This window comes from Pseudoalteromonas sp. SR41-1, assembly GCF_014164015.1.
GTDB classification, from domain to species: domain Bacteria; phylum Pseudomonadota; class Gammaproteobacteria; order Enterobacterales; family Alteromonadaceae; genus Pseudoalteromonas; species Pseudoalteromonas distincta.
Genome location: NZ_JACJEK010000002.1, coordinates 114,843 through 230,185, shown reverse-complemented (window position 1 = coordinate 230,185; position 115,343 = coordinate 114,843). Strand labels below are relative to the sequence as shown.

Here is a 115,343-nt window from a genome sequence, read left to right as displayed (position 1 = left end):
GTCACGTGCTTTATCTGCAAAGCCTTCCTCGTCGTCAAAGCGTTTTTTAGCATCGCGGTAAAAAGTTTCTAAATCAGCAAGCGCAACAGTATCTAAGTCAACGCCTTGACTAATTTGATCTTCTAAATGCGCGATTAACATACCAAATTGCGTCCCCCAATCACCCATGTGATTTTGACGCACAACCGTATCGCCTCTAAATTCAAGCGCACGTACAATTGAGTCACCAATAATAGTTGAACGTAAATGACCTACGTGCATTTCTTTAGCTAGGTTTGGTGATGAATAATCAACAACTACTTTTTGTGGCTTAGCATGTTCGTTTACAGCTAGTTTTGCATCATTGTTAGCCGCTTTCACGCTTTGCGCTAAAAACTCAGGCTTTAAATGAATATTAATAAAACCTGGACCCGCAATTTCAGTCTTTTGTGCAATATCGCTTACATCAAGGTTATCAATAATTTTTTGTGCAAGCTCACGCGGGTTGCTTTTCATTTTTTTAGCTGCGCCCATGGCTGCATTAATTTGGTAATCACCAAATTGTGGACGCGTGCTTTGCGTTACTGCCGGGTTTGTGTCTTCAGGTAAGCCTGCACCGACCATAGCTGCAATGGCTTTTTCAATTAAAATAGTACGAATATTCATATTTTTTTACCTTTATAAACCCGCCAAAGCAGGTTTTCTTTTAATTCTTGTAAATGAGCTCTAGTTTTCGCGTGTATGGCTAAACGTTACTTCTGGGTAACGCTCTACCGATAAGTTAAGGTTTACACGGCTCGGTGCAATGTAAGTTAAGTTATCACCGCCATCGAGAGCTAAATTGCTTTCGCATTTACGTTTAAATTCTTCAAACTTTTTAACGTCATCACTGCTTACCCAGCGTGCCGTATTCACGTTTACGCCTTCATAAATAGCATCAACGTTATATTCTGCTTTTAAACGCGCTACAACCACATCAAACTGAAGTACGCCTACCGCGCCTACTATTAAGTCGTTATTAATAAGTGGTCTAAATACCTGTACAGCCCCTTCTTCAGAAAGCTGTACTAAACCTTTTAGCAATTGCTTTTGCTTAAGCGGATCGCGAAGGCGAATACGACGAAATAGTTCAGGGGCGAAGTTAGGAATACCACTAAATTTAAGTTTTTCGCCTTGCGTGAACGTATCACCAATTTGAATTGTACCGTGGTTATGCAAGCCAATAATGTCGCCAGCGAAAGCATCTGCGGCACGTTCACGATCGCCCGCCATAAAGGTTACCGCATCAGAAATGCTCACTTGCTTGCCAATTCGCACGTGATTCATTTTCATGCCTTGGCTGTACTTACCCGATACAATACGCATAAATGCAATACGGTCACGGTGTTTAGGGTCCATGTTGGCCTGAATTTTAAATACAAACCCGGTAAAGTTTTCTTCAGTTGCAACAATTAGTCTGTCTTCGGTTTCACGTGGTAATGGCGTTGGCGCCCACTTAGTTAAACCATCTAACACGTGATCAACACCAAAGTTACCAAGTGCGGTACCGTAATAAACTGGCGAAAGCTCACCGGCTAAAAACAGATCTAAATCAAATTCGTTTGATGCACCAATAACAAGCTCAAGCTCATCACGTAACTGCGCAGCTAAGTCTTCACCAATGGCTATATCTAACTCTGGATTATCAAGGCCTTTAATTGTGCGAACATCTTGAATTTTATGACCTTGGCCCGTTTTATATAAAACAGCTTCATCATTATGAATGTGATAAACACCTTTGAACTCTTTACCACAACCAATTGGCCAAGTAATGGGTGCACAGGCAATATTTAGCTCTGTTTCAACTTCGTCCAGCACTTCCATTGGGTCACGAATATCACGGTCACATTTGTTCATAAATGTAACAATAGGTGTGGTACGCAGGCGTGTAACTTCCATTAGCTTACGGGTACGGTCTTCTACACCTTTAGCCGCATCAATAACCATTAAGCACGAATCTACTGCTGTTAATGTACGGTACGTATCTTCAGAGAAATCTTCGTGTCCTGGCGTATCAAGTAAATTAACAAGTGCGTCGTTATATGGAAATTGCATTACAGACGTAGTAACTGATATACCACGCTCTTTTTCCATTTCCATCCAGTCAGATTTAGCATGCTGGTTAGAGCCGCGACCTTTTACAGTACCAGCTCTTTGAATAGCTTGTCCGAATAACAATACTTTTTCGGTAATCGTTGTTTTACCAGCATCCGGGTGAGAGATGATAGCAAAGGTCCTTCGCTTGCTGATTTCATTGATAATAGTCTGGTCTGCCATTGATAAATTCTTTTAGTTTATATGCGGGGTTGAATGCATTTTAATAAGCGTCTGCGAGTAAACCCGTTATGTTGATCGTAATTAACTACTATTCTCGCTGATTTTCACGTTGCAAACAGCTGATAATAAAGCGTCAATAGTTGATTTTTTAATAATGGCAATTGTAACAGGAGTCGGTATAAAAGTGTGCTATCTACTTAAAAATATCTTAGCTTTAAAATAAATGTGTACAGCAAGCGATATTTAAACGACCTACAATTTGCTCGTAGATCGTTTAAATAAAAATGAGTAGTTACTTAACAACATCAATAGTAGGTACAACCGACATTCCAACACGTAGTTGACTAAGTAAAGGCTGCTTAGCATCTAAACTAATCTTTACCGGTAGGCGCTGCGCTATTTTAGTAAAGTTGCCTGTCGCATTATGCGCATCAATAGTGGAGTAACTTACACCACTTGCTGGACTTAGACTGTCAACGTGTCCTTTTAATGTCACGCCTGGCAATGCATCAACTTTAGTTATTGACTTTAAAAGATGTAAAACTATGTAAGTTTTTAAACAGCGAATTAATATTATATCCATGTAACTTGTTAAATTTAAATAACTTAAACATAAAAAAAAGAGCTAAAGATCATGCAACTAATGATTGTAATTTAGCCACCAAGACCGCTATAAGCTTGTGTAATCAGGTCGTAACGCATATTATTGGCAGATTGCATGGAGGATAAGTCGTTTGGTCATGAAAACCAGTAAGTTAAGTATAAGATTATTATGGTATATAACACCTCTTGTTATTCTGCCACTGCTATTTTTAGGTGGCTTTACGCTCACCAATGTCACTAATTCAACACAAAAACAAGCTGATTTAATAATGAGCCGTTTTGTTGAGCAACAACAGCAAAAAATATTCAACTATATCGACTCTTTTCACTCTACTGCAAAACTACTTTCAAATTCGCCAGTACTTAGTGACTTTTTAGCAAACGATATTAGTGCCAACGGTAATTACACCCGAAAACTTGGCGCGCTTATGGATGTATTTGCCAGTTACAGCGAAGCTTATCCAGATATAATTAGCATTAATTTAGTTTCAGCAAGTGGGAAAAGTGATGCCTACTACTCTAATAACCTAACAACAGCGCCTAAAAGCTATCCATTTTTTAATCGAGTATTGCAAAGTAATTTAAGTACACAGCAATTTATGATTCAAAAGGACGATGGCACCACGAGCTTATATTTCATTCAACGAATTGACAGCGTTGATTACTACTTGAAACGTCCACAGCAGCTTGGTTTTATTGTAATACATATAGAGCCTTCAATACTCAACTCCAGTATTTTAGAAGCGCCATATAACAACACACTTAATTTAATGTTGACCAAAGACGGGAAAATTTTATTTAGCTCTGACTACAACATGCGCGGCCAATACATAAGCGAATATGAACTTAACCAAGTACATGATCTTGCCGATATAGGCATGCTTTCTACCATTGAACTCTCAAGCATAGATAAAATAGAGCGAATGATTTTTGCCGTACAAATGCCCGGTGGATATTATTACGTTTCAACCATTCCCAAAGGTGTGCTTTATCAATCTGGTAAAGCCATAAGCCTAATAACAGGCTTAATTGTTATTATTTCGATAATCACCCTGCCAATATTAATTTTTATAGTGGTACGTAATTTACTACTTAATCCAATTGAATTACTAGGTGCTGCAAGCCACCGTGTTGGTGATGGCGATTTGTCGGTGCACTTACCAGCTCATACAAATGACGAAGTGGGTGTTTTGTTTAACGACTTTAACCACATGGTTAATCAAATTAGACACTACCAGCAGCAGCTTGAAGAATATAAACACCACCTTGAAGATAAAGTAGAAAGTCGTACTAAAGCACTTGAAGCCATGAACAGCCAACTAGAGCTTGCAATTGGCCAAGCCGAGCAAGCTAATCAGCTTAAAAGTCGTTTTTTAGCTAATATGAGTCACGAAATACGAACGCCACTTACGGCTATTATGGGCTTTACAGAGCAATTACTCCACAACGACAAAGTAGCCAACGACAAACAACATCTAAGCACTATTTTACGTAATTCAAAACACTTACTAGAGTTAATAAATAACATACTCGACTTATCTAAAATTGAAGCTGAAAAGCTAGCTGTCGATTTGTCTGCGTTAAACGTAGTGCAGCTTGTGCATGACATTGAATCGATTATTCAACCACTGGCACAAGAAAAACAATTAACCCTTAATATTGATTACCAACTGCCGCTACCTCGCACCATTTATAGTGATGTGACCCGCTTAAAACAAATACTTATAAATATTGCAAATAACGCTGTTAAATTTACCGAAAATGGCAGTGTGTCTATTTGCGTGCATTATTTACAAGCAAGTCAAAAGCTAGAATTTGTAATTAAAGATACCGGCATTGGGATGTCTGAGCATCAAATAGAGCGTGTGTTTAAACCGTTTGAGCAAGCCGATGCCACAACCACACGTCGTTTTGGTGGTACAGGCCTTGGGTTGTGTATTTCTAAAAATTTAGCACTGTTACTTGGTGGCGATGTAACGCTTGAAAGTGAAGTTGGCGTTGGTAGCCGCTTTACAATTAGGGTGTCGTGTCAGTTATCTGATGATCAACCAATGCTTGAGTTTTTAACGCAAGAAAGCCAGTTAATACCAGAGAAAGACCCTCTCTTATCGTTTGCGACCAATAACTTTGAGGCTAATATTTTAGTCGCTGAGGATAACCCTGATAACCAACTATTAATTAAATTATTACTGCAAACTTGGGGCCTTGAACCCGATATTGCTAGTAATGGCGCACAAGCTGTAGAAATGGCACTCGTTAATGACTATCAGCTTATTATAATGGATATGCAAATGCCTGTAATGGGCGGATTAGAAGCGACTAAAATGCTTCGTCATGCAGCATACGATGGCCCCATTATTGCCCTTACTGCTAATGTAATGAACCACGATATAGGCACTTACCTAGAAGCTGGCTGCAACAAAGCACTCGCTAAACCCATTGATAAAGATGCTCTGGAAAATGTACTCGTAAGCTACCTACATCTTGAAAAGGATAATCAAAATAAGTGGGACAGCTTATTAAAAAGCGAAAAGTTTCAGCAAATTACTGATAACTATTTAGCCAACTTACCTACTTATTTAGAAGAAGTTAAAACTCTGCAACATTGTAATGACTGGGAAGCATTAAGAAGTATAGCGCACAGTATTAAAGGTAGTTCTGGATGCTTTAATTTTGATGAGATTTACCACAGCGCTGCGGCACTTGAAGAAAATTTAAAAAGTAACAATAAAGTGCCAAGAGACGAGCTAGTAAATAAATTAATAGCAGCCATTGAGCAAGCAATTAGTGGCAAAGTAACCTAAAAGAAAACTTACAAAATAGTACAAGTTCGGTGCGTTAGTGCTCTATGCTTAAAACGCTAACCACCGACTTTAATTATGAAAAGTTTAAACCTAATGCCATGCCCATTAAAATAGCGTCTTCAAAGCCATTTTTGGCCGGATTATCACTTGGATAGTAGTTTTTACGCACTGACATCTCTGTAAAGCCAGCGTTCTCGTATAGCGCAATAGCCCGCGTATTAGATTCGCGTACTTCTAAAAAGAGGTTTTCAGCATTTTGCTGTTCACCATATTCAATAAACTGGGCTAACAACTGCCTTGCAATACCCTTACCCTGGTGGCTTGGTGTTACACAAATATCCATAAGCGTAAAATCAGGCCCTGCTTTTTCACCAATATAAAAACCAATCATGCTCACCTCATCAAATGCGGCAACATTAAAATAGCGCCCGCCTATACATGAACTCATTGTATTTAAAGTCCACGGATGGCTATGACATGCTGTTTCGATGGTCATTAATTGAGGTATTGCAGTTTCATCTACTGATTTAAAGTTTATCAAGGTGTTCACTCATTAAAGCCCATAAAGCACGCTTCTCAGAGGCGTTGAGCTGTGGGGTTGGCAATGTAAGCTGATTGTCGTTTAATTGCATCTCACTACCCTGTACAACGCTATTTATAATAATAGCCCCTGCACTGAGCTTAATGTCTGCAAATAGTTGCTCATTTATCGTTAAAGAACTAGCTGTCGTGCTTTGCGATAAAGTATCTGCTTGGTCATTTGTTTGAGAACAATAATGCTGATTGAGTTCAAGATTTTCTATATCAAAAATAGCTGCGTAACGTGGATGCATAACAACTCAGTAGATTAGACATTTGAACAATATAAGAAGTAATAAAAACGATGTAAAGAAGAAATGGCAGGGGCGGAGAGATTCGAACTCCCAACCATCGGTTTTGGAGACCGCTGTTCTACCAATTGGAACTACGCCCCTGCAATGACGACGAATTATAGAGAAGTTTCGCCAAAGGTAAAGAGAAAAATCACTCTTTTAGTTCAACTGCTTTTTAAATAAACAAAACGGCGAATTAGCATGCTAATTCGCCGTTTTTTAATCACTTAAAATTAGTTAATTAAAACTAAAATTAATTATTCCCATTCGATAGTTGCAGGTGGTTTACCTGAAATATCGTAAACAACACGAGAAATACCATCAATTTCGTTAATGATACGGTTTGAAACCACACCTAAAAACTCATATGGTAAATGTGACCAGCGTGCTGTCATAAAGTCGATTGTTTCTACACAACGAAGTGATACAACCCAATCGTACTTACGTGCATCGCCCATAACCCCTACCGATTTAACTGGTAAGAATACAGTAAACGCTTGGCTTACTTTATGGTAAAGCTCAGCTTTGTGTAGCTCTTCGATGAAAATCGCATCTGCGCGGCGTAGTAAATCACAGTACTCTTTTTTGATTTCGCCAAGTACACGTACACCTAAGCCTGGTCCAGGGAAAGGATGACGGTAAAGCATGTCGTACGGTAAACCAAGTTCTAGACCAATTTTACGCACTTCATCTTTGAATAATTCACGCAATGGCTCAACAAGGCCCATTTTCATGTCATCTGGTAATCCACCCACATTGTGGTGAGATTTAATAACATGCGCTTTACCTGTGGCAGATGCCGCAGATTCAATAACGTCAGGATAAATTGTACCTTGCGCTAACCATTTCGCATTTTTAAGCTTTTTGGCTTGCTCATCAAATACATTAATAAACGTGTGACCAATGGCTTTACGTTTATCTTCTGGGTCTGACTTACCAGCTAAATCATTTAAAAACTGCTCTTCAGCTTCAACTTTAACAATGTTTAAGCCAAATTTATTACCAAACATGTCCATAACTTGCTGACCTTCGTTTAAACGAAGTAAACCATTATCAACAAATACACATGTTAGCTTTGCGCCAATTGCACGGTGAATAAGCATAGCCACAACTGATGAATCAACACCACCAGATAGACCTAAAATGACTTCGTCATCACCTACAGTTTCTTTAATACGCTCAATAGCATCATCGATGATTTTTGCAGGAGTCCATAATTTTTCACAGCCACAAATATCAATAGCGAAACGCTCAAGCAAACGTAACCCTTGATGAGTATGCGTTACTTCTGGGTGAAATTGTACGCCGTAAAAACGCTTTTCTTCGTTAGACATTGCAGCATGTGGACAAGTAGATGTTTTAGCTGTTGTTGTAAAATCAGCTGGAATGTCCATTACTTTATCGCCATGACTCATCCATACGTCAAGTATGCCGTTGCCGCCATCAGTAATATGGTCTTCAATTGCATCAAATAATGCACAGCTGCCTACTTTTTCAACTTGTGCGTAGCCAAACTCTTTTTTATCAGAGCTGTGTACACTTCCGCCAAGTTGAGCTGCCATTGTTTGCATGCCGTAGCAAATACCTAGCACAGGCACGCCTGCATTAAATACATACTCAGGAGCGCGCGGGCTGTTTTCAAGTGTTGTTGATTCTGGACCACCAGAAAGAATAATACCTTGTGGGTTGAACTCGCGGATTTGCTCTTCAGTCACATCCCATGCCCAAAGTTCACAGTAAACACCAATTTCACGCACACGACGGGCGATTAATTGAGTGTATTGTGAACCAAAGTCTAAAATGAGAATTCGTGAATCGTGAATATCTTTGCTCATGGAGTATCTCGTAAAGTCTGATGCTAAATGCCGTTTGTTAATGTAAACGACTAAAAAGAGGGCTTGCAAAGCAAGCCCAGTATATTAAATTAATTACGCTGCTTAACCTAAGCGGTAATTTGGTGCTTCTTTAGTGATTTGCACATCATGAACGTGCGACTCACCCATACCTGCTGAAGTAACACGTACAAATTGTGGTTTTGTATTTAGCTCTTCAATTGTTGCACAACCCGTTAAGCCCATAGCGCTTCGTAGGCCGCCCACTTGCTGATGAATAATCGTTGCAATAGGACCTTTGTAAGCTACGCGACCTTCAATACCTTCAGGTACTAACTTGTCTGCTTCGTTTGATTTTTGGAAGTAACGATCTGATGAACCTTCTTTTTGATCCATCGCGCCCAATGAGCCCATACCACGGTAAGATTTGTAATAACGGCCTTGGTATAACTCAACTTCACCTGGTGCTTCTTCTGTACCAGCAAGAAGAGAACCCACCATTACACACGATGCACCAGCAACAAGTGCTTTGACAATATCACCAGAAAAACGAATGCCACCATCAGCAATAACAGGAATGTCGCGACCTTTTAAACCTTCAACAGCATCTGAAATTGCGGTAATTTGTGGAACGCCACAACCGGTAACAATACGTGTAGTACAGATAGAACCAGGGCCGATACCTACTTTAACTGCATCCGCTCCGGCATCAGCTAGTGCAATCGCACCTTCAGCCGTTGCAATGTTACCTGCAATAATTTGTAAGTCTGGGTACTCTTTGCGAGTTTTAGTAACACGGTCAATAACGCCTTGAGAGTGACCATGCGATGTATCGATAAGTAAAACATCAATACCCGCTTCTACTAATGCAGCAATACGCTCATCAGTACCTGCGCCAACACTTACAGCAGCACCTACACGTAAACGACCTTGGTCATCTTTACATGCGTCAGGTTTGTCTTGGGCTTTTTGGTAATCTTTTACTGTGATCATGCCTTTAAGTTTAAATTCATCATCAACAACTAAGATTTTTTCAATGCGGTGTTCGTGCATTAAGCCTAAAATTTCTTCGCGTGCTGCGCCCTCTTTAACGGTAACAAGCTTTTCTTTTTTAGTCATAACGGTAGAAACAGGCTGTTCAAGCTTAGTTTCAAAACGCATATCACGACTAGTAACAATGCCTACAAGCACATTATTGCTGTCGGTAACCGGAAAGCCTGAAAAACCTTTTTCGTGCGAAAGCTCAATTGCATCTGCAATTGTTAAATCGGCAGTAACCGTTACAGGGTATGAAACAATACCTGCTTCGTAGGTTTTAACTTTACGTACGTTTTTCGCTTGTTCTTCAATAGTCATGTTTTTATGAATAAAACCAAGACCACCTTCTTGCGCAAGGGCAATAGCTAAACGAGCTTCTGTAACAGTATCCATAGATGCTGAAATAAGCGGCAAGTTAAGTTTGATACCACGCGTTAAGCGAGTTGAAATATTTGCCGTGTGTGGCAAAACAGTAGAATGACCAGGTACTAAAAGTACGTCATCAAAGGTAAGAGCTTCTTTAGCGATTCTAAGCATTTTGGCAACTTCTCACATGTGGATCTAAGATAAGGAATTGCGGCCAAATTTTAACAGCGTTGTTGGCATGAGTAAATAATATTTCGCAAATATTTATGATAAAGTAGTGCAATAAATAGTTTTAGGTTGTTTTTTATGTTTTCGAAGCCTTCGCAGACGGTTTACACCGTGTCGCGCCTTAATAGAGAAATTCGCACAATCCTTGAGCAAGGTTTTGCATCTTTAGTGCTCACGGGCGAAATTTCTAACTTTATTACCCCTGCATCTGGACATTGGTACTTTTCGTTAAAAGACGATAAGGCACAAATTAAAGCCGCTATGTGGCGTGGGAATAATCGCAACCAAAGCTATCGCCCTGCAAATGGCGCGCAAGTTACAGTAAAAGCGCGTGTATCACTTTATGAACCTCGCGGTGACTACCAGCTTATTGTTGAGCATATGGAACCGGCCGGCGAAGGTCAGCTAAAACAAGAATTCGATGCACTTAAAATGCGTTTGGCCGCCGAAGGATTATTTAGCTCTGCGTATAAAAAACCACTTCCGCAAAACATTAATCGTATTGGTGTTATTACCTCTGCAACCGGCGCTGCTATAAAAGATATTTTAACGGTACTTAAACGCCGTGCGCCGCAGCTAGAGGTAATCATTTACCCTGCTATGGTACAAGGCAAAGAAGCACACCTACATTTAATTAATCAAATTGAATTAGCTAATGCTCGTGATGAAGTAGACGTACTTATTTTAGGACGAGGCGGCGGATCACTTGAAGATTTATGGTGTTTTAATCACGAACAGCTCGCACGAGCTATTTTTGAAAGTGAATTACCGATAGTAAGTGCAGTAGGCCATGAAATAGATACAACCATTAGCGATTACGTTGCTGATGTTCGTGCAGCCACTCCATCAGCCGCAGCTGAGCTTGTAAGCCCAAATACGCAAGAGTTACACAACAAAGTAACACAATTAGTTAATCGTTTATCTAACGCGTTTAAGCACGGTATTGCCGATAAACGCGCATTAGCAACGCAGTTACAACACCGCCTTAATTTGTGTCATCCGCGTAATCAGCTTAGTCAAAAATCACAACGTTTGGATGAGCTAAGCATTGCGCTGCAACAAGCTATGCGTAATCGTTTATACCAACAAGAACGCACACTCAATAACTTAACGCCGCGTTTGATGCGCCAATCACCTGATAAAAAACTCGCTTCAGCAAGCCATCAACTCTCGCAATTACAAGCTAGGCTAAACCAAGCTATACAGCATCAGTTACAACAAGCGAATAATAGCTTAGCACTGCAAGCAAGCAGGTTAGATTCAGTAAGTCCGCTTAATGTTTTAGCGCGCGGTTATAGCATCACTAAAACACAGCAAGGAAAAGTAGTTAAATCTGTGGGGCAAATTAAAACAGGCGATGTTTTAGTTACAGAGTTAGTCGATGGCTCTATAGAATCACAAATTATTTAAAGCTCTGTACTTAGCAACATTTTAAGTTCGCTATCGCTCGATGTGGAGGTAGTGCTTTTAAATTGTTGCCAAAACTCTTGTTCCATCAACTTATCGTTTAGCTCTCGCCATTGAGCATTACCAAATGTGTCGTTATCAATGGGGGCGGCAAGTTCAAATTCACATACTGTTTTTTTACATTTTGCACTAACAACGTCAGGAATAATTGATAAATCAGCTGTTAATAAAAAATCTTGTAATGCCATTTCAGTACGATAAGCCCATTCTTCATCGCGCGTTTGATTTTCAAATTTATCACGTAAAATCTGCTCAAAATCTGAAGGGCCCCTCATTTTCTTTAAAACACTTTTGAGCGCCGCTTTCTGTTCGGCGAGTTGCTGCTTAAGCTGAGTTACTTGCTCTTCTAAAGGTAGTTCATCAAGCATTTGGGTTTCTGAATTGGTTGTAGGCGTGTCTTCAGCGGGCTCTATACTAGCGACTTGCTCAGGTACTGCAGAGTCTGCATTACTCAATACCTCATTACTTTGTTGTTCAGTATGAAGCTTTTTCTGTTTTTCATAACTTGGCTGCGACTTAACAGATTCTGGATGACTTGAAGCTGCATTAAAGTAGCTCCAAGTTAAACCTACACCCGCAATAAACCCAATCCCTAGAGCCAATAAACTATTCTTGTTCATGTTAATTCCTTTTAAGTTTTATTATTTTTAGTTACTTATAACATTGCACTCGTGTGCGATTCGTTTTCAGGCTCAGGATTTGCTAAAAAGTTTTGGTTCATACTTTGCGCCGGACACTCACAATCCGGTCGACCAATAATTTTAGCGGGTACGCCAACAGCGGTTGTGTGTGGTGGAACATTGCTAAGTACAACTGAGCCCGCACCAATTCGTGCGCCCTCACCTACTTCAATATTACCCAGTACTTTAGCACCCGCGCCAATTAATACGCCTGCTCTAATTTTAGGATGACGATCGCCCTGCTCATTACCTGTACCGCCAAGCGTTACAGATTGCAAAATTGATACGTTATCTTCAATTACCGCTGTTTCACCAATAACAATACCGGTTGCGTGGTCAAACATAATGCCTTTACCCACTTTACATGCTGGGTGAATATCGACCCCAAACACTTCAGAGTTACGGCTTTGAATAAAGCGCGCTAGCTCTTTGCGATTTTGTTGCCACAAACAATTAGCCAAACGGTGCGCCTGAATAGCATGAAAACCTTTTAGATTTAATATAACCGTAAGATAGGTTTCTGATGCCGGATCGCGGTCTTTTACAGCTTTAATATCCTCAGCAACAAAAGATAGCATACGGTCACATTTTACAAATGCTTGGTCAAACAGCTCTCGGATAGTGAATGCAGATACCACCGCATCAGCCAACTTATTAGCAACAATAAAGCTCAATGCCGAACCTAAACAATCATGATTTAAAACACATGAATAAACATGACTTGCTAATAATGGTTCACGTTTTACTACATCGTTAGCTTCGTCGCGAAGCTGTTGCCAAATTGCATGACGCATAATACTGCACTGCCTTAAGTTGATATAAAATAGCCTTTTCCCAAGTCTAACGGATTTAACCACTAAGGTGTTAATCCCTTAGTTATTTGTTCTGGTTATTAGGTATAACTGTTTATTAAGTTTCATTATTAAATAATAAAAATGCCTCGATGCTTATAGCACCGAGGCATTATTTTAACGCTTAAAAAACACTTAAATTATTGAAATACTTTATCGACTTTCATCACTTCAATATTTTTTGCAGGAATTGCTAATTTATAATCAGCAATTACTTTATCTTCAACCACTAATTCGGCAGGTTTATCGGTGTTGTAAATCATTGGCGATGTTTGCTGCGATGCTAAACGTTTTTGCATATCAGCGCCGTCACCAGTAATAAATACATAGTGAACATTGTCTGTTTGTAAGTTTTCTTTAATAACGCGATTTACATCAGCAAGCGTTAGCGTTTTAAGTTTGTTAGTTACGTAACTTACAAAGCTATCTGTGTTATAAAATTCGCTATCAAGTGCATAACCTAATTGGCGATTTTGACTTGCGACCATTTGCGGCACAAAGTTAATTAAAAAGTTACGCGTTGCTTCAAAATCGCCTTCGCTCATACCATTTTTAATTAGCTTATCTAGCTCAAACAAGGCGGTACGTGTTGCAAAGTGCGCATCGTTATTAGAGCGAAGTGGGCGTAACCACACTTGAAATATTTGCTCTGAGCGCCCTAGGTTTGCATCTGGCTTGGTTTGAAACATACCACGTGGAAAGTATTCAATGTATGCGTAATCGCCATAGTTCATGCCGCGAGTTTCACGAATGCGCTCATATAAAAAGCTGTTAGAACTACGGTGCTCACCAAAGTACGAACGCACAAGCCAAAGGGCTGTCCAGTCTTCGCTACTTCTTATTGTATCAATAGGGAAACCAAACGATACCGCCGTCGATTGCGCTGACTTTTCTACAATAGTTGCATGATGACCTTTAAGCACTGGCGCATCAGGAATACTTAAACGGCTTTGCTCACCTTTTGGTAGCGTTGCAAAATCGCTCATCATTTTAGCTTTAAGGTTTGCAGGCACAGCCCCAATTAAGCCAACCGTGAGTTTAGATTGCGTAAGCTCGCTGTTATAAAACGCTTTAACATCATCTAGCGTCAACGCTTCTAAATCCGAAATATCACCGTAGTTGTAACTTTCGTAAGGGTGATTTTTGTAAAGTGCACTGTATAGCACTTCTTTGCCTAGCTCTTCATCGTTAGATGCTTTTAAGCCTGATTTAATACCATCGATCATTTCTTTTTTAAGGCGTTTAAAGTCATCGTCTCTAAAGCCTGGGTTTAATAATTGATCGCTCACAAGTGAATACCACTGCGCTGCATTGTCTTTATGAATACGCCCTTGGAACGACAGCATTTCTTTATCTATTTGATAACCAAAGCTACCTGCAAGCGGATAAAGTGCTTTTTGAATATCTTTATAGCTTGTCGCCTCTGAGCCACCTTGTGCAAGCATTGCCGCAGTGAGCGCTGCAACACCTTTTTTGCCTTGAGGGTCGGCAGCCGCGCCGGTATTGAATAAAAAGTTAACATCGATTAACGGCGAGCTATTGGTTTTATCAAGTACTTTAAATGCAGGTGCCGCAGGTGCTTGTTCAAGCTTTGCAGTAAGCGCATTTAAATTAACTTCTTGCTCAAAACCTGGGGCTTTATCAAGTGCCGACATTGTTAATGTGGTACGTGCGTTATCAGTAAAGTATTTATTAGCAACGGCTTTAATATCTGCGCTGGTGATGTTATCTGCCGATTTATACAGCTGGTTTATAACCTCAGGATCGCGCTCAAAATGCATGTAGCTGGCAAGGGTTGATGCAATCGCTTGCGACGAATCTAAGCCATTAATAAAGCTGTATTTAAGATTCGATTTTAAATCACTTAGCTTTTGCTCATCAACAAGCTCAGTGCGTGCTTTTGCATAAGTTCGATTAATGGCATCGCGCGCAGTGGCTAAATCGCCTGCGTTTTCTACTTTAACAAATACGTGTAATAAACCCGGATCTTTAGTCTCTGGGTTATAGGTAAACATTTGGCTGGCAATTTGTTTGTCGACCACTAGCTCTTGATATAAATCTGAATTACTAGAAAAATAAAGCTGTGAGATTAAATCAAGCGCCGCTCTGTCTTTTTTAGCAGGCTCCCACGCAGCGCCTTTGTACGATACGAGTAACCAATGCCCTGGTAGCGCTTCATCTTGCTGGTGTAAATATTTTGGTGCTTGTTGAACAGGTTCTGCTTTAATGTCAGCAACATAGTTACCCTTTTTCCAGCTGCCCCAATGCTTTTTAACCATTGCCATTGTTGCTTGTGGGTCTACATCGCCCACGATGACAAGTGACACATACTCAGGCTTATAAAACTTAGCAAAAAATTCTTTACCATAGGCCATTTGATCAGGCATGGCTTCTATGTCTTTAAAAAAGCCCATAGTGGTGTGTTTATACGTGTGCTTATCAAACGCTTTTTCGCGTACAGCGCTTAATAATTTACGAATTGGGCTCGCGTTGTTTTTTAAGTACTCACCTTTTACTGTTTGCGCTTCTGTTCTAAATTGCTCTTCGGTGTAGGTTAAGTTTTGAAAAATATCAGCTTCAAGCTCAAGTACTTTATCAAGGTGCTGCTTTGAAAAGTTTAAATGGTAATTTGTGTAATCGTTTGTTGTATATGCGCGGTTATCAACACCTGAATTTTTTAATATGTCTGAGTACACATCTTCAGGGTATTTTTGTGAGCCTTTAAACATCATGTGTTCAAAAAAGTGAGCAAAGCCTGTTTTGCCCTCTTCAACTTCGTTACGCGATCCAACCGATACCGGAATTTGCAGCGACACGACATCAGGGTAATCGGTTTTAACAACCATGACACGTAAGCCGTTTTCTAGCTCTTCAATTAAGTAATCTTGTGAAAAAACACGGTCATCAGCTTTATTTACTTGTTCTTGTTGTGCTGTTGTTTGCGTGCTTTGGTTTTGTTGCATGGCGCAACCCGTTAAGGCCAGCGATACCGCTAAGCTGGTTGCTAATAATTTAAATTTCATTGTTGTCCCTTTTTAAATTGAGCAAATTTGTTGTCAGATTTAACTCTTTAATTATGCCCCAAAGCCAATAAATATAAGAGCCCCAAGGGAATTTATTATGTAAACAACTGTGTCAATTATAAATTATGGGAACAAGCACTATGAATAAACATCATGTTAATTGAAAAACTTTCATTAAATAAATCTATCTAGACGTCTAAATGGCTGCTATATTAAATCCATCAAAACAAACTTAGCTGGAATGAGGATTATGGCTTTATCACTAAAAGAGAAGATAGTGGACACCAATCAAGGTGTTTATCTTATTGGTACTACCCCGCCTAAAATTGGCACCGATAAAGCGCAATTAAAAACCATTGCAGAAAAGCTATTAGGTCGCTTACACGAAATTGAATACGACGGCGTGATAATTTACGACATTCAAGACGAAAGCAGCCGAACTAATCAAGACCGTCCATTTGCGTTTAAACAAACCGTTGATCCGCGTGAATACAGCCATTTACTTCGTAATTTATCTGCACAAGATGTAATTACTTATAAAAGTGTGGCGCAGCGTGGCGTAGGCGAATTTAAAGATTGGCTAAGTGAAACTAAAAACGACTACGATTTACAAAATGTTGTTTTAGTAGGTAGCCCATCATCGATAGGCGATATAAAGCTAAGCCTGCCAGATGCTTATAAAGCATTGGCTGAGCAATCAGATGATTTCTTTTTAGGTGGCGTTACGATTGCCGAGCGCCATTCAAGTAAACGAAATGAGCACGAACGATTAATAGAAAAAACAGCACAAGGTTGTCAGTTTTTTATATCGCAAGCTGTTTACGATGCACAAGCGACTATAGAGCTAATCACTAGCTACGCACGTACATGTAAAGCGCAGGGTATTACACCACAACGTATTATATTAACGTTTACCCCGTGCGGCGGCGAAAAAACCTTAGAATTTATGCAATGGTTGGGTATCTCAGTGCCAGAGGCAACAAAATGGCGCATGCTTGATGCAGACAATACATTAAGCGAATCGGTCCGTATTTGCCGCGAAAACCTCGACTTAATACTTAAAAGCTGTGCGCATTTAGATGTACCGCTGGGCTTAAATATTGAAAGCTTAACAAACCGTAAAGAAGAAATTGATGCATCAATTAACTTATACCGTTTATTAAAAGCTATTATGGAATTAAATCTTGCTGAAAAGCTAATAGCTTAAAGGCTAGGTAAGAGCTAATTAACACCCTTCTTGGCAAGCCTCATGGCTTGCTTTTTTATGTCCGTACTTTGAAAAATAAATTAAGAAGTACAAGTAAAAATTTGCAGCTTAAGCTATTCATTGAAGCTATTTTTGGTTATTACTCTCAAGCCTTTTTAAGGCAAACCCCATAGAGGAGCACATAACACCAAAAATAAAACCTATCGCAGAAAAAACTAGCTAAGTTTTTGTGGCATGAGTCATGACGAACTTACTTTTATTATTGTGCTTTTTTAGCGAGTCTATACGCTTGTTTATTTTTATACATTGCGTGGTCTGCATCATTTAATAGCGCTTCAAAGGGCTGCTTTTGTTTATTAGTAAAACTATAACCAATGCTGAGCGATAAATCGCAAACACTTTCTTTTAGTAAAGCATTTGTATACTCAGAGGATATTTTATCCATGATGTAGCTAATTTTGCTTTTATCGCTTAATTGCATTACTGCAACAAACTCATCACCACCTAAACGCCCTACTATGTCGGCATCTCTTAAATGGTTTTTTAGCGTATCCGCCAAAATAATTAAGGCTTTGTCACCTACTTCATGTCCAAAGGTGTCGTTTAATTTTTTAAAGTCGTTTATATCAATAAACAAGCAACATACGTCGAAGCCCAAACGCAGTGCTAAATTAAGCTTTTGCTGAGCTAGTAAGTTAAGTGCTCGGCGATTATAAATGTCTGTTAATGAGTCTAACATGGCTATTTCGCGCATTTGTTCATAGCTGTAAACAAGCGCTAGGTCGTCTTCAATTAAATCGCGTAGTTGCTCTATGAGCTCAAAGTATTCATCGGTATAGCTAGTTATTTTAGTGTCTTTTAAGCATAGCGTGCCAAATACTTCACCTTCTGGCCAATGAATAGGTAAGCCTAGGTAGGATTCAACACCGTCCTCAACTACTTCTGGGAGGGTGTTCCATGCATCGTTATTGCTTGCATCATTAACATATAAAATATTATTAGTTTCAGCGACGTGCCGACAAAAAAGAGGAGTTTGAGGGGGAAGTATCGGGTTGGTTTCAAAGCTTGAGCCACCTTCGTTATTTCTAATAACAACGCGATAGCCTTTGCTTGTTGCCTGAACTATATAACCAGACGGGGCTGAAAAAAGCCCCGTGATAAGGTCCATTGTTTTTTGCCATTTATGCAAAGATATTTGGCCATCAACACCAGAGAATGCCCATTTATCAGTTTCAAACATTAACTTTACCTCGGCTATTTAATAGCTCCAGTATAGGCAAAAAAGTAAACTAAAAGCTATTATTTACGACGTCTACTTGGCTCTCTTTTACCTGTAATGCGTTTTTTATCGCGATCTTTTCGAGATTTATTCGTATTTTTACGATTATCTTTGGGCTTTTTATTTAAGTCAGGCTCGTAACCTTCTAACCACTGCGGCGTTAAACGCGTATCGAGTAATACTTCAATTTCTTCTAGCAGCCATTGCTCATCAAGACTTACCAATGACATAGCAAGCCCTTGTTCACCAGCGCGACCTGTACGGCCAATACGGTGCACATAATCCTCGGCAATGTACGGCAGTTCAAAATTAATTACGTATCTAAGTGTAGAAATATCTAAACCACGCGCAGCGACATCGGTTGCAACAAGTACGCGTGTAATACCTTCTTTAAAGTTTTGCAATGCACGGTCACGTGCGCCTTGCGATTTATCGCCATGGATTGATTCGGTTTTTAACCCATCTTTACACATTTCTTTAGCAAGCTGATCGGCCATTTGTTTTGTGCGCGTAAAAATAAGCACTTGGCGCCAGTTTTTCATGCCAATCATGTGCGATACAAGTTCGCGCTTACGGTCTTCATCTACAGCGTAAATAACTTGCTCTACTTCAACCGCAGCTGAGTTACGTTTATCAACTTCAATTAGTTCTGGGTTTTTAAGTAACTTTTTACTGAGTTCAAACACGCTGTCATCAAACGTAGCTGAAAATAGTAAAGTTTGGCGATCGCCCGGGATATGTCGCAATATACGTCTAATTTCATCAATAAAGCCCATATCAAGCATGCGGTCAGCTTCGTCAAACACTAAGGAGTCTACGCTTGAAAGTACCACACTGCCTTTAACTATATGATCAAGCAAACGCCCAGGTGTTGCCACTATAACTTGCGCTGTTTTGAGTGCTTTTATTTGAGGGCCAATACTTACGCCACCATAGGCTAAAGCGCCATTGATATTAGTGCCTTGTGCGTACTTTTCAAAGCTTGCAAATACTTGCTGAGCAAGCTCACGGGTTGGCGTTAAAATTACAACGCGGGCAAGGCCTTGCTCATCTTTTTTAGGGGTATTTAAAAGCTTATGTAATAAAGGTAAAACAAAGGCGGCGGTTTTACCCGTACCTGTTTGCGCGCTGCCCATTACATCACTTCCGGCTAAAATAGGCGGAATAGTTTTAATCTGAATTGCGGTTGGTTGAGTGTAATTATTTTGCTCAATCGCTGTTAATAATAACGGGTCGAGATTAAGTGATGAGAACGTAGTGGCAGACATAGGCTTAGCTTTAAAATAACAAAGAGCGCTATTGTACGCATATTACTGTACTGCGTAAATTAACCAGTCCAGAAAAGTATTTAATCGTGATTGCTCTCTTTCGCTTTAGCGCTAAAAACAATAAAAAAGGCGCTAAATAACCGTTGTATTTAGCGCCTTTTATAATTTGCTGTAGCTTTAAGCTGGCTTTAGTGTTGCTTTACGTTCGTTGTAAAACGCTATTAAATCGTCAACTGTTGCTTGGCAGTATTCGCGAATACCCGAAACCACCATGTGCTTTTCACCACAACCCACTTTAACGCCGTTTTCTAACAGGTTAAAACGTAGTGTAATTTTTCCGCGCTTACCTGCGTACTCAAAGCTTGGCTCTGCAAATTCAAGTACTGGCGCTGTTATATCAAGGTTATCAAGATTAATAAGCATTGATTCGTAAATTACCATCGGACGAGCAGGGTTTATCATTACCTCTTGCTTGCCCATTAATGGGATAATTACATGCGGAAAGGTAGTACCAGAAAACTCAACATAATTTTTTATTAGACTATTAGTTAGTGCTGGGCATTGGCTGGTTTTACCGCTGCGCTTTACCTTTAAAATTACTTTTTCGCCATTGGTAACATCAAACTCATCGGCTCCCTCAGGGAAATGTAGTTTGGTGTTTTCATCAACCATACCGGCAAAAGTAAATTCCATTTGTTCACTAATACCGTAGCGGTCTAGTACCAATGAAAAAAGTAAGTCTCCTGGCGCGCAAAACTTTTTGGCATCTTTGTCATGAAGTGGATTGTAATCATCAGCAACGCATTTAGCGAAGCGACAACCCTGCTCACGAGAGATAGAAACATAATCAGCATGCTGCTGAAAAAAAGGACTTAACATAGTTTGTTCACTGCTTAAACTGCTTATAACCTATCTATATTACCAGAAAAAAAATATTGAGAGGTCGAATCTGTTAGATTAATGGCTAAATAAAACAGAGTAATAAAAAACAATGACCTTTTATTTATTAGCACTATCAATTATATGTGTTTTTCCGTACTGCAAAATATCAATAATGCGGCAACCCCTTTGGCACTACTTAATGGCCTTAAGTGTAGTAAGTGGGTATTTTCAAGGTTATATAAATTTGTATGCTCTGCTCAGCACTGGGCTTTACGTTGTTTTATACTACTGTGTGCTAAATGCAAAGCGGGCAATAATACGCGCTATTTTAGGTACTGTTTTTATAATTTCCTCACTGGTATTAGCACTTCATTGGGTGCCTGGTTTTAATAACCTCTCTATTGTTATAGATGAGCGTATTACAAGCGATGCGATTGCTTTTACCCTTTATGCTAATTTTGATAAAGCTATGGCTGGGTTATTCCTTTGTGCTTACTTTTATTCGAGTAAAAAAGCTTTAAAAGCAGACTCTAATAAAGCAGGCCCATTAAACGTTAAACAACCTATTTTTATAATTATTGCTACTGTTTTAGCTTCGCTCACTGCGGCTTTAACACTTGGACTTGTAAGCTTTAACCCAAAAGTGCCCAACTTTTGGTTAGCCTTTATTGCTATTAATCTTTTATTTACCTGTGTAACTGAGGAAGCTTTGTTTAGAGGTTTATTACAAACCAAACTTAGCCAAATAATCTCATCTACCCGCCTAGCGTTACTTGCCCCAATAATGACAGCAGCAGTGTTTGCTTTGGCGCATTTTGCTGGAGGATTTAACTATGTATTGGTTTCATTTATTGCAGGCTTAGGATATAGCTATATTTTTTATAAAACGCAGCGCTTAGAGTGGGCCATTATATGCCATTGGTTAGTTAATGTTTGCCACTTCTTTTTGTTTACTTACCCTATGCTCAGTAAAATCTAAATACATTTACAAATGCTAACAATTTACCCGTTAGCAAACATTGCCAGCATTTGATTTTATTAGTAATTTACTACTTTAAATAATAAATTAAAGGACTAATAAATATGCTACGTTTTATAGCGGCAATAACAGTGCTGGCCACAATAACCGGTTGTTCAGGAATGACCTATCATACAGACATAGACAACGGTGTTTTATCTCAAGAAATTGGCACCTACGTTAATAAAAGAGATTTACAGCAATTTTATAGCGACCAAGAAGCACACGAAAGTGGCGCAACACTTTTAGGCCGAATAGAAGGTGAAAGCTGTGATGGCGACGGTATGGGCAACAATAATGTAAACTACAATCGCTCTAAATCAAACGCGATTGATTTACTTAAAGCTGATGCTATGCGCAGGGGCGGAAATGCTTTTACTATTAATTCTTGTAGTGAAACCTCTGTATCGTACTGCGACCTATCTGTTTTATGCACCGGACAGGCCTACGACTATTAATAAGTAAAAGTGCAAATTATATATTAAGCGCAAAGCTCAGTAGCACACGCTTTCCAGACTCGATTTTAGATACGCTGTGTTCGTACTTATCGGGTCTGAACAAATACACGCGATTAAATAAATTTATAATGCATTTAGAGCATTTAAATACCCCACCCGCTTTAGGTTTCTCTAATACAAAATTGAGCTTGTAATAGCGCCCTTGCTGCACAGGGTCAATATGGTTCATTACGCTATGATTGGTTGGGTAAGTAACAAGGTTTATCGAAAATGTGTTACTGCTAAAAATGGCTTTGTTTTTTACAGGTGCAATCATACTGCCTCCTATGAGTTTATATGCCCTATTGTATCATTGGGCTAAGTACTAATACTTTAGTTAAACAATATCAAAATACGATGTCATATAGCTAAACAGCCTGAAACAAAAAAGCCGAACTTATTTTACTAAGTTCGGCTTTTATAAGTGCATTTTAGTAATTATGCACTTGGGTATTCGCGGTACGCACGCTCTATATTTTTAGCCTGCTTTTTAGAAATACCTAAATGAGCAAGTGCAACACGTAAACGAGCACGTGATAAGTCAGAGCCTAATATTTCCATTGCATCAAGCACTGACGTACTTGATGTTTTGCCTGTAATTGCGACAAAAATTGGCTCTAAAAAGTCTTTAATTTTAAGCTCGTGGAATGTAGCCACTTCTTTTGCAATTGCAAAAATAGCGGGCTTATCAAAGCTACGTAAGCCTTCTAGCTGCCATACAAAAAATTGTAGTGCTTGGCGTATTACGTTTTCGTCTGCTTTACCAGCTGTTAATAGCGCAGGATCGTAAGTTGGAATACCACCTACAAAATGTCCAGCAAGCTCAACCATATCCGAAAGGGTATTAATACGCGTTTTAGCCTCAGGTAATACTTTAGCTAACATCTCACCGTTAAACTTCCAATCAACAAAGCGCTGAATTAACTGCTCGTCGGTTAGGTTTTCGCGGATCCACATGCCGTTTAACCAGCTTAATTTATCCACGTCGAATACTGGGCCACCAAGCGATACGCGCTTCATGTCAAAGTTTTCAATCATTTCATTAAGTGTGAACTTTTCACGCTCATCTGGCATTGACCAACCCATACGACCTAAGTAGTTAAGCACGGCTTCTGGTAGGTAACCCATTTCTTTATAGTAGTTAATAGACGTTGGATTTTTACGCTTAGACAGCTTTGATTTATCTGGGTTACGTAGTAATGGTAAATGACCAAGTACCGGCGCTTCCCAACCAAAATCTTCATAAAGTTTTAATAACTTAGGTGCTGAGTTAATCCACTCTTCGCCACGGAAAATATGACTAATTTGCATATGGTGGTCATCAACTACGTTCGCTAAAAAGTACGTTGGGAAACCATCCGCTTTTAAAAGCACTTGCATGTCTACGTTTTCCCACGGGATCTCAATTTCATCTCGTAGGTAGTCGTTAAACTTAAATGTGCCTTCGCTTGGGATTTTCATACGTATAACGTAAGGTTTGCCTGCCGCTAAGTTTGCTTTAATTTCTTCATCTGTATGGTTTAAACCACGACCGTCGTATTTAGGGCGCAAGCCTTCTGCCATTTGCTCTTCACGCATTTGATCAAGCTCTTCGCTTGTTGCAAAGCAGTAAAACGCTTTCCCATCGTCAACTAACTGATGCGCGTATTTTTTATATAAATCGCTACGCTCAGATTGACGGTAAGGACCAAATTCGCCACCCACATCAGGACCATGATCCCACTCAAGCCCTAACCAGCGTAAGCTATCCATAATCGCAAGTTCAGACTCTGGCGTGCTACGTACTTGGTCTGTATCTTCTATACGAAGTACAAATTCACCGCCTTGTTGTTTAGCAAAACAGTAGTTAAATAAGGCGATATAAGCGGTGCCAAGATGCGGGTCACCAGTTGGCGACGGGGCAACACGGGTGCGAATTGTCATGGTAAATTCTCTTTAAATAAGTGAGATAATAAAAGTGGTTTATGCAGCTACTTTGTTTAAGTAAGCAATAATATCGTTTGATTCATACAGCCATTGTACTTGGCCATTTTTCTCTATACGCAGACAAGGCACTTTAACTTTGCCGCCTTGCTCAAGAAGCTCTTGACGATATTGCTCATTATTTTTTGCATCACGCGTTTCTATGTTTAAGCCTTCGCGCTTAATAGCGCGGCGTACTTTTACACAAAACGGGCATGCTTTAAATTGGTACAGTTTAAATTGTGAGGTTTGCTGATCAAGCTGTGCTTGCTCGTCGCTTGCACGCTTTTTACTGCGAGGAGTAAATACAAAATTAAAGAATAAGATTATACAACCTAAAAACCAACGAACTAATTTCATGTTCTGTGCTCTGCTTACAACAATTTAAGGAGCCAGATTTTAGCACAAATTTACAATCAAAAAAGCTCAATACTGCTATCTATCTTTGGTTCGTTATTAACTTCTAATTCACTGTAGGAGGTAACTCTATTACGGCCAGTATTTTTAGAGTAGTAAAGCGCTAAATCAGCCTGATTTACAATACTCGATACAGTATCAATACTCACTAACTCTAAAAAACCAATGCTAATGGTTAATTGGCCAATTTGTGGAAAAGGGTATTGGGCAACATTAAGCCGTAACCGGTTAAGTGCAACATGTGCATCTGCCTCTGTTTTTGCTTGAAATAACATTGCAAATTCTTCACCACCATACCTAAATACATAGTCTTCTATTCTAAAATTATTTTTTAGTAGCCGTGCAATAAGTAAAATAACCTCATCGCCAATTACATGCCCGTAGTTATCATTAATATTTTTAAAGTTGTCGATATCGGCAATAGCTAAATACCAACGTCGCTTTTTATTGTTATCATTTCTTGGTAACAAAAAACCGTTACCCGATACAATCTCAATTACTTTTTTATCAAATGTTTGCCTATTTAAAAGCTCTGTAAGTGGATCTAACCGCGACTTATATAATAGCCCAAGCTGATTAGCATAAATATTTAAAATATGTACAGCTAACATAGTTGTTCGTTCTGGTAATTCTTGCTCGGTTTCTATTAATAAAGTGCCGACTACTTTTCCAAAATGATAAATAGGCACGTAACTTGTTGTGCTACTAAAGGCATAGCTCACCCTAATTTTATTTTGAGTGACCTTTTGTAATAACAATGATGCTTCATCTGGGCTTAATTGCTCTAAATTACTGTTTGAATTAATAAGAGTAGGGGGTATGGGGGCTGAAAAATTTTTATTGACGTAAATGGCAAAATTATCAACTTCGAGCAAGTCGCTAATTATTTGTATTAATGCGCTATCTAAATCACTTTCTTCCTCTTGCTGGGTAAGCTTAATAATCCATTCGTGCCCACACTTATTTGCCTTCATTACACTGCCTAAACTAATTAAACTTTTATTAGTCTAGACAATACTCATGAATTTACTAAGTTATGAGGTAATACTTATTAACTAATCCTTTAGAATAGGTATTAAAGTAATACTAAGTCGTCGCGATGCAATACTTCTGCACCACTATCGTATTCAAGTAACTCACCTATTTGATTTGAGTGTGCGCCTTTGATTTTATTTACCTCGGTACTGCTAAAACGCGTTAAGCCACGTGCAATTACTTGATTTTTAGTATCTATTAAATCAATTAAATCGCCTCTTTCAAAACGTCCAAATGCATTAGTAACGCCTTTAGCAAGTAAGCTTGCACCTTTATTTTGAAGGGCACTAATAGCACCTGCATCTATAACAATTTGGCCGGTACTTTTAGGCCCAGCTAGTAGCCATTTTTTACGGCCATCTTTTGGGGCGGTGAGTTTTAAAAAGCGTGTACCAGGTAACTCGTCACTCATACATTTTAAAATAACGTTTTTACCAGCGCCTTTAGCAATAATGACTTCAACGCCTGCACGCCTTGCAATGTCGGCTGCTTGTAATTTGGTTGCCATGCCGCCAGTACCTAAGTTTGTACCACTGCCACCAGCAAGTTGGCGCAGCTCATCGTTTATATGTGTTACTTCACCAATGAGGGTGGCATCGGCATTGGTGCGAGGATCGCTGGTAAATAACCCTTCTTGATCGGTAAGTAGCAGTAACTTATTAGCATTAGCCAAAATAGCGACAAGTGCCGATAAATTATCGTTGTCGCCTACTTTTATTTCACTGGTAGCGACTGCGTCATTTTCGTTAATGATGGGCACAACGTCGTAATTTAATAATGCATTGAGTGTATCGCGGGCATTAAGGTAGCGCTCTCTGTCGTCTACATCAGCGCGAGTAAGCAGCATTTGCCCTACATTTACCCCATATAAAGCAAACAAGCTCTGCCAAATATGAATAAGTTGACCTTGTCCAATTGCAGCAAGCATTTGTTTATCAATTAAGCTTCTGCCACAGGGTTTTAATAGTTGTTCGCGCCCAGCAGCTACCGCGCCGCTCGATACTAAAATAACCTGGTGGCCTCGCTTTTTAAGCTCGCAGCATTGGCGTACTAATTCAACCATATGTGCTTTGTCTAGCTTATCGCTGCCGCCAGTTAGTACGCTTGTACCAAGCTTTACAACTATTACCTGTTCCCTTTGCATGTGCTTTTTACTATTGATTAATTAAAGATGAATTAATTTATACCAGCTCGGTATTTTTGAACAAGTTAAAAATTTTCATGCTAGGATCTGATTTTATTAAATTAAGTAAATTACTCTCTATGCCTGCCAGTTTATGTTTAATTATTGCCACCTTTTTATGGGGCAGCTCTTTTATTGCGCTCAAATACGCCATTGCTATTTACGACCCTGCATTGGTGATATTTTTACGCATGCTCACCACGTTAGTTTTGTCGCTTTGTTTATGGCGCTACGTTATTCGGTTTGAGTATTTAAAAGGTGACTGGAAGTATTTAGTGGGTATGTCGCTTGCTGAGCCTTGCTTATACTTTTTATTTGAAGGCCATGCAATGGAATACACATCAGCCTCGCAGGCCGGTGTTATTGTCTCTTGCTTACCTATTATTATTGCGTTGCTTGCCTTTGTATTACTTAAAGAGCATATAAGCAAAGCCATTGTTGTCGGTTTTACGCTGTGTATTGGCGGCAGTATTTTACTTACGCTTCTTTCACCAAGTACCGACCAAGCACCTAATCCGTTACTAGGTAACTTTTTAGAGCTTATGGCGATGGTGTGCGCTGCATTTTATACCGTAAGTATTAAACATTTAGCTAATCGCTACTCACCCCTGACTTTAATTGCGTTGCAAGGTATTAGCGGCAGCTTGTTTTTTGCGCCGTTTTTATTTTTTATCGACCTACCAAGCGAAAACCAACACGACTTAACTGCGCTCATGAGCATTTTGTATTTAGGTTCGTGTGTAACCCTTGGCGGCTACGGCATGTACAACTATGCAATTAGCAAAGTATCAGTATTAACCGCTGCTGCGTACTCTAATTTAATTCCTATTTTTACACTTATTTTATCAGCTATTATTTTGGGGGAAGTGCTCAACGTTTGGCAATGGCTGAGCATATTTGTGGTATTTATTGGCGTAATGGTAAGCCAGCGCCATCAAGAACTCGTGGTTGATATACCGCTTAGCGAATCAGGCGAAGACATTTGCGCAGATACAAGCAACCTTAAATCAGTACCCGAGGCAAGCGAATCAAAAGGGTAACAGGTAAGCAAATACAGCCCAGGTGTTTGTATAAATGAGTTTTGGGATTGATGAATAACCTCAATCCCCGTTACCTTATAATTTTGAATCACTCCACTTTGCAGCTGCAAAGTAAACGCCTCTCCCACTTTGGCGTGTTGTAAAAATGCAAAGTGGGTGTCGTTATGCCCAGCTATTAGCGCGCCCTTTTCGTTTCCAAATTCTTTTCCGCCCAGCTCCCCTGCAGGTAAAAATTGGCTAGGCGCAAACGCTAAATTACGACCACTCGCTCCAGCCAATACACTTAATGTTTTATTATGGCTTGGCCAATCAAGCTTTGCAGTCACGTAGCTGTCGGCGTAATACCACGGCTTTACTTGAGTGCCGGGTGATTTAAGCGCCTCTTGCCATGCTTGCTCAATTAATACTTGAGCAAGCCATGCTTTTGCCTGCATATAAGCACCGTGACCAAATAATCCAAGCCCAGCTATTAGTAAACCCGCGCTTAGCCACTTTTTCATTTACGTGCCCTGCTTAATTTAAATGATCGGTTTATTTTAAGGGCGCTAAATCCCAATAATAAAATACAGCCTAGTAATATATGTAACCTGCTTTGCCCATCGGTTTGCGGTAAACGCATTGCCATACCTTGTGGTACTGCATTAGTAGCTTGCGCCGTTTGCTCTGCCACTTCCTTTATTTGAGTTTGTTCAATCGCTATAAAAGCAGTAAACGGGCTAAGTAATTGATGAGTAAGCGCAAGCTCCTGTACTTCATCTTTAACTGTATTTTGCTCGTTGTATAAAAGTAATGACTTGATTTTTTGGCGCGCCCACAGTTTTGCTATACCTTGAGCGCTTGAGCTATTTTGTGTACTTAATTTAATACTTAAAGGCCCTTGTGCTGTTTGCCCAGCAAGTACCACATTTTTAGCATTATTAAGTTTTATGGCGACCATGATAGGCTCACCAAAATATAAATCAGGTAGTGGTGACGGCCAAAAATCTAAGCTGTTACCGCTTTCATCGCTTAGCCCCAAATTAGTAATAGCCGGATGTGCAAGCTTATCAAACAACTGCTGCATTTTAGGTTGCACCTCGCTTGTGCTGCCTATAAACGTAAATGAGCCTTTACCTATATCTGCCGCTCGGCGCATAAAAAAGCTATTCGGTGCGCTGCCAATACCCACTGTAAATAAGCGGCTATCGCCTAATTTACTTTGAATATTTTTAAATAATGCATCTTCATTACTTACGCTGCCATCAGTTAAAAATACAACTTGGCGCACAAAACCATCAAACTCGCTACCATCAAGTACGGCATTAAGCGCACCTTGTATTTCAGTGCCACCGTCGGCCTCTAGGCTATAAATAAATCGCTCTGCACGGCGTAAATTAAAGTCACTGGCTATAAGAGGTTTATCGCTCATTGGAGTTACTATGTTGTCAAAACCAATAATGTTAAAGCTGTCGTCGCTATCAAGTAATGAAAGTGCATAAAACAACGCTTTTTTAGCTTGCTCCATAGATTGCCCATGCATAGAGCCTGACGTATCAACTACAAATACCATTTCACGAGGTAAGCGCTGTGTTTGTGTGAAATGATCCCCTGGTGGCATTAGCATAGCAAGCCCGTATCGGTCACCATTTTCAAACTGCTGAGTAAAAAATGCGGCTTGAGCTTGCTCTTTTTGCAGCGGTTTAAACTCAAGTACAAAGTCGCGATTAACTGCATTTGTCTCATTTAACGCTATTTTATATTGTCCAAACGCGGTGTTTTGCACCTCAACATTGTGAAATTTAGAATTGATATCCACCAGCTCTAAGCCTACGTCTATATCTATGTTTAAGCTAAATTGGCTGCTTGGTACGTTATCATTTTGATTACTGCTTTTAATACTGTAAACAGGGCTTAACCATCCCGTTGGGAGTGAGTTAACGTGCGTTTGGTTCTGAGTATTAACCTCAACTTCACCACTAATCGCGTGATAACGCGGTGTAATGGTAGTAGGAAATCTAATAGCAAATGTGCCGCTGCTGTAATCAATTATTTCTTGATACTCAAGCTCAATAATTACTTGCTCACCAGGGCCAATATTTGCCACATTCGTAATAAACATATTGGCGCGTTGCTGGCGTACAAGGGCCGCTTGCTTACCTGCTTTTTTAGCCTCCTCGTATTTTTTTTCGGCCTCTACCTTTTTATCAATTTGGCCTTTAATGACTCGCTCACCTATACGCATAGTCATGGCATGTACGGCGCTTTCATCAGGCAATGGAAAAACGTAGCGCGCATTAACCGCAAACGGGTTTTCGTTTTGATAGGTTTGCGTGACTACAACATGATTAATCAGGCCAGTTAAGGTCATATTGGCGTCGCTTTTTAATATTATTGCTGGGCCTGCTGGCGCACCATTGCTATCAAAAAGCTCTAACTTGGGTGATTGCGCATGGCTTTTGAAGCTCGCTAACAGCACAATCGCTATGAATATAAAAATGCTTACTTTAGTAAGCATTTTGGTCGGTTTACTCAACATAAAATCACTCCATCGAACGCTTTGTTTTACTTAGATTCAGTTAGATTTAGTTACTCGCCGTTTGGCCATTTACTGGATTCATTGAGCGAGTGGTAAGCGTTACGCGTCTATCAAAAAAGTTATCTTCCACCGTGTTGCTGTTAGCCAATGTTTGCTGCTCGCCAAATGCCTGCGTGCTTAAACGTTTGTGGCTCACACCGTGCTTTATTAAATAGCTTTGCACGGCATTTACACGCGCTTTAGAAAGTAAAAGGTTGGCTTGCTCATCGCCGCGCTGATCGGCAAAGCCACTTAAATCAAGTGCGAGTTGTGGTTGGTTGTTTAACAAGGTAACGAGTTGGTCTAACTGCAGTGCAAAATGCGGGGCAATAACACTTGAACCTGTTTTAAATTGCACCGTCATCGCCAATAAGTTATTAATTTGAACTTGAGTTAACTGCTCATTTTGATTGGCAAGCACTTCTAGCTGTTGCTCTAACATATTGTTGTGGTTAAGCACGTGTTGGTAATCGCTGGTTTTTTCTTTCATAACCGTAATTGCACGCTCTTGCTCTGCAATTTTGTTATCAGCTACTTTTGAATCACCTATTAAACCACCGGCAAATGCCCCAATAAACGCGCCTATTGGCCCGCCTACTACGCCGCCAATAATAGCGCCTGCACCTAAACCAATAGCCGTTTCTTTATGGGCTTCTTTTGATGGCGTGTTAGATGTTGAGGCAATTGCTGGAGTACAAAAACTAGCAACGAGTGTTAATGCAATTAATGTCTTCTTCATGATTTGACCCTTAAACTTACTTTTTAATTTGTGATGTTTTGTTTTGATGGACCTATTAAAACAAGTTCAAGTGGCAACAAAGGGGATCAAAAATGGCAAACTGCTGAGCAATTGTGGCAAAAAAATGGCAATTGCCTTTTTAAGCGTACTTAGCTTAAAAACTTCGATATAGTGCACAGCAAAGCCGATAGGATAATGATTAAGATGAAAAAAATAGCCATCGTTGAAGATGAACCCGCAATCCGCGAAAACTACATAGAAATGCTGAGCGCACAGGGCTACCAAGTCAGTGGCTTTGCCGATCGCGCCAGCGCTGAAGCTGCATTTAAAAATGCCCTGCCCGATTTAGCCATTGTTGATATTGGCCTAGGCCATGAAATAGATGGTGGTTTTTTACTGTGCCAAACATTGCGATCGCTTTCTAAAACACTGCCTATTATTTTTTTAACCGCCCGCGATAGCGAAATAGATACCGTATGCGGCCTACGCATGGGCGCCGACGACTACCTAACAAAAGACATAAGCTTGGCTCACTTGGCTGCACGTATTGGTGCGCTATTTCGCCGAATGGAAGCACTTGAACAACCCGCTGATGCAAATGCACTCATAACACGCGGGCAGTTAACGCTCGACACGCAACGTATGCAGGTATTTTGGCAGCAACAATTAGTTGATTTAACCGTAACCGAGTTTTGGATGCTGCATTCACTCGCCCAGCGACCAGGCCATGTTAAAAGCCGTAACGATTTAATGAGCGATGCAAAAATTTATGTAGACGACAGCACTATTACTTCCCACGTAAAGCGTATTCGTAAAAAATTTATAGCACTCGACAGCTCCTTTGATTGCATAGATACCGTGTATGGCATGGGCTACAGGTGGGAACAATACTAATGCTACGATTTGGTCTACGCAGTAAATTTATATTACTTTCATGTTTTTTGTTTTTGCTACCGTGGCTTGGCTACGAGTACGTATGGGAAATGGAAAAGTTTTTACGCCAAGGCCAAGAAAAAACCCTCGTAGGCACCACTCGCGCACTTGCTACCGCATTACATGAGCGCCCTGCATTATTTGACGAGCAAACCAACTTTTTAGACCAAGTTGTAAAAGGTCGTGATTTATACGCTTATAATCTTAAAAACCCTATTCAGCTCGACGGTAAACTTAACGATTGGGACAGCTATCAACCGTTATTTTGGCACTACGACAAACGCTATTTACAAAAAACAGATAACAAACATCAAGCCAGTGACTTATCGTTTGATCATATGGTTGGCAAGTTTGATAACTACTTATACGCCGCATTTAAAGTAACCGACAATACCCTTATTTATCGCGCTAAAAATAGTTTAAGCATTACCAATAACGATTATTTACAAATTGGCTTAAAAACACCTGACGGCCAATTTAATACCTATATAATTGCGCCACGCCAAGATGGCTGGGTTAATGCGTTTGATGCAAATACCAAAGCCCCTTTTACAAAAATTCAGGGCTATTTTGAAAGTACCGAATCAGGTTATAACGTAGAGCTGCGCTTTCCTATTAGCATGCTGGGCAACAAACTTGGCTTTGCTATTGTTGACATTGATAGTAAAGAGGCATTGCTAGAGCCTAAAATAATGTCGACCTCAAACTTAAATAACCCAAACGATTTAGGCTCAGTATTAGTCCCTTCTCCAGAAATTAGCCGTATTTTAAAAGGTATGGGCCACAGTGGTAGCCGCATTTGGGTGGTTGATAACCATCATCGTGTACTTGCGCAATCGGGTACTATTCAAAATGCAGATGGCGTATGGGCTGATGGACTTGCTAACAAAGCACCTGAAACTTGGTGGCAGCGCTTTGAGCAAAATTACTTACACCCAATTTACTATAAAATATTAACGCGCCCCGAAAATGAGTTTTTAGATACCCTGCACGATGTAGCTTCTATGCAGGGCACACATTTAGCGAAAGCATTAAAAGGACAACCTGCATCGTCTTGGCGCTTAACTCCCGACAGCAAAGCCGTTATTTTATCGGCCGCTTACCCTATTTGGATTCAAGACCAAGTAATTGGCGCGGTAATAGCAGAGGAAACCACAAACGGCGTACGTACGCTGCGTAACAAGTCACTTGAAAAACTCTTTAACGTTATTTTAGCTGTGATGCTAATTGGTACTGTCACATTGTTCTTTTTTGCCTCACGTATATCGAACCGAATTAGGCGGCTGCGCGATACCGCTGAGCAAGCAATTGATGCACAAGGGCGTGTTACCGGCAGTATTAATTACAGCGATGCTAACGATGAAATTGGGGATCTGTCTCGTAGTTTTTCAAATATTGTAAGCCGACTTGGTGGCTATACCGATTACTTAGAAAATATGTCGTCACGGTTATCCCACGAGCTGCGCACGCCAGTTGCCGTAGTGCGCTCGTCACTCGAGAACTTACAAAGCTTGCCACAGAACGAGCAGAGCCAAAAATACCTCGACCGCGCCAGTGAAGGCGTTGAACGCTTAGGTAAAATAATAACCACCATGAGCGAAGCCACCCGCCTTGAGCAGAGTATTCAAAGCAACGAGTCTGAGCCTTTTGATTTACAAAAAGTAATAAATGGTTGCATGCAAGGCTACCAGCTTACTTACCCAAACCAGTTATTTACGCTTGATGTATGCCAAAGCAAATTACCTATGCAAGGTGCACCGGAGTTTATAGCCCAGCTGCTTGATAAACTTATTAGTAACGCGCTGGAGTTCAGCAAAGCCAATACGGCTATTAATGTAAGCCTTAAGCAGAGCGAAAATAAAGCAACATTAACAGTGAGTAATACTGGTCCTGCTTTACCTGAAGGACTCACTGAGCATATTTTTGACTCTATGGTGTCGGTACGTAGCCAGCAAATGCAGCAACAGCCACATTTGGGGTTAGGGCTTTATATTGTAAGGCTGGTGTGCGATTACCATAAAGGCAGTGTAACCGCGCAAAACAACGAGCAAGGTAATGGTGTAGTGTTTACCGTAACACTGCCGTTAGCTAATGGTTAGGGCTGTATTTATACCGTTATATTTGTACCGTTATATTTATAGCCCCAGCATTATATGCAAATAGTAAGTACGCAATAAGTTAAATTCAGCTGTATATTTTTAGTTAAAAAGAGCTACTTTAATTTACCTTAACTCCATATAAATTAACAAACAACCCCCTCTCATCCCTCAAAACCTGCCGGTTACAATTTAGTACAACTTCAAATGTAACTATTCACTTTTTATTCAGTCGAATGACCATACCCTACATCATATTAAAGTATTAAATTGAAGGAATACTCATGAAACCATCACTAGAGCGTGAAGAACTAGACTTTATTTTTGACTTATACAGGCCCTCTAAAAAGCCCAAGTCTGAAGAGGTAAAACCAAAAAACACCAATTACAAAGAGCTAAGAAAGCACGACGCGACTAAAAACCAAGGTGTATCGCACTACTTAGTCTAATTTTATTACGCTTGGGACTTCTCATGTTCTAAAAATGCTTTAATGCAGTTTATTTCTGCAAGTTTTACTTCTTCGCCTATTTCAGGGCCTTTTTTGCCATTTTTAAGTGCATCTTGCACTACTTGTTTCTTATCCATTTTTTGCAGTTCAGTATGAATTGCTCGCAGTTTAGCTGCTTGCGGGTATGGCTTATCGACCAGTGTTTCACCACGCCCTTGTGCATCGCATTGGCATGCTTGGGTAAACGCTATAAAACGTTCTGGGTGTACCAACGCATTTAAGTTAGTCACTATTAGCTTGTGAATGGTTTGCGGCCTTAACTGATCAACTGTATGGCAAAGGGTGTGATTATCACTGGTGAGTACACCAATATCGCGAAAACGGTTAGGCACTTTTAAGCGCTCACAAAACGCCTCAATAACTGCAACACCTTCGCGTTCGTGCCCACGTAGGTTTCCATGCTTTTTAAAACTAAGCGCTTTTCCAAAATCATGGGTAAGTGCAGCAAAACGTGCTTCTAAGTTAAAATTTAAATCGGCTGCACGCCTAAGTACCAACATAGTATGCACAAATACATCCCCTTCAGGATGATGGTTTGCCGGTTGCGGTACATTAACCATGCGCTCAAGTTCTGGAAAAATACCTAAACCTTGCAGTGCTTCAAAATAAAGCTCAGGGTGCTTTTCACCCAGTGCTTTTTCAGTTTCAAGCCACACGCGCTCAGGTACTAAATGATTTAGCTCACCTTTATTTTTAAGCTCGCGCATTAATGCATAGGTACTTGGGTGAATACGCCAATCGCTGCCATAGCGCGCTAAAAAACGGGCAATACGCAGTACTCGAACAGGGTCTTCTACAAATGCCTCAGTGGTGTGGCGCAGTGTTTTATTTTGTAAGTCAGTTTGGCCATTAAACGGGTCAATAATATTACCGTGTTCATCAAGCGCCATTGAATTCATGGTCAAATCACGCCTTGCTAAATCTTCTTCTAGCGTAACGGTTGGGCTGGCATCAACCACAAAGCCAGTATAGCCTTTGCCACTTTTACGCTCTGTGCGCCCCAGTGCGTATTCTTCTTTTGTTTTTGGGTGTAAGTAAACCGGAAAGTCACTACCTATTGGCACAAAACCAAGCGATTCCATCGTTTTTGGTGTTTCCCCAATCACTACATAGTCGTTATCTTTTGATTTTATATTTAGCAGTTTGTCGCGCACTGCACCGCCAACGAGGTAAACTTGTTTTAAGTTACTTTTCACTTTATTCCCAATAACACTTGCCCAATTGTTTGACGCTAATCATATCATTAATTAAAAAATTCTGCGGTATTTGCCAAGCTTAAGTAAGCTCATTACAATGGCGCATTATTTTTAGCTATAGCCTCATAATTAATGAAAAACCATTCATCAAAAAAAGAACTCATGTTACTACCCATTTTATTAGTGGTTATTTTGATGTGTGTGGCGGGTCACTTTTTACTACAAGCAAATTTTCAAGACAGTAATTTGGTTGAATACATGTTGGCAGCACTGCCGTTTGCTATGTTTGGGTTGGTTATTGTGGCGTTTAAAATGGCGGCTAAAAGCGAAAAGGATGAACAAAACAAGCAGGACTCTTAATCCTACTCTGTTTTAGCTACTTATTATAATTTAAAGTATGTGATAGCCAAACCAGTCTGGCTTTATCGGCTGCGATATACCGCTAGGCGTGAGCTTAATGTTTAGCTGGCTGTCGAGTAAATCAATGGCAAAGCAATCGTCCACATCATGTAAATCATCTTTATGAATATGACTAAGCCCTGCGAGCAAATCGTTTTTAGCACGCTCTTTAGCTTCATGGCTACTGCTTGCAACATACAGTGCAAAGTCATGTTGCTCAGCCATTGAATCACTTCTGTAAGCGCCTAAATTTACAAAATAGAGTTGTTTATTTTGCTCCACATAGCTATCAACAACTTCTACTTTAAAGCCATCAATATGATTAATTGCCATGTAGCTATCCATGTGAACACTACTTCTGTCTCCTACCCACTGGCTTTTTAACTTTGAGTAGGTTTGCTCTATATTCTCCCCTACTACAAAACGAATATCATGCATTTCAATGTGGCAACCTTGAATCCGGCCACCTAAATACACCATAAATAACTGCATGCTTTTCCTTAACCTAAATTATCAACATCAATATTATGCTTTTTAATCAACTTATAAAAATCTGAGCGATTGCGCTTGGCAAGCTTAGCGCCTTCAGCTACGTTACCACCTGCCATTTTTAAAGTGTTAATTACATAGTCGCGCTCAAACTCTTTTTTAGCGTCGTTTAGTGATAATGGTTCTACGTTTGTTTCGTTACTATTTAGCGCAGCTAACACTAAATGCTCTGAAATAACATCGCTTGGCGTTAATGCTACAACCTGCTCTACTACGTTTTGTAATTGGCGGATATTACCTGGCCAGTCGTAACGTACAAGCGCATGCATAGCATCGCTTGCAAAGTGTTTTTCAGTTTGGTTCATGCGCTTAGCAATGCTTGCACTAAAGTGCTGTGCTAATAAGCTTATATCTTCGCGGCGCTCACACAGTGGCGGTAATTTTAAATTAACTACGTTTAAGCGATAGTATAAATCTTCTCTAAATTGCTGGTTTAAAATAGCTTCAGGAAGATTTTTATGTGTTGCCGACACTATGCGTACATCAATTGCTATTTCTTCTTGAAAACCCACCGGGCGAATTGTTTTTTCTTGTAATACGCGCAGTAACTTAACCTGTAAGTTAAGCGGCATATCGCCAATTTCGTCTAAAAATAACGTGCCACCCTGTGCTTGTTGAAACAAACCTTGGTGATCTTTAATTGCACCCGTAAACGAGCCTTTTTTATGACCAAATAATTCGGACTCTAAAAGCTCCCCTGGTACAGCACCGCAGTTAATTGCAACAAAAGGGCCACCGCTTACATGGCTATGCTGATGAATCGCCTGTGCGAGTAATTCTTTTCCAGTACCACTAGCCCCCGAAATAAGTACATTAACTTGCGTTGGCCCAAGTAGTTTTACTTGCTCTAACAAGTGCAGCATTGCACCACTGCGCGTAACTATATTACTTTTAGGTGCAGCTTCATCGGCGTTAACACCATGAATTTCTATCGCTTTTGCAAGGCTGTCAAATAGCTCGTCTTTATCCACTGGTTTAGTTATAAATGCAAAAATGCCCTGCTTAGTTGCCTCTACGGCATCAGGAATTGAGCCGTGCGCTGTCATAATAATGACAGGTAATGCAGGGTAGCGGCTTTGCAGCTGACGATGCAGTGCCATACCATCCATTTCATCCATGCGTAAGTCGGTTATAACGGCATCAAACACTTGGCTTTTAAGTATTTGTAGTGCAGTTAAGCCGCTTTCGCAGGTTGTTACTTCGTATCCTTTTGATTCAATACGAATAGCGAGCAGTTTTAATAAGCTAGCGTCGTCGTCTACGAGTAATACTTTTACACCTTGTACTTTAGTTGCGGCCATCGTTACTGCTCCTTCGTTTCTTCTCGTAGTAAAAGTTGCTGCTCAATCGTTGCTAACGATGAGAGGGTTTCTTGCATTTTATTGTTAAGTGCTTGCTGCTCTTTTTTAGCATTTATTTGCATAGTTACTTGCTGCTTTTGAAGCCATAAATATTGCTTTATGTCATCAGGCCAAAAGTAAGCAAGATCGAGTTTTAGCAACTGAGTCATTACCGTATTTGGATCATCATTTATGTTTAAGCACATGAACTTAAAAAAGCGTTTAAGCTCGTTTTCGCCTGTAAAAACATCTTTGCTAGGTACCAATTTAAACCCGCCACACTGATTAGCGTGCCATGCAATAACTTGCTCTGCAGGAGGATAGCTTGGTTCAATTTTTGGTCTAGGTTTTGGACTAGGGTTACTGTTTTTGTCGTTCGTTTTTATTGTATCGACCACGGGTGCAGGTGTAATTGACACACGCTCTTCTTGCCCATTATTAATTTCACAACCTGATATAACCATGCTGCTACTGAGCACACATAAAATAGCGATTAAACGCAAGCGCATGTTAATTAACTCCTAGATTTTTTGTTATGGGAATTTTAATTGAAAACCGGCAACCATGTGGCTCGTTATGCTCAACACTAAGTGTACCTCTTAGCTGTTCAACAGACTCTTTTACAATAGTTAAACCCAGTCCACTGCCTTGCAGCGTAACATTTTTACTGTGTTTACCTTGATAAAATGCGCTGAAAATTTGAGTTTTTTCTTGCTCTTTAATACCGCACCCTTTATCAATCACAACGATACAAAGCTGGTTTTGCTCAAGCGCTAAATTAATAGTAACGCTTTGCTTATCTTCTGAAAATTTTAAGCCATTTGAAATAAGCTGAATTAAAATCATCTCAATAAGCTCACTAGGTAAAGCAAGCGGTTTATTTGGTAAAGTATTTTGCCACTGCAGAGCTTGCTGACGCGCAGTTAAGCGATGCTCAAAATGGCTATTAATTTTATTAATAAGAAGACTAAATTCAACTTCGCTTAAGCTGTCTTTACTGGTGCGAATAGCATTATAACTCAGCAAGCTGTCAATCATTGTACGAAGGCGCACCATAGATTGGCTAATAAGCTCAAGCACTGCTTTTTGCTCAGCGGTAATTGGGCCTACTATTTCATCAGTTAATAAGTCAGTGCCTTCGACCATTGAAGCAAGCGGCGTTTTTAGCTCATGAGTTACATGGCGTAAAAAAGTATCTTTTTGCTGCTCAAGCATATGAAGCTGTTCTTGTACCCATTGGAGCTTTTCTCCTAGCTCAACAAGCTCAGCTGAACCTTTCACAGATATTTTTTGCTGCCAATGCCCCTGCCCAAGCTTATCAATAACCGTAGTTAACCCTTTTAGCCGCCCACTTATGCGCCATAAAAAACCTCCCCCAACAATTAAAGTCAGTGGAATAAGTGCCACCAGCCAATTTATAAATGACGCTTGCAGGCTTGTAAGCTCTTTTTGGTTATTGGTAATTTGCGCTTCGTTTTTATCACGTAACCATAAAGTAAGCTCAGCAACTAAATCGCTCACTGGCACAAATAGCTCAGCTTGTTGTTGTTTTTGCTCAACAAGCTCTACATGCGCGGTTTGTAAGGTGGTATATAAGCGTTGCCATTGGTTGATATACTCTTTATTCGTGTTTACAAATTTGAGTTCATCAATGCTTTGTAGGGATGATTGCCATTTATCAACAATGAGCTTATCTAGCGATTCACTTTTTAATACCCAGTTTTGTCTAGTGGCGCGTTCAAGACTGTTGAGTTCTTGCTTTAAAGTGTTAAACGATTTGGTAACTTGGTAGTTGCTACTCACAATACTTTGAGTAACCGCTAATTGCTTATTAAGCGCATTTAAAAATACGATCACCACTATAGAAAGCGGCAGTAACGAAAGCAGCATACTCATTGCAAATTGCCCAATTAAATTAGGCCGCCAGTTAAGCATTGCTTGGTATTTTTTAGCTATGGTTGCTGGCATTTCGTTTAGTCCTTTTAAGTTAAGCGTTCTATTATTAAGTGCTTACCTTATACACTAGCTGAACCAGCAATTATATTTAATACGATTAACAGCCAGCACTACAAAACAATGTGTCGCCAAATAGAGACAACGTAACTCGTTGATTTTAATAAACTCCCTTTTAACCCCATTAAATAGTGTTGCAAAAGGCGCACAAAAATTACAATAAACCCAGTAAAAACTTCTCACTGGCTTTAAGAAAAAATAATAACCAATTGAAAAATAACAACAATTATTATTGGCACCATTTTTGTAATAGGAGTAATAACTTTAATCAATAAGGAAATAATAATGAACAAACGCATTTTAGTAATTTCATCATTACTGGCTTTAGGCTTTTTAGGCGCTAATGCACACGCAATGGACGTTCACGCGACTTTTAACGAACTTGATAAAGACAGTAACGGCACATTAAGTGAAGCCGAAGCAGGTGAAGATGCTGTGTTACACGAGAATTTTTCTCAAATTGATACTAATCAAGATGGGCAATTGTCGCTAGATGAATTCAAAAAATTTATTCAATAAACTCATTTAATAAGGAACGTGATTATGAAACAACTTATAGCCGCTTTTTCATTAATGTTTTTAGCAATTAGTGCCACTGTAATTGCATCGCCAACAAATGTGCGTTTTGCCCACTTAGATAAAGACATGGACGGACAAATATCAATTGCAGAAGCAAAGGAAGATAAGGAAGTAATGAGACAATTTGCCGACTTAGATGAAGACGGTGATGAAAAAGTCTCAAAAAAAGAATTTGAAAGCTTTAAACCTTAATGAGTAATTACTGATTAAGCTTTACTTAAGCTTGTTATAGGTAAACTGGAATTAAAAGCATTTGCCATAATCCCTGAGGGAGTGTGTAAAAGGATTTAATGTTGGGAGTTAAATTACGGCAAGTGCTTTTTCCTTTTCACTTTATTTTAGCCACAAACTTTAAATACATCTTTTGGAAGGAACACCATGAAGATACTTCCCCTTATTATAAGCATCTTAATGCTATTAAGCTTTGATGCCGCTGCACTTGATGTAAAGCAACGCTTTGATCACCTCGATAGCGACAAAAGTGGCTATTTAACGCATGACGAACTTGATCCCCAACCACAACTATTAAACACATTTGTAAAATGGGACAAAAACCAAGATAACCAAATTTCGTTAATCGAATTTAAAAATTACCTTACCAATAACCTCTACTGAGTATTTTTCATGAAAAAAACAAGCTATATAGCGCTTTTTGCGTTTAGTATTTTTAGCACATTAGGCTTTGCTGCAAGCAACAATGTTGCAGAGCAATTTGAAAAACTTGATAGAAACCAGGATGGTTTTTTAACACGTTCAGAAACCGCTGTAGACCCCGCTTTGTGGTCTCGATTTTCAAGCTATGATAGTGATAAAGATGGCAAGTTAGCACTAAATGAATATGGCTTATATGCAAGTAAGTAGTTTTATAGCTAGGTAAACAAGCACCTAGCTTATTATATTTATATCTATTAATTACCTTCAGGCTTTATTTTTAGAACAATGCGCCAAATACTCTGCATCAGTAGGTTTTGGGCTCACCATAAAATCCATTTTGAGATAAGTTAGAATAGGTTGCTTACTCGTATTTTCAGTTGTCGCTTTCCAGCGCCATAAACCCACAGCAGCAGCTGCATTATTATCAAACACACCCTCAGGGTAGGATGCAATAACCTTATACCCTTGGGCTTCACCTTGTGAATTAATTAACATAGCAAGCTCAACACAACCTGAAATACTTTTCTTTGCAGCTTCTATCGGATATCGCGGCTCTACTCTTTTAGCAACATCCCAGTATTCACCTGCCTTACTTCGCAGTTCAGGACTCGATAAATCAATAAAACTCGGCATTTCATCGTTTACTTGTTGATCAGACGTTGAGCAACAGGCTGTTAGCATCATGCTCAACGGGAGTAATAAATAGAGAGCTTTCACAGTATTTCCTTATTCTTGATGCTTATTTAGTTATTTGTAATATCCGTATTAAACTCATACCCATCAGATTTTATAAAGGTTCGATCTAAAACGTTACACACACTTAAAGTAACTTTAGAGTGAGGTAAATAAGTACTTTGTTCAAACCTTATAATCTTTCCCGTTACTTGAAATGTTTCATCAGTAGGAGGTTTTTTTAATTTCACCTGTTACTTGAAATGTTTCGCCAGCCGGACAATTTTTTAAATATTTTTTACCCACTGGTATTGAATCAATCATGAAATCAATTCTGATATGAGTAAGTACAGGTTGTTTAGCTACATTTACGTTAGTAGGTAGCCAGGCCCATGTATTTAAAGATTGCGCTGCGGCTTCATCAAATAACCCCTTTGGGTATGAAGAAATTACTTTATATCCTTGCGCCTTACCCTCAGAATTAATAATAGTCATGAGTTCTACACAACCAGCAAGACCTTTTTTTGCAGCAGCTATTGGATATCGTGGTTCTGTTCTTGTGGAAATATTCCAATAGTCTTTCACCCTGTCGCGCAGCTCAACACTTGATAAATCTATATAATCGCGTATTTCAGCATTTGATACATCAGTATGGTTTAGCTTTTCTACACTCTTATCTGCAGTAGGTGTCGATCCACATGCCGCAAGTAATGAAGTTAATGGTAGAAATAAATAGAGGGCTTTCATAGCGCTTCCTTATGCTTTATTGATTTTTTTTGCATACTAAATAATCACATCAATTACCTATTTTGTAAACAGTTAATACAGAGAAAAACCTTGAAATGAGGTCTATCAATTCATTGGTATTATAAAATCAAGTTTGTTAATGTAAGTAAATTAACAATAAAAATTAAGTAACCATGTCGCTCAAAAAAATAATCAAACCACTCATACTAGCCAGCCTTTGCGCTAGTTCTAGTTACACTCTTGCACAAACAAAAGTAATTTATAACGCAAATGGTTATACCCCTTTATACCAAGGTGAAGTACAGCAGTTTACTACCCTCGTTATTAAAAATGGCAAGGTAGTAAAACTAGGTAGCGATACACTTAAAGATAGCTACCCAGATGCCAAGCTTATTGACGCGCACGGTAATACCTTATTACCAGGCTTAATTGATGCTCATGGGCACGTTATTGGCCTTGGCGATAATTTATCGCAACTTGATGTACGCGGTGCAAAATCGGTTGATGAAGTAACGAATAAACTAAAAGTATTTGCCGATAACAAACAAGGTTGGATTATAGGGCGAGGTTGGAACCAAGAGCTTTGGTCTGATACACGCTTTCCTACGGCTAAAGATTTAGACAAAGTAGTGAGCGATCGACCTGTGGTGCTTTCTCGAGTTGATAGCCATGCCATTTGGGTTAATTCAAAAGCGCTCGAACTTGCAGGTATTACCGCCCAAACAAAAGCACCTGAAGGCGGTGAGATAATTAAAGACGAATTTGGCAATCCTATGGGTATTTTTGTAGACAAAGCAGAATCGCTAATTACCCAGCATATGCCAGCCCCTTCAAAACAAGATATAAGTGACTCACTTGATGCAGCAGGTAAACATTTATTAAGTTTAGGCATTACCTCTACTCACGATGCAGGTATTGATAAAACCACATGGGAGGTTTATAAAGAGCGCGGCGACCTTGGTAATTTACCACTACGTATTGTGGCAATGTTAAGTGGTGCAAGCCCTGATTTAGACACAATGTTAAAGGCAGGCCGATACCACGACAAAAATGACTTTATGGAAATTCGCAGTGTTAAAGTTTACGCCGATGGCGCACTGGGCTCTCGTGGTGCAGCACTTATTGAAGAATATGCAGACAGACCTGGTCACCATGGTTTAATGCTTGAAACGCAAGAGAAACTCGAAGCACTCTTTACACAAAGCTTTAAAAGCGGCTTTAGCGCAAATACTCACGCCATTGGCGACAAAGCAAATAAAGTAGTACTTGATGCCTATCAAAATGTGTTTAAAAAAACGGGCGGTATATTACTGCGAAACCGAATAGAGCACGCCCAAATTGTAACCCCTGATGATATCCCTCGCTTTAAAGCGTTAAAAATAATCCCTTCAATGCAGCCGGTGCATGCCACTTCTGATATGCATATGGCAGAGCAGCGTTTAACTGAAAAACAACTAAGCGGCGCCTACGCGTGGCAAACATTTTTACAGCAAGGTTCGGTTGTTGCAGCGGGCTCTGATTACCCTGTAGAGCTTGCAAATCCATTTGATGGTTTGTATTCAGCCATTACACGCATGGATCATAACAAACTACCGGGAAACGGCTGGCGAGCAAGTGAAGTACTAAGCCGCGAAGATGCATTACGTGCATTTACTCTCGGTGGCGCCTATGCAGCTCATCAAGAATTTAAGGTGGGTAGTTTAGAAAAAGGTAAATGGGCCGACTTTATTTTAATTGATAAAGACTACTTTAAAGTACCTGTTGAGGAGATATACAAAACAAACGTACTGCAAACATGGGTAGCAGGAATAAAGCGATACGAAAAAACTAAAACAGAAAATACCACCGAAAAATAAAACTAAAAAAGGGTTAACGCAAGTTAACCCTTTTTGGTTGTGTAGGAAGGCACTTTTAGCTAAACATGTTTTTCACATCTTTTAGCATGTCGTTGTACTCATCACTTGTGAATAGCTGCATAGACGGTATAACGCCTTTGTCTATATACGTTTGCAGCGCTGCCGACTTATCAGAAACTTGTAACGTGCCCTCTAAAATAGCCCCTACTCGAATAAAATCCACGTAACTTACTTTTTCAGGTTTGTAACTTGGGTCAGCCCAGCTCTGAGCTACATCAACAAACTCTTTAGGGAATTCCCACGCTTGCATAATAGATGAGCCAATTTTTCCACTCAGCTTTTGAATTGCATGAGCCAAAAAGCTTGGATTAGCAAATACCTCTGGGTGGCGCTCAGCTTCAGTTAAAATTGGTAATACACCAATATTATAAACAAGTGCGGCGAGTGTAATAGAATCACGATTTAGTGACGTGTGCTTACTATTTTTTAAATAAAACTCCATGAGTGATATTGAATGGCTAGCAACGGTTAATGTTTTTTGCCATGCCTTACCCATGTAGCCTTTAATTAGCTCATTATTTGATACAAATAATTGTTCCATAGCCATAGCTGTAGCAATGTTTTTAATTTGACGTAATCCAATACGAGTCACTGCCTGTTGTAAATTAGATACTTTTACAGAACGTCCCATAATCGCACTATTAGCTACTTTTATCATACGAGCTGAAAGCGCTGGATCTTGTGAGATTACATCTGACATTTGGATTAAATTCACATCTGGGTTATCTGCAGCTTGGCGAACCTTAATCGCTACTTCAGGTAGCGTTGGTAAAACCAACGTATCGTTATTTATTCTATCGACTAGAATCGTTAATAAAGCGTTTTCTGTAGACATAAAGCTGCCATCCTTTTGTGTTCAGCCTGTAAAGTAACTGCAAACTCAAGCAGTTAATTTTCGTATTAGTAATATAATTAGTATTGTCTAACTTACCGATAAAGTTAAGAAAATTATAGAAGTTTATTTTTATTTATAATGCTTTACCGCTCATGCTTGCCTTACAACGCCAAATACTTGCTATTTACCATTTAGTTTTGCTTTAATGCACTCACAATAAGGAAGCGTTTGTACATACTTAATATTTTAACTAAAGCAGTACAAATTATTAAACTTACTTTTTAACAGGCAATATAATGATCTTAAATAAAATTAGCCAAGCAATTATGCTCTCTGGTGTTGTTTTTCTTAGCGCATGTTCTGAACAAGCGCCGTCTTCTACCGACAACACAGCCGTAGAGCTTGCTCAAAAAAGCAGTGCACAGTCAGGCCCTAAGCTTATTAATGCAGATAAACAACGTTTAGATATTTACACCGACTTTAGCTTACAAAGTGATTTATTGCACTTAAGCGATAATCAACGAGCAATGGTTGCAAAGCTTATTGACGCTTCAAAAATAATGGATGAGTTATTTTGGAAGCAAGCATTTGGTGAAAATAAAGATGCTTTTTTAGCAAAACTAAACGATGAAAAAGTACGTAAATTTGCTGATATTAACTATGGTCCATGGGATCGTTTAAATGGTGATGAAGCATTTTTATCCAGCTATAAAGAAAAACCTCTTGGCGCACAGTTTTACCCTGCTGATATAACCAAAGAAGAGTTAAACAATGCAGACGTTGAAGATAAAACAGGGCTTTATTCTGTAATTAAGCGTGATGAGCAAGGTAAGCTTTACAGCGTGCCTTATTCAAAAGAATACGCTGATGAGCTTGCAAAAGCCGCTGATATTTTACGTGAAGCAAGCAAACTTGCTGACGATAAAGAATTTGCTAACTATCTAAACTTGCGTGCCGATGCTCTACAAAAAGATGACTTTCAAGTATCTGACTTTGCTTGGATGGATATGAAAAATAACCCAGTAGATGTGGTTATTGGTCCAATTGAAACTTATGAAGATCAATTATTTGGTTACCGCGCAGCTTATGAATCTTACGTACTTATTAAAGATTTAAAATGGAGCGAACGCTTAGCTAAATTTGCAGCATTTTTACCTGAGCTTCAAAAAGGCTTACCTGTAGATGCTAAGTACAAACAAGAAGTACCAGGCTCTGACGCCGACCTAAATGCATATGATGTTGTTTACTACGCTGGGCATTCAAACGCGGGTAGTAAAACAATAGCAATTAACTTACCAAACGATGAGCAAGTACAGCTAGAAAAAGGAACTCGTCGTCTGCAACTTAAAAACGCAATGCGTGCTAAATTTGATAAAATTTTAGTGCCAATTTCAGAGCAGTTAATTGTACCAGAGCAGCGTAAACACATTACTTTTGACGCATTTTTTGCCAATACGATGTTCCATGAAGTAGCGCATGGTTTAGGTATTAAAAATACAATTACTGGTAAAGGTACTGTTCGTCAATCACTACAAGAACACGCGAGTGCACTTGAAGAAGGTAAAGCCGATATTTTAGGTCTATACATGATTGAACAGTTACTTAAAAAAGGCGAAATTACTGAAGGCACTATTGAAGATTATTACACGACCTTCATGGCAGGTATATTCCGCTCAGTTCGTTTTGGAGCATCAAGCGCGCATGGTAAAGCAAATATGATCCGCTTTAACTTTTTTGCTCAAGAAGGTGCTTTTTCTAAAAATGAAGAAGGCTTATACCGCGTTAATATGGAAAAAATGAGCATTGCAATGGCCAAGCTTTCTCGCTTAATTTTAACTCTGCAAGGTGATGGCGATTACGAAAAAGTAGATCAACTAATTGCAACGCATGGCGACATTAAAGAAGAACTTGCTAAAGACTTAGAAAAACTAAGTAAAGCTAATATCCCTGTAGATGTAACATTTAAGCAAGGTAAGGAAATACTAGGGCTTAAATAAGTTTAGTTAGTTAAACCCTAAAAAAGCGTTGCAGCTTAAAACTGCAGCGCTTTTTTTAGCTCTGTGATTTGTAGATCTGTATAAGGCACTGCTGGGTGTTTACCCCATATTGGCGCAGGCCATGCAGCATCACTCGTAAAACGCGCAATATGATGAATATGCAATTGCGGCACCATATTACCTAAAGCCGCTATGTTTAATTTATCAGGTTTAAATACATCCATTAATAATTTACTTAGCTTGGCTGACTCTTTTAAATAAACAATTTGATCATCCTCAGATAAATCAATTATCTCTTTTAAGTTAGCCTGCCTAGGCACTAATACAAACCACGGATACAAGCTGTCGTTCAATAAAAGTACTTTACACAATGGCCAATCGGCAAGTTCTATACAGTCGCGTTTAAGTTCTGGCGCTAGTTTAAATTCAGGGTGAGTCATTGCTATGTCCTACTTTGTCTTTGATAATCGCCACTTTATAGCATTTAGTTGCAGTTGCACACGCTTGGCTTTACCATCAAAGCAATATTTATAATAAGCTAAGGCAACCTTGTGCTAAAAAAAATAAAACACCTCTCACTAGCTATACCGTTAATGGTTGGCGCTATTAGTGTTCAAGCAAAACCTTTATCGCTGGAGCGAATTTTTGACGATCCGAGCCTTTCTGGTAAATCACCTGTACAACTTAAATTTTCGCCTGACGGCAGCCGTGTAACTTACCTACAAGGCAAAAGCGATGACTACAACCGCTACGATTTATGGGAATACAATCTAAAAGATAACACCAACCGTGTGCTAGTTGATTCGGCAAAGTTATTTTCAGGCCCAGAAAACCTATCAGATGAAGAAAAAGCACGCCGCGAACGCCAACGTATTTTTGGTAAAGGCATACTTGAATACAAATGGTCTAAAGATGGCAAAGCACTTTTATTCCCACTCAATGGTGACCTTTATTATTACGATTTAGCCTCAGATAAAAGTAAAAAACTAACCGACACTGAAGCATTTGAAACCGATGCACGCTTTTCACCTAAAGGTAACTACGTATCGTTTATTCGAGAGCAAAACCTTTATGCTTTAGAGCTTGAGTCTGGTAAAGAGATTCAGCTTAGTAAAGATGGCGGCGGCGTAATTAAAAACGGCATGGCCGAATTTGTTGCTCAAGAAGAAATGAGCCGTATGACAGGTTACTGGTGGTCAGGTGATGAAACTAAAATTGCCTATACCCGCGTTGACGAAACCCCTGTAAAAGAAGCTATCCGTAACGAAATTTACGCTGATGAAGTTAAATTATTTAACCAGCGCTACCCGTTTACAGGTACCGATAATGTTAAAATTCAACTTGGTGTGGTTAAGCTAAACGACCAAAAAGTAGATTGGATTGATTTAGGTAAAGATGAAGACATTTACATTGCACGCGCTAAATGGCTAAAAGACGGCAATACACTTTCGTACCAATGGCAAAATCGCTCGCAACATAAATTAGAACTGCGTTTTTATAACAGCGAAACTAAAGCCCAAAAAGTAGCGCTGACCGAAAATAGCGAAACGTGGATTAACCTACATTTTGATCTTGAGTTTTTAAAAGACAAAAAACACTTTGTATGGGCATCTGAGCGCGACGGCTTTAAACATTTATATCTGTATCGTACAAACGGTCAACTTGTTCGCCAGATTACCTCAGGTGACTGGGCTGTTGATAGCTTAAAAGGTATTGATGAGAAAAAAGGCATTGTGTATTTTGCCGGTCGAAAAGATACACCGCTTGAAAGCCATTTATACAGCGCGCCTTTATTTAAAAAAGGCGATTCTAAACGTATTACCGAAAAAGGTCAGTACCACAATGTTGTGCTAGCAAAGGACAATAAAACCTTTATCGATAATAGCTCGTCTGATAATAAACCAAACTCAGCAGCACTTCGTAAAGTAAACGGTGAATTTATTACCTGGCTTGAAGAAAATAAGCTTGATAGTAGCCACCCCCTTACTCCTTATTTAAGCGACTTAACAAAACCAGAATACGGCACAATTAAAGCCGATGATGGTCAAGTTATGCATTACCGTTTATTTAAGCCTAGCACCATTGCTGATGGCAAAAAGCACCCTGTTATTGTTAACGTATACGGCGGCCCGCATGCTCAACGAGTGACGAATAGCTGGCGCAGTAAAAACTTGTACTTTCAGTACATGGCGCAACAAGGTTATGTAATTTTTCAACTGGATAACCGTGGTTCGTACAACCGTGGTAAAAAGTTTGAAGATGCTATTTATAAACATTTAGGTGTGGTTGAAGTTGCCGATCAAATTAAAGGCGTAGAGTTTTTACGTACACTTGATTACGTTGACCCACAACGTATCGGTGTTTATGGCCACAGCTACGGCGGCTACATGGCGCTTATGACTATGTTTAAAGCGGGCGATTACTTTCAAGCCGGCGTATCAGGTGCTCCAGTAACCGATTGGGCTCTATACGATACACATTACACAGAGCGTTATTTAGGTCACCCCGATACAAATGCTAAAGGCTATGAAGACAGCGCAGTATTTCCATATACTGATGGCTTAAAAGGCCCATTAATGATTTACCATGGAATGGCTGATGACAACGTATTGTTTACGCATTCAACTAAGTTGTTTAAACAACTGCAAGATAACGAAAAACAGTTTGAAATGATGACCTACCCAGGCTCTAAGCACAGCCTACGCGGTAAACAAGTGCAAACACACTTACATCAAACAATTACAAACTTCTTTAATCGCCATTTTGACGTTAAATAAGCAAGTAAAGTAATAACAGACTAAAGGCTGATTGATAAATCAGCCTTTTTTTTGCATTAATAGGCGTTAAGCCTAGATTAAACTCTTTTTTTAGCTACGCTTATTCTATGCGCTAAAGCGCACACTTTTTGAGGATAAATGTATGCCTAATCTACGAAGTTTTAGTATATCCCAGCGTTTTTCACTGTTAATAGCCATCGTTGTATTTGGACTAATAATACTTAGTATATCGAGCCTAACTCATCAATATAGTTCGCTAAAAGACGAGCAATACATAAAAACACAAAATGTAGTAGAAACGGCGTACAGTATAATCGAGCACTATTATGCGCTTGAACAAGATAACACTCTCACTCAACAACAAGCTCAATCACAAGCACTTAATGCAATAAAAGCACTGCGCTACGACAAAACCAATTACTTTTGGATTAACAATTACCAGCCAACAATGGTTATGCACCCTATAAAACCTGCGCTTGATGGAAAAGATTTAACTAATAACAAGGACCCTGACGGCAAAGCATTGTTTGTTGATATGGTAAATATAGTTAAACGCTCTGGCGAGGGATTTATCCCTTATAAATGGCCAAAACCAGGTAAAGATAAACCGGTTGAAAAAATCGCATTTGTTAAAGGTTTTAATCAATGGCAGTGGATTATTGGCTCGGGTGTTTACCTTGATTCAATTGACGAAGCATTTAGCGAGCAACGTAACCTTATAGTCATCAGTGCAATAATTATGATTATTGCTGTTATTTTACTTAGTTACTTTATAGGTAAGAGTATTTTAATACCAACTCGCTTAGCGGCCGATATGATGAAAGATATTTCACAAGGCGAAGGCGATTTAACTCGTAAATTAAATGAATCCGGTAATGATGAAATATCTGAACTATCACGTTCATTTAATTTATTTGCTCTAAAAATGCGCGAGTCACTTGTTCATGTAGCACAAAGTGCAAACGATGTAAGCGAACATGCGCATACAGTTGACGACTCAAGTAGAACAAGCCACTCATTTATTGAGCTTCAAAACGATAGTTCAACCCAAGTTGCAGCTGCCATGGAGCAAATGACTCACCAAATACACGATGTGAGCCGTAACGCTGAAGCCGCAGAGCAAGCAGCTAAGGATGCAGCACAAAATGCATCAACGGGTAAAAATGTGGTTGCGCAAACAATTACAGCAATAGAAACACTCTCAAGCAACATTGAAACAGTCAGCCGTGTAACAGAAGATTTAGCCAACGAGAGCCATAATATAGGCTCTGTGCTTGATGTAATAAGAAGCATATCAGAACAGACAAACTTACTGGCATTAAACGCTGCCATTGAAGCTGCTCGCGCAGGAGAGCATGGTCGAGGATTTGCTGTTGTTGCAGATGAAGTAAGAACACTGGCCAGTCGTACAGGGCAAAGTACTGACGAAATTCAAACCATGATCACTAAACTACAAGAAGGTGCAAAAGCAGCAGTAGAAGCAGTTAAATCAAGCCAAGCACTTTCAGTTTCTACCGTAGAGCAGGCGTCATCAGCCAATACTTCACTTAATGAAATAGAACGACTTGTTTCAATTATTACCGAAATGAACAGCCAAATAGCACGTGCCACAGAGCAACAAACGCAAGCTGCCGACGAGGTTAATTTGCGTATTAATGAGCTATCTCAATCAACTGAGCAATCATTAAATAATACTAAGCAGCTTACCGATGCCAGTGATAACCTCAAACAAAGTAGCGAAGGTCTTTCGAGCGTAGTTAATCGTTTTAAATTAGATTAATCGATAGCGTTCTCATAAAATGTAAAAGCCCTGAATTAACAGGGCTTTTTTATTACATGTAAGTTTTTAGCTTACAAACAATAACGTGCAAACAAGCTCGTTACTGATGCAGCTGTTGGCTTACCATGCTGCCAATCACCGCCTTCAACACCGCTACCTGCTATATCCATATGAACATAAGGTAGAGGCTGTGCAGAGTCGTTACCGTGCTTATCAAGCCCACCAACAATAGCCATAAACGCCATAGGGAACTGATGTCCACGAGTAGTAACGGCAGATGCTGCGTTATTGCTAGATAAAACATCGTCAGCTAGCGTACGTGGTTTAATAAAGTCGTAGTCTTCACGGCGTGAACGCGATACTTCAGCGCCATCGGCCCACAAATCTCCAAGGTCAGCTATTTGACGTGAAACACCAGCACTACGAGCTGGACCATTTTCAACATACGCACCGTAAGGACCCATTGCGCGAGCTGCATGACCCGTTAATGTAGCTACAGTAAATAACGTTGGATTAACCTCACCTTTAGCTAAATCTTTCATTTCGCTAAGCAGGTCGCCCATTGCTAAACGCCCTTCTGCATCGGTATTACCAATACGTACACGAACACCTTCACGGCTAGTAATAATTTCATCTGGCACAAAACAATCTGAGCCAATAGAGTTACGAACAACAGCTAAGTACGAGACCACTTTAACGCCTTTAGGCTGATAATCAGCAACGGCTTTCATAAAGCCCGCAACAGAAGCTGCGCCGCCTTTATCACGGCTCATGCCTGCCATATGGCCGCCTACTTTTAAATCTGCACCGCCTGTATCGTATACAAGGCCCTTACCTACAAACATAAGTGTGCGAGTAATTTCGCCCTCTGGTATATATTCAAGCTTAACAACACGGGGGTGATGGCGCTCAACTGCATACGATGCGCGAGCAACTGTACTTAGCATTGGGTAGTTTTTATCAATAGCTGCAATATCATCAATTACGTCAACTGCAATGTTTGAGTCTTTAAACAATTCAACACAGTAATCAGCAAAACGTGGGGGAGCCATACGCTCAGGTTCAGTGCCACACAGGTCACGCGCTGCATATTGGCCTGCTGCAATTGCATTAACAGCTTTAATAGTTTGCTCGCTTGCGCCAACTAAACCAATCTGTGTAATAGGTTCAATGCTTTCACCGTGATATTCACGCGCTTCTAATGGCTGCCATAAGGCTTGGCAAGCGCCTAAATAAGCAACTTCTAAAGCATGCTGATAACGGCTATCGCCATTTAAATTTGTTAAAAATAATGCAGGGTTAACACTGCCCGACGCTTTTGCTTCGTTAATTGCTAATTTAGCAGCATCAAAATAACGACGCACGTCGTCGTAATCTCTATTTAACGGACCGGTTGGCGCAAGTACAACGCGCTTGTTTTCAATTACTAATAAAGTAACTTGCTTACCGATGCGAGAATCTACGTTTGCTTGAGCTAAAATAGCATCACGTAATGAGTTATTTGGTAACTGAGAAAAGTCATTACTAATAATAATAAGCGCATCATGAGATGTGCATTCAAGGCTTGCACTAACCGCTTGAGGGTATGCCATAAATAAGGTCCTGTTAGAAAACATAAGCCCCTATTATCGTCGATTTAAATATTGAAGACCAGCAAGGAGCGATGAGCTAATCACATAACCTATCAATAAATGGCAACTTGGAGTTACAGGCTTTACAGCTTAATCGAGAATACTAAGTTGGAAGTTTTGCTCTGGCTCGTTTTTAATGCCAACGCCTATGCCAAGTAATCTTACAGGCTGTTGTAGCCCACGCTGGTAGGCCTTAGTAAGTAGTTGAACAAATATTTCTGTATTTAGCTCGTGGTATACCTGATCGGCAGAGGTCACTACAAAATTTGCAAACTTCACCTTAACACTCAATTTATTAATACGGTTTCGTAACTGCTGTTTATTAAGCCTTAAAACTAATTCGTCTAACAACCTTGGCAGCTCATCTAAGCACTCTTGCAAACTTGTTTTGTTGTACTCGTAGGTATGTTCAACACTCAGCGATTTTCTTATACGATCTGTGGATACTTTACCAACATACTCACCTGCACATTTTTGATAAAGCGACACACCAAAATTACCCACATGTTGCTGCATCCAGTTAACGCCTTTTTCACGTACATCCTTGCCAGTATATAAGCCTTTTAAATTTAGCTTTTCGAGCGTTACTTTGCCCACTCCTGGAATTTTCCCAAGCGGTAATTGCGCTAAAAAGTCATCGACCTCATCAGGCAAAACGACAAATTGACCATTCGGTTTATTTTCGTCACTGGCTATTTTGGCAATAAATTTAATCGGTGCAATACCAGCTGATGCAGTGAGCCCTGTAGCATTGTAAATATCGGCTCTTATTTGCTGTGCAATAAGTGTGGCACTGCCTTTACAAGCGGTGCTGTCTGTTACATCTAGGTAGGCTTCGTCTAAAGAAAGGGGTTCAATTAAGTTTGTATAGCGGCTAAATACTTCACGTATTTGGTTTGAAGCTTCTTTATATACAGCCATGCGCCCTGGGACAATAACTAAATCGGGGCATAATTGTTTAGCATGATAGTTCGACATAGCCGATCGCACGCCATACTCTCTAGCTATATAGTTAGCGGTTGAGAGCACGCCTCGTCGGCTATTGCCTCCAATAGCAAGCGGTACACATGCAAGTTTTGGATTATCTCGCATTTCTACTGCTGCATAAAAGCAATCCATGTCTATGTGAATAAACTTCTTCATCACCACAACAATAACTGGTTATTTATACAGTCATTATTATAGAATCAAATGTGATAAGCAAGCCTAGGGCCTGTTTATCTTTCGAGGTTAAATTTGCAGCAGTATGTTTGGTATTTAGGCAAGGCAGAGCCTATGTAGTGTGGTTATTCCCCATAAATAGGCGATAACGTAGCACAAATGCCAAACATACGCTGCCCGAAGGGTTCTGCCTAGGGGCAATTTACTCTTTGTTGCTCAGTTTTTACTTAGCCCACTAGGTCACAAACCTAGCGCCGCGATTAAATAGCCCCTAGATTGAACAAATTTTAATCCTGAAAGGTCAACAGGCCCTAGTTAACGATTAAAAAAAGTGTTTATTGTCCTCCGTTCTCTTATAACCACGTAGCCAATACATAACCTCAAATAAAAATCCTGCCAACATTAAAATGATAGCGCCAGATTCATTCCCCATCGCGTAACAGGTAAAAGAGGCTATAAAAACCAAACAAGCTAAGGACCAATTAATTATATTCTGCATATTATTACCTTTGTGTGTGTTTTTGTGTGTCTGTGTAATTTAACTGTAGACCTAAAATTAAACAGGTACAATCATCTTATAAAAAAAACATGCCATTAATTACCTTGAGCTCGTAACACCATGTTGATAATCTAAGTACTTTAAAAATCAAGGGCCAATAAATAATGCAAACGTTTAAAGATCAGCACCCTATTCATACCGATATCACCGTAGCATGGGCTGATATGGATGCGCTACAACACGTAAATAATGTAGTGTATTTACGTTACTTTGAAATAGCCCGAATCGACTTTTTAAATAAAATAAATTTGTTCGACACAATAAGCCCAAACGGTGTGGGCCCAGTAATAAGCGAAAATAACGTTCGCTATAAACGCCCAGTAACTTTTCCCGACACACTCACTGTAGGCGTTACAATTACAGATCTTAAAACAGATCGCTTTACCATGAACTACACAGTTTACAGCCATGCACAAAAAGCAATAACGACTACGGGTGCATCTAAAGTTGTAATGTTTGATTTTACTACAGGGCAAAAAGCCCCAATCTCCGAGCCTCTTTTATCGGCTTTAATCAGCCATGCTCAAAACTAATTTAGTTAAGGAATTTTTATGCAATACAACCCACTAGGTAGCAGTGGCGTAAACGTATCTCGAGTGTGCCTAGGGAGTATGACTTGGGGTAAACAAAATACTCAAAGCGACGCTGATGAACAAATAGCCTACGCGCTAGAGCAAGGCGTAAACTTTATTGATACAGCCGAAATGTATGCTGTACCTCCTTCGCCAGAGACCTATGGTAAAACCGAGGAAATTATTGGCAATTGGCTATCGCGTAATCAGCAAAAGCGCAGCGATGTGGTACTAGCTACAAAAATTGCAGGCAATGGATTATCGTGGGTACGTGATGGCGGCAATATTACTCGCCAAACAGTAATAGAAGCCGTGGATGATTCACTTAAGCGACTTCAAACAGACTACATTGATTTATATCAACTACATTGGCCAAACCGCTCTACCCCTCACTTTGGCAGACAATGGCCCGGCACTCTTAAATTTACCGACGTAAATACACAAGAGCAGCAAGCTAGTATGCTTGATATTCTAGAAGGCCTTAATGAATGTGTTAAAGCAGGTAAAATTAAGTACTGCGGTTTATCTGACGATACGCCATGGGGTATAAGCCAGTTTTTAAGTTTGGCCAAAGAGCATAACTTACCGCGTATGGTATCTATTCAAAATGAGTTTAGCTTAGCGCACGCTAAAGACTGGCCGTATTTAATAGAACAATGTGTACACGAAGATATTGCCTACTTACCGTGGTCGCCTTTAGCAGCCGGTTTATTAACGGGTAAATATCTAAATGGAGCTCGCCCAGAAGGCTCTCGTTGGACCTTCATGCAGCGTAACGGTATTTTTAGAGATACACTCAATGCAGAGCAAGCAACTAAGCAGTATGTTGAGCTGGCTCATGCAAACAATATTACTCCAGCACAACTAGCCTTAGCATGGTGTAACCAAGTAGATGGCGTAACTTCTTCAATTATTGGGGCAACATCTATAGCTCAATTAAAGGAAGATATAGACGCATTTAGCATAACGCTAAACGACGAAATTCTTAGTGAGATTAACACCATATTTAGAAACCATCCGATGCCTTATTAAGCATGTATGAGTTAAAAGCAGCCTTGAATGAGGTTGCTTTTTAACTAAAATATTTGACCCTACTACAACCAACACTATACTTTTATTAAGTTTTCTTAATTCAACGAACACTTATCAATGCTGAAAAACGGATACTATGCATTTTGCTTATTAATTGTATTCAACGCGCACGCCGTTGAGCAAAAAGTACAACCTCTAGAAGAGATTATTTGGCTGCAAAGTTACACGCCCCCTTTTCATATAGCTAAAAGTGAAAGCGCACCACAAGGCGGTATTTGCGACAACCTAACCGAGCAACTCATCAGAACCATAACTGATGTAAAACATACTCGCTTAATTGTTCCTCAGCAGCGTATAAATAAATATTTAAATGAAGGGAAAAATGTATGTTTTCCGTGTGTTATTTATAAAAAAAATAATAACCAACAACTTAACTACTCAAATCCAACAACGGTATATCCCCCATTTTCAATTATCACGACTAAAGATCTAAAGCCGCAATTAGAAGAAAAGCACGGCTCGCCTATTCACCTTATTAATTTATTAACCGACCCGCAATATGTATACGGGCAAGCGGCTGCACGTAAATTTACAACTAAAATTAATACAATTATTGAAAATACAAAACGAGATAAAGAGTCTTCGTTAAGTTGGAGTAGCGAAAATGAAAGTCAGGCTGTTATAGCACGCTTGAGTCACGGCTTTTTAGACTACTCAATTGATTACCCGTTTATGGCTGATTACTTTAATAAACAAGGGGAGTATACGAATATAGAAAGTGTGCCAATTGCAGAAAATGACATTCAATTTATAAGAGGAGCAATAGGCTGTGCGGCTAAAGCACCTAATAATTTTGCAGAGCAAGCCCTTAAAAAAATTAACCGCGCATTAAAAAATAATGTACTTCAATCGCCTGAGTATCAACAAAGTCAGCATAATTGGCTTAAAACCACCTTTACTGACTTTGATAAACACTACCAACAGCAAGTCATTAATTTTTACTTACTTGCCACTGATGCTCAAGCAAACACTGATCATTAGCATAAAGCGCCACTGCAAAAATACTTTTAGCTGTTACCTCACCTACGCCCGACGGTGTACCTGTCATTATTACATCACCGTCTTCTAAGCTCATAAATTCACTAATTTCTTGTAAAATTGAGTCAGGGTTGTGCAGCATAAAATGAGTATCACCTCGCTGAATCACTTCATTATTAATTTTAAGTTCAAAGGTAAAGTGCTTCATTGCATCAGTTAGCGCTACAAAATCAGTTAAAATTACAGAGCCGTCGAACGCTTTAGCACGCTCCCATGGAAGCCCTTTATTTTTTAATTTACTTTGCACAGTACGCTTAGTTAAATCAAGGCCGAGTCCAACACCTGCAAATTTTTTATCTTTAACTACAAAGCATAGCTCGGTTTCATAATGCAGCGTATCGCCGTTGTGAGCTGCAAATAACGTATTAGTAATTGCGCTATTTGGCTTATTAAATAAAACCATTTGATCTGGCGTTTCGTTATTTAGCTCTGCAATGTGTGCGGTATAATTACGACCAACACACACTACTTTTGATGGTGTTAATTCTTCAGATACTAACTTTATTGAATGCATATAAATAATGTCTCAGTTATTGGACCTGTTGACCTTTCAGGATTAAAATTTGTTCAATCTAGGGGCTATTTAATCGCGGCGCGAGGTTTGTAACCTAGTGGGCTGGATAACTGATCCTGCGTTATTCTACTGACTTACATCCCTGTACGAATAAGTAAAAACCGAGCAACAAAGAGTAAATAGCCCCTGGGCAGAACCCTTCGGGCAGCGCATATTTGGCATTTGTGCTACGTTATCGCCTATTTATGGGGAATAACCACACTACATAGACTCAGCCTTGCCTAAATACCAAATAAACTGCTGCAAATTTAACCTCGAAAGATAAACAGGCCCTAGCTAATAAGCGTTTCAAGTAAGCTCAAATTAATAGGTTTAAGTAAAACTCGGTCAATATTTAAATCTTTTATTTCTCTTGGATCTGGCTCTGCGCCACTTACAATCACTAAACGTAATTCAGGATATCGTTCATTAATTTGCTGGCCTAAATCAACGCCACGACCATCAGGTAAATGCATATCTAACAATACCTTATTAAATTGCTGATCGTGATTAAGTATTTGCAAACATTGTGCGCAGCTAGACGCAATGACGGTTTCAACGCCTAAACTTTCTAAAAGTAGCTGCGTAATTTGCGCTGCATCATGATCGTCTTCCACAAGTAAAAAGCGCTGCTTTTTCTCGGTTAAGCCATTACTACAATTTATATCTTTAGCTTGCGGTGCATGCTCTGGCGCTACCAAGTAATCTTGCAAACATTGATATAAAGCCGCGCTATCAACAGGCTTTGGTATTACATCGTTAAAACCAAGTGCAGCAAGCTCCTCATGTATGCCTTTCATAGTAGCTGCAGTGAGCGCAATTATTGGGCCTTTGTAGCCCATTTTTCTAAGCTCTATGGTAGCTTCCTTGCCGCCCATTACAGGCATATGAATATCAATAAAAATAATATCGTAAGGCGCTTTATACGCATCTGCTATGCGTACTTTTTCAAGTGCTTGCTGGCCATGTTCGGCATAATCTACGCGCGCACCACAGGTACTGATCATATGACCAACTAGCATGCGTAAATCACGTAAATCATCAACCACTAACACTCGCCCATGCACTTTGCATGGAGCCGATTTACTTTGTAATTGTGGGGCACTACTAAAATTAAGTACTTGTCGTTCTACTTCGCTAATATCACCTGGATATACCGAAATCGTAAATGTAGAACCTTTGCCTATTTCAGAGTGCAAACTAATATCACCGTGCATACGCGCTAACAATTCAGCACATATTGCCAAACCTAAGCCTGCGCCACCTACAGAGCGTGATTCTACATCGGCTATTTGTTCAAATGGCTTAAATATGAGTTCTTGTTTTTCAGGGGCAATGCCCATACCTGAATCTTTAATGCTAAAAAATAGCATTTCGCGATCATCAACCCATTGCATCCACGCATTAACAACAATTTCGCCTTTATCGGTAAATTTAACCGCATTGTTTATTAGATTTATTAAAATTTGACGAACTCTTGTTGCATCCAGTCGTGCAACCAAAGGTAATGGCTGATGTGATTCAAAGCGCAGCGTAAGGCCCTTATCAAGAACCGATACGCGCATTAGCGTGTATACATCGGCAAGCATGCTATCAAGGTTAACTTCGCTTAGGGTCAGTTCCAGTTTATCGGCTGCTATTTTAGATAAGTCGAGCACGTCGTTTAACAAGCTCAATAAGTGTTTACCGTTTCGATAAATAACACCCAATTCATTTTCAGCTTGCTGACTAAAATCGCTCTGCATTAACAGTTCGGTGTAGCCTAAAATAGACGATAGAGGAGTACGTAACTCATGGCTCAAATGAGCTAAAAATCGATCTTTTGAACGGTTTTCGGCTTCAGCTTTTAAGCGCTCTACTCTCTCGCCTTCAACATCTTTACGTGCCAAAGCATAACGAATAGCTCGCGCAAAGCGGCTCGAACTCATTTCTGTTTTAATTAAGTAATCTACTGCACCGGCATCAAGCGCCGCCGAGTCTAACTCGTCGTTTGACTGCCCGGTAAGCATAATAATCGGTCCGCTAAAGCCATTGGCAATTGCTTCTTTTAATACATCTAAACCATTCGATGCACCTAAGCGGTAATCAAGCAGGCAAATGTCGTGCTCATTTTTACTAAGCGTTGCAATTGCCTGCTCTGGAGAGCTTATCCATTGAATGTTAAACGTGTGTGAATCCAATTGGTCCAGATAGTCGCAGGTGAGTATGTAATCATCTTCATCGTCTTCTACAAGCAGCAACTGAGTCACTTTATCTAACATACAATCTCCATTAATCGTTAAATGTTGTCGGTAGCTCTACAAATTCTACCCAGTATTTTCCTAGCGTTTTCATCAAATCAACCAAACCATCAAACGTTACTGGTTTTGTAATGTAAGATGCAGCACCTAAGTTATACCCTTTAACCATGTCTTCTTCTTGTTTAGACGTAGTTAATATAACAACCGGAATTCCCTTTAAGTTAGGGTTTCCTTTTATAGCTTCAAGCGCTTCACGGCCATCCATTCTAGGCATATTTAAATCAAGTAATATAAGTCCAGGACGCGGCGAAACTGCTTTGTCTTCAAACTTACCTTTACGCTCTAAATACTCAAGCAACTCAACGCCATCTTCAACAAAGTGAAGCTCGTTAAGTACACGACTTTCAGCAAGGGCATCTTGTGTTAACAAACGATCATCTTCATCGTCGTCTGCCATTAAAATAGTAATCGGTTTTACTTTTGAATAGGGCATTTAAGCCTCTCCTTGCAATGTGAAAAGCTCAGCTTCCACAGGTAGTTTTATAATAAAGGTTGCACCTTCACCGTCTTTACTTTGGGCTGTAATTGTTCCGCCGTGGCGCTCCACAATACGCCTACATACAGAAAGGCCAATACCCGTGCCTTTATATTGTGAGCGTCCATGCAAGCGCTGAAACGGTACAAATATTTTATCGGCATAGTCTTGTGAAAAACCAATACCGTTATCTTCTATGGTAATAACTTGAAAACTTAAATGAGTATTATGATCAGAGCTGAAAATATCTTCATCTTGATAACTAATTTTTATGTGTGGGTTTACGTCGGGACGCCTAAATTTAACAGCGTTCGACAACAAGTTTAAAAACAGCTGCTGCATTTGGCTTTTATCGGCCTGAATAACTGGTAAATCATCTACATCAATTTGTGCTTCAGACTCTTTTATCGCAATCTCTAAATCACTTAATATATCAGCTACAACTTCATTTAAATTCGTGTCATCAAAATCTTTACCACGCGTTGTAATTCGCGAAAACTCTAATAAGTCGTTAATCAAGTTAGACATACGCTGCGCTGCATTTTTCATGCGCCCAATGTAATCCATCCCCTTTTCACCCAATTCATCTTTAAACATGGTTTCAAGACGGTCGCTAAAGGCTTGGATTTTTCTAAGAGGTTCTTGTAAATCATGGCTTGCTACAAAAGCAAACTCTTCAAGCTCTCGGTTACTACGGCTCAATTCATCTGAATATAATGTTAGCTCTTGTGTCCGCTCAGAAACCTTCATTGCTAATGTTTCGTTTTGTTTTTCAAGCTCAAAACGATATTGTGCTGCATTTCTTAAATTAAGGCGCGTCATAATAAACATACCAATAATCAGTAACGCACTCGTTATTGCTGTTATAGCGAAAGTAATTTTAGCTTCATTTTTAATCTGTGCTAATTTAGAAAAATGGCTTACTTTAAAGAGTAATTCACGGTCTTGAATTTCATTAACATACTCTCTAATTTGCTTATAAAGCTTTCTTCCTTTATGCGTATTTAATACATACAACGCACGTCTTTCTTTGTCATCTAGCGCAAGGTTTACAGTTTGTTTTAATTCTTTAATTTTACTATCTACAAGAACTAACAACTGGGCTATACGCTCAGCTTGACCGTCAATCTCAGAGTGAAGCGACTTGACATGATCTGTTTGCGCTTCAATTTGGCCTACAGCATCGTAGTACGGCGTTAAATAGTCAGCCTCTTCTGTCAATAAATAACCACGCTGCCCAGACTCAGCCTGCACTATGGATAGATGCAGCTTCTCAATTGCAGTGGTTAGCATGCTAGTGTTGTCTAAACTTTTTTGGGTTTGTGTTAAGCCTTGAATCGTATTCAATGCTAAAAATGCGTTGCCCACAATAATACCTAGCACAACCACCATAAATGTTGCCCAAGTGATATTCGCTTTACCTTGCTGTTTTTTCTTGCTCATTTAGCTTCCCGAATTAAAGTTTATACAACACTTAATATTTATTGAGAGTCTGATATTTTTTGCAAACTTTCGCTGCACTGTTGGCAATTATTAATAATTTTATCAAGTGCATCTAACGCTTTTTCTTTTGGCATATCGTTTTCAAGTACCAATTTAATCAGCTCAGCATTCATCGAAATACGATTTAGCGGCCCTCTTGCATCGTGTACTAATTTATTGAGTTGCTCTGTTTGGTTATCGGATGTCATGCCCTTCCTCAAATCTATTTATATTCGCCAATACCGCCATATGCATTAAGGCGGTTATAAAGTGTTTTAGTACTAATACCAAGCATTTGTGCAGCAAGCGTTTTATTACCTTGCACCTTATCAAGCGTTGCATGAATAAGTTCTTTTTCAACTTCTTCAATTGTTTGCCCTGCTGATACAGGCTTTTCGGCAGCTTGATTATTAACGCGCGAAAAGGGTGACTCTAAGTTATCAGGTAAAATAATGTCGCTGGTTTGTGGGTCGCTCATAATAAATGCACGGTGTATAGCATGGCGGAGCTCTCGCACATTACCCGGCCATTCATAGCTTTGCAGCTCTTTGAGCTGTGCGGCAGTCCAACTAAAGGCAGTGCCGTTTTCGTCATTAAGTTGATCTAAAAAGGCTTTCGCTAATAAAGGTACATCTTCTTTTCTATCGCGAAGTGGCGGTATATCAATAGGAAAAACAGCCAACCTAAAGTAAATATCTTCACGAATAACATTATTTTGTGCCAAATCGGTAAGCGAGCGGTTAGTAGCTGAAATAACACGGCAATTGGTTGGTATTTCTCTGTTACCACCTACGCGTGTTACCTTTTTAGTTTCAAGCACTCGCAGTAAATTTGGCTGCATATCAATTGGCATTTCAGTTACTTCATCTAAAAACAAAGTACCGTTATTTGATTGCTCAAATACACCTTCTTTACGTGCAATTGCGCCTGTAAATGCGCCTTTTTCGTGGCCAAATAACTCACTACCAATTAACTCTTTTGAAAGTGCGCCACAGTTGCTAGCAACTAATGGCCCTTCGCACTGGCTTGCGTTATGAATAGCTTGAGCCACTACTTCTTTACCTGCACCACTTTCACCCATAAGCATCACGTTAGCATTTGTTTTAGCTACGCGTTCAATCATGTTGTAAAGCTTTTGCATTGGCTCAGATTCACCAATTAAACCGCCAAAGTGGCGTACAATACCGCTCGACTTTGCTTTTTTAACTGCTTTTTTAGGGCCATTTAAAACGAGTTCTAAATCTTCGCGTTGTAATGGCTTTAATAAATGCCCTACATTTGGCTCACACATATCAGCTAAAATACCTTTAACTGAAGGATGGCCCGAAATAAGTGTAATTTTTGGAGATTGCCCAATCGTTTTTAAGTGATCAAGTAAGTGCAAACCGCTACCATCAGGCAGCATAAAATCAAGCAGCACATGATCAAAGGCGTTATTTTCAAACCATTGATGTGCTTCTTTTAAACTGGTAGCTGTGCTTATATTGTGGCCGAGGAATTCGACTATGTGGCATACAACGTCACTAAACTCGACGTCATCGTCTACTAAAAGTATGTCTAACATGATAAATCCCTATGCTTTTTTTCTTATTCTACGCATCCTTGATATTAATTTAAAGGTGCGCCCAGAATCTAATTTTTAAAATAAACTTAAGCGATTAAATGCTATTAATGTTACCAACCTAATATTTACGTATGCTGAAAAAAATCGATCACAAATTATGATTAATAATTAAAATCGTTTCTATTTATAGAATGGTAGCAACTATTATTATTAAAAACCTAAAAAAGGAGACGAAATGCAGCAATTAAAAACCTTAATACATTCAGGTATTAATATTGACCAAGGTACTCAATTTACACGCTTAACAGCTCGCGCCATTGTAATTAAAAATAATAAAATACTTTTAATGTATACAAACCGTTATGAAGACTACAGCCTACCCGGCGGTGGAGTAGATGACGGCGAAAGTATTGAGCAAGGCTTAATTCGCGAACTAAGCGAGGAAACCGGTGCACAACAAATAAGTGTAGTTGAAGCTTTTGGACTCTATGAAGAGTATCGCCCTTGGTATAAAGACGATTTTGATATTATTCATATTAAATCGTATTGCTTTGTATGTAGTATTGCAGACGAGTTTGGCAAAGCGCAGTTAGAGCATTACGAGCAGCAAAATGGCATGACAGCTAAATGGGTTGATATTAACGACGCAATTGCACATAACGAGCGCACCATTGCTAACAGTGAAAAACAAGGGCTTTCTATTTTACGAGAAACTTACTTATTAAAGCGCATTGCAAAGGAGCTAATATAAAGCTCTGTGTTTGCCCCAGAGGGTGTTGTAAATTTTGCAACGCCCAGAATATTTTACTGCCTCGAGCACCTCAATTTTTATATTTAAAAAATACCCCCTTCAGCAAAAATCTAAATTTAACTAATAAAATCAGATGGATAAAAACAAAAGCAACTTTTTTTTAAAAACTGGCTCTAGCCTTGCACCTTTTAAATAACTAAATTTGTAAGGAGATAGAAATGAGTAACACAGTTAAAACGATTAATCCCGCAACTGAGCAAACCATTGAAACCTATACACTACTTTCTCAAAAGGAAGCAGAACAGGTAATCGAAAAATCTCACGAAACATATTTAAAATGGCGATTAACGTCATTCACTGAACGTGCAAAATACCTTAATAAGTTAGCCTCACTCTTTGAAGATCAAAAAGAAGCTATTGCAAAACTCATGACCGAAGAAATGGGTAAAGTTTATGAGCAAGGCTTTCAAGAAGTTGAACTATGTGCAGGAATTTGTCGTTATACAGCCGAACAAGGCCCACAAGTACTTGCTGACGAAGAACGTGATATGGACGGCGGCCGCGCAATTATCAGCTACCAACCAACAGGTGTACTATTAGGTATTCAACCGTGGAACTTTCCGCTTTATCAGGTAATTCGCTACAGTGCTGCTAACATCATGGCGGGTAACACAACCGTATTAAAACATGCTGGTAATGTATTTGGCATGGCTGAAAAAATAGAAGAGCTATTTAAACAAGCTGGTTTCCCAGAGTATTGCTTTAACAATCTACTTATCGACGGCAAAACAGCCAGTTCTTTAATTTCGCACAAAGCAATTAGCGGCGTAACCTTTACCGGTAGTGATGCGACAGGTAAAAAAGTAGCAGAAGAAGCAGGTAAACACGTTAAGAAAACAGTGTTAGAGCTTGGTAGTAACGACGCTTACTTAGTACTTGATGACGCAGACCTAGAGCTTGCAGTTAAAACCTGTGTAACCGGGCGCATGATCAATAACGGTGAAACGTGTGTTTCAGCTAAACGCTTTGTGGTTGTAGAGCCACTTTACGATGACTTTAAAGCGCAAATTAAAGAGCAATTTGAAGCCATGAAAATGGGCGACCCAATGGCTGACGATACAGACTTAGGCCCAATGGCTCGTGAAGATTTACGCGACGGCATTCACGACCAAGTCATGGAATCAGTTAAAGCAGGTGCAAACATAGTAACGGGCGGCGAAATCCCTTCGCAAACGGGCTATTACTACCCACCTACTCTACTAGATAACTTAGCCCCTGGTATGCCAGCCTATGACGACGAATTATTTGGCCCAGTAGCTTCGCTTATTAAAGCCAAAGACAACGACGATGCAATGCGAATCGCTAACGACTCTCGCTACGGTTTAGGCGGCGGTATTTTCTCTAAAGATGAGAAAAAAGCCATTGAGCTTGCTAAAAAGTACTTTGACACCGGCATGATCAATATTAACGGCTACGGTTTAGCACAACCTAACCTACCGTTTGGTGGTGTTAAAGAAAGTGGCTACGGCCGAGAGCACGGCGGCTTTGGTATGCGCGAATTTGTGAATATCAAATGTATTATGATCAATAGCTAATTTAGCTTTAAATACTAATACATTAAAAAACCTAAAAGTGGGTAACCGCTTTTAGGTTTTTTTTAACTTTAAATGAGCAGTTTGCTTTTTAATCATTATCAACATAAAAGAATAATATAATAAATTCAGAGGCACTAATTGCAGCTAGCTGCATTATCAGCAAAAACATAATACCAATCCCAGCTTGAGGGTCAGGTTCAATACCAAAGACAAGTACTGCCGCTAAAGTAATAGTAAGTAATGCAGCTATAATTCTAATAAAAATGAGCCATTTATTTTTATAGTTTTTAGCGTTAGCTAAAAAATATAGAAGCAAATAAGGCAACAGCATAAACGCAAAGCCAATTTCAGTTGGCATCCAGTACTTAATAGCAACAGCAACTAAAGATAAAACAGCAAGCGCCTTAACTGGGTAGTATATTTTTTTATAATTCACATGCTTTCCTTTGCACGCAGTGCTTTATTAGCACCAAATAAAATATTGCCGAACAATATAAAAACTTTAACTATGCAATGCAATGCAATCTATTTCACTAGACTTAACCTGACAGGCAACAATGAGCGATAACCGGTCGTTCGGGTGAGTCGCCATTAACTTAGTAATAATAAATGGAAACTTTCCCCTTTTTACATATTTATATAAGCTACAGTAAGCATAATATTTATAGCTGGCAATAACTTATAGTATTTGCTATTAATATAAGTTCACAAAATAAGGATGTCTTCGCGCTAAAATAGGGAGGTGTCCTCTGATAAAGTTGTTATACATTTAGAAGGAGGTGTAGTGATCCGTGCTCTTAAAATTTTAATTTTTGGACTATTTAGTGGACCAATTCTAGCCGAATTAATCGGTTTCATATCCCCTTTTGTCATGTTACGAAATGAAGAATTAGGTTATCAATTCCAAGATTCAGCTTATTACATCGGAGCATTTTCAAGTGTGTTTTTTTCAGTAGCATTGCTGTTCGCTGCTTTTAACACGTCAAAGATTTCCTATAAAATTGGGAGCTCTGTTATAGCTTTACTTTACATAATTTCCTCGTGTTATGTTTTTCTCGACAGTGAGAGCCGAATGGAAACGATAATCTATGGCTTAAATTATTTGTGCAGTGTGGCTAGTTTAACTTTAGGGGCCTTTATCGCCTTACACTGTTTTAAAAACACAACTCACTCTGTATATAAACATGCATAACAACTCAGTAAACTCGCTCACTACGTTCGCTGGGACGCATACACGCAGGGCGGCTTCGCTATTATGCTTATGTGCCTGCGCCCGTTATTGAAAAGTTATACGCTAGGAGTTTAAATGGAACTTAACCAGGTTACTTTACCAGTAAAAGATATGGATGTTACTGTTAACTTTTATCTAAAACTCGGCTTCACTCAAATTGTCGATACGCCCCATTACACAAGGTTTTCTTGCCCAGATGGGAATTCTACTTTTTCCTTATCACTCGAATCCAGTGAATTTGAAAACAGTTCTGTGATTTACTTCGAGCATGAAAAACTTGATGAACTGTGTGCTGAGTTGACCAAAAAAGGTTTTCAGTTTGAACAACAGCCGACAGAGCAACGGTACTTGTGGAAAGAAGCAATACTTAAAGATCCGTCTGGTAATAAAATCAAACTTTACTGGGCAGGTGAAAACCGCTTAAATCCTCCTTGGAAAGTTGAGAAACGCGTATAACAAGTGACTTAGGTTATGAGCATCCGCTCATGGCACTTTCTAGCCACTCGACAACATAAACGTGGTAGTCGTGTTGTTGCTAGCCAATTCATTATTTTTGTCGGATGGCGTGGCTTCGACACTTATCCGACCTGCACTGCCTAATAGCTATAACTTTTCCTCAAACCTCGGCACTTTTCGCTTATCTGCCTTATTCATAGCAAGCTCTTGAATTTCTTCTTGCTTAAGCTCATCGGGTTTATCTTCTAGTGACTCCTGATTAGCGTTTTCGTAAGAAAGCTCAGTAAGGAGTGCAAAGTGATCAGAGCCATACTTAGCTAAGCGCTTAATACGCTTTACTTTAAAGCCTTCGCTGTGAAATAAGTGATCGAGCGGCCAACGCATAAAAAAGTAGCTTGCATGAAAGGTGTTATAAAAACCACGGCCTTTTCGAGGGTCTAAAAAGCCACTTATTTGCATAAACAAACGGGTGCTACGCGACCATGCTACGTCGTTTAAATCACCGGCAACTATGGTAGGTCGTGTTGGGTTTTTAAGTGCTTTAGCCACCATTATTAGCTCTGAGTCGCGCGGACGTGATGAGTCTTCCTCAGTCGGGCTTGGTGGTGCGGGGTGAATAAAGTGCCCTTGCATTTGCAGGCCTTCATCGTTTTCAAACAAAATATGAATTGAGGGAATATCTTCTTCTATTAGCTCACATATTTGTGCATCGAGTATTTTAAACTTGCTGTATAAGTGCATGCCATAACGATTATCTTTAGGGCATTCTATGTAATACGGGTAATTTTTTTTAATGACTGATAATTTATTTTCCCACCAGCTATCGCTCTCAAGCGTAATAAGTAGGTCGGGTTGGTGCTCATCTACAAGGCTAATTAGCTGCTCGCTTTTATGGTTCGACATCAGTACATTTGCCGACATAATTCGTACGCTGTGGTCTATATGCTTTGGTGCGCTTTGCACTTCTTTTTTAGCAAGCCACGTATACGGGTAAATCCATTTACCTTGTAAAATCATTATAAGTAATGAGGTTAAGGCTATAAACACGTAGCCTATTGCGCTACTTTGCCATAATAAAAACAGCGATGTAACGGCTACAAAACTGGCAATATAAAATACTTGCAAGCGCACAAAGTCGCAGCTACGCACTAAGTAATGCTGGCTGTACGACATAGGCAACAAGGTAACCAGTAAAAAAAATCCAATAATTATAGCCAGCGCAATAAGCATTTTAATATCCTTATAAAGTTAATTTAGCGACTTAAAATTGAAAGTATTTCTCGGGTGTCGTGCACCATATGGATAACTGTACGGTCTATTTCTATACTCACTGTACCATTATCTCTAGAGCGTTCAATCACTCTACCTCGTTTATATAAATCACGATCTAAATAGTCGCCTCTGTGGTAGCTTTTACTTAGCCCTGGTGGCGTCCAACCTGCGCGAATTAACTGCTTAGCCTCTTGGTAGTCATTGTCGTTGTGTTTATGTGAATGATGCTTATTATGGCCGTGTTTATGACCATGCTTATCTTTATGCGGTTTTGCGTCTGCGCTTATTGAACATAAAGCCAATGCTATTAGTGCTGTGTATGTTAGTGCTCTCATAAATAATCTCTAGCGTAATTTATAGCTAAAGGTTAACAAACACGGCTGAACATCATATGAAACAACTTACACTTATTTAACGTTGTTTATATTGTGTTTTACAGTGGCTTCGCATAATAGCGGGATCGCGTAATTTTAAGTGTTTTGTTTTACGACCAGCATGGCGTTTACGCCACACTTTAAAACTGCCTTTTGAAATATGTTCGCGCATAAATACCACCAGCTGCGGGTATTTTAATCCGTATAACTGCTCTATTGCCTCAAAAGGGGTTCTATCTTCCCACGCCATTTCGATAATGCGTGACTGCTGCTCTGCGTTAAACATGGTATATCTCACAAAATTTAACTTATACGCTAGGTAAAAATACTTAGATCAATGCAATTAAGCTCAGTAACTGTATAATTGGCGTTCAATTTATGTATTTTAAAAGATATCGAATTTTTATTTATGCGCGCAATATTTCTGTTTTTAGCTTTAACTTTACCTTCATTATTGCTTGCAGCGCCAAGTAAGACTTTGCGCTGCGTAACAACTCACTACCCGCCTTTTACTATATTTGATGAGAAAAGCGATACGTTCACAGGTTTAGATATTGAATACTTAACCTTTATTGAGCGTAATTTGAATCTTAAGATTGACGTAATTCATCTTCCATGGGCGCGCGTTAAAAAAGAAATGGCGCTGGGCTACTACGACTGCTATTTCTCTTTGGCCAATACAGAGGAACGAGCAAAGTATTTAGATTTTACAAGCGTGCCCTTGCATACTACTAAGTATGGTTTATTTGCTTTAAACAAAGATAAACTGCTCACTGACGATTTATCAAATACCCCAATAGCAATGCTACGCGGTGTTGCTGTGCCTGAGGTTATTGCTAAAAAGTATAAACTTGATGAGAGTAATCTACTTCGCTCACTTTCAACTAAAGACACTTTTGAGCTGCTAGAAAAAAAACGCGTTGAATACGCAATAACTAACTATCAAGCAGGTTTGTGGTACTCAAAGGAATATCAAAACGTATACGCTAGGCAGTTCAATGAGTTTACGTTTCCTACTTACATTGCTTTTAAGCGTGGCGTAATAGATACAAAATTAGTTGATGAGCAAATAAAGCGCTTTAAAGCACAAACTCAATAATTAACACTGTACACGTTAAGAGATAACCAATGTTTACAAAACTACCAAAGTGGGTTGAATATGGCGCGTTTACGCTCGCATTTATAGCGGGCATAGTAAACGCTGTAGGCTTATTAGGATTTGAGCACCAGGCTATTTCGCATGTATCTGGCTCTGTTACTTTACTTGGTATTAAAGCAATAACTAATCCCAGTACTGCCTTATTGTTACTTTCAATAATTGTTAGCTTTATGTTGGGTTCGGCACTGTCGGGCTTTTTGCTCTCTGGTGGCTCATTAAAACTTGGTCGTCATTACGACACTTTGCTTTTTATTGAAGGATTGCTACTGCTTGCGAGTGCTTATTTACTCAAAAACACATTCGTTTACGGCATTGTTTTAACGTCTGCTGCGTGTGGGTTACAAAATGCGCTAGCAACTAATTACAGTGGTGCTGTTATACGTACGACACATTTAACCGGTATTTTTACTGACCTTGGTTTAATGCTAGGTAAAGCGCTTAAAGGTGAGCAATTTGATACCCGTAAAGGCGTTATGTTTTTACTCATTATTGCAGGCTTTTTACTAGGCGGTATAACCGGCTACGTTTTATTTAAGCATTACTTAGTGCTGGCTTTGGTATTTCCTGCTGTGGCTTGTTTTGTTTTATCAATTACGTATCGGATTTATAGGTTACGTACGCTTTAACGCAACAAGTTTAAATGCATATTAAAACCGCATATTATAGAGGCAATGCAATATAGATTACTTTCAAGGAATGTATGAAACCTTATTTTCTGCCGCTGATATTACCCTTTAGCCACACTGCGTTTGCCAATAATCAAAATAATGATGCAATAGAAACCATAACAACTACGGCATCACGTATTGAAGCGCTATCGACCCCAATGCCTTTATCAATAAGTACACTCAGCGAAGCGCAGCTAAATAGCATAGCGCCTACCCATATTGAAGAAGCCCTGCAACGTGTAGCAGGAGCTAATATTCAACGCGGAAATGGCCAAGAATATTTACCCGCACTTCGCTCCCCCGTACTTTCGGGCGCTGGCGCTTGTGGTGGCATATTGACTTTGGAGGATGGCATACCACTGAGAGCCGCTGGGTTTTGTAACATAAACGAGCTATTTGAGGCGCACAGCGAAATGGCGCAGCGCATTGAAGTACTAAAAGGCCCTGGCTCTGCACTTTATGGCTCAAACGCTGTGCATGGTGTTATTAATGTAATAACGCCCGACACCACACAAGGCGGTGGCTTAGTTGGTTTAGATTATGGCTCGTACGGTTATACTCGCTACAAATTACGCGCAGGGCAAGATTACGGCAACAGCGGTATCGGCATTAACGCAAGTGTTACCGACGATAGCGGTTACCGCGACGACGAAAGCGTAGAGCAACAAAAAGTAAATATTCGCCATCGCTATTCAAATAATAATTTATTACTTACCTCAGGCCTTACTTATACAAATCTTGATCAGCAAACTGCGGGATTTATTACAGGCTTTGAAAGCTATAAAAACGAAGACCTCGCGCAAAAAAACTTTGACCCTGACGCATTTAGAAAAGCACGCGCATTTAGAGCATGGAGCAATGCAACATGGCAATTAAATAACGATGATGTGCTCTCTACTACGTTATATTTTCGTGACCAAAGCATGGACTTTTTTAAGCATTTTTTACCCGGCACACCGCTTGAAAAAAACAGCCAAACAGGTTTTGGTGTGCAATCGCTTTATCAACATAATTTACAAAGTAATATAAAAATAAACCTAGGGCTTGATGGCGAATACACGCAAGCCGACTTTACTCAAAGCCAAAACGAGCCCACTCAAGGTTCTGCATTTTTAGTTGCTACAGTACCACAAGGTAAGCATTACGATTACGATGTAAACGCCACGCTTTATGCCCCTTTTGCATCGGTTGATTGGCAATTAAATAAATGGTTACTTACCGCAGGTGTGCGCTACGAGCATATGCAGTACGACTACACCAATAATATGCTAGCAGGTAGAACAAAAGACGATGGCACAGAATGCGGCTTTGGTGGCTGCCGATACAGCCGCCCTGAGAGTGGGAAAAATAGTTTTAGTAATCTATCGCCAAAGCTTGGGGTTAGTTATCAGTACAATACAAATAACACGCTTTATGCAAACTTTTCTCGCGGTTACAGAGCGCCACAAGCGGCTGAACTATACCAATTACAACGCGAGCAAACTACTGCAAATTTAAGCGCCGAAATAGCCAATAACGCAGAGCTGGGTATTAAAGGAATTTACGAAAAACTACGTTATGGCGTGTCGGTTTACGCTATGAGTAAACACAATACGATTTACCGCGATAGTGACTTTTTTACGGTAAATAATGGCAGCTCTCGCCATCGTGGTATTGAGCTTGAGCTTGACTACCAGCTCACTAAGTCGCTTGCGCTTAACTTTGCTGGCACTCACGCAAAGCATACTTACACTAACAACCAAATACTTAACGGTTTAAATATAAACGGCAACGACATAGATACCGCGCCGCGTAATATTGCTAATCTCGATTTAACATGGCAGGCATTAAACAACGCGCAATTTGCTTTGCAGTGGCACCGCGTTGGTAACTACTACACCGACCCAGAAAACTTAAATAAATACCAAGGGCATGATGTTTTAAGCCTACGCGCACAGTGGCAAGTTACTAGTAATCTTGAGCTACTTGCTCGTATTATTAACTTAACTGATGAGGCCTATGCGGAGCGCGCCGATTACACCAGTTTCACCGGTGACAGATACTTCCCGGGTAGGCCTCGTAACGCGATGCTTTCGGCAACTTACACGTGGTAGTGCTTATTTAAGGGCTAAGCTGATTTAAGTCGCTCATGTATTTCATGGGCGACTTTTTCATTACCTTTTTAAACATAGTAATAAATGCACTCACCGACTCATACCCTAATAACTCCGACACCTGCTGCACACTTTGCTTATCAGAAAGCGCTTTTAAGGCTGTAATTATATGCAATTGCGTACGCCATTTTCCAAATGTCATGCCGGTTTCTTTTTTAATTAACCGCGCTAATGTGCGCTCAGTTAATGCAAACTGCTTAGCCCATTGTGGTAGTGTTTTTCGGTTGTTTGGCTTGTTTATAAGCTGATCGCTCATGGTTTGAATTACCTCGTTTTTAGATAATACAAAATCCAGTGGTTGTACGGGCATATCAATAAGTTGATCAAATAACACCTGCGCTAAACGCGCTGTTTTACTATTTAAAGTATAGTGCTGATTATGCCCAGCCAACTCACACATTAGCTCTTTAACCAGCGGCGTAATGGCTAACGTGCAGGTATTTAACGGCATACCGTTTTTACTACTATCAATAAATAAATGACAAAGCTGCGCGTTATCAGACGCCCTATTGCTATGCACCTTTTGTGCTGGGATCCAAATTGCACTGTGCGTAGGCACCATCCACATTTTTGCCGACACTTCACACGTTACATAACCATGTAGCGCTAAAATTAATTGCCCTTTTGGATGGGTATGCAGTGGTATTTCGTGACTTGCATGGGCATGCTCTATTTTGGCTATTATGGGCTGCGCCATAGTTTCAAAATTTTTAATGTCGTCCCAACCAATTGCATCAAACATAGTTTTGTCTGTTTTTAGTTATTTAATGTCATTATCTCTAAATTATAGTTTTTGCTAAGCCTTTATACTAGCGCCCATTAAGTATTAGCTTTAATGGTCTTCCCTTTTGTTAAATAACACACCTAAATCACGCTTTGCTGGCATATTACTTGTGCTTGGCATATTACTTATTGCCGCAAATTTACGCGCCACATTCACAGGTATTGCACCTGTGCTTGAACAAATTATTAATCACTTTGGGCTTAGCGCATCGCAAGCTGGTTTTTTAACAACACTGCCACTCATTGCCTTTGCCGTTGTATCGCCAATGGCGGCAACTCTTGCTAAAAAGCAAGGGTTAGAGCGCACCTTGTTTGTGGCTTTGTTATTTATACTTGCAGGGGTTGCAGCGCGGGTAATAAATACCTCAGCCATGCTGTTTGTGGGTACCGCTATTATTGGTGTAGGTATTGCTATAGCAAACGTATTATTACCAAGCTTAATTAAGCGCGACTTTCCTGCAAAGGTTGCGTTAATGACCTCAGCCTACGTGCTTACTATGGGCGTGGTATCAGGTGGATTTTCTACTTTAGTATTTCCGCTTAGTCAGTTAAACGGATTAGGATGGCAACTTGCGCTGGGGTCATTAGCTCTTATTACTCTGGCGAGTATTATTGTATGGATGTCGCAATTAAGTAAGCACACTAAACCCGCGAGTATTGCTCAACACACTGACACGTCAAAAAGTGTATGGCGTTATTTACTAGCATGGCAAATTACCCTACTGCTGGGCTTAAACTCGTTTTTAAATTATATAATTATTACGTGGTTACCAAGCATATTAACCGAAACTGGTCACTCAGCTACCCAAGCAGGTGCTTATCATGGTGCTTTTCAAATAGCGACTGCATTACCGGGTTTAATATTAATTCCGTTACTTGCCAAATTAAAAGATCAAAGCGCGCTTAGCTTTATTTTAGCCATGTTGAGTGCACTCAGTGCATTGGGGCTGCTTTACATGCCTAGCTTTGCTTTTGTTTGGACCCTAATGCTGGGCTTTTGCTCTGGGGCATGTTTTATATTGGGGCTGTCGTTTATTAGTTTACGAACTGACGATTCGCAACAAGCAGCGTCGCTTTCAGGTATGTCGCAAAGCGTAGGTTATTTGCTCGCGGCTATTGGTCCTATGCTAGCTGGTGCATTACACACGACTACGGGAAGTTGGAGTGCGCCATTATGGCTGTGCGCTATTGCCGGAGTACTGTGTGCTTTATGTGGTTTAGGTAGTGGTAAAAACACCACTTTAGCTAAATCAGCTAACTAGCTGCTGTAACCACGAAAATAAACCAGACGAAGGTTTACTACTCGCGTGCTTTTGCTCATAGCGTTTATTCGTTACTTCGCGCTGTTCACGGCGCTCTTGTGCTAAATTAGCTTTTGCAGTAAAACGCAAGCGCTGCTCTTGAGTAAGCTCATCATTAAAACTAATGGCTGTTTTTTTCACTGCTCGGCTGCTTTTAGGTGAACTACACATATTATTCTCCAAATGACTGACTTATAAGTAGACAGTCATTTGGTTAAATAAATTTCAAACCGCTTACTAAAAAAGTAATACTGATAACCCCAAATAACTAGTTTTGTGGGGTTGTATCAAACGCAGGTACTTCGTGTAAGCCGCTCAACCAGCTCAATGTTGATTTAGCCCAAATTTGTGCTGTTGGCGTAAACTGATCACGCTGATCAACCGCACCAATACGCAAGCCATATACACGGTCAGCTTTAGCTTCGTTAGTTGCATAAAGTGTTGTACCACATGTGCCACAAAAACCTTGCGCACGCTTGTTACCACTTTGCGCTGTTTTAACAAACTCTTTTGGCTCACCTTGGGTAAATACTACCGAATTTGGCTCTGCAATTATAACGGCTCTAAATGGGCCGCTCGACATACGTTGGCAATCGCTACAATGGCAAACAAGTGCATTGTTATTTTGAGACTTTGCCTGGTATTTAATTTCACCACAGTAACAGCTTCCAGTAATTTCCATTATTTAAATCCTTAATGCTTATGAAGATTGAATCGAGATATAAGACCGGCAGTATCGATTCATTATTTTTAAAATATAAAAAATTGCTCGCCGGTTCATTTGTATATTCGGTTAGGTTTTTAATTTTTGAGAGTGATTTTTTCAAAATTGAGCAAGTGCTACAAACATGATGCGATGTTTTAAATAAAACAGCAATACCACGTTAAGCTAATAGCGTAACGTGGTGTGTTTAAGCTATCTTTTATGTGCGTTTAAATAATCAACAGCTAACAGGCTGAGCGCCTTAGTGCCTACTTTAAACGATGATTCGTCGGCATAAAAATAAGGTGAGTGATTACTAGCCACTGTATTTAAATCTTGCTCACTTGGTGTGCCGCCTAAAAATACAAATACACTCGGCACTTCTAATGCGTAAAACGAAAAGTCTTCTGCGCCGGTTATTTTTCCCATTTCAACTACGTTTTCATTACCTGCTGCTTTTTTAAGGCTAGGTAACATTTGCGCAGTTAACTTTGGGTTATTAATCGTTACCGGATAACCTTCGTGAATATGTACATCTGCAGTAGCACCTGACGATTTAGCAATGTGCGTGGCTGTGGTTTTTATTTTTTCAAATATTTGTGCTCGGTTATCCATATCAAAGTTACGAATTGTACCTACCATTTCGACTTCTTCAGGAATAATATTATTACGTACCCCACCCGCTATCTTACCAAACGAGACAATAGCAGGCTCTTTGGTAATGTTGATTTGGCGACTAACAATATGATTTACGCCTGTTACTATTTGCGCAGCTGCGGCAATGGGGTCAACCCCAGTCCACGGTGCAGAGCCGTGTGCCTGCTTGCCATGTACTGTTATTTCAAACCGGTCTGCACTGGCCATTGCAGGGCCACTTCTATAGCCAATTTTACCGCTGTGCAAACTAGATGTTATGTGTAACCCAAAAGCAGCTTCTGGTTTGTATTGTTTAAATATGCCTTCTTTAAGCATTAACTCAGCGCCCCCCTCTTCCCCCTCAGGTGCGCCTTCTTCTGCAGGCTGAAATACAAACATAATATTACCGTGTAGCTCATCTTTCATGTTTGCAAGCACTTGTGCAGCGCCCATTAGCATAGCCACGTGCGTGTCGTGCCCACAAGCATGCATTATGCCTACATCTACACCACGGTAATTAGTGGTTTTAGTTGATTTAAAATCAACATCTGCTTTTTCAGTAACTGGCAGCGCGTCCATATCTGCGCGTAGCATTACTGTTGGGCCTGGCTTTGCGCCTTTTAATAGCCCCACAACACCTGTATAAGCAATCCCTGTTTGTACTTCCATACCCAGCGACTTTAAGTGCTTAGCGACAATACCTGCTGTGCGGGTTTCGCGATTTCCAAGCTCAGGGTTTTGATGAAAATCACGTCGCCAATCAATAACCTGTTGCTCTATCTTTTTAACTTGCTGATCAATGTTTGCATTGGCATTAAACGCACTAAGGGCAGCAAAGCCCAACGCTATTGAAATTAGTGATTTTTTCATCCTGTTTGTCCTTATTATATTTATTGGTTTTATAATATTGATGAGCACGAGCCCTTATGTATTATTGAGAATATAATTAGTTTGCTCTATAACCACTATTACTGAAGGCTCTACAATAATCAATCCCATTTAAGCTAGATGCCCAACTATGAAGGGCCACTTCGCTTTTCACTGGTTTTATCTATTTTTAGTTTAAAGTTTTAGCGCTAATTAAGCCTACCACTTTTGCTTTTGTTGATTTAAAAATGGCACTAAATAGTCCACCAAAGCGCGGACAGTTGGGCTTAATAAACGTTGCGATGGATAGAGTAAATTCACGGGTAATGGGCTTGGCACATAATCGCTATTCAAACTATAAAATAAGAATAGCAATGTAGAACCTCCCTTATGTTGGGGGTAATTATTTATATGCATTCGCATTTTTAATGCTGTCAAAATCATTAAAGCGCACGTTGTGCTGCGCCATTACTCTAAGTATTTTTTTACTTAGCATTTGGCGTAAATAAAACGGCTGATTTGGCACAAAATGATGAATGGTATGCGTTTTACCAAAGTTAAAACAAAACAAGTGAAACGGCATGAATAAACGACTCGTTAGTACATGAGTTTGTTCAAGTATGTTATTAACGCCACCATAGTAATGCATGCTTGAGGTAACAAAATTAAGCGAACTTGAACGAATAATATTAGGCACAATGAGCACAACCATTAAAAATTCAAACACATCCATTGTACTTAACAACCAACTAGGTGAATTTAGCGAAAGTGGTATAAATAAATCAACAATATGAAATATAATAACGCTATATAAAACAGCAAAATACGCAGTCGCTATCGGAAATCCCGCATTAAAAACACTCGAAAAACTAAAGCCATTAATTTCTTTTTTAAAACGTTTAGTAGAAATAACTAACCCTAATAACCCATCTACAATAACTAGCGCACGTAAAAATGGATTTTTAATACCGTTTCCCACCAAGCGTTCTTCTAGGTCTTGTTGTGTGCCTGAGGTTTTGTGATGGTGTAAATGCATTTTACGTCGGTACCATGGGCTAATAGTATTTGGCCGCATTAACCATACTGCTAACATCATAAAGTTATGCATGAAAGGCTGATTGCTAAAGTATTGTTTATGTATAAGGTCGTGCTCTAACTCATGGGAAATAGACGCAGCAATAGCCGCAAGCACTATACACACCCAAGCAGGTATGATGGCTAAATAATATAAAACACCAACACCAATTAATGCGCTAAGCGATAGCAATAAAATAATTAACCCTAAGGTATTTTGATGTGCAAGTAACGGGTGCTTTTGACGAAGTGATGCTTCCTCTGCCTTAATTGCTTTAACAATCGATTGAATGTTCTGTTTGGCAGTTAATTGGGTCATGATTATTATTTATTTTAGAGTAATCTATTAATTACTATCATACCTTAATCAAATGCATGTTAGAAATTGATAGTTAAATAGCTACCGTTGGCAGCTATTTAAAACTAAAAACTACTTAGTTTTCGTATTATCCACCTCATAGATTGGATTACCTTCAACTTCAAAGTAAGACTGTCCATAAATTAATGGGATATACCACTGCACAACTTTAACGGTAACATTTGAAAGACCCACCGCCGAAGGCGTTTGCTCGATAGCATTATCCATAGCCTCTTTCATGTTAGATATTCCTGTTGGGAAAATTAAAACAGTATGTTTAACATCCTTACCAACCACACGTGTGTCATAATCAACTTTGTGATTGCTATTTGTATGATTCATATTTTTTGTAGAGGCAATTGTAAAATCACCAATACGGTGAGTACAACCAGATAAAGCCATTGCACCAACCAACAAACCAATTACTTTTTTCATTACTCTTCCTTTGCTTCATATTTACTACCCAACTCTTGGGCGACTTCTAAATTTAGTAGCTTGATACCTAAAAATATAACTATGACCATTAATCTTAGGCATAAAAAAACCCCAACCAATTTGGTTGGGGTTATAAAAAGTGGTACCAGCGGGCGGACTCGAACCGCCACTCCTTTCGGAAGGGGATTTTGAATCCCCCATGTCTACCAATTTCATCACGCTGGCGTCATTTTTCTTTAACCTTCTAAACACGAGAAGATAAAGAAAAACCACTTTAGAGCTAAGGATTATTTATGTGCCTTTGTCTCTATGCCAAGCATTATACAAACAATAAGGTTAGCGGCAAGCGTTTTATGACATTAGCGCGATCAACCGCTTAACAATTAGGCAACCATTAACATTTGAAAGAATGTATAACTATTTAAAGCCCAGGACTAAATAAACCCTAAATACAATGTTAAAATATCTAGGTTTTTTAGATAAACGTTGTTACCTCCAATAACTATTCTTCACTCCCCCCTGTTTCATGACAAAAAATATGTAATGTAGCGGTGAGTGTGTCACCTTTAAAATGGACTTTATAAAATGGAAAACATAATAACTTACACTGAAAATTTAAAAGAAAATAATTGGGTTGATTTTAACTTTGATTTAATAAAAATAAATACACTGCCAGGGTTTGAAAATTTAGATGGCTTTGATGCTATGGATATTTTTAGCGAAGCTATTTTTAAAGAAATATATAATCTAACAGCAAAGAGTACGTTAAAGTTACTCATTATTACCCCAGATCCAACGTCAGAAAAAGCGTATGGTATTGCTTTTTTACAGGACAAAGAAATTTTAACCATGCAAGTAGAAGCAACGCCTCTATTTAATCAGTGGTTTAGCTCAATTAATGACGATGCCTCAACACCTAAAGTATATACGTTTACAAGTAATAGCAGCTCAAGTCGCTCCCTTTTTAACAACGAAAAAGAACTCACTCATAAAGGTATGGGAGAGTTTATTTGTAGCCAAGTTCCAAACAGCTTTATTGCTGAAAAGTTAACCAAAGAAAAAGCGGACTTTTTAACGCCATTTATTGAGCTTAATGCATCTGATAACTTTGAACTAATTGAACAATATTTTAAAGCGTTGGTAAAACAAAATAACCTCAATGTTATTGAGCCCAAAAACAACGATGCTATTTATGCTGAATTTGAAAACGAAGCCGGCTTTGCATTGCCAGCTATACTAAAATCGTTTTTGACACTCCATGATGGTGTCGAAAATACAGCATTTATGGATGCTCAACGCATTTTAAAAGAGTGGCGCGACTGGCAGTCTATTTATAATGAATGGACTCAAGAAGAGTTATTTGATACCGATAGTGAAAACAATGTAAAAACCTTACCTATGTATTTTACCCCTTATTGGGTGCCATTTTTTAATCTGGGAGGAGGGAATTTTATAGCATTGGATTTTGCACCAAATACCAAAGGCACATCAGGTCAAGTAATATCATTTGGCGCAGATGAACAAAGTGCCATTTACGAGGCTGAAACGTTAAGTGAGTTTCTAAAAGGCTTTATTACTGCAGATAGCTCTGAATAACTTCATCTGAATAACTTCAATAGCTTAAGAACTTACTTTAATAGCACTTACCTGAAGTAAAAAAGCGCTCTTATGATTACTTTAAGAGCGTTTATTTAATTTACTAGACACTTAAATTACGTTCAAAGTTTACAATATCAACACCGGCTTTTACTTTATATAACTGCGCTAAGCGCCCGCCAGATTTAACTTTTTCACCCAGTGTTTCAAACATGTCAGCAGCTTCAATACGTCTAATTATACTTTTACGCTGAACAGGTTTACCTATAATGGTTTCAATGACTGACTTAAATTGCCCTACGGTAAAATGCTCTGGCAAACAATAAACCGGCGCCATTGAGTACAACGCTTTTTGTTTTAAACGCGCTTTAGCTTGTTCAATAATATACTTGTGATCAAAAGCCACTGGTAAATCATTAACTTGTTCAACATCAATCCACTTCGCATCATCAACTGTTTCTATGTGGGTTGATACTTGCGCCTCTGCAATTAATGCAAAATAAACTAAAGTGACACTAAACCCTCTCGGATCTCGATTAATGCCAGAATATGTTTGTAACTGCTCTAAATATTGAGGCGCTACACTGGTTTTTTCTTTAAGTTTTCTAAGCGCAGTCATACTCACGCTATCGTCAATATCTACGTCGACAAACCCACCTGGTAGTCCCCATCGACCAGAAAAAGGTTCGTTCGCTCGCTTAACCATCAGTACTTTTAGAGCGTCATTCTTAACAGTAAATAGCACACTGTCGACTGTAAATAATGGGTTTTTGTATTCGGTAATATCGTAATGATTAGTCATTGCATACCCATGCAATATTAATGTCTTAGTGACACAGTAGATTAAACACATCTCAATTTCAACCTACAGTAAAATTACAGACAATACACAAGTTCAGCTAGTTAGTTTAAAAAATAACTTGATTACTATAGGAACATTTGATAATTTAATTGTGTCGCTAGGACACAAACATTAAAAGGACAAAAAATGAAAGTATTTAGCTATGACTCAACAGGAAGTAAATCGTTAGTTGATTATGAAAATTTCACTTTTTCTGGTGGTGAAGAGCATATCAGATTTAACGCCGCTAATTTTTCAGGCTCTATAAAAATAGAGATTTTTGAACGACTAACCACCTCTTCAAAAATGGTTAGATTAATGATTGCTGTAGATGCGTTAAAAAGATTAACAAATGACAGCACGCCTATCGAACTTGTTATTCCCTACTTTCCTTATGCACGCCAAGACCGTGTTTGCGTTGAAGGAGAAGCTTTAGGCGCTGCTGTTATGGCTAACTTTATTAATAGCTTAAATTTTTCAAAGGTTACTATTTGGGATGCCCATAGCGATGTATCCCCAGCTTTAATTAATAAGGTAACCAATGTTGAACAAATTTCGTTACTTGAGCGCTCTGAAGAACTAAGCCAAAGACTCTTGCAAGGCGAATTAACACTCATCTCTCCAGATGCGGGAGCAAGTAAAAAAACCATTAAAATTTCAGAAAAGTTCAATGGCATACCTGAGGTTATACAAGCTCAAAAAGTGAGGAACTTAAAAACAGGCGAAATAATTAAAACCGAAATTATTGGCGATGTTAAAGGTAAAAGCGTGCTTATTGCCGATGATATTTGTGACGGCGGAAGAACCTTTATCGAACTTGCCAAGGTACTAAAAAGTAATGGCGCGGTTGAAATTTCTCTTTTTATTACTCACGGTATTTTTTCAAAGGGGCTTGATGTTTTTGAGGGCCTGATAGACCGTATTTATACAACAGATTCGTTTAAACCGGCTAATGAGTTTAAAAATAGTAACACTATTAGTTTACAAATAATTGAGATGTAAGGAAAACACCATGACTATTACAGCTGCAAGTATGCAAAAAGATGTTTATAAAGAATTCCATAGCCGCGCTTATCATCCTGACGTAAGTGAGGTTTATGCAAACTTCACATCAAGAAGCGGAAAACTTAGCAATATAGAAAATAACGATAAAGTTGCGTTTGTTGGCCTTCAATACTTTATTAAAAGTTATCTTTTAGAAGAATGGAGTGAGTTTTTTAAAGCTGATAAAGAAACCGCAGTTGCTAATCACAAACGTATTATGAGCTCAATGCTTGGCTATACAGTTGATGTAAAGTATTTAGAAGACTTACACGATTTAGGTTACTTGCCATTAAAAATTAAAGCATTACCGGAAGGAACGCTAGTCCCTTATTTAGTACCTCCTATGACGATAGTAAATACTAAAGCTGGCTTTCAATGGTTAACAAATATGATTGAAACAGTATTGAGCTGTGAAAACTGGCCAATACAAACCAGTACTACAACTTCTGTTGCATATTTAAAAGTATTCAAAGAATTTGCACAAAAAACAGGAATGCCTATGGAATTTGTGCCGTTTCAAGGGCATGACTTTAGCTTTAGAGGTATGTTTGGCAAACACGCTGCGGCAATGAGTGGCTTTGGCCATCTAGCATCAGGGCTGGTAGGCACAGATACCATTCCCGCTGTTTTATTTGCAGAAAAATATTACGGAGCAAATGCAGATAAAGAGCTAGTTGGCTGCTCTGTTGATGCAACTGAACACTCGGTTACCTGCTCATGGATTATGGAAGGTGAAATAGAGTTTTTTAAGTACTTAATGAAAGAGCAATCACCAAAAGGGATTTTAAGTGTTGTATCTGACACATGGGATTTTTGGACACTTGTTACTGACTACTTGCCTCAGTTAAAAAGCGAAATAATGGCGCGCGATGGCACCCTAGTTATACGCCCTGACTCAGGCGACCCTGTTAAAGTATTAACGGGCTACAAAGTTTCACCGGTATCTGATTACAAAGAGTTATTTGAAACACAAAAAGAGGCTGAAAAAGAGGCTATTCTAAATGGCTTTGAGGCATATCGCTTTAACGGTCAATATTATGGACTTGAAGATAACAACACCATTGAACTGATGGAATGTGAAGTTAAAGGACTTATAGAATGCCTATGGGATATATTTGGCGGTACAACAACATCAAAAGGTTATAAACTGCTTGATGATCATATTGGCGCTATTTACGGCGACGCAATAACACTAATCCGTCAGCGCCAAATTTTACAACGCCTCATGGATAAAGGGTTTGCATCAAAAGTAGTGCTTGGTATTGGCTCTTACAGCTACCAATACGTAACACGTGATACGCATGGCTCTGCTGTAAAAGCAACTAGCGTAGTTAAAGCTGGTGAACGTTTGGCTATTTTTAAAGACCCAAAAACTGACTCAAAGAAAAAGTCGGCAAAAGGGCTCTTAAAAATAGACAGAGTAAATAACGAGCTCACCTTATTTGATGATGTAACTGAACAAGAAGAGGCAAAAGGGTTATTAGAAGTCGTATTTGAAGACGGTAAAATAGTTAAAGAAACCACCCTTAGTGAAATAAGAAACTTAATAGATAAACAAATTTAGGGCTTATTCGTATTAAGTTGATGCCTTGAAAATTTATTACGGACCCACTAATTTAAAAGCCGCTGTAGTAATACTACGGCTTTTTAATTTGTAATAGATACAAGATCATCAGACCGTGCTGGCCTTTGAAGATTGAAAATCATTCAATCTAACGACAATTTAATTGCCCTTTAGCAGAGTCTTTCGGGCACTGCACGTTTGAAATTTATAAGTTGCTATCGCAAGTTTGTAAAAAGTAACTAAACAACTAACTCCAGTATGACCTACTACTATTTACCTTTGTTAACACCAACACGCTGCCGTAAATTTAACCTCGAAAGGTTAACACGCGCTAATTATGCGTCTTGCTCTTGATTTGTTATATCCCCAATTCGATTATTTAACTCTTCGTCACTAACATCTTCTTTGTGTGTACCAATGATCCATATATGACCAAATGGGTCTTGTAGTGTGCCGGTCCTATCACCATAAAACTGGTCATGTACGGGTCTTATTAGTGTTGCACCAAGCTCAATTGCTTTTTTAAACACGGTATCAACATCTTCAACATAAAGCATAAGGCTTAGCGCTGTACCACCGAGTTCTTTTGGGTTTTTTAAATGCTCTTCAGAACCATTATCTGAAAGCATAATATGCGAATCACCAATTATTATTTCTGCATGGGCTATTCCACCATCAGGTAAAGGCATCTGCATTACGTGTTCAGCACTAAATGCATCACAATAAAAATCTATCGCTTTTTGTGCGTCATTCATAATTAAATAAGGTGTAACTGAATGAAACCCTTTTGGTATTGCTGAGACTGCCATAATATTCTCCTTTACTTACGCGGTGATTTTTAATATTTAATTAACTAAATATGCGTTTAATTGCCCCTAAATTTAAGCTTAGCTCATACAAAAAATTGCGTTACTTTTCGAGGTTTAAACGTTTATGCCAAGCAGCAATACTTTCATCAGGGTATTCTTCAAACTGCTTGTCACCTTCATTAATGGGCGCATTTACCCAATTTGCTTTACTACCAAGCATTAAATGAGTGCGCTCTGGCGGTATGGGTAACTCACTATCTATTGCACCAGCAAAGGGGTGAACTTGCTCAGGCCAACGTGCATCGTATAACCACAAGTTAGCACTACAATGCTTACAAAAATGACGCTCTGCAGGGCTGATTTTATCGCCTATTTTTGCATGATAAATAGTTATGTGTTCACGCCCTGTAACCTCAAGCGTGCTGTATTGCGCGTTTAAATTAATAACAAACCCGCCGCTCCCTGCGGTTTTACGGCATATAGAGCAGTAACATAAATTGTAAGGATAAGGGTGTTTTGAGTTGACCGTAAATACCACTTTGCCACAGTGACAAGCGCCATTAAGCTTCATAATATATCCAATATTTATTGTTGGCTTGAACTAATACCTTAACTAGGTGAGCTAAAAAAACCACAACAATTACATGCTGTGGTTTTTTTAATTATTGAGCTTACTAACGCTCCCAATATCTTAAATTACGCAATGTATTTATAAATTTATCGGCTGAATGTGCCTCTAAATCTATCCAACCATCATCTACTTTTCCATCAAGGCCTGCCGCTTTAAATAAAGGCTTAGCCTCATTTGTAAAGCCTATAAATTTCATATGTGCGTACGCATCACTTACAAAGTCTTTAGCTTCTGCTACGGCAGCTAGTTTTTTAGCTCCATCTTCGGTGGTGAGTACAAGTACCGCATCGTATAAAACCGATGGACCACCATTAATAACCTGATCAGCTTTAAAGTGTTTACCTTTACTGCATTTAGCACCGCCAACTTGCGGGGCAATAATTTCAAAGTTTGCACCTTCACTTTTAAGTGCATTGGTAACCGATTCAAAAATTTCTGCATTAAAGCCATCACTTACTAAAATACCTAATTTACGGCCTTTGAAGGTGTTGGGCGCATTTTTCAAAATACTTAACGCATCAGATACAGGTAAGTCTTTACGTGTTGGCATTGCAGCTTCTGCCGGATCTGGCATTTCTTGCAAGCCAAGTCCTTCGGCAACTTTATTTGCGAGGGTTTCGTCAATATTTAACAAGTGCGATACCAAACGTTCTCGTATTGGCAAATGCTCAACTTTAGACAGCTCAAACACGTACGCAGATTGAATATGCGCCTGCTCTACCTCTGTTTGACTTAAATAAAATTGACGAGCTTGACTGTAATGATCGCTGAATGTTTCTGAGCGATAACGCAGTTTATCACCGCCACTTACTTCAGGTTCCTTTGAGCTTTTAAAGCCATGTACTGGGCATTCGCGCGGGTTGTTTTCGTCGCCGCTCCATGAGTTTGGCTCATAATTAACACGCCCTTTTGGATTGTGCATTGCCATGTGGCCATCTTGCTGAAAATGACGCATTGGACATTTAGGCGCATTGACCGGAATATGCGTAAAGTTAGGACCACCTAAACGCTTGGTTTGGGTATCTAAGTATGAAAAGTTACGACCTTGCAGTAGCGGGTCAGGTGTAAAGTCGAGCCCCGGTACAATGTTTTGAGTACAAAATGCTACTTGCTCTGTTTCTGCAAAAAAGTTGTCTACAACACGGTCAAGCACCATACGACCAACAATTTGCACTGGTACTTGCTCTTCAGGTATAAGCTTGGTGGCATCAAAAACATCAAATTCAAATTCATCAGCAAATTGCTGATCAAACACCTGTACACCTAGTTCCCACTCAGGGAAGTCGCCGTTGCCAATAGATTCCCACATGTCTCTGCGATGAAAATCAGGGTCCGCGCCGTTTAGCTTAAGTGCTTCGTTCCATACTACAGATTGCATTCCGCCTTTTGGTTTCCAATGAAATTTAACAAATTTCTCATCACCTTTGGCATTAATAAATTTAAAGGTATGAACACCAAAACCTTCCATAAAGCGTAAAGAGCGTGGAATAGCTCTATCAGACATTGCCCACATAACCATGTGCATTGACTCAGGTGACAAACTCACAAAGTCCCAAAAGTTATCATGTGCTGTTTGCGCCTGCGGAAAACCACGATCAGGCTCGGCTTTAGCGCTATGAATTAAATCAGGAAACTTCATTGCATCCTGAATAAAGAATACCGGTATATTGTTACCCACTAAATCCCAGTTTCCTTCTTGGGTATAAAATTTTACCGCAAAACCGCGTACATCACGTGCTAAATCTGGTGATCCTTTATTACCTGCAACCGTAGAGAAGCGAGTAAACACAGGCGTTTTTTCACCTTTTCGCTGAAAAATATCTGCACAGGTTAAATCTTCAAGCGTGTCGTAAGTTTCAAAATATCCGTGTGCACCATAGCCTCTAGCGTGCACTACACGCTCAGGAATGCGTTCATGATCAAAGTGAAAGATCTTCTCGCGCATTATGTGATCTTCTAATAATCCGGGGCCACGTTTGCCCGCACGTAATGAGTTTTGATCGTCACTTACAGGGCAGCCCTGCGCGGTGGTCATGGTAGGGTGTTCATCCGACGCTTTTTGATGCAATTCGCCGCCATGCCCTTTATTACCTGAGTATTTAAATGATTCAGCCATGTTTAGTCCTTCATACAGTTTGATTTAATGGGTCGATAGTTTTTATGAGCTTTAAAACTAAAAGCGACTATGCAAATGCAAAATAAAGACCAGACATCAAACCTAGTAAAAAAGGGCTGTACAGATAACAATGTAGTATTTGAGGTGATTTATAAAAGAAAAGGTTACACAGGTATGTAACTTTTTCACACAAAAAAAGAGCACTTAAAAGTGCTCTTAGGTTTATGCATTTTTAAATTTAGTTAATCTTTATTCTCGTTAACTAAAATAACTTTACGATGTGGGAAAGGTATTTCAATGTTGTTTTCATCAAGTGCTTTTTTAATTAACTCTGGCACTGTGTAAAGAATATCGAAGTAATGCTCGCCCTTACAAAATGGCCTTACTAAAAAGTCTACTGAGCTGTTGTTAAGAGTTTCTACTTCAACAAAAGGCGCTGGATCTTTTAGTATGTGTGGGTGCGCTGCAAGTACCCCATCTATAACTTTACGTACAGCCGTTGTATCTTCACCGTAAGCAACACCAAAATGCATATCTACACCACGAATTGGATGATGTGAATGGTTTATAATTTGCGCGCCCCAAATTTGACTATTTGGTATAATAACCTGTTGATTATCGAACGTTTGTAAAATAGTAGTAAACATATCTACTTCTGTTACTTTACCAAAACGCCCTGCAGCCTCAATAAAGTCATTCACTTTATAAGGTCTAAATATTAGCAACATAACGCCTGCGGCAAGGTTCGACATTGCACCTTGTAACGCCAAGCCTATAGCAAGTCCCGCAGCACCGAGTAAAGCAATAATAGAGGCTGTTTGTACACCAAAGCGATTTAACACAGCAATAATAACGAACGCTAATATGATGTAGCGAGCCATGCTGCCTAAAAAGCGAAAAAACGTATCGTCAAGATGAGTGTATTTATGACACAAGCCAATAATTAAATTGCGTACTTTGCCCGCTAACCATAAGCCCGCAAGTAAAATTGCAATTGCTAGTAATATGTTGGTTGCCCACGTAATTGCAGCGGGTAAATATTGATTAATATCAATGTCGTTTATTATGTCTTCCATTGTTTTTCCTGTTTTAAAACTTTTAGCTAGTTTTGCTATGCCAAGCGCAATGGTTTAACAAAAAATTAACTAAAGTACGAATATAGGAGTATTTTAAAACATAACGAAAGAGCGTTCCCCTCAAAACATGTCATCGCTCATGTAAATCTTTCAACACATAATTTTGCTTTACCCCTTGGTTTATAGCTTAAATAATTAAACTTTAACTAGTTCATAAATAAAGCTAATACCCGAGATAACCCTCGGTTAACTCTCTTAATTTTCTAATTATTGCTGGCACTCATCTATAAATTTACCGATAATCTCACCTAAGCGCGCATATATTGGCGAGACATCACAATTGGATGAAATTAAAACAAAGGATTATTATGAAAAATTACTCAATTTTAGTTACAGCGGTAGCACTTACTGTACTTGCTGGTTGTTCAACATCTGTTCAGTAAGAGACTTTGAACAAAACCCTATTCCGCAAACATCAACAATTACCAACAGTGAAGCTGACGTAGAAAAAGGTATTCTAAAGGCATGTATTCAGCTTGGTTGGAAGTGTACGCCTTTGAGTGAAGGTAAAATAAAAGGTGTACTGGATATTCGCACACATCAATTAACTGTCGATATTGCGTATGACAAAACGGCATACTCAATCAACTATAAAGACTCTATTAACTTAAACTACAACGGCAAAAAAATTCACCGCCAATATGTTAATTGGGTATCAAACCTAATACGCCATATAGATGCTGAAATGATTTAGCAGCGCGTTAACCTGCTTTACATATTATAAAAAACACTAAATATGAATAATAAAAGTGGAGAAGTTACCTATAGCTTCTCCATTTTTTAGTTGAGATTTAAACAGTAATAATTACGTCAAAAATATTGCTAACTTTCAACCAGCTAAAAGTCAAAAGGTACCAAACCTTATACTATTAGTAAGAGTACTCTCCCATCTTTCCACTCTTTAATGAATGAGTAATTTTTTACTTATCCCCCTTCGTAAAAGCATATTTTATATCTTGCTATAACGCAGTTTGGCTCATATAGTCAGCAAATTATCACACCTTATTTTGAACATCTTTGTTTATGAAATCTTCTGCTAGTGATTTTGGTACTTTATTAGGTTATGCACCTGGTAATGTTGCTGTTTACTCATCTGATTATGATACGGCTGATGAAAGCATTTATCCTAATCGTAGCGCCTATCGTAGTTACCTAGACGGTATTTACATGGGCTATAAATGGCAATGCGTTGAATTTGCCCGTAGATGGATGTACCTCAATCATGGTTATATTTTTGATGACATAGCCATGGCTTACGATATTTTTGAGCTGCGTTCAGTGCGCGATGTAAATAGCCAAAACAGATTGCCACTAAACGCGTTTAAAAATGGTGCTAAACATCCCCCTCAAGTAGGTAGTTTACTTATATGGGAAGAAGGCGGCGAGTTTGAAGAAACAGGTCATGTTGCTGTCATTGTTGAAGTGCATGAAGATAAAATACGTCTTGCTGAGCAAAATGTAGGGCATCAAATATGGCCAACAAATCAAAACTGGTGCCGTGAACTAAAAGCAAAAGTAACTAAAGATGGCGACTATTGGATTGAGTGCTCTTACAGCGACGCCACTATTTTAGGTTGGATGACACAAACTGATGAAACAGAATATGCTGAGCCAACGTTTGAGCTAAACACTGACTTATTTACTATAGAAGCCCATAAAGCAGTAGATACAGGCCAAGCAAACAAGTCATGGTTAAATATTGCGAATGACGATGAAGCTGCCTACGTAGAAATGATGCAAGGCCATAAACTTACATCCGTAGATGAGGATCAGCATAATTACTTTGCAATATCTCAAACGGCGCAGCAAAGCATTGAGCATGCAACAAATGAGCTGCATGGCTTATTTATGCATGCAACCGACTATGTATTGCAGCACCCTGAGTTATTAGAAAAGTTTAATTTACCCGATGTTGTGCTTAATAAAATTCGCCAATCGTGGGATAACCGCTTAAACCAATTAATTACCAGCCGGTTTGACTTTGCCTTAACAGCAGCAGGTTTAAAAGTTTACGAATACAATTGCGATTCGGCATCGTGTTACATGGAAAGCGGCAAAGTTCAGGGAAAGTGGGCAAAACACTTTAGTGTTAAAACAGGTGTAGATGCAGGCCAAAATTTATTTAAAGATCTCGTAAAAGCATGGCGAAAAAGTGAGGTAAAAGGTCTTGTTCATATTCTGCAAGATGATGAACCAGAAGAACATTACCACGCATTATTTATGAAAGAAGCTATTGAAGCCGCAGGCTTTGAATGTAAGCTAGTAATTGGCTTAAGCACACTTCGCTGGAATGAGTCAGGCAACATAGTAGATACTGATGGCGCACAACTGAGTTACGTATGGAAAACCTGGTCGTGGGAAACCGCACTTGATCAAATTCGTGAAGAATGCGAAGCCGACCAATCATTAGGTGATAACTTTGAACCACAATTCAAAGCTGGTGAAACGCCACGCTTAGTCGATGTATTACTGCGTAAAAATGTCATGGTGTTTGAACCGCTGTGGACATTAATTCCAAGTAACAAGGCTATTTTGCCAATACTGTGGAGCTTATTCCCTAATCATAAATATTTACTTAATACCGCGTTTGAGCTTAACGACGAGTTATTACAATCCGGTTATGTAGTTAAACCAATAGTAGGACGCTGTGGCGCTAATATTCAACTTATTGATGAGCATCAGCAAGTTATAGAAAAAACAATGGGGCACTTTGCCGAGCAAGACCAAATATACCAACAACTATTTGCACTGCCTAAAGTAGATGACTACTTTGTACAAATATGTAGTTTTACCGCCGCCGGTAAATACTCTGGTGGTGGCGTGCGTGTTGATAAAAGCATGATCATAAACGGTCATAGCGATTGTATGGCGCTGCGTATTAAATAATAAACAATACTAAGCCCGCAATTTGCTGCGGGCTTAAGTTTGTGTAGCCCTTCCCTCTTTTAAGTTTTATAGCTATCTCAAGCGAGTTACTCCTGTTAGAGTAAATTTATTAAACACCACAAATTAAGGTATTTCATGGCGAATCAATTTAATGTACTCGGCACACGCTTAAAACTATGTTGCGGTAATGGTGGCTACACACGTGAAGGTTTTTGTTATGTACCAGAATCAGATCTTGGCAATCACAGTGTGTGTGCAATTATGACTGATGAATTTTTACAATTTTCAAAATCACAAGGTAACGATTTAATAAGCCCGAACCCTCTTTACGATTTCGAAGGTTTAAAAGCCGGTGATAAATGGTGCTTGTGTGCAGTAAGATGGCTTCATGCTATTTCAGCAAACGTTGCGCCACCAGTGGTGCTTGAGGCTACAAATAAAAAATCATTAGAAATAGTGCCGCTCGATGTTTTAAAAGCGCACGAATACATAGCCAACGTTTAAATACACCTAAGAGTAACTAAATCGAAGTCTGCATATTTTACAAATATATGCAGGCTTTTCAAAAACCCAATCTCCTCTGCAGCCTTAGAAACCTTAATTTAAAATATAACCAATTGTTTTTGAATCACTTTTCAAATAAAGCAACTTACGGCATAACAGTTGCTTCATTAAGTTTAAGTCATGCTCATAACGCAACATATTATATGAGCAACACATTACTTAATGTAGGAGAAATTATGAGTAACAATAACGAATCAAACAAAACAACTAAATTTACCGCGCCAGGTATGAGTGACGAATTAGCCCAAAAAACAATAGCTACCCTCGATAACCGCATGGTTGCATTGATAGACTTACAACTAACTTTAAAGCATATTCACTGGAACGTAGTGGGACCTAATTTTATTGGCGTACATGAAATGATAGACCCGCAAGTAGACATTGTACGCGAAATGACAGATACAATTGCAGAGCGAATTGCGACTCTTGGTGCAGTACCTGTTGGCACACCAAAATCAATTGTAGATCGCCGTACTTGGGACGAATACTCAGTAGGCAAAGGCCTAGTAACCGAACATTTGGCTGCGCTTGACAAAGTATATAATGGCGTTAATGCCGATCACCGCAAAGCAATTGAGACTCTTTCTGAGCTAGATCCGGTCTCTGAAGATATGATCACCAGCCAACTAGCCGATTTAGAGCAATTTCAGTGGTTCATACGAGCACATTTAGAATCATCTACAGGCGAATTACAAAGCTAATACATCTAAAGTAAGAAAGCCCAGCATTATTATGCTGGGCTTTTTTTTGCGTAAAAATCTATTTATCGCTACCTAGCTTACCGCCCCCACCCCAGCTAGTACAAAATCAATATAAAAACAATAGAAAATTGGTATTACCAAAATGATTTTTAATTATTTTAACCTCTCCACTATTTCGCAAATTTATAAATCATTTAGAACTTTTAATGGTCGCTCTTCCAATTCAATATCACTTAAAAAGTAAACTAAACACGTATAAAAGTACGACATAAAATTTCAAAATAGTACTAACAAATGTATTAAATAGTACAAATAATATATAAAAATGCCTTTGGTAAAGATACTTCAATAAAATTCATTCAAAATACAAAAAAATAAAAACACCCTATAAGCCATTAAATTTATTAAATATAAGAAAAATAAAAGAGGTTTTTGTAATACACATTGTGAAACTTTGGTAAACAAAGGTTGTAAATAAAGTTGAATTGGATTAATTTCAACCATACCACCTGTATGACACACTACAGGAAAGAAACAGTTAAATTGGTTAACCAAACCAAGTAACAACACACACACAATGACGCAAGTCGTACCCAAACGGGAGAGATACATGAAACTCAATCAAATTACTTCAACATTAATTAATAAGCATAAAAGAAGTAGCTCTACAACAATCAGTGCCGCAGCCCTTTTATTAATGGCTTCTTCAAATATTGCAGCGCAAGAGGCTCCCGCAGCTTCAGAAACGGCAGCTGCAGACATTGAAGTTATTGAAGTAAAAGGCATGCTAGGCAGTATGAAAGCCGCCGCTATGCTTAAGCGTACTGACGGACGTATTGTAGATGCGATTGTTGCTGAAGACATTGGTAAGTTACCAGATAATAATATTGCAGAAGCGTTGCAACGTATTACTGGCGTATCTATTAATACCGATTTTGGTGTGGGTGACAGTGTTTCGATTCGTGGCTTACCTCAAAACCGTGTTGAATTAAATGGTCGCTCTACTATTGGTGACTCTCGTGACGGCATTAGCTTGCAAGATTACCCATCAAGCTTCTTAAAAACAGTAGAAGTAGTTAAGTCTCCTACTGCCGATATGATTGAGGGTGCATTAGGCGGAACAGTTAGTTTAAAGACAGTTCGCCCATTAGAGTTAGATAAACTAACTGGCGCAGTTTCATTAGATGGCGAATACGCTGATAAAACAGAAAATGTAGCTCCTATTTTTAGTGGTTCAATTGGTAACAACTGGGACTTTGATGAAATGGGTACCTTTGGTGCCATTGCTATGTTTTCATTCCAAGATCGAGAAATTCGCCAAGATGAAACATCTAGCCGTGTTAAACCTCAAGATATCGAAATTAATGGCCAAGAAGGTAATACACCTAGTGGCAACGCTATCGTAAGAGACGAGCACAGTGTTGAACAATACGTAGAGCAGCGTAAACGAACTGCTGTAAATTTATCTCTTCAATGGGCACCACAATCTGGTAATGGCATGGTGTATCTTGATTTAAGCGGCACAAAGCGCTCAGGTGAACAAGCTGGTAACTCTATTTTAGGTGTCGCAGGTTCACTATCAACAGATGCAAATACAACTCAAGATGCTAACGGCGTAAATAATTACACGTTAACAAACGAGTTTGGTATTCCTAAAACATACAGTGACTTTCGTGAAACTGACTCGTTTTCAAATGCACTTGGTGCAGAGTGGAACCTTACTGACAGTATCAAAATCTCTGGTGAAATTGCGGTAGCATCATCAGAAAGCGTAAGACCTGATTCTGAATTTACACTTCGCCCAATCGAAAAATCAACATTTGAAGCAAGTGGTGGAACTCAGCTAACAAATCATTTATATGATGGTGCATTTTCTCAAGACGGTAATAAATTACCAAGCATCATTCATTCAGATCCTAATGCATTTACTGACCCACAAAACTTAGCACTTCGTACGTTTAAAAGTGAAGATAGAAGAACAGACAATGACGAAACAGCTATTCGTTTTGATGTTGAAATGTTTGAGCCACTCAGCAGCTTAAGCTGGGTATCTAAAGTAAAAGCGGGTGTACGTGTTACTAACCGCGATTACGAATATGAGCAATACAAAGTAGAAATTAAAGACATTTATAAAAATGCATTTAACGACTCAGACGGTTCGTTAGCCACTTTATGGGTTGATGACTACAACGCTGCTTTTTCAAATAGCTTTACAACAGTTAGCCACGACAACTCATTTGACCAATTAGGTCATTCGGGACAAAACGACCTACTAACCTTTTTAAGCTACAACGGTTTATCTAACCCGGCCAATACTTACGCTCAGCTTCAGCAGTTACTTGCAGGTACTAACCTAGCGTCAACAGGTAGTCTTTCAGATAATCAAGAGTTCCAAGAAAGCGCATACCGCAACGTAGTTGAAGATACTGCTGCCGTGTATATATCAGCCTACTTAGACTTTGATAACATCACTGCAATTGTGGGTGGTCGTTATGTAACTACAGATTTAGAATCAAGCGTATTTCTTAATGGCGAAAAAGTAACTGGCGACAATGACTACAGCGACTTTTTACCAAGCTTAAACGTAACGTATAACTACTCAGACGAAACATTATTCCGCTTTGCTGCTGCAAAAGTTATGCGCCGCGCTGACTTTAGCGAACTAAGCCCTGCATTTGACGTTAATAACGACATTACAGGTGCAACGCAAGGCTCTATTGATTTAGAACCATATCGTGCAACGCAATACGACTTATCTGTAGAGCATTACTTTGACCAAGGTAACGTAATTTCTTTCGCAGTATTTTATAAAGATGTTGAATCTTTCTTAAGTAACGAAAGTAGCTGTGTAGCTGCATCAAGCACTTCAACAGGTCAAAACGTAACTCAATGGAACCAAGTATGTCAGCTTGACGTTGCAGGTGTTTCACAAGACAACCTAGTTTACTCGGATGCAACTGACTTCCCAGTAGATGCTGATGGCTTTAACCATGTAGCAGGCTTACGTGACGCAGGACTAACGGGTATCGATACTATTAAAAATGTAAACGGTGAAAACGGCTCAGTACAAGGCTTTGAAGTTGGTTATCAACAGTTCTTTACAGACCTACCTGGTGCATTTTCTGGCTTAGGCATTAACGCAAACTACACATACGCAGACAGCGAGCAACCAAACGGTAACCCGTTATTAGATATTTCTAAAAATACGTATAACTTACAAGTATTTTGGGAATACGAAGGTTTCTCTACTCGTCTAGCTTATAACTACCGTGACAGTTTCTTAGATACTGAAAACGAGAAACGTGTAGAAAATATTAACTCAGACGGCAGTATTTCAGCAGAAGGTACTGTTTACGGTAATAACTACCGTGACGACAGAGGCCAGTTAGACTTCTCTGCAAGCTGGGATATTAACGAAAACGTGACCTTAGTAGGTAATGCGACCAACTTAACGGGTGAGCCTTCTATTTACCTATCTGAACTAGGTGGTGCTTGGAAGTACACTGAAGCGGATCGCCGTTACAGCTTTGGTATTCGCGCTAAATTTTAATTTTCCCTAGAAACTAAAGCCTGCTTTTATGCAGGCTTTTTTACGCCTATAAAAAAGTGGCTTTATATTACGTAAAAAACACTCCCACCTAGCTATACTTATTTGAATATTAAATTTACTATCAAAACGTTGTAACTATTAGCAGGAAAACTAAGGTGCTGTCGCGTTTATATAATTTTATGCCCGGTTTAAATACATTGCTGCACTATGAACGCCAATGGTTTGCTGATGATGTAAGGGCGGCGCTATCGGTAGCTGCCGTAGCTTTACCTGTTGCCATTGCTTACGCACAACTAACCGGTGTTAACGCCGCCGTAGGGTTATACTCTTGCATACTGCCAATGATGCTATATGCACTTTTCGGCACTTCAAAACAATTAATAGTCGGCCCTGATGCCGCAACCTGCGCCGTTATTGCCGCTGTAGTAACACCTCTTGCTGCAGGTGACAGCTTTAAGCATTGGCAACTTGTTGTCACCATGACCGCCATGACCGGCTTTTGGTGCTTTATAGCCAGTAAATTTAAGTTAGGTGTATTAGCTGACTTTTTATCTAAACCTATTTTAATGGGCTTACTAAACGGCGTAGCTATCACTATTATTGTGGGTCAATTTTCTAAAGTATTTGGTTTTACTTTTGATGAGCGCTACTTACTTGAACGCCTCGGTGGTGTGCCCACATACCTAGCGCAAACACATGTTCCCACCTTATTAATGGCTTTGTTTACACTGGCGGTCTATTTTGCCATGAAACGGATAAAGCCCACGTGGCCTGCATCTATGTTTGCTATTACCTTTGGTGCGCTTTTGGTATGGATTTTTGATTTAAAACAATTTGATATAAAAACTATTGGCACCGTAACTGGCGGGCTTCCCGTTTTTAATACCCCTGTTTTTGATTTAGGGATTATTCGTGAGCTGGTGGTACCCGCACTTAACTTAGCCATCGTGAGCTTTGTTAGTATGATGCTAACTGCCCGCAGCTTTGCTGCTAAAAATGGCTACGACATAGACGCCGATAAAGAATTTAGAGCGTTGGGTATTGCCAATATAGCGTCAGCTCTTTCGCAAGGTTTTGCAGTCAGTGGCGCCGACTCACGCACCGCAGTTAACGATGCAACGGGTGGTAAAACGCAGTTAGTATCAATAATAGCAGCGGCCATTATTGCTATCATAGCGATGTTTTTAACCGCTCCCCTTGAGTTTATTCCAAGCGCAGCGCTGGGTGTTGTACTTATTATTGCCTCTGTTCACTTACTCGATTTAAAAGCTGTTTGGCAACTAAAACGAAAAGATAAGCAGGCATTTTATCTCGCCTTAGCTACCTTACTAGCGGTGTTATTTATAGGCGTTATCCCAGGTATTACGCTTGCTGTATTACTGGGGTTATTTCAATTTATTCGCACTGTTATGCGCCCAACCGACAATATACTCGGCGTAGATGTTAACGGTGTAGTAAGAAGTTTAGACGCCACAGATAAAGCAAAAGCAGTGCAAGGCGTGTTTATCTATCGCTTTAATTCACCTTTAACTTATTTTAATGCCAGCTACTTTAAACGCAGATTACTTGAGCAATACGCAAGACAAAAAGACGATACACAATGCGTAATAATTGATGCAGTACCTTGCTTTACTCACTTAGATTTAAGTGTAATGGCCATGCTTGCCGATCTCGACGTTATATTTAAAAAGCGCGATATAAGGCTTGAACTTGCAGGTAGAAAACGCCAACTACTTTCGTGGTTTGATATTGCAGGAATGAAGTCAGGAAAAGAAGGTATATATATTCACTCCGATCTATATGTTGCGCTACAAAAAAATAGTGTAAGCCAGCCTACCGACGAAGTTGCCTTATTTGAAGCTCATACCAATTAGGAAGAATTAGCCGTGTTGTAAATTATAAACGGCAATAAAATAAAAAAGAGTAACTGTATTTTATGATTAGTTAAACAGCTAAGCCCCCTGATTGCCCTGTAAGTTATTTTCAATTCACTACATAAGCTATTTAATGGGCTAAAATAACTAAATTCTTAACAGGCTTCTGATATTGAAGTCACATCAATAGAGCAGCTAAGTTATAATACGGTTTAACCAACAACACTACTATACAACCTTGTTGGTTAAATTATTATGTCAATTAGCATTATAAAGTCGTCGATATTGATACAGCGTGTGGCTGCATAAGATCTTTTGCTTTTTCCATTTTCTCGTGGGAATCGGTATGTACAACAATCGCCCACAGACCCGAGCGAGTTGCTTCTCTTATATTATTGATCAAATCATCGTGATCTGGCCTTAACGAAAAAGCTCCAGCAATTAGTAAACCAACAAAAGTACAAAGAATACCTATCGAAACATATGTTTCTAGGATGTGTTGTTGTAAAAATTCAAACTCTAATAAAAAGAGTATACTGGCAATAATCACACCAACAACAAGACCAACTACGGCAAATACTAAGTGTGATTTCAACATAGTTTTAGCAATTTTTTTATCTTCAGGCTCAACCTTTTCATCGTAATGTTGATCGTGAGGTGGGATTAGCCTTATGCTTTGTTTTACAAAATTCTCGTCATTATTTAAAATATCAAAGGTTGCTTTAGCTTTATGTTCGCTGTCAAAAATACCACCCACTTTAGTGGCTTTATCTCCACTGCTTATATTCGCTTTCATGGCTATTATCTCCGCATTAAATAAATAGTGGTTTAGTAAAACTACTAACACTAATTAATAAAAATTATTGATAATTGAAAATACGACTAATAAATTCACTTTATCATCATAAAAGCAGTTGCAAGACTAACACCAACTTGATTGACGAGTAATAACTCAACTCCCAAAGTAAATAAGCTTACGTGTAAATTAGAGGTGGAGGGGTTATCCTTTGTTTTTTAATACTTTTAGTACCTATTTAAATTCATCGATTATTCTAACCTTATTATTTTTGTTGCGAACTCTGCACTACAATAATTAATGTCCATATAAATCACCGTGTAGAATATACAAAAAATATTTCAAACCTCGAAGCAACTAAAAAGTAATAATTCAGTATCGCCTTGTTGATAAGCCTAGCTATCAACAAGGTGTTAAATTAATAGCATACCCTCGGAGTCAAGTTTGAGGATATATGGCTTTAAGTTAGCCTAAATAATTTGTATTTGAATACTTATAACTTCATGAAGGCCCGTTTTTTATTTCTTTGGATCTATGCTTAAATTACTGTGGATGAACCATGTGTTCAACCTCATGCCAGTTAATTTAGCAATCACTTTAATCACATAAAAGAAAATACCAATCATTGCCGACCTCGACGTTATATTTAAAAAGCGCGATATAAGGCTTGAACTTGCAGGCAAAAAACGCCAGCTGCTCTCATGGTTTGAAATTGCCGGTATGAAGTCAGGAACAGAGGGCATATACATTCACTCAGACCTATACATCGCCCTAAAAAGAAATAGCGTAAGCCAGCATACAGAGGAAGTTAATTTATTCGTGGCAGATGAAAATAAAGAGGCGCTCACACATCCATAAAATACTAAACAGCAGATCAGCTAGCTGGCTCTGCTGTTTGTATTAAGTACTTTTTATACTTTAGGATAATTTGAAGGGAAAAACGCTTTTTTAGCGTCTTCATCAAACTCTTTTTTAAATGCTACATCAGTACCAATTACGCGTGCACGTGCAACCGCTGGGCGGCTATCAATGCTTTCAAACCAACGCTTAAGATTTGGATACGGTGCTAAACCTTCTTCGCCTAATACAACCGGTGCTTTATCGATCCAGCCCCAAGCAGAAACATCAGCAATAGTGTATGTATCACCCACAATAAAGTCACGACCTTCAAGATGTGTATCAAGTACTTCGTAGTGGCGCTGCGCTTCACGTAAATAACGGTTAACCGCGTAATCAAGCCCTTCTGGTGCCATATGTCTAAAGTGAACACTTTGCCCTGAATACGGACCTAAACCAGATGCGATAAACATTAACCACGACAGCATTTCAGCGCGGTCATCGCTCTTACCTTCTAGCTTTCCATATTTTTCAGAAAGGTACATTAAAATAGCATTCGAATCGAACACACGTGTTTCACCATCAACAATTGCTGGCGCTTTAGCGTTTGGATTAATTGCTTTAAATTCAGGTGTATGTTGCTCACCTTTTAAAGTATCAAGAGGAACAAGTTCAAACGGTAAGCCTGTTTCTTCTAAAAAGAGTGCAACCTTCATTGGGTTAGGAGTATGGTGAAAATAAAATTTAATCATGTAAAGTTCCTCAATAATTGAGCAACGATTAAAGCACAACTTGAGCGGGTGTTCAAATTAAGTTTTAACTAAGTAAAATACACAGTTAAAACGTGATTTAATTGTGAGTATTTCGTGATACTTCATTCGTAAATATCATTTAGGCTGAATGCAATATCAGCCTTTGCGAGAAGTAACATGCCTTTTAAAGCACTATCCGGTCCATTTTTAATCTCACTTGTTGGGTTAATAATTTTTTGCTTTCAAAGCCAAGCTGCTGAGCAAGTAACTATTTCCAGTACAGCTAATCAGACTACCTTTTTAGAGCTTTACACATCGCAAGGTTGCAGTAGCTGCCCACCAGCAGAACGCTGGATTTCAACGTTTACAGATGATGAAAAACTATGGACTGATTTAATCCCTATTAATTTTCATGTTACTTATTGGGATTATTTAGGATGGAAAGACCCGTTTGCCTCTGCTGTTTTTAGTAAAAGACAACGCACGTATAAGGCACTCGGTAAAAGTAGGATTGTAGCTACTCCAGGATTTATGGTTAACGGCAAAGGGTGGCAAGGTTGGTTTTATAAACAAGCTATTCCTGTAGCTAAAGCCCGTTATTTAGGTAATTTAAAAGCGACTACAAACAACAGTAAAATTAATCTCGAATACGATACTGTTAATATCGAAGATAATACTAACCAAAACTTAATAGCCCATGTAGCTCTATTAGGCTTTGGCATAGAATCACAAATACACAGCGGCGAAAACGCAGGACATAAGTTAAAACACGACTTTGTTGTTATTGGCTACGAGCAAAATGACATGCAGACCAAGCAGCAATTATCATTAACTGGCTTAACCCTGCCTCGCGCTAAAAAAATATCGCCAACAAAGCAAGCCTTAGTGTTTTGGGTATCTAAAAAAGGCGACCCTACCCCACTTCAAGTTGCAGCCAATTGGTTTTAAAAATTAAAGTTAATTGAATAAAATTATTAATTAACAACTCAGCACGCAATAAATGTCCCTGTATATCAACTATAGAAAAAGGCTTTCAATAATTTAAAAACTAATGAATTAGCATTGTTATTACAAAGAATTTATTCTTTTTTATTGTGTGTATCTGTATAAAACATAAATAACATTGTATTTACATCGACTTTTGTTTATAAAGTAAGTTGAATGGACTCTTGAAATAAGTAATTGACTTATAAGTATAAAAATCAAGCGCCTATCAATAAAAACTTCTGCAATTATCTATATGGACAAAAATTTATGCGAATTAACCAAAGCCACATTAAAACAATTGTAATCGCTGCAATTACAGCTTCCTCTTTAGCTGGGTGTGCTACAACATCATCAAAAGTAATAGAAACACCAACTGTTGCTAGCTATAACACAACCTACTCAGGTACAAAAAGCAAACTAGTCGTAGGTCAGTTTGTAAACCGTTCGAGCTTTCAAAATGGTATATTTTCATCAGGCCAAGACCGTTTAGGCAGCCAAGCAAAAACAACACTAATGAGCCACTTACAACAAACAAATCGCTTTAGTGTGCTTGATCGCGACAATATGGCAGCCCTTGCAGAAGAAGCAAAGTTAACAGGTACAAAACAAGTTCTTAGCGGTGCTAAATTTGTTGTAACTGGTGATGTAACAGAGTTTGGCCGTAAAGCCATTGGCGATCGCCAGCTTTTTGGTTTATTGGGTAAAGGTAAATCGCAAATTGCTTATGCTAAAGTAACGCTTAATGTTGTTGATGTTACTACATCAGAAGTTATTTATTCAGTGCAAGGTGCTGGTGAATACAGCCTATCAGAACGTGAAGTTATTGGTTTTGGTAGCACAGCTTCATACGATGCCACATTAAATGGCAAAGTACTTGACCTAGCTATTCGCGAAGTCGTTAACAAGTTAGTTACTGGTCTTGAAGCTGGCCAATGGGGCAATAAATAATGAAAAAGCTAATTACCTTAGCATTTGTTTGTATAGCCCTAACGGGTTGTAACTCAACGAAAGAACCTATTTACTATTACGGTGACTATAGCACTGCCGTATACGCCTATTTAAAAGCAGATGACGTAACAGCCGAAGAGCAAATTAGTATGCTTGAGCAAATTATTGCCGATGCCGCAAACAAAAGTAAGAATGTTGCACCTGGCCTACATGCTCACCTAGGTATGCTGCACTTTGAAACGGGTAATCCTTCATTAGGCACTACTCACTTCGAAACTGAGAAATCACTTTTCCCAGAATCAGTTCATTACATCGACTTCCTTCTAAAATCTGCGAAAGGCGCTTAATATGCTTAATTTAAAATCATACACAGCGATCGCATTAGTCGCATTACTCGCTGGTTGTGTTTCACCTCCACCAGCACATGACTACACAGCATTTAAACAAGCAGACCCTCACTCAGTTATTATTTTACCTCCGCTAAATAATACACCTGAAGTAATTGCACCATACAGTGTGATGACTCAAATGGTCGCGCCTATAGCTGAGTCGGGTTTTTATGTTTTTCCTGTTGCTTTAGTTGATCAAACCTTTAAAGGTAATGGCCTCACTGTTGCAAGCGACGTACACCAAGTACCGGCGAATAAATTACATGAAATTTTTGGTGCAGACTCTGCGCTTTACATCACTATTGAAGAATACGGCACTAGCTATGTTGTAATTTCTAGCGAAACAGCTGTAACTGTGTCAGCCTCACTAGTTGATTTACGCACTGGCGAGCAATTATGGCAAGGTAAAGCAAGAGCCTCTTCAGCTGAACAACAAAGTAATGGCGGTGGTGGCCTTGTAGGTATGCTTGTTATTGCAGCAATCAATCAAATTGCTGAAACGGTAACCGATAAAGGCTTTGAAATCGCAGCAATGACTTCAACACGCTTACTTTCTTCAGATGTTTACAACGGCTTATTATATGGACCTCGTTCACCTAATTATGGCCAACCAGCACCAAGCGAAAAGAAAAAATAAACTTTATAATTACTAATCTATTCTAGAGTTTTAAAAGGCCGTACTACCAAGTATTAACCGGCCTTTTTTTTTGGACGCTCAATTAGTACCGGCTATGCGCAACAGCCGTACGACTATTAATTATCTCAAACCAACCACTTTAGCAGTCGTTCAATTTACTTATGTTTACAAATAATTATGATTTAACTAGATTTACTGATTATTTTTATTCACAATTCGTTCACTTTTATACATTAGTTATGCTCAGCGTCATGGCTAATCTTATATTTCAGTTTATTTATATGGCTTATCAAAGCTCAGATTAAGGAAGATGTAATGCGAAAGCTACTCTCTGTAATATTTTTATCAACGAGCTTCATTTCCGGTTGCGGTGGCGGGGGTGAAGACGCCCCAAACTCCGCTGTAACTGCTGTTAATGAAACATCAAAATCAATTAGTGCCACTTGGTTTTACGAGTACCCAAATAAATGCTTAGAAACATTTCAGTTTAATACAGATGGTAGTTTCGAAATCAATTCTAATCAGTCGAATGTAACCGGTAGCTACTCATTTGATGCATCTGTTGATAGCGGTAAACGTCACTCATTAACCCTGAGCTTTGAGCAACAAAATCAAGGGTATGACTGTGAAAGTTCTTTTGATTATATTGTTGGGGCTAACCTTGAGCTATTTGCTAGTTTTCCTAATGAACAACAAATGCAATGGTATGAATCAGGCACTGGCGGCAGTGCTATTTTTACACTTGATAGAGCAATAACGTTGTCTTTATCAAGCGCACCTACTGAAGCAAAAGCAGGCGAAGAAGTTACATTCAATGTAAATAAAGATGCTGAGTCAGACACCCCAGTCGAGTTATTATACGGACCCACTGGAATGACGGTATCAAGCAAAGGGGAAGTAAAATGGACCCCACTATTGCCTATGATAACGCAACAAAATACGGTTAAATTTGCTTTTACATCTGATAGAACCCTTGAGCCATTAGTTAGTGAAATAAATGTAACAATACCAAACTTTAAAGCACCTACAATGCGAAAGGATATTGAGCTCACCCATATATCTAACGGTATGCAAATTGGTAACTTCATTGGCGATGAAAATAACGAAATGTTGGTGCTTGATAAATTAGGTGGACTGTCTGTTATATCTCAAAAAAGCGATGGATTCGAATCAATTTACAGCTACCCATACTCTTTTGGCGGTAATCAGAATGAAATGCGCCTATCTGTATTTAAAGAAGATAATGGCGCAAACAATACCTTTGTAGGAACAAATAATAATATCTATCAAGTAAGTGGTTTTACACAGCCCCCTCGCAGTGTATTTTCGACAAGTAAAACTATCCACAATTTTATGGTAAAAAATATTGATAGTGATAGCGAACCTGAATTAATCGTAATTTTCGGTGAAAGCTATAGCGCTAAAGAAGCTGTTGTTTACGACAATAATTTTCAAACAGAGCTTTTTAGCTTTTCTCTAGAGGGAGATTCTCCTATTGAAATAGCTGTTGCCAATATCGATAGCGACACATCATTAGAATTAATACTCTCAAACGGTGAAGTTTTTGATATCCAAAGTGCTAGCAGTCAATGGTTTAACGCTGACGGCTTTGGCCCAATTATGGCAACAGGTGACGTAAATAGCGATGGTATAGATGAGATCATTAGCACTGAAGGATGGAATTCGATAACAGTATGGAATGCTAATGATCGCTCTCAAATCCTAACTATTAATAATCAGGATAATTGTTCTGTAGCCACAGCAAATATAGATAACGACCCAGCCGATGAGATAATAATTGGCGACTGCCAATGGGGTCAAGTTCACGCCTACGATATTACTGATAATACCCATGCAGAGCTGTGGACACTGCCACTTATAGATCATGGCAGCGCTGCGATGGTTGTTGGCGATATTAATAATGATGGTAAAGAAGAAATTGTTTGGGGGACAGGCTTAAGCAGTTCAGGTAAAGATATACTAGTAGTCGCTGGTATTACTCCAAATCCCGAAATTTTATGGCATAACGCAAATAGAGAATCACCTTCACAATACGATTCCTATATTGCAGCTGGGTGGGCAAATATAAGCCCTGAAAAAGAGGCGGCAGTTTATATAATTCCTAGTACAAATAGTGGCTATATTCGCCCTCGATACTTAACTATGAATGAAGATGGTGAAGTTACACCTAATTATAATAGCTCATCAAATATTCTCGAAGCAGCCCTAGCAGCAATAGGTGATATAGATTCAGACAATTATGATGAATTATTTATATTTGGAACTCGCAATTACTCTCCTTCCCTAAACGTAATTGAATTAGAGTCTGATATTTCTAAATGGCAAGTAACGACAGAAGATGACTCTTCTAATTATAATGCTTTAGAGGTTACTGATATTAATAACGATGGCTATGACGATGCATTAATAGCCACATATGAAACACTTACCGTACACGACATTAGTAACAATAATATTCTAGCTACATGGACAGCTAGCAGTGCCATCACCTCAATTACTGCCACAACAAGTACTTTAGGGGAAAAATTAGTAATACTAAGTACTCGAGATAGCCTAACAACTCTTACCTTTGAGAATAATAAACTGAGCATGCGCTCCAGTTCAGTAAACTCAGAGGAATGTAAGAGTCTTTATGCACAACCTCAAACGGATAGTGTTTTATGTTTTTCTCCTGAATACTCATATCAGGGTAATTTAGTTACTTTTTCATTAGACTTAGAACTATTACTAAAAGCTCGAATTAATGGTGAAGTAACAGGCCTAATACAATTACCCTATTCTGATAATGTATTAATTACCACAAACTCAAGTGACAATAATTATTATTCACAATCAAGTCTTATCTCTGAAGTTAGTACAAAGACAGGTGACATTATATGGCAAGGCTACCCATTAGCGGGAGAAGTAATGGGTAACTCAATAAAATTTGGCAAAATAGGTAAAGATACAGTGCCACTAGTTTTTGGCACTAATGTTGGAATGTTTTTAACTCATTAATTTAAATTAAAGGGCTACTTGTGGTTTATTAAAAATAATAAACCACAAGTATGCGCGAGAAAGTAGAGATAATTTAGTTTTGACTAAATAAACATGAGGTTTAAAAACTAAATTTAATAGCAACAGAAAAAATAGTTTTTATAATAATACTAACTAAAAAAGCCACCATAAAAAACATAGCAAATGCTGAAACAGCCCCGCCACCGGTATACCCTGCTTTAGCTTTTTCCACCACCAATACATAAATTCCTAACCCTACGCTTACCTTAAACCATAGCCAGTAATCGTTGCTAAAAAGAGGAATTGCAGAAAAACCTATTATGGGCACTAATATTTTGCCCTCTTCGTTTTTGTGTAATAAATAAAAAGCCATAATCGCAATATAAAATAGAGCCGTTATATCAGGCATATAAATAACTTCCTTGTAAGAAAATAATAAAACCAATAAACGCGGCGATTATACCTATTACTGAGTCCCTATAAAATCTGATAATTGTGTTTACTTTTTAGCTGTGCAATATTAATTCACTAATAAGTACAAGGATTGCTAAACCTATTTACAGGTTTGGTATAAAAACTAAAAGGATGAATATGATTAAGCCATTTTACGCTAGCTGTTTGTTAGCCCTCTTGCTATTAACACCCAGCCTTGTAATAGCAAATCCGACAGCCTCGCAATATCAGGAAATTCTTAACGAGAGCCTATTTGAAAACGAGCCCGGGGTATCGGTAATTATAAGCAAAAATGGCAAAGTACTTTTCAAAGGAACGCGCGGGCTTGCCAACCTTGAGCATAACATTGCACTTAATGAGCAAAGCGTTTTACGTTTAGGTTCTATTTCAAAACAATTTACTGCAGCTGCAATTATGATGTTGCAAGAGCAAGGTAAGCTAGCGGTTACCGATGATATTCATAAGTATGTTGCAAGCTTCCCCACCGAGGGCAACCTCGTCACAATCGAAAACTTATTAACCCACACCTCAGGCATAGCCAACTACACAGATGACGACGACTTATTCGATAAAGAAATACAAGTACCCATCAGCGTTGACGATACACTCAAGAGATTTGCCAAACACCCAATGGTGTTTGAACCCGGCGAAGCGATGGCTTATTCGAACACGGGCTATTCACTGCTAGGTAAAATAATTGAAGTGGCGAGTGGGCAATCTTACAAAGACTTTATTGAACAAAATATATTTAAAAAACTAGGGATGACTCAAAGCAGCTATGAAGGGCAAGAAATTGTTGCTCACCGCGCAGCTGGGTATGAGCAAACAGAGCAAGGCTTTATAAACACAAGTTATATTAATATGGACTGGCCTTATGCCGCAGGTGCGCTTATATCTACCCCAACCGACTTAAACATTTGGTTTAGCGCATTATCGTCTGGCAAGCTTATTAGTAAGGCAAGTTATGAGAAGATGGTTAGCCCTTTTAAACTCAATGACGGCAGCTTTTCATCCTATGGTTACGGATTAATTATTAAGCCTTTGAATGAATACACCGTAATTAAACACACTGGCGGAATAAATGGCTTTTTAGCACATGCACGCTATATTCCAGAGCAAAAGCTATATGTTGCAGTACTGGCTAATTCAAACCACATAAACCCTATTTTTATCAACGAAAAACTCACAGCCAAAGCACTGGGTATTGCGCTCCCCGAGTTTAAAAAAGCAGATGTAACAGCGCAGCAGTTAGCGCCCGTATTGGGTGATTACCGTATTGATAAAAACACCTTACGCAGCCTAATTTTTGAAAATGACGTTTTGTATTCTAAGCGCACCGGTGGCGATAAAACAAAACTAATTACCATGTCTAAAAATAGCTTTTACTATCCTAATTCAAACAATTACTTAGTAATAGAAAAAGACAGCCAAGGCCAATTAGTAATGAAGTATTTTAGTGGATTATCAACAACGCCCACTGAGGCGATTAAAATTTAGCGACAAATTTGAGCGAGGCACAAAATGCTTCGCTCTTGCTAAATAGCTCTCTCTAAAGCTACTTTGATTTATTAAGCATCGCTTTTAAATCGGCAAATGGAGAATGCGTTGCAGCCTCAACTTTTCGCTCTGTAGTCGGACCCGCCATACATAATATGTTCGTGGTATTTATTGTGCTCATTGTCGTGGCAATAAATACACAATAACTCCCAGTTACTGCCATCCTCTGGATTATTACTGTGGTTATGATCTATATGATGCACCGTTAACTCTCGTAAATTAGAGTACTCAAACTCACGAGCACAACGCCCGCATACCCAAGGGTACAATCTTAAGGCTTTAATTCGGTAACCTTCCTCTTGCTTCACATAAGCCTGAGGTACTGCGTTATTCTTACTCATAGTATTCCTGGTAAATTTACTATTTTGGTGATCAATACTAAAAAAACTTAATTACTGACAAATCACCAAAAGAAGTATCTATATGCCGGCCTGTTTGCTCCCACGCACGTAGTACGACCATAAGTTTTTTATTGTCGGAAGTCCAAGAAATTCCACCGCCGTATGCTTCAACTTTTTCGGCGCCCGAATCTTTTAACCCCAGCCCAGGGTTTGTGTTTTGAATATGCCCTTTACCTACTTTGTACTCAGCAAATACGTGAACATTATGCGGTAACGAAAATGATAAAAGCGAGCCAATACTCGCCCCATACGAATTAGAAATTAATTTAGTGACCTGTGGCACAGGTGAATTTAAAAAATCAGCCTGAAATACAATATTATCTTTATTCTCAAGGGATACATGCTTGAAAGACCAAGCGCCAACAATACTTAACGACATATCAAATTTGTTACTTAGCTTTGGCCTATTAAGAAAAAAATGCTCAAACAAAGACTCTTTATTATTGAAGGTATAAAAGTTGTGTTGGCCAGATAGCTCAAACTTGGTTGAACGTGTATTTTGCGAGAAAATTTGATCCGTTTGATTGCCGCTTAAATTGCTAGCCGTGCTTTGCAGCCCTTCAAGCGTTTGATAGTTAAATGTGATTTTAGAATTTTTAAATTTTCTATACGAGAGCAGTATATCCTGTGTTTTTGTTTCAACGTCATCTTCAAAAATGTCGGCAGAGTAGCCAATTTCAATGTCGTTAATATCAAAAAACACACCCACACGCTGGTTATTTATGGGCTCTAACGAAAACAGTGTTTTTTGATTACTCTGCGCCAAGTCGTCGTATATTAGCGCGTGGCTAGTGCTTGGGTTTGAAATAGTTGTGCGTACCGATTTTAAGTCGAAGTCGAAAGCCAATACAGCACCGGATTGAAATGCCGCTAAAACAGCAAAGCCCACAATAACCAAGTAATTGCGATTCATTAAAAACACTCAAAAATTAATTTGTATTAGAGTAGCGTTTTTTTCACCTTAACTTATCACAAAAGATTAACAATTGATGAAAACTTTAAATAATGCGCTTTATGCCATTTTTTGAGGGGCTTTCAAGGTCAAACTCATTCACATGCTTAATTAGCTCCGGGAAGAACGCTAAAAACACGGCTTCTAATTCATCGTAATTCTGTGCTATGTCATCAGCCGCACCCTCAAAAGTGTTCGTAAAACGAATGCGTTTGGCTATATTATCAAGCGCAAGCCCTACTCCCTCAACGGTTTCGTACTCTTTAAACCAATCGTTTTTAGTCATACTTGTTACAACATGCTGCATTCGCGCTGGCATAACAGGTATACGGTTATTTAAAAGCTGATAGCTGGTGTACTTAAAATCACTTAAAGGTTGCTTGCTAAATCGTTGCCAATGCACAATTAAAAAGTGATCAAACACCACATCAATGGCCACACCAGCAAAGCGTTTACGCTCGGGTGAAAAGTATTGTTTAGCGTGTTTAACTGCGCGGTGAGAGTCGGTAAATTTATCAACTAAATAATGGTTATCGAGGCCATTTTTAACTGTGTTTGGTAAGTGCTTTACATGTCTTTTTCCACCAAAGTCACCCAACAGGTTCCCAAAGTGAGAATCAGCTGTGGGCTGCGCTAAATAAAGATGAGCTAAATAATTCAAAGTGTTCTCTGATTGGCTAATACAAATAAATAATAACGCAAATTTAAACCAAACTCACATTCGTGTTTAAAGCAGTACTTATGGTTTTGCTTACCAGTTTTTACTCAAACAGACTGCAAAGTATTGTATAAACAGCGCAACTATAAAACGTCTATATAAAAAGCCGCTATATCAGCTATGGCGGCTTTTTAATGCTTAAGCTTTGTTGTTAGTTTAGTTACTCGACTTTACCCAATTTCCATTATCATTTTTGCTATAACTATTTTTAACCGCCGACCAAGCTACTTTGTGCGCTGTTGTTTCGCGGTCATCATCGTTTTTTCTATCGCTAGGGTCCTTATAGGTATCCCACGCACTATTAAACGCCTCTTGATATATCTCTTGAGCATGTTTAGGTAAGTTACTTTTTACCGACTCAGGTAATTCATCACGATTTTTATATGGCATAACTTCCTCCTTAGATTTACTCAATTACGCCACAAGCAACACGTTTGCCACCGCCACCTAATGGCTTTGGCTTATCTGCATAGTTATCACTTCCTTCGTGAATCATTACTGCGTGTTGTTTAAGTTTTTCAAGCGTGAGCCTTGGCGCTAAAACAGGCGATTTAGCTAGGCCACTTTCATTTACATACAACGCCGGTAAATCGCCTAAATGGCCATCCCCCCAAGGAGCATCATGATGCTCGCTAGCTTTTGGATCGAAATGCCCACCAGCGGCGCCCCCCGGCACAACTTTCTCGCCTTTTTTCTTGGGTTCACAACTAGCAAATTGGTGAACATGAAAACCATGCTGCCCCGGTGTTAAACCTTTTAAACTTGGTGTAAAAACAACGCCGTTATCATTTTCTGTTAGTGTAATAGTACCTAGTGATTGCCCTTGGCCTGACTTAGTTACTTGGTGCATTTGAACTTTTACATTAGCCAGTGCGCTATTTTGTAGTAACACACCGGTAAGTAGTATCGCAAAAGCTGGTTTTAAAACGCGGGTTAAAGATCTTTTAGCGTTTGAATCAAACTGCAAACAATTCATCATCATCTCCTCGTTTAGTATCAAATTAATAAAGTAATAACGCTAAATTAAGCGACTATTAAATAAGTAGCTTCAATGTATATACCAGCCCTACGCGGAAACATGAATTTATATATTATTTATTTTTAATCTATTGATTAAAAAGTAAATTTATAATTTTTATTAATTTTAAATAAATAGCTAATTAATTAAAAAAACTGACTTTCACCCAAAAGTTAAACAAAAACCAAGGCATATTTACAAACAGAATGGCAACTTTACAAAACTCATAAAAGAAGACTACCAACGATCCAGTCCAAAAAGACAAGCCAAGTTAAAAGGCAGCTATTAAAAAGGCCGTTATTATATAGGCGGTAGTCTCGAGAGTTGGTGTTGTTAGGGGGGCCTTACGACATGTAATAAAAAGCGCCTATCTAAATAAGTCTTTTCTATAATTAAAGCATGTTTAAAACCAATTTACTTATATATGGAGTTTATTTAATGACAAAAAATTACGTTAATATTTATGATTGCTCCGCCGTTAAAAACGAAAAAAAAGGTGAAACGAAGTTTCACCTTTTTAATTAATTTTGAAACTAATTAGTTAACGTTAAGCCTTAGAAACGTTACTTGCGCCTGCATTGTTAAGTATTTCTTCAATAGCGTTTTTGTTGTCACTATCGTACTTAACACCAATTAATATAGAGCCCTTTTCAATGGCATCTTCATAATATTTAATTTCGTGCTCAGGAATAAATGCACCAATTGCAGCACCTAAAGTACCACCTACTGCGGCGCCTGCGCCACCAGCAGCAAATGCTGCGACTAATGGTCCGGCAACTAATAAGCCCGTACCACCTGTTGCTACAGTACCTACTGCAGTAAAACCGCCAATAATTGCAGCAAGAATACCACCTGAAGCCGCGCCTACAAGGCCACCTTCAGCGGCTTTTGTACCTTCGTCTACAGCAAAATCTTCCTTTGCGTATGAGTCGTTGGCTACAATGCTTATGTCAGCTTCATTAATACCTAAAGCTTCTAATCTATAAATTGCGAGTGTTGCTTGTGATGCACTTTCAAATAACCCAGTAATAACGGTACTCATAATAACTCCTTTATTTTATTTAAGAAAATACACTTACTACCAAGCAAAACCCAAACCACAAATTTAACCAATAAAAATCAATACCTTAAATAAATAATTGTATCAATTTACTTATTTAAAAGGTAAAAGTTGCTAAGCTTTGTAAAAAACTCCTACCTAATATAAGAAAACTTACTAATAAGCAGTACGCAGCTTTAACACAAAATAAATTATTACTTACTCCACGTAATTTCAGCTAATTGGTTAGTTGCTGTTTGATGAATGATCAGCCCATTATTCCCCATGCGCATATGCCTAATTAAGCCAGAGTAAACTCCTTCTTTACTCGGAATTTGCCAGCTCTGCATAGTTTCGGTATTAAGGTCGAACCTTACTAAGGTTTCAGGACGCTTGGCTGACTCGTTAAACCAAATGGCGTTATCGGCATATTCAATTGCATACGGATGACTGTTTTCACCACTGGGATTATCCCACTGCGTTATTTTACCGTTTTTGGGGTTATAGCGGCCAAGTTTACCCATACCAGAGTTAACATAAAAAACCATATCGTCAGGCGTAATGGCTAATCGCCTAGTATGCGTTTTAGCGCCTGGGAGTTTTATCTCACTAAGCTCCATGGTATTTTTATCAACTTTAACCAAACAGTTACTACCATTACACGACACCCACGGCGTACCTTTTGAATCAAGCTTAATACCATATGGCCGCGAGCCTTTAGTGGGTAAAGTAGCCAATTGAATATCGCCAGTTGTAGGGTCTAGCTTGCCAATCATATTGCTATGCTGGAGGGTAAACCAAAATATTCCGGCTTCATCAAATACACCAGTATGCGGGTCGCGGGCATTTTTATTTGGCATTTTAAACACTTTAAATTTTTCGGTTTTTAAGTCTAAATATCCAACCGTGCCATTTTTATTGCCTAAAAACCAAGGGGTTTGATTTTTATCAAGCGATACACTGTGCGCATAGGTACCACTTGGCAGTGTGTACTCTTTCATATCGCCGGTTTGAGGGTCTAACCTGCCTAAAATATTACCCCACTGGCCAACCCACCAAATAATGCCATTTTTACCTTGCACCGGATCGCGAGCGCGCTGCCCAAGCGTTGGCACTTGCCAGTACTTAAAGCTAAGCTTTAAATCGCCCGTAAC

Annotated in this window: 106 protein-coding genes, 2 tRNA genes and 2 pseudogenes (2 of these 110 cut by a window edge); 45 read left to right on the top strand and 65 right to left on the bottom strand. The window is 39.1% G+C overall.

The features are described from left to right. The 3 genes from argS to H5118_RS02545 all read right to left on the bottom strand — a co-directional run. Positions 1-645, bottom strand: partial view of an arginine--tRNA ligase gene (gene argS, locus H5118_RS02555; protein WP_024596080.1) — the start only. It extends 1,098 nt beyond the left edge of the window; the window shows 645 of its 1,743 coding nt (coding positions 1-645); its start codon is at positions 643-645; its stop codon lies off the left edge, out of view. Between the two features lie 60 nt (positions 646-705). Then, positions 706-2,295, bottom strand: coding sequence for a peptide chain release factor 3 (gene prfC / locus H5118_RS02550; RefSeq protein ID WP_002958776.1), 1,590 nt, complete (start codon positions 2,293-2,295; stop codon positions 706-708). A 292-nt stretch (positions 2,296-2,587) separates the two neighbouring features. Then, entirely contained in the window at positions 2,588-2,878 is a 291-nt protein-coding gene (locus H5118_RS02545) for a multidrug transporter (RefSeq protein WP_259397878.1), read from the bottom strand. Between the two features lie 157 nt (positions 2,879-3,035). On the opposite strand from H5118_RS02545, the gene H5118_RS02540 reads away from it, so the two are divergent. Continuing rightward, the gene (locus tag H5118_RS02540; protein ID WP_024596082.1) at positions 3,036-5,702 is read left to right on the top strand and encodes an ATP-binding protein; all 2,667 of its coding nucleotides are present in this window, start codon (positions 3,036-3,038) and stop codon (positions 5,700-5,702) included. 73 nt (positions 5,703-5,775) lie between these two features. Here H5118_RS02540 and rimI read toward each other — a convergent pair whose 3' ends face one another. The 5 genes from rimI to guaB form a co-directional block, all read right to left on the bottom strand. Further along, positions 5,776-6,243: a ribosomal protein S18-alanine N-acetyltransferase gene (rimI, locus tag H5118_RS02535; protein ID WP_182694287.1), complete on the bottom strand. Its 468-nt coding sequence runs from the start codon at positions 6,241-6,243 to the stop codon at positions 5,776-5,778. Further along, the gene (locus tag H5118_RS02530; RefSeq protein WP_182694285.1) at positions 6,230-6,535 is read right to left on the bottom strand and encodes a hypothetical protein; all 306 of its coding nucleotides are present in this window, start codon (positions 6,533-6,535) and stop codon (positions 6,230-6,232) included. Before H5118_RS02530 ends, rimI begins: the two co-directional genes overlap by 14 nt. 64 nt (positions 6,536-6,599) lie before the next feature. Then, a tRNA-Trp gene (locus tag H5118_RS02525) sits at positions 6,600-6,676 on the bottom strand. A 155-nt stretch (positions 6,677-6,831) separates the two neighbouring features. Beyond that, complete coding sequence (gene guaA / locus H5118_RS02520; protein WP_002958782.1) at positions 6,832-8,409, bottom strand: glutamine-hydrolyzing GMP synthase; 1,578 nt, start codon at positions 8,407-8,409, stop codon at positions 6,832-6,834. Positions 8,410-8,511: 102 nt separating this feature from the next. Then, the gene (gene guaB / locus H5118_RS02515; protein WP_002958783.1) at positions 8,512-9,981 is read right to left on the bottom strand and encodes an IMP dehydrogenase; all 1,470 of its coding nucleotides are present in this window, start codon (positions 9,979-9,981) and stop codon (positions 8,512-8,514) included. A 135-nt stretch (positions 9,982-10,116) separates the two neighbouring features. On the opposite strand from guaB, the gene xseA reads away from it, so the two are divergent. Next, positions 10,117-11,448 carry an exodeoxyribonuclease VII large subunit gene (gene xseA / locus H5118_RS02510; RefSeq protein ID WP_182747686.1) on the top strand — a complete coding sequence of 444 codons (1,332 nt, stop codon included), beginning with the start codon at positions 10,117-10,119 and terminating at the stop codon, positions 11,446-11,448. Here xseA and H5118_RS02505 read toward each other — a convergent pair. The 3 genes from H5118_RS02505 to H5118_RS02495 form a co-directional block, all read right to left on the bottom strand. Beyond that, on the bottom strand, positions 11,445-12,125 hold the full coding sequence (locus tag H5118_RS02505; protein WP_182747685.1) for a hypothetical protein: 681 nt from the start codon (positions 12,123-12,125) through the stop codon (positions 11,445-11,447). The genes xseA and H5118_RS02505 overlap by 4 nt on opposite strands. A gap of 35 nt (positions 12,126-12,160) precedes the next feature. Beyond that, positions 12,161-12,979 carry a serine O-acetyltransferase gene (gene cysE / locus H5118_RS02500; RefSeq protein WP_002958786.1) on the bottom strand — a complete coding sequence of 273 codons (819 nt, stop codon included), beginning with the start codon at positions 12,977-12,979 and terminating at the stop codon, positions 12,161-12,163. A 197-nt stretch (positions 12,980-13,176) separates the two neighbouring features. Beyond that, a complete protein-coding gene (locus H5118_RS02495) occupies positions 13,177-16,059 on the bottom strand; it encodes a pitrilysin family protein (protein ID WP_182747683.1) in 2,883 nt (960 codons plus the stop codon). Positions 16,060-16,309: 250 nt separating this feature from the next. Between H5118_RS02495 and H5118_RS02490 the strand changes: the two genes are divergently transcribed. Next, positions 16,310-17,266: a methylenetetrahydrofolate reductase gene (locus H5118_RS02490; RefSeq protein ID WP_024597318.1), complete on the top strand. Its 957-nt coding sequence runs from the start codon at positions 16,310-16,312 to the stop codon at positions 17,264-17,266. A 259-nt stretch (positions 17,267-17,525) separates the two neighbouring features. On the opposite strand, the gene H5118_RS02485 is transcribed toward H5118_RS02490, so the two are convergent. From H5118_RS02485 to H5118_RS02475, 3 genes are all read right to left on the bottom strand, one after another. Then, positions 17,526-18,506 (bottom strand): sensor domain-containing diguanylate cyclase, encoded by a 981-nt coding sequence (locus tag H5118_RS02485; RefSeq protein WP_182747681.1) that lies wholly within the window; start codon positions 18,504-18,506, stop codon positions 17,526-17,528. 59 nt (positions 18,507-18,565) lie between these two features. Continuing rightward, entirely contained in the window at positions 18,566-19,813 is a 1,248-nt protein-coding gene (locus tag H5118_RS02480; protein ID WP_182747679.1) for a DEAD/DEAH box helicase, read from the bottom strand. Positions 19,814-19,990: 177 nt separating this feature from the next. Then, entirely contained in the window at positions 19,991-20,692 is a 702-nt protein-coding gene (locus H5118_RS02475; protein ID WP_039484969.1) for a DUF3581 domain-containing protein, read from the bottom strand. Between the two features lie 112 nt (positions 20,693-20,804). Here H5118_RS02475 and H5118_RS02470 point away from each other — a divergent pair, with 112 nt between their 5' ends. Both H5118_RS02470 and H5118_RS02465 read left to right on the top strand, forming a co-directional pair. Continuing rightward, positions 20,805-21,674, top strand: a complete 870-nt coding sequence (locus H5118_RS02470) for a CPBP family intramembrane glutamic endopeptidase (RefSeq protein WP_182747677.1) — start codon at positions 20,805-20,807, stop codon at positions 21,672-21,674. Between the two features lie 104 nt (positions 21,675-21,778). Continuing rightward, positions 21,779-22,171 carry a hypothetical protein gene (locus tag H5118_RS02465; protein ID WP_182747676.1) on the top strand — a complete coding sequence of 131 codons (393 nt, stop codon included), beginning with the start codon at positions 21,779-21,781 and terminating at the stop codon, positions 22,169-22,171. Positions 22,172-22,187: 16 nt separating this feature from the next. Here H5118_RS02465 and H5118_RS02460 read toward each other — a convergent pair whose 3' ends face one another. From H5118_RS02460 to proB, 5 genes are all read right to left on the bottom strand, one after another. Further along, positions 22,188-22,487, bottom strand: a complete 300-nt coding sequence (locus tag H5118_RS02460; RefSeq protein WP_002958795.1) for a hypothetical protein — start codon at positions 22,485-22,487, stop codon at positions 22,188-22,190. Positions 22,488-22,648: 161 nt separating this feature from the next. Next, positions 22,649-24,133: a glutamate--tRNA ligase gene (gene gltX, locus H5118_RS02455; protein WP_002961608.1), complete on the bottom strand. Its 1,485-nt coding sequence runs from the start codon at positions 24,131-24,133 to the stop codon at positions 22,649-22,651. Between the two features lie 39 nt (positions 24,134-24,172). Further along, positions 24,173-24,532, bottom strand: coding sequence for a glutaredoxin domain-containing protein (locus tag H5118_RS02450; RefSeq protein WP_002961611.1), 360 nt, complete (start codon positions 24,530-24,532; stop codon positions 24,173-24,175). Between the two features lie 56 nt (positions 24,533-24,588). Then, a complete protein-coding gene (locus H5118_RS02445) occupies positions 24,589-25,563 on the bottom strand; it encodes a GGDEF domain-containing protein (protein ID WP_182747674.1) in 975 nt (324 codons plus the stop codon). A gap of 101 nt (positions 25,564-25,664) precedes the next feature. Further along, a complete protein-coding gene (proB, locus tag H5118_RS02440; RefSeq protein ID WP_182747673.1) occupies positions 25,665-26,768 on the bottom strand; it encodes a glutamate 5-kinase in 1,104 nt (367 codons plus the stop codon). A gap of 119 nt (positions 26,769-26,887) precedes the next feature. On the opposite strand from proB, the gene H5118_RS02435 reads away from it, so the two are divergent. Beyond that, positions 26,888-27,847 (top strand): DMT family transporter, encoded by a 960-nt coding sequence (locus H5118_RS02435; RefSeq protein WP_024597327.1) that lies wholly within the window; start codon positions 26,888-26,890, stop codon positions 27,845-27,847. Here the strand turns inward: H5118_RS02435 and H5118_RS02430 are convergent. Genes H5118_RS02430 through pdsO form a run of 3 tightly spaced genes read right to left on the bottom strand, consistent with a single transcriptional unit; the run spans position 27,742 to position 31,140 of the window. Further along, complete coding sequence (locus H5118_RS02430; RefSeq protein ID WP_182747671.1) at positions 27,742-28,347, bottom strand: class GN sortase; 606 nt, start codon at positions 28,345-28,347, stop codon at positions 27,742-27,744. The genes H5118_RS02435 and H5118_RS02430 overlap by 106 nt on opposite strands. Continuing rightward, a complete protein-coding gene (locus H5118_RS02425; RefSeq protein ID WP_182723962.1) occupies positions 28,344-30,362 on the bottom strand; it encodes a marine proteobacterial sortase target protein in 2,019 nt (672 codons plus the stop codon). Before H5118_RS02425 ends, H5118_RS02430 begins: the two co-directional genes overlap by 4 nt. A 46-nt stretch (positions 30,363-30,408) precedes the next feature. Further along, a complete protein-coding gene (gene pdsO, locus H5118_RS02420) occupies positions 30,409-31,140 on the bottom strand; it encodes a sortase-associated OmpA-like protein PdsO (RefSeq protein WP_007377011.1) in 732 nt (243 codons plus the stop codon). A 204-nt stretch (positions 31,141-31,344) separates the two neighbouring features. Between pdsO and pdsR the strand changes: the two genes are divergently transcribed. The 3 genes from pdsR to H5118_RS02405 all read left to right on the top strand — a co-directional run bounded on the left by pdsR (position 31,345) and on the right by H5118_RS02405 (position 34,618). After that, positions 31,345-32,034: a proteobacterial dedicated sortase system response regulator gene (pdsR, locus tag H5118_RS02415; protein ID WP_182721372.1), complete on the top strand. Its 690-nt coding sequence runs from the start codon at positions 31,345-31,347 to the stop codon at positions 32,032-32,034. After that, positions 32,034-34,172: a proteobacterial dedicated sortase system histidine kinase gene (gene pdsS / locus H5118_RS02410; RefSeq protein WP_182747669.1), complete on the top strand. Its 2,139-nt coding sequence runs from the start codon at positions 32,034-32,036 to the stop codon at positions 34,170-34,172. Before pdsR ends, pdsS begins: the two co-directional genes overlap by 1 nt. Before the next feature lie 281 nt (positions 34,173-34,453). Then, positions 34,454-34,618 carry a hypothetical protein gene (locus H5118_RS02405; protein ID WP_182196201.1) on the top strand — a complete coding sequence of 55 codons (165 nt, stop codon included), beginning with the start codon at positions 34,454-34,456 and terminating at the stop codon, positions 34,616-34,618. A gap of 5 nt (positions 34,619-34,623) precedes the next feature. Here H5118_RS02405 and H5118_RS02400 read toward each other — a convergent pair whose 3' ends face one another. Beyond that, entirely contained in the window at positions 34,624-35,874 is a 1,251-nt protein-coding gene (locus H5118_RS02400; RefSeq protein WP_182747667.1) for a multifunctional CCA addition/repair protein, read from the bottom strand. A 132-nt stretch (positions 35,875-36,006) separates the two neighbouring features. Here H5118_RS02400 and H5118_RS02395 point away from each other — a divergent pair, with 132 nt between their 5' ends. After that, a complete protein-coding gene (locus H5118_RS02395) occupies positions 36,007-36,234 on the top strand; it encodes a hypothetical protein (RefSeq protein WP_182692551.1) in 228 nt (75 codons plus the stop codon). Between the two features lie 30 nt (positions 36,235-36,264). Here the strand turns inward: H5118_RS02395 and H5118_RS02390 are convergent, their stop codons facing one another. Genes H5118_RS02390 through H5118_RS02375 form a run of 4 tightly spaced genes read right to left on the bottom strand, consistent with a single transcriptional unit; the run spans position 36,265 to position 40,130 of the window. Then, positions 36,265-36,765, bottom strand: a complete 501-nt coding sequence (locus tag H5118_RS02390) for a DUF1543 domain-containing protein (RefSeq protein ID WP_002961636.1) — start codon at positions 36,763-36,765, stop codon at positions 36,265-36,267. 8 nt (positions 36,766-36,773) lie between these two features. Then, the gene (locus H5118_RS02385) at positions 36,774-38,123 is read right to left on the bottom strand and encodes a sigma 54-interacting transcriptional regulator (protein WP_182747665.1); all 1,350 of its coding nucleotides are present in this window, start codon (positions 38,121-38,123) and stop codon (positions 36,774-36,776) included. Positions 38,124-38,125: 2 nt separating this feature from the next. Then, complete coding sequence (locus H5118_RS02380) at positions 38,126-38,671, bottom strand: hypothetical protein (RefSeq protein WP_182747663.1); 546 nt, start codon at positions 38,669-38,671, stop codon at positions 38,126-38,128. 1 nt (position 38,672) lies between these two features. Beyond that, positions 38,673-40,130 (bottom strand): sensor histidine kinase KdpD, encoded by a 1,458-nt coding sequence (locus tag H5118_RS02375; RefSeq protein WP_182747661.1) that lies wholly within the window; start codon positions 40,128-40,130, stop codon positions 38,673-38,675. Positions 40,131-40,460: 330 nt separating this feature from the next. Between H5118_RS02375 and H5118_RS02370 the strand changes: the two genes are divergently transcribed. The 4 genes from H5118_RS02370 to H5118_RS02355 all read left to right on the top strand — a co-directional run bounded on the left by H5118_RS02370 (position 40,461) and on the right by H5118_RS02355 (position 41,615). After that, positions 40,461-40,694: an EF-hand domain-containing protein gene (locus H5118_RS02370; RefSeq protein ID WP_002961641.1), complete on the top strand. Its 234-nt coding sequence runs from the start codon at positions 40,461-40,463 to the stop codon at positions 40,692-40,694. A 24-nt stretch (positions 40,695-40,718) separates the two neighbouring features. Next, positions 40,719-40,946 carry a hypothetical protein gene (locus tag H5118_RS02365; RefSeq protein ID WP_024597597.1) on the top strand — a complete coding sequence of 76 codons (228 nt, stop codon included), beginning with the start codon at positions 40,719-40,721 and terminating at the stop codon, positions 40,944-40,946. A 186-nt stretch (positions 40,947-41,132) separates the two neighbouring features. After that, complete coding sequence (locus H5118_RS02360) at positions 41,133-41,369, top strand: calcium dependent protein (RefSeq protein ID WP_033021630.1); 237 nt, start codon at positions 41,133-41,135, stop codon at positions 41,367-41,369. A 9-nt stretch (positions 41,370-41,378) separates the two neighbouring features. Next, positions 41,379-41,615 (top strand): EF-hand domain-containing protein, encoded by a 237-nt coding sequence (locus H5118_RS02355; RefSeq protein ID WP_182747659.1) that lies wholly within the window; start codon positions 41,379-41,381, stop codon positions 41,613-41,615. A 57-nt stretch (positions 41,616-41,672) separates the two neighbouring features. Here the strand turns inward: H5118_RS02355 and H5118_RS02350 are convergent, their stop codons facing one another. Further along, a complete protein-coding gene (locus H5118_RS02350) occupies positions 41,673-42,125 on the bottom strand; it encodes an energy transducer TonB (RefSeq protein WP_182747657.1) in 453 nt (150 codons plus the stop codon). 180 nt (positions 42,126-42,305) lie between these two features. Further along, positions 42,306-42,827, bottom strand: coding sequence for an energy transducer TonB (locus tag H5118_RS02345; protein WP_182747655.1), 522 nt, complete (start codon positions 42,825-42,827; stop codon positions 42,306-42,308). A gap of 173 nt (positions 42,828-43,000) precedes the next feature. Here H5118_RS02345 and H5118_RS02340 point away from each other — a divergent pair, with 173 nt between their 5' ends. After that, entirely contained in the window at positions 43,001-44,683 is a 1,683-nt protein-coding gene (locus H5118_RS02340) for an amidohydrolase (protein WP_182747653.1), read from the top strand. A 55-nt stretch (positions 44,684-44,738) separates the two neighbouring features. Here H5118_RS02340 and H5118_RS02335 read toward each other — a convergent pair whose 3' ends face one another. Next, positions 44,739-45,578, bottom strand: a complete 840-nt coding sequence (locus H5118_RS02335) for an HDOD domain-containing protein (protein WP_002961652.1) — start codon at positions 45,576-45,578, stop codon at positions 44,739-44,741. 296 nt (positions 45,579-45,874) lie between these two features. On the opposite strand from H5118_RS02335, the gene H5118_RS02330 reads away from it, so the two are divergent. Continuing rightward, entirely contained in the window at positions 45,875-47,575 is a 1,701-nt protein-coding gene (locus H5118_RS02330) for a dipeptidyl-peptidase 3 family protein (RefSeq protein WP_182747651.1), read from the top strand. Between the two features lie 35 nt (positions 47,576-47,610). On the opposite strand, the gene H5118_RS02325 is transcribed toward H5118_RS02330, so the two are convergent. Beyond that, complete coding sequence (locus H5118_RS02325; RefSeq protein WP_024597591.1) at positions 47,611-48,015, bottom strand: HIT domain-containing protein; 405 nt, start codon at positions 48,013-48,015, stop codon at positions 47,611-47,613. 111 nt (positions 48,016-48,126) lie between these two features. On the opposite strand from H5118_RS02325, the gene H5118_RS02320 reads away from it, so the two are divergent. Further along, positions 48,127-50,352, top strand: coding sequence for a S9 family peptidase (locus H5118_RS02320; RefSeq protein ID WP_182747649.1), 2,226 nt, complete (start codon positions 48,127-48,129; stop codon positions 50,350-50,352). 142 nt (positions 50,353-50,494) lie between these two features. Beyond that, the gene (locus H5118_RS02315) at positions 50,495-52,132 is read left to right on the top strand and encodes a methyl-accepting chemotaxis protein (RefSeq protein WP_154903475.1); all 1,638 of its coding nucleotides are present in this window, start codon (positions 50,495-50,497) and stop codon (positions 52,130-52,132) included. Between the two features lie 71 nt (positions 52,133-52,203). On the opposite strand, the gene H5118_RS02310 is transcribed toward H5118_RS02315, so the two are convergent. Together H5118_RS02310 and dinB are read right to left on the bottom strand one after the other, a co-directional pair. Beyond that, the gene (locus H5118_RS02310; RefSeq protein WP_182747647.1) at positions 52,204-53,724 is read right to left on the bottom strand and encodes a leucyl aminopeptidase family protein; all 1,521 of its coding nucleotides are present in this window, start codon (positions 53,722-53,724) and stop codon (positions 52,204-52,206) included. Positions 53,725-53,853: 129 nt separating this feature from the next. Next, the gene (dinB, locus tag H5118_RS02305) at positions 53,854-54,906 is read right to left on the bottom strand and encodes a DNA polymerase IV (protein WP_182695735.1); all 1,053 of its coding nucleotides are present in this window, start codon (positions 54,904-54,906) and stop codon (positions 53,854-53,856) included. Positions 54,907-55,587: 681 nt separating this feature from the next. Here dinB and H5118_RS02300 point away from each other — a divergent pair. The 3 genes from H5118_RS02300 (at position 55,588) to H5118_RS02290 (ending at position 58,128) form a co-directional block, all read left to right on the top strand. After that, positions 55,588-56,016 (top strand): thioesterase family protein, encoded by a 429-nt coding sequence (locus tag H5118_RS02300; RefSeq protein ID WP_002958095.1) that lies wholly within the window; start codon positions 55,588-55,590, stop codon positions 56,014-56,016. Positions 56,017-56,034: 18 nt separating this feature from the next. Continuing rightward, positions 56,035-57,087: an aldo/keto reductase gene (locus H5118_RS02295; RefSeq protein WP_182747646.1), complete on the top strand. Its 1,053-nt coding sequence runs from the start codon at positions 56,035-56,037 to the stop codon at positions 57,085-57,087. Between the two features lie 117 nt (positions 57,088-57,204). After that, complete coding sequence (locus H5118_RS02290) at positions 57,205-58,128, top strand: ABC transporter substrate-binding protein (protein ID WP_182693575.1); 924 nt, start codon at positions 57,205-57,207, stop codon at positions 58,126-58,128. On the opposite strand, the gene H5118_RS02285 is transcribed toward H5118_RS02290, so the two are convergent. The 6 genes from H5118_RS02285 to H5118_RS02260 all read right to left on the bottom strand — a co-directional run bounded on the left by H5118_RS02285 (position 58,079) and on the right by H5118_RS02260 (position 64,559). Beyond that, entirely contained in the window at positions 58,079-58,699 is a 621-nt protein-coding gene (locus H5118_RS02285) for a fumarylacetoacetate hydrolase family protein (protein WP_149602190.1), read from the bottom strand. The two genes, H5118_RS02290 and H5118_RS02285, sit on opposite strands and share 50 nt — an antisense overlap. A gap of 332 nt (positions 58,700-59,031) precedes the next feature. Then, entirely contained in the window at positions 59,032-60,999 is a 1,968-nt protein-coding gene (locus tag H5118_RS02280; RefSeq protein ID WP_182720829.1) for a hybrid sensor histidine kinase/response regulator, read from the bottom strand. Positions 61,000-61,009: 10 nt separating this feature from the next. Beyond that, positions 61,010-61,471: a response regulator gene (locus tag H5118_RS02275; protein ID WP_039485075.1), complete on the bottom strand. Its 462-nt coding sequence runs from the start codon at positions 61,469-61,471 to the stop codon at positions 61,010-61,012. Then, a complete protein-coding gene (locus tag H5118_RS02270) occupies positions 61,472-62,956 on the bottom strand; it encodes an ATP-binding protein (protein ID WP_182747644.1) in 1,485 nt (494 codons plus the stop codon). 38 nt (positions 62,957-62,994) lie between these two features. After that, positions 62,995-63,204 carry a histidine kinase gene (locus H5118_RS02265; RefSeq protein ID WP_039485081.1) on the bottom strand — a complete coding sequence of 70 codons (210 nt, stop codon included), beginning with the start codon at positions 63,202-63,204 and terminating at the stop codon, positions 62,995-62,997. 14 nt (positions 63,205-63,218) lie between these two features. Beyond that, positions 63,219-64,559, bottom strand: a complete 1,341-nt coding sequence (locus H5118_RS02260; RefSeq protein WP_039485084.1) for a sigma-54 dependent transcriptional regulator — start codon at positions 64,557-64,559, stop codon at positions 63,219-63,221. A gap of 235 nt (positions 64,560-64,794) precedes the next feature. Here H5118_RS02260 and H5118_RS02255 point away from each other — a divergent pair, with 235 nt between their 5' ends. Continuing rightward, entirely contained in the window at positions 64,795-65,310 is a 516-nt protein-coding gene (locus H5118_RS02255; protein ID WP_182716784.1) for an NUDIX hydrolase, read from the top strand. 218 nt (positions 65,311-65,528) lie between these two features. Continuing rightward, positions 65,529-66,905: an NAD-dependent succinate-semialdehyde dehydrogenase gene (locus tag H5118_RS02250; protein WP_182747642.1), complete on the top strand. Its 1,377-nt coding sequence runs from the start codon at positions 65,529-65,531 to the stop codon at positions 66,903-66,905. A gap of 88 nt (positions 66,906-66,993) precedes the next feature. Here the strand turns inward: H5118_RS02250 and H5118_RS02245 are convergent, their stop codons facing one another. Then, positions 66,994-67,341 (bottom strand): hypothetical protein, encoded by a 348-nt coding sequence (locus H5118_RS02245; protein WP_182747640.1) that lies wholly within the window; start codon positions 67,339-67,341, stop codon positions 66,994-66,996. A 348-nt stretch (positions 67,342-67,689) separates the two neighbouring features. Between H5118_RS02245 and H5118_RS02240 the strand changes: the two genes are divergently transcribed. Together H5118_RS02240 and H5118_RS02235 are read left to right on the top strand one after the other, a co-directional pair. Continuing rightward, positions 67,690-68,097, top strand: coding sequence for a hypothetical protein (locus tag H5118_RS02240; protein ID WP_182672802.1), 408 nt, complete (start codon positions 67,690-67,692; stop codon positions 68,095-68,097). Between the two features lie 114 nt (positions 68,098-68,211). After that, positions 68,212-68,592: a VOC family protein gene (locus tag H5118_RS02235; RefSeq protein ID WP_182747638.1), complete on the top strand. Its 381-nt coding sequence runs from the start codon at positions 68,212-68,214 to the stop codon at positions 68,590-68,592. Positions 68,593-68,739: 147 nt separating this feature from the next. Here the strand turns inward: H5118_RS02235 and H5118_RS02230 are convergent, their stop codons facing one another. From H5118_RS02230 to H5118_RS02220, 3 genes are all read right to left on the bottom strand, one after another. Beyond that, positions 68,740-69,822: an endonuclease/exonuclease/phosphatase family protein gene (locus H5118_RS02230; protein ID WP_182695738.1), complete on the bottom strand. Its 1,083-nt coding sequence runs from the start codon at positions 69,820-69,822 to the stop codon at positions 68,740-68,742. Between the two features lie 23 nt (positions 69,823-69,845). After that, the gene (locus H5118_RS02225) at positions 69,846-70,199 is read right to left on the bottom strand and encodes a hypothetical protein (protein WP_182694402.1); all 354 of its coding nucleotides are present in this window, start codon (positions 70,197-70,199) and stop codon (positions 69,846-69,848) included. A 76-nt stretch (positions 70,200-70,275) separates the two neighbouring features. Then, positions 70,276-70,524: a TIGR03643 family protein gene (locus H5118_RS02220; protein WP_024595124.1), complete on the bottom strand. Its 249-nt coding sequence runs from the start codon at positions 70,522-70,524 to the stop codon at positions 70,276-70,278. Positions 70,525-70,647: 123 nt separating this feature from the next. Between H5118_RS02220 and H5118_RS02215 the strand changes: the two genes are divergently transcribed. The 3 genes from H5118_RS02215 to H5118_RS02205 all read left to right on the top strand — a co-directional run bounded on the left by H5118_RS02215 (position 70,648) and on the right by H5118_RS02205 (position 74,158). Further along, positions 70,648-71,337 carry an ABC transporter substrate-binding protein gene (locus tag H5118_RS02215; protein ID WP_182732775.1) on the top strand — a complete coding sequence of 230 codons (690 nt, stop codon included), beginning with the start codon at positions 70,648-70,650 and terminating at the stop codon, positions 71,335-71,337. A 29-nt stretch (positions 71,338-71,366) separates the two neighbouring features. Beyond that, positions 71,367-72,023, top strand: a complete 657-nt coding sequence (locus H5118_RS02210) for a YoaK family protein (RefSeq protein WP_138488600.1) — start codon at positions 71,367-71,369, stop codon at positions 72,021-72,023. A 74-nt stretch (positions 72,024-72,097) separates the two neighbouring features. Continuing rightward, positions 72,098-74,158, top strand: a complete 2,061-nt coding sequence (locus H5118_RS02205; RefSeq protein WP_182747636.1) for a TonB-dependent receptor — start codon at positions 72,098-72,100, stop codon at positions 74,156-74,158. Positions 74,159-74,165: 7 nt separating this feature from the next. Here H5118_RS02205 and H5118_RS02200 read toward each other — a convergent pair whose 3' ends face one another. Further along, positions 74,166-74,960, bottom strand: a complete 795-nt coding sequence (locus H5118_RS02200; protein WP_182692930.1) for a helix-turn-helix domain-containing protein — start codon at positions 74,958-74,960, stop codon at positions 74,166-74,168. Between the two features lie 106 nt (positions 74,961-75,066). Between H5118_RS02200 and H5118_RS02195 the strand changes: the two genes are divergently transcribed. After that, complete coding sequence (locus H5118_RS02195; protein WP_182747634.1) at positions 75,067-76,263, top strand: MFS transporter; 1,197 nt, start codon at positions 75,067-75,069, stop codon at positions 76,261-76,263. Here the strand turns inward: H5118_RS02195 and H5118_RS02190 are convergent. From H5118_RS02190 to H5118_RS02165, 6 genes are all read right to left on the bottom strand, one after another. Next, positions 76,252-76,473 (bottom strand): hypothetical protein, encoded by a 222-nt coding sequence (locus H5118_RS02190; protein ID WP_154903460.1) that lies wholly within the window; start codon positions 76,471-76,473, stop codon positions 76,252-76,254. The two genes, H5118_RS02195 and H5118_RS02190, sit on opposite strands and share 12 nt — an antisense overlap. A 97-nt stretch (positions 76,474-76,570) precedes the next feature. Further along, positions 76,571-76,984 carry a GFA family protein gene (locus tag H5118_RS02185; protein WP_007377055.1) on the bottom strand — a complete coding sequence of 138 codons (414 nt, stop codon included), beginning with the start codon at positions 76,982-76,984 and terminating at the stop codon, positions 76,571-76,573. A gap of 234 nt (positions 76,985-77,218) precedes the next feature. Continuing rightward, a complete protein-coding gene (locus tag H5118_RS02180) occupies positions 77,219-78,511 on the bottom strand; it encodes an amidohydrolase (RefSeq protein ID WP_182747632.1) in 1,293 nt (430 codons plus the stop codon). A 400-nt stretch (positions 78,512-78,911) separates the two neighbouring features. After that, positions 78,912-79,901 (bottom strand): fatty acid desaturase, encoded by a 990-nt coding sequence (locus H5118_RS02175; RefSeq protein ID WP_182747630.1) that lies wholly within the window; start codon positions 79,899-79,901, stop codon positions 78,912-78,914. Between the two features lie 111 nt (positions 79,902-80,012). Beyond that, positions 80,013-80,375, bottom strand: a complete 363-nt coding sequence (locus H5118_RS02170; protein ID WP_007581481.1) for a hypothetical protein — start codon at positions 80,373-80,375, stop codon at positions 80,013-80,015. 140 nt (positions 80,376-80,515) lie between these two features. Beyond that, positions 80,516-80,600: transfer RNA gene (locus H5118_RS02165), tRNA-Leu, on the bottom strand. 360 nt (positions 80,601-80,960) lie between these two features. On the opposite strand from H5118_RS02165, the gene H5118_RS02160 reads away from it, so the two are divergent. Continuing rightward, a complete protein-coding gene (locus tag H5118_RS02160; protein ID WP_182747628.1) occupies positions 80,961-81,971 on the top strand; it encodes an SMI1/KNR4 family protein in 1,011 nt (336 codons plus the stop codon). A 103-nt stretch (positions 81,972-82,074) separates the two neighbouring features. Here H5118_RS02160 and H5118_RS02155 read toward each other — a convergent pair whose 3' ends face one another. Continuing rightward, positions 82,075-82,773 (bottom strand): NUDIX domain-containing protein, encoded by a 699-nt coding sequence (locus H5118_RS02155; protein ID WP_182693191.1) that lies wholly within the window; start codon positions 82,771-82,773, stop codon positions 82,075-82,077. A 186-nt stretch (positions 82,774-82,959) separates the two neighbouring features. Here H5118_RS02155 and prs point away from each other — a divergent pair, with 186 nt between their 5' ends. Together prs and H5118_RS02145 are read left to right on the top strand one after the other, a co-directional pair. Further along, positions 82,960-83,814 (top strand): ribose-phosphate diphosphokinase, encoded by an 855-nt coding sequence (gene prs / locus H5118_RS02150; RefSeq protein WP_182747626.1) that lies wholly within the window; start codon positions 82,960-82,962, stop codon positions 83,812-83,814. Between the two features lie 10 nt (positions 83,815-83,824). Next, a complete protein-coding gene (locus tag H5118_RS02145; RefSeq protein WP_182747624.1) occupies positions 83,825-85,420 on the top strand; it encodes a nicotinate phosphoribosyltransferase in 1,596 nt (531 codons plus the stop codon). A 335-nt stretch (positions 85,421-85,755) separates the two neighbouring features. Here the strand turns inward: H5118_RS02145 and H5118_RS02140 are convergent, their stop codons facing one another. From H5118_RS02140 to H5118_RS02125, 4 genes are all read right to left on the bottom strand, one after another. Beyond that, on the bottom strand, positions 85,756-86,229 hold the full coding sequence (locus H5118_RS02140; RefSeq protein WP_182747622.1) for a VOC family protein: 474 nt from the start codon (positions 86,227-86,229) through the stop codon (positions 85,756-85,758). A 100-nt stretch (positions 86,230-86,329) separates the two neighbouring features. After that, positions 86,330-86,800 carry a GFA family protein gene (locus H5118_RS02135; protein WP_058154198.1) on the bottom strand — a complete coding sequence of 157 codons (471 nt, stop codon included), beginning with the start codon at positions 86,798-86,800 and terminating at the stop codon, positions 86,330-86,332. A gap of 103 nt (positions 86,801-86,903) precedes the next feature. Further along, positions 86,904-88,976 (bottom strand): catalase, encoded by a 2,073-nt coding sequence (locus H5118_RS02130; RefSeq protein WP_182720839.1) that lies wholly within the window; start codon positions 88,974-88,976, stop codon positions 86,904-86,906. Positions 88,977-89,218: 242 nt separating this feature from the next. Continuing rightward, positions 89,219-90,052: a mechanosensitive ion channel family protein gene (locus tag H5118_RS02125; RefSeq protein WP_182747621.1), complete on the bottom strand. Its 834-nt coding sequence runs from the start codon at positions 90,050-90,052 to the stop codon at positions 89,219-89,221. A gap of 340 nt (positions 90,053-90,392) precedes the next feature. Here H5118_RS02125 and H5118_RS02120 point away from each other — a divergent pair, with 340 nt between their 5' ends. From H5118_RS02120 to H5118_RS02095, 6 genes are all read left to right on the top strand, one after another. Then, positions 90,393-90,806: a hypothetical protein gene (locus H5118_RS02120; protein ID WP_259397876.1), complete on the top strand. Its 414-nt coding sequence runs from the start codon at positions 90,393-90,395 to the stop codon at positions 90,804-90,806. Between the two features lie 329 nt (positions 90,807-91,135). Continuing rightward, entirely contained in the window at positions 91,136-92,998 is a 1,863-nt protein-coding gene (gene gss / locus H5118_RS02115) for a bifunctional glutathionylspermidine amidase/synthase (protein WP_182747619.1), read from the top strand. Positions 92,999-93,133: 135 nt separating this feature from the next. Further along, complete coding sequence (locus H5118_RS02110) at positions 93,134-93,502, top strand: DUF2237 family protein (RefSeq protein ID WP_024605487.1); 369 nt, start codon at positions 93,134-93,136, stop codon at positions 93,500-93,502. A gap of 236 nt (positions 93,503-93,738) precedes the next feature. Then, positions 93,739-94,263: a DNA starvation/stationary phase protection protein Dps gene (gene dps / locus H5118_RS02105; protein WP_182747617.1), complete on the top strand. Its 525-nt coding sequence runs from the start codon at positions 93,739-93,741 to the stop codon at positions 94,261-94,263. Between the two features lie 610 nt (positions 94,264-94,873). Further along, entirely contained in the window at positions 94,874-97,813 is a 2,940-nt protein-coding gene (locus tag H5118_RS02100; RefSeq protein WP_182747615.1) for a TonB-dependent receptor, read from the top strand. Positions 97,814-97,968: 155 nt separating this feature from the next. Continuing rightward, on the top strand, positions 97,969-99,687 hold the full coding sequence (locus tag H5118_RS02095; RefSeq protein WP_182747613.1) for a SulP family inorganic anion transporter: 1,719 nt from the start codon (positions 97,969-97,971) through the stop codon (positions 99,685-99,687). Positions 99,688-99,955: 268 nt separating this feature from the next. Here the strand turns inward: H5118_RS02095 and H5118_RS02090 are convergent, their stop codons facing one another. Continuing rightward, on the bottom strand, positions 99,956-100,483 hold the full coding sequence (locus H5118_RS02090; protein ID WP_182693385.1) for a hypothetical protein: 528 nt from the start codon (positions 100,481-100,483) through the stop codon (positions 99,956-99,958). 621 nt (positions 100,484-101,104) lie between these two features. On the opposite strand from H5118_RS02090, the pseudogene H5118_RS20520 reads away from it, so the two are divergent. Next, positions 101,105-101,341, top strand: a pseudogene (locus H5118_RS20520) (sodium-independent anion transporter); the annotation flags it as partial. A gap of 53 nt (positions 101,342-101,394) precedes the next feature. Here the strand turns inward: H5118_RS20520 and H5118_RS02085 are convergent. Beyond that, positions 101,395-102,072: a glutathione S-transferase family protein gene (locus H5118_RS02085; RefSeq protein WP_024590248.1), complete on the bottom strand. Its 678-nt coding sequence runs from the start codon at positions 102,070-102,072 to the stop codon at positions 101,395-101,397. 177 nt (positions 102,073-102,249) lie between these two features. On the opposite strand from H5118_RS02085, the gene H5118_RS02080 reads away from it, so the two are divergent. The 5 genes from H5118_RS02080 to H5118_RS02060 all read left to right on the top strand — a co-directional run bounded on the left by H5118_RS02080 (position 102,250) and on the right by H5118_RS02060 (position 108,051). After that, a complete protein-coding gene (locus H5118_RS02080) occupies positions 102,250-103,020 on the top strand; it encodes a DUF1223 domain-containing protein (protein WP_182747611.1) in 771 nt (256 codons plus the stop codon). A 306-nt stretch (positions 103,021-103,326) separates the two neighbouring features. After that, positions 103,327-104,007, top strand: a complete 681-nt coding sequence (locus H5118_RS02075; RefSeq protein ID WP_007378468.1) for a CsgG/HfaB family protein — start codon at positions 103,327-103,329, stop codon at positions 104,005-104,007. Continuing rightward, entirely contained in the window at positions 104,007-104,354 is a 348-nt protein-coding gene (locus tag H5118_RS02070) for a DUF4810 domain-containing protein (RefSeq protein WP_182747609.1), read from the top strand. Before H5118_RS02075 ends, H5118_RS02070 begins: the two co-directional genes overlap by 1 nt. A 1-nt stretch (position 104,355) precedes the next feature. Further along, positions 104,356-105,033: a DUF799 domain-containing protein gene (locus H5118_RS02065; RefSeq protein ID WP_165743139.1), complete on the top strand. Its 678-nt coding sequence runs from the start codon at positions 104,356-104,358 to the stop codon at positions 105,031-105,033. 315 nt (positions 105,034-105,348) lie between these two features. Continuing rightward, positions 105,349-108,051, top strand: a complete 2,703-nt coding sequence (locus tag H5118_RS02060) for a VCBS repeat-containing protein (protein WP_182747608.1) — start codon at positions 105,349-105,351, stop codon at positions 108,049-108,051. Positions 108,052-108,151: 100 nt separating this feature from the next. Here the strand turns inward: H5118_RS02060 and H5118_RS02055 are convergent, their stop codons facing one another. After that, positions 108,152-108,496 (bottom strand): hypothetical protein, encoded by a 345-nt coding sequence (locus H5118_RS02055; RefSeq protein WP_259397875.1) that lies wholly within the window; start codon positions 108,494-108,496, stop codon positions 108,152-108,154. 146 nt (positions 108,497-108,642) lie between these two features. Here H5118_RS02055 and H5118_RS02050 point away from each other — a divergent pair, with 146 nt between their 5' ends. Next, positions 108,643-110,001 carry a serine hydrolase gene (locus H5118_RS02050; RefSeq protein WP_182711459.1) on the top strand — a complete coding sequence of 453 codons (1,359 nt, stop codon included), beginning with the start codon at positions 108,643-108,645 and terminating at the stop codon, positions 109,999-110,001. Positions 110,002-110,059: 58 nt separating this feature from the next. On the opposite strand, the pseudogene H5118_RS02045 reads toward H5118_RS02050, so the two are convergent. The 7 genes and pseudogenes from H5118_RS02045 to H5118_RS02015 form a co-directional block, all read right to left on the bottom strand. Then, positions 110,060-110,402, bottom strand: a pseudogene (locus tag H5118_RS02045) (YajD family HNH nuclease). Between the two features lie 37 nt (positions 110,403-110,439). Then, positions 110,440-111,375: a hypothetical protein gene (locus tag H5118_RS02040; protein WP_182747606.1), complete on the bottom strand. Its 936-nt coding sequence runs from the start codon at positions 111,373-111,375 to the stop codon at positions 110,440-110,442. Between the two features lie 85 nt (positions 111,376-111,460). After that, the gene (locus H5118_RS02035; protein ID WP_182747604.1) at positions 111,461-112,075 is read right to left on the bottom strand and encodes an ACP phosphodiesterase; all 615 of its coding nucleotides are present in this window, start codon (positions 112,073-112,075) and stop codon (positions 111,461-111,463) included. A 213-nt stretch (positions 112,076-112,288) separates the two neighbouring features. After that, positions 112,289-112,522 (bottom strand): ChaB family protein, encoded by a 234-nt coding sequence (locus H5118_RS02030; RefSeq protein ID WP_039485228.1) that lies wholly within the window; start codon positions 112,520-112,522, stop codon positions 112,289-112,291. Positions 112,523-112,538: 16 nt separating this feature from the next. Beyond that, positions 112,539-113,108: a superoxide dismutase family protein gene (gene sodC / locus H5118_RS02025; protein ID WP_182747602.1), complete on the bottom strand. Its 570-nt coding sequence runs from the start codon at positions 113,106-113,108 to the stop codon at positions 112,539-112,541. A gap of 589 nt (positions 113,109-113,697) precedes the next feature. Beyond that, positions 113,698-114,192: a general stress protein gene (locus H5118_RS02020; protein WP_182747600.1), complete on the bottom strand. Its 495-nt coding sequence runs from the start codon at positions 114,190-114,192 to the stop codon at positions 113,698-113,700. A gap of 212 nt (positions 114,193-114,404) precedes the next feature. After that, a protein-coding gene (locus H5118_RS02015; RefSeq protein WP_182693645.1) for a cytochrome C crosses the window boundary here: on the bottom strand, positions 114,405-115,343 show its 3' portion. The gene runs 294 nt beyond the window's last position; only the last 939 of its 1,233 coding nucleotides appear in the window; its start codon lies off the right edge, out of view — the gene reads right to left on this strand; it ends in the stop codon at positions 114,405-114,407.

What these genes read in the sequence shown, in the direction of transcription:
- prfC (WP_002958776.1), bottom strand. Translation starts at nt 2,295, where the DNA reads ATGGCAGACCAGACTATTATCAATGAAATCAGCAAGCGAAGGACCTTT.
- H5118_RS02545 (WP_259397878.1), bottom strand. Translation starts at nt 2,878, where the DNA reads ATGGATATAATATTAATTCGCTGTTTAAAAACTTACATAGTTTTACAT.
- H5118_RS02540 (WP_024596082.1), top strand. Translation starts at nt 3,036, where the DNA reads ATGAAAACCAGTAAGTTAAGTATAAGATTATTATGGTATATAACACCT.
- H5118_RS02530 (WP_182694285.1), bottom strand. Translation starts at nt 6,535, where the DNA reads ATGCATCCACGTTACGCAGCTATTTTTGATATAGAAAATCTTGAACTC.
- guaA (WP_002958782.1), bottom strand. Translation starts at nt 8,409, where the DNA reads ATGAGCAAAGATATTCACGATTCACGAATTCTCATTTTAGACTTTGGT.
- guaB (WP_002958783.1), bottom strand. Translation starts at nt 9,981, where the DNA reads ATGCTTAGAATCGCTAAAGAAGCTCTTACCTTTGATGACGTACTTTTA.
- xseA (WP_182747686.1), top strand. Translation starts at nt 10,117, where the DNA reads ATGTTTTCGAAGCCTTCGCAGACGGTTTACACCGTGTCGCGCCTTAAT.
- H5118_RS02505 (WP_182747685.1), bottom strand. Translation starts at nt 12,125, where the DNA reads ATGAACAAGAATAGTTTATTGGCTCTAGGGATTGGGTTTATTGCGGGT.
- cysE (WP_002958786.1), bottom strand. Translation starts at nt 12,979, where the DNA reads ATGCGTCATGCAATTTGGCAACAGCTTCGCGACGAAGCTAACGATGTA.
- H5118_RS02495 (WP_182747683.1), bottom strand. Translation starts at nt 16,059, where the DNA reads ATGAAATTTAAATTATTAGCAACCAGCTTAGCGGTATCGCTGGCCTTA.
- H5118_RS02490 (WP_024597318.1), top strand. Translation starts at nt 16,310, where the DNA reads ATGGCTTTATCACTAAAAGAGAAGATAGTGGACACCAATCAAGGTGTT.
- H5118_RS02485 (WP_182747681.1), bottom strand. Translation starts at nt 18,506, where the DNA reads ATGTTTGAAACTGATAAATGGGCATTCTCTGGTGTTGATGGCCAAATA.
- H5118_RS02480 (WP_182747679.1), bottom strand. Translation starts at nt 19,813, where the DNA reads ATGTCTGCCACTACGTTCTCATCACTTAATCTCGACCCGTTATTATTA.
- H5118_RS02475 (WP_039484969.1), bottom strand. Translation starts at nt 20,692, where the DNA reads ATGTTAAGTCCTTTTTTTCAGCAGCATGCTGATTATGTTTCTATCTCT.
- H5118_RS02470 (WP_182747677.1), top strand. Translation starts at nt 20,805, where the DNA reads ATGACCTTTTATTTATTAGCACTATCAATTATATGTGTTTTTCCGTAC.
- H5118_RS02465 (WP_182747676.1), top strand. Translation starts at nt 21,779, where the DNA reads ATGCTACGTTTTATAGCGGCAATAACAGTGCTGGCCACAATAACCGGT.
- H5118_RS02460 (WP_002958795.1), bottom strand. Translation starts at nt 22,487, where the DNA reads ATGATTGCACCTGTAAAAAACAAAGCCATTTTTAGCAGTAACACATTT.
- gltX (WP_002961608.1), bottom strand. Translation starts at nt 24,133, where the DNA reads ATGACAATTCGCACCCGTGTTGCCCCGTCGCCAACTGGTGACCCGCAT.
- H5118_RS02450 (WP_002961611.1), bottom strand. Translation starts at nt 24,532, where the DNA reads ATGAAATTAGTTCGTTGGTTTTTAGGTTGTATAATCTTATTCTTTAAT.
- H5118_RS02445 (WP_182747674.1), bottom strand. Translation starts at nt 25,563, where the DNA reads ATGAAGGCAAATAAGTGTGGGCACGAATGGATTATTAAGCTTACCCAG.
- proB (WP_182747673.1), bottom strand. Translation starts at nt 26,768, where the DNA reads ATGCAAAGGGAACAGGTAATAGTTGTAAAGCTTGGTACAAGCGTACTA.
- H5118_RS02435 (WP_024597327.1), top strand. Translation starts at nt 26,888, where the DNA reads ATGCCTGCCAGTTTATGTTTAATTATTGCCACCTTTTTATGGGGCAGC.
- H5118_RS02430 (WP_182747671.1), bottom strand. Translation starts at nt 28,347, where the DNA reads ATGAAAAAGTGGCTAAGCGCGGGTTTACTAATAGCTGGGCTTGGATTA.
- H5118_RS02425 (WP_182723962.1), bottom strand. Translation starts at nt 30,362, where the DNA reads ATGTTGAGTAAACCGACCAAAATGCTTACTAAAGTAAGCATTTTTATA.
- pdsO (WP_007377011.1), bottom strand. Translation starts at nt 31,140, where the DNA reads ATGAAGAAGACATTAATTGCATTAACACTCGTTGCTAGTTTTTGTACT.
- pdsR (WP_182721372.1), top strand. Translation starts at nt 31,345, where the DNA reads ATGAAAAAAATAGCCATCGTTGAAGATGAACCCGCAATCCGCGAAAAC.
- pdsS (WP_182747669.1), top strand. Translation starts at nt 32,034, where the DNA reads ATGCTACGATTTGGTCTACGCAGTAAATTTATATTACTTTCATGTTTT.
- H5118_RS02405 (WP_182196201.1), top strand. Translation starts at nt 34,454, where the DNA reads ATGAAACCATCACTAGAGCGTGAAGAACTAGACTTTATTTTTGACTTA.
- H5118_RS02395 (WP_182692551.1), top strand. Translation starts at nt 36,007, where the DNA reads ATGAAAAACCATTCATCAAAAAAAGAACTCATGTTACTACCCATTTTA.
- H5118_RS02390 (WP_002961636.1), bottom strand. Translation starts at nt 36,765, where the DNA reads ATGCAGTTATTTATGGTGTATTTAGGTGGCCGGATTCAAGGTTGCCAC.
- H5118_RS02385 (WP_182747665.1), bottom strand. Translation starts at nt 38,123, where the DNA reads ATGGCCGCAACTAAAGTACAAGGTGTAAAAGTATTACTCGTAGACGAC.
- H5118_RS02380 (WP_182747663.1), bottom strand. Translation starts at nt 38,671, where the DNA reads ATGCGCTTGCGTTTAATCGCTATTTTATGTGTGCTCAGTAGCAGCATG.
- H5118_RS02375 (WP_182747661.1), bottom strand. Translation starts at nt 40,130, where the DNA reads ATGCCAGCAACCATAGCTAAAAAATACCAAGCAATGCTTAACTGGCGG.
- H5118_RS02370 (WP_002961641.1), top strand. Translation starts at nt 40,461, where the DNA reads ATGAACAAACGCATTTTAGTAATTTCATCATTACTGGCTTTAGGCTTT.
- H5118_RS02365 (WP_024597597.1), top strand. Translation starts at nt 40,719, where the DNA reads ATGAAACAACTTATAGCCGCTTTTTCATTAATGTTTTTAGCAATTAGT.
- H5118_RS02360 (WP_033021630.1), top strand. Translation starts at nt 41,133, where the DNA reads ATGAAGATACTTCCCCTTATTATAAGCATCTTAATGCTATTAAGCTTT.
- H5118_RS02355 (WP_182747659.1), top strand. Translation starts at nt 41,379, where the DNA reads ATGAAAAAAACAAGCTATATAGCGCTTTTTGCGTTTAGTATTTTTAGC.
- H5118_RS02345 (WP_182747655.1), bottom strand. Translation starts at nt 42,827, where the DNA reads ATGAAAGCCCTCTATTTATTTCTACCATTAACTTCATTACTTGCGGCA.
- H5118_RS02340 (WP_182747653.1), top strand. Translation starts at nt 43,001, where the DNA reads ATGTCGCTCAAAAAAATAATCAAACCACTCATACTAGCCAGCCTTTGC.
- H5118_RS02335 (WP_002961652.1), bottom strand. Translation starts at nt 45,578, where the DNA reads ATGTCTACAGAAAACGCTTTATTAACGATTCTAGTCGATAGAATAAAT.
- H5118_RS02330 (WP_182747651.1), top strand. Translation starts at nt 45,875, where the DNA reads ATGATCTTAAATAAAATTAGCCAAGCAATTATGCTCTCTGGTGTTGTT.
- H5118_RS02325 (WP_024597591.1), bottom strand. Translation starts at nt 48,015, where the DNA reads ATGACTCACCCTGAATTTAAACTAGCGCCAGAACTTAAACGCGACTGT.
- H5118_RS02315 (WP_154903475.1), top strand. Translation starts at nt 50,495, where the DNA reads ATGCCTAATCTACGAAGTTTTAGTATATCCCAGCGTTTTTCACTGTTA.
- H5118_RS02310 (WP_182747647.1), bottom strand. Translation starts at nt 53,724, where the DNA reads ATGGCATACCCTCAAGCGGTTAGTGCAAGCCTTGAATGCACATCTCAT.
- dinB (WP_182695735.1), bottom strand. Translation starts at nt 54,906, where the DNA reads ATGAAGAAGTTTATTCACATAGACATGGATTGCTTTTATGCAGCAGTA.
- H5118_RS02300 (WP_002958095.1), top strand. Translation starts at nt 55,588, where the DNA reads ATGCAAACGTTTAAAGATCAGCACCCTATTCATACCGATATCACCGTA.
- H5118_RS02295 (WP_182747646.1), top strand. Translation starts at nt 56,035, where the DNA reads ATGCAATACAACCCACTAGGTAGCAGTGGCGTAAACGTATCTCGAGTG.
- H5118_RS02290 (WP_182693575.1), top strand. Translation starts at nt 57,205, where the DNA reads ATGCTGAAAAACGGATACTATGCATTTTGCTTATTAATTGTATTCAAC.
- H5118_RS02285 (WP_149602190.1), bottom strand. Translation starts at nt 58,699, where the DNA reads ATGCATTCAATAAAGTTAGTATCTGAAGAATTAACACCATCAAAAGTA.
- H5118_RS02280 (WP_182720829.1), bottom strand. Translation starts at nt 60,999, where the DNA reads ATGTTAGATAAAGTGACTCAGTTGCTGCTTGTAGAAGACGATGAAGAT.
- H5118_RS02275 (WP_039485075.1), bottom strand. Translation starts at nt 61,471, where the DNA reads ATGCCCTATTCAAAAGTAAAACCGATTACTATTTTAATGGCAGACGAC.
- H5118_RS02270 (WP_182747644.1), bottom strand. Translation starts at nt 62,956, where the DNA reads ATGAGCAAGAAAAAACAGCAAGGTAAAGCGAATATCACTTGGGCAACA.
- H5118_RS02265 (WP_039485081.1), bottom strand. Translation starts at nt 63,204, where the DNA reads ATGACATCCGATAACCAAACAGAGCAACTCAATAAATTAGTACACGAT.
- H5118_RS02260 (WP_039485084.1), bottom strand. Translation starts at nt 64,559, where the DNA reads ATGTTAGACATACTTTTAGTAGACGATGACGTCGAGTTTAGTGACGTT.
- H5118_RS02255 (WP_182716784.1), top strand. Translation starts at nt 64,795, where the DNA reads ATGCAGCAATTAAAAACCTTAATACATTCAGGTATTAATATTGACCAA.
- H5118_RS02250 (WP_182747642.1), top strand. Translation starts at nt 65,529, where the DNA reads ATGAGTAACACAGTTAAAACGATTAATCCCGCAACTGAGCAAACCATT.
- H5118_RS02235 (WP_182747638.1), top strand. Translation starts at nt 68,212, where the DNA reads ATGGAACTTAACCAGGTTACTTTACCAGTAAAAGATATGGATGTTACT.
- H5118_RS02230 (WP_182695738.1), bottom strand. Translation starts at nt 69,822, where the DNA reads ATGCTTATTGCGCTGGCTATAATTATTGGATTTTTTTTACTGGTTACC.
- H5118_RS02225 (WP_182694402.1), bottom strand. Translation starts at nt 70,199, where the DNA reads ATGAGAGCACTAACATACACAGCACTAATAGCATTGGCTTTATGTTCA.
- H5118_RS02220 (WP_024595124.1), bottom strand. Translation starts at nt 70,524, where the DNA reads ATGTTTAACGCAGAGCAGCAGTCACGCATTATCGAAATGGCGTGGGAA.
- H5118_RS02215 (WP_182732775.1), top strand. Translation starts at nt 70,648, where the DNA reads ATGCGCGCAATATTTCTGTTTTTAGCTTTAACTTTACCTTCATTATTG.
- H5118_RS02210 (WP_138488600.1), top strand. Translation starts at nt 71,367, where the DNA reads ATGTTTACAAAACTACCAAAGTGGGTTGAATATGGCGCGTTTACGCTC.
- H5118_RS02205 (WP_182747636.1), top strand. Translation starts at nt 72,098, where the DNA reads ATGAAACCTTATTTTCTGCCGCTGATATTACCCTTTAGCCACACTGCG.
- H5118_RS02200 (WP_182692930.1), bottom strand. Translation starts at nt 74,960, where the DNA reads ATGTTTGATGCAATTGGTTGGGACGACATTAAAAATTTTGAAACTATG.
- H5118_RS02190 (WP_154903460.1), bottom strand. Translation starts at nt 76,473, where the DNA reads ATGTGTAGTTCACCTAAAAGCAGCCGAGCAGTGAAAAAAACAGCCATT.
- H5118_RS02185 (WP_007377055.1), bottom strand. Translation starts at nt 76,984, where the DNA reads ATGGAAATTACTGGAAGCTGTTACTGTGGTGAAATTAAATACCAGGCA.
- H5118_RS02180 (WP_182747632.1), bottom strand. Translation starts at nt 78,511, where the DNA reads ATGAAAAAATCACTAATTTCAATAGCGTTGGGCTTTGCTGCCCTTAGT.
- H5118_RS02175 (WP_182747630.1), bottom strand. Translation starts at nt 79,901, where the DNA reads ATGACCCAATTAACTGCCAAACAGAACATTCAATCGATTGTTAAAGCA.
- H5118_RS02170 (WP_007581481.1), bottom strand. Translation starts at nt 80,375, where the DNA reads ATGAAAAAAGTAATTGGTTTGTTGGTTGGTGCAATGGCTTTATCTGGT.
- H5118_RS02160 (WP_182747628.1), top strand. Translation starts at nt 80,961, where the DNA reads ATGGAAAACATAATAACTTACACTGAAAATTTAAAAGAAAATAATTGG.
- H5118_RS02155 (WP_182693191.1), bottom strand. Translation starts at nt 82,773, where the DNA reads ATGACTAATCATTACGATATTACCGAATACAAAAACCCATTATTTACA.
- prs (WP_182747626.1), top strand. Translation starts at nt 82,960, where the DNA reads ATGAAAGTATTTAGCTATGACTCAACAGGAAGTAAATCGTTAGTTGAT.
- H5118_RS02145 (WP_182747624.1), top strand. Translation starts at nt 83,825, where the DNA reads ATGACTATTACAGCTGCAAGTATGCAAAAAGATGTTTATAAAGAATTC.
- H5118_RS02140 (WP_182747622.1), bottom strand. Translation starts at nt 86,229, where the DNA reads ATGGCAGTCTCAGCAATACCAAAAGGGTTTCATTCAGTTACACCTTAT.
- H5118_RS02135 (WP_058154198.1), bottom strand. Translation starts at nt 86,800, where the DNA reads ATGAAGCTTAATGGCGCTTGTCACTGTGGCAAAGTGGTATTTACGGTC.
- H5118_RS02130 (WP_182720839.1), bottom strand. Translation starts at nt 88,976, where the DNA reads ATGGCTGAATCATTTAAATACTCAGGTAATAAAGGGCATGGCGGCGAA.
- H5118_RS02125 (WP_182747621.1), bottom strand. Translation starts at nt 90,052, where the DNA reads ATGGAAGACATAATAAACGACATTGATATTAATCAATATTTACCCGCT.
- gss (WP_182747619.1), top strand. Translation starts at nt 91,136, where the DNA reads ATGAAATCTTCTGCTAGTGATTTTGGTACTTTATTAGGTTATGCACCT.
- H5118_RS02110 (WP_024605487.1), top strand. Translation starts at nt 93,134, where the DNA reads ATGGCGAATCAATTTAATGTACTCGGCACACGCTTAAAACTATGTTGC.
- dps (WP_182747617.1), top strand. Translation starts at nt 93,739, where the DNA reads ATGAGTAACAATAACGAATCAAACAAAACAACTAAATTTACCGCGCCA.
- H5118_RS02100 (WP_182747615.1), top strand. Translation starts at nt 94,874, where the DNA reads ATGAAACTCAATCAAATTACTTCAACATTAATTAATAAGCATAAAAGA.
- H5118_RS02090 (WP_182693385.1), bottom strand. Translation starts at nt 100,483, where the DNA reads ATGAAAGCGAATATAAGCAGTGGAGATAAAGCCACTAAAGTGGGTGGT.
- H5118_RS02085 (WP_024590248.1), bottom strand. Translation starts at nt 102,072, where the DNA reads ATGATTAAATTTTATTTTCACCATACTCCTAACCCAATGAAGGTTGCA.
- H5118_RS02080 (WP_182747611.1), top strand. Translation starts at nt 102,250, where the DNA reads ATGCCTTTTAAAGCACTATCCGGTCCATTTTTAATCTCACTTGTTGGG.
- H5118_RS02075 (WP_007378468.1), top strand. Translation starts at nt 103,327, where the DNA reads ATGCGAATTAACCAAAGCCACATTAAAACAATTGTAATCGCTGCAATT.
- H5118_RS02070 (WP_182747609.1), top strand. Translation starts at nt 104,007, where the DNA reads ATGAAAAAGCTAATTACCTTAGCATTTGTTTGTATAGCCCTAACGGGT.
- H5118_RS02065 (WP_165743139.1), top strand. Translation starts at nt 104,356, where the DNA reads ATGCTTAATTTAAAATCATACACAGCGATCGCATTAGTCGCATTACTC.
- H5118_RS02060 (WP_182747608.1), top strand. Translation starts at nt 105,349, where the DNA reads ATGCGAAAGCTACTCTCTGTAATATTTTTATCAACGAGCTTCATTTCC.
- H5118_RS02050 (WP_182711459.1), top strand. Translation starts at nt 108,643, where the DNA reads ATGATTAAGCCATTTTACGCTAGCTGTTTGTTAGCCCTCTTGCTATTA.
- H5118_RS02040 (WP_182747606.1), bottom strand. Translation starts at nt 111,375, where the DNA reads ATGAATCGCAATTACTTGGTTATTGTGGGCTTTGCTGTTTTAGCGGCA.
- H5118_RS02030 (WP_039485228.1), bottom strand. Translation starts at nt 112,522, where the DNA reads ATGCCATATAAAAATCGTGATGAATTACCTGAGTCGGTAAAAAGTAAC.
- sodC (WP_182747602.1), bottom strand. Translation starts at nt 113,108, where the DNA reads ATGAATTGTTTGCAGTTTGATTCAAACGCTAAAAGATCTTTAACCCGC.
- H5118_RS02020 (WP_182747600.1), bottom strand. Translation starts at nt 114,192, where the DNA reads ATGAGTACCGTTATTACTGGGTTATTTGAAAGTGCATCACAAGCAACA.